General features: G+C 38.0%; 85 protein-coding genes and 8 tRNA genes (1 of these 93 only partly in view). 76 read left to right on the forward strand and 17 right to left on the reverse strand.

Features of this window, described 5'->3' with window-relative positions:
• A protein-coding gene (locus AC6CH1_RS17545; RefSeq protein ID WP_498318652.1) for an MMPL family transporter crosses the window boundary here: on the forward strand, positions 1-1,875 show its 3' portion. Its footprint begins 327 nt before the window's first position; the window shows 1,875 of its 2,202 coding nt (coding positions 328-2,202); the start codon falls outside the window, past its left edge; the stop codon is at positions 1,873-1,875.
• Between the two features lie 47 nt (positions 1,876-1,922).
• Here the strand turns inward: AC6CH1_RS17545 and AC6CH1_RS17550 are convergent, their stop codons facing one another.
• Both AC6CH1_RS17550 and AC6CH1_RS17555 read right to left on the reverse strand, forming a co-directional pair.
• Positions 1,923-3,659 (reverse strand): ABC transporter ATP-binding protein, encoded by a 1,737-nt coding sequence (locus AC6CH1_RS17550; RefSeq protein ID WP_251691188.1) that lies wholly within the window; start codon positions 3,657-3,659, stop codon positions 1,923-1,925.
• Positions 3,656-5,398: an ABC transporter ATP-binding protein gene (locus AC6CH1_RS17555; RefSeq protein WP_498318654.1), complete on the reverse strand. Its 1,743-nt coding sequence runs from the start codon at positions 5,396-5,398 to the stop codon at positions 3,656-3,658. Before AC6CH1_RS17555 ends, AC6CH1_RS17550 begins: the two co-directional genes overlap by 4 nt.
• 599 nt (positions 5,399-5,997) lie before the next feature.
• Between AC6CH1_RS17555 and AC6CH1_RS17560 the strand changes: the two genes are divergently transcribed.
• From AC6CH1_RS17560 to AC6CH1_RS17575, 4 genes are all read left to right on the forward strand, one after another.
• Entirely contained in the window at positions 5,998-6,504 is a 507-nt protein-coding gene (locus AC6CH1_RS17560; protein ID WP_251691191.1) for a putative periplasmic lipoprotein, read from the forward strand.
• Positions 6,505-6,521: 17 nt separating this feature from the next.
• Positions 6,522-8,102: an amidohydrolase gene (locus tag AC6CH1_RS17565; protein ID WP_498318655.1), complete on the forward strand. Its 1,581-nt coding sequence runs from the start codon at positions 6,522-6,524 to the stop codon at positions 8,100-8,102.
• A 75-nt stretch (positions 8,103-8,177) separates the two neighbouring features.
• Positions 8,178-8,684 carry a DNA-deoxyinosine glycosylase gene (locus tag AC6CH1_RS17570; protein WP_251691195.1) on the forward strand — a complete coding sequence of 169 codons (507 nt, stop codon included), beginning with the start codon at positions 8,178-8,180 and terminating at the stop codon, positions 8,682-8,684.
• Between the two features lie 84 nt (positions 8,685-8,768).
• On the forward strand, positions 8,769-9,239 hold the full coding sequence (locus AC6CH1_RS17575; protein ID WP_498318656.1) for a DinB family protein: 471 nt from the start codon (positions 8,769-8,771) through the stop codon (positions 9,237-9,239).
• Between the two features lie 76 nt (positions 9,240-9,315).
• Here the strand turns inward: AC6CH1_RS17575 and AC6CH1_RS17580 are convergent, their stop codons facing one another.
• Complete coding sequence (locus tag AC6CH1_RS17580; RefSeq protein WP_251691199.1) at positions 9,316-10,086, reverse strand: TSUP family transporter; 771 nt, start codon at positions 10,084-10,086, stop codon at positions 9,316-9,318.
• Between the two features lie 132 nt (positions 10,087-10,218).
• On the opposite strand from AC6CH1_RS17580, the gene AC6CH1_RS17585 reads away from it, so the two are divergent.
• The 14 genes from AC6CH1_RS17585 (at position 10,219) to AC6CH1_RS17650 (ending at position 23,462) form a co-directional block, all read left to right on the forward strand.
• Positions 10,219-10,938 carry a YjjG family noncanonical pyrimidine nucleotidase gene (locus tag AC6CH1_RS17585; protein WP_498318657.1) on the forward strand — a complete coding sequence of 240 codons (720 nt, stop codon included), beginning with the start codon at positions 10,219-10,221 and terminating at the stop codon, positions 10,936-10,938.
• Positions 10,939-10,997: 59 nt separating this feature from the next.
• Positions 10,998-11,666, forward strand: coding sequence for a nuclease-related domain-containing protein (locus AC6CH1_RS17590; RefSeq protein WP_251691203.1), 669 nt, complete (start codon positions 10,998-11,000; stop codon positions 11,664-11,666).
• Positions 11,667-11,799: 133 nt separating this feature from the next.
• A complete protein-coding gene (locus AC6CH1_RS17595; RefSeq protein WP_427713877.1) occupies positions 11,800-12,678 on the forward strand; it encodes a polysaccharide deacetylase family protein in 879 nt (292 codons plus the stop codon).
• Positions 12,679-12,778: 100 nt separating this feature from the next.
• Entirely contained in the window at positions 12,779-13,615 is an 837-nt protein-coding gene (locus AC6CH1_RS17600; protein WP_498318660.1) for a putative RNA methyltransferase, read from the forward strand.
• Between the two features lie 6 nt (positions 13,616-13,621).
• Positions 13,622-14,512, forward strand: coding sequence for an NAD-dependent epimerase/dehydratase family protein (locus AC6CH1_RS17605; protein WP_498318661.1), 891 nt, complete (start codon positions 13,622-13,624; stop codon positions 14,510-14,512).
• Positions 14,513-14,578: 66 nt separating this feature from the next.
• Positions 14,579-15,181, forward strand: a complete 603-nt coding sequence (locus AC6CH1_RS17610; RefSeq protein WP_251691210.1) for a lysophospholipid acyltransferase family protein — start codon at positions 14,579-14,581, stop codon at positions 15,179-15,181.
• 53 nt (positions 15,182-15,234) lie between these two features.
• A complete protein-coding gene (locus AC6CH1_RS17615; protein WP_251691212.1) occupies positions 15,235-15,693 on the forward strand; it encodes a low molecular weight protein-tyrosine-phosphatase in 459 nt (152 codons plus the stop codon).
• A 147-nt stretch (positions 15,694-15,840) separates the two neighbouring features.
• Entirely contained in the window at positions 15,841-16,704 is an 864-nt protein-coding gene (gene ypfJ / locus AC6CH1_RS17620) for a KPN_02809 family neutral zinc metallopeptidase (protein WP_498318663.1), read from the forward strand.
• Between the two features lie 157 nt (positions 16,705-16,861).
• Positions 16,862-17,581, forward strand: a complete 720-nt coding sequence (locus AC6CH1_RS17625) for a YebC/PmpR family DNA-binding transcriptional regulator (RefSeq protein WP_251691214.1) — start codon at positions 16,862-16,864, stop codon at positions 17,579-17,581.
• Positions 17,582-17,780: 199 nt separating this feature from the next.
• On the forward strand, positions 17,781-19,529 hold the full coding sequence (locus AC6CH1_RS17630) for a methyl-accepting chemotaxis protein (protein ID WP_498318665.1): 1,749 nt from the start codon (positions 17,781-17,783) through the stop codon (positions 19,527-19,529).
• Positions 19,530-19,696: 167 nt separating this feature from the next.
• On the forward strand, positions 19,697-21,400 hold the full coding sequence (locus AC6CH1_RS17635) for a M3 family oligoendopeptidase (RefSeq protein ID WP_498318666.1): 1,704 nt from the start codon (positions 19,697-19,699) through the stop codon (positions 21,398-21,400).
• A 148-nt stretch (positions 21,401-21,548) separates the two neighbouring features.
• Complete coding sequence (locus AC6CH1_RS17640; RefSeq protein ID WP_014822503.1) at positions 21,549-22,637, forward strand: AI-2E family transporter; 1,089 nt, start codon at positions 21,549-21,551, stop codon at positions 22,635-22,637.
• 115 nt (positions 22,638-22,752) lie between these two features.
• On the forward strand, positions 22,753-23,217 hold the full coding sequence (locus AC6CH1_RS17645; protein ID WP_251691219.1) for a hypothetical protein: 465 nt from the start codon (positions 22,753-22,755) through the stop codon (positions 23,215-23,217).
• A 20-nt stretch (positions 23,218-23,237) separates the two neighbouring features.
• Entirely contained in the window at positions 23,238-23,462 is a 225-nt protein-coding gene (locus tag AC6CH1_RS17650; RefSeq protein WP_251691221.1) for a hypothetical protein, read from the forward strand.
• Between the two features lie 331 nt (positions 23,463-23,793).
• Here the strand turns inward: AC6CH1_RS17650 and AC6CH1_RS17655 are convergent, their stop codons facing one another.
• From AC6CH1_RS17655 to AC6CH1_RS17670, 4 genes are all read right to left on the reverse strand, one after another.
• Positions 23,794-25,911, reverse strand: a complete 2,118-nt coding sequence (locus AC6CH1_RS17655; RefSeq protein ID WP_498318669.1) for an MMPL family transporter — start codon at positions 25,909-25,911, stop codon at positions 23,794-23,796.
• Between the two features lie 109 nt (positions 25,912-26,020).
• The gene (locus AC6CH1_RS17660; protein WP_251691225.1) at positions 26,021-27,037 is read right to left on the reverse strand and encodes an inorganic phosphate transporter; all 1,017 of its coding nucleotides are present in this window, start codon (positions 27,035-27,037) and stop codon (positions 26,021-26,023) included.
• A gap of 19 nt (positions 27,038-27,056) precedes the next feature.
• Positions 27,057-27,677, reverse strand: coding sequence for a DUF47 domain-containing protein (locus AC6CH1_RS17665; protein ID WP_008405849.1), 621 nt, complete (start codon positions 27,675-27,677; stop codon positions 27,057-27,059).
• A 204-nt stretch (positions 27,678-27,881) separates the two neighbouring features.
• Positions 27,882-29,042, reverse strand: coding sequence for a class I SAM-dependent methyltransferase (locus AC6CH1_RS17670; protein ID WP_498318672.1), 1,161 nt, complete (start codon positions 29,040-29,042; stop codon positions 27,882-27,884).
• A gap of 136 nt (positions 29,043-29,178) precedes the next feature.
• Here AC6CH1_RS17670 and hflX point away from each other — a divergent pair, with 136 nt between their 5' ends.
• From hflX to zupT, 11 genes are all read left to right on the forward strand, one after another.
• The gene (hflX, locus tag AC6CH1_RS17675) at positions 29,179-30,456 is read left to right on the forward strand and encodes a GTPase HflX (protein ID WP_498318673.1); all 1,278 of its coding nucleotides are present in this window, start codon (positions 29,179-29,181) and stop codon (positions 30,454-30,456) included.
• 310 nt (positions 30,457-30,766) lie between these two features.
• The gene (locus AC6CH1_RS17680) at positions 30,767-32,251 is read left to right on the forward strand and encodes a peptide MFS transporter (protein WP_251691231.1); all 1,485 of its coding nucleotides are present in this window, start codon (positions 30,767-30,769) and stop codon (positions 32,249-32,251) included.
• Positions 32,252-32,659: 408 nt separating this feature from the next.
• Complete coding sequence (locus AC6CH1_RS17685) at positions 32,660-33,493, forward strand: GNAT family N-acetyltransferase (RefSeq protein WP_498318675.1); 834 nt, start codon at positions 32,660-32,662, stop codon at positions 33,491-33,493.
• 48 nt (positions 33,494-33,541) lie between these two features.
• Positions 33,542-34,651, forward strand: coding sequence for an o-succinylbenzoate synthase (gene menC, locus AC6CH1_RS17690; protein WP_498318677.1), 1,110 nt, complete (start codon positions 33,542-33,544; stop codon positions 34,649-34,651).
• A 276-nt stretch (positions 34,652-34,927) separates the two neighbouring features.
• A complete protein-coding gene (locus AC6CH1_RS17695) occupies positions 34,928-35,884 on the forward strand; it encodes an ABC transporter permease (RefSeq protein ID WP_251691237.1) in 957 nt (318 codons plus the stop codon).
• Positions 35,871-36,827, forward strand: coding sequence for an iron chelate uptake ABC transporter family permease subunit (locus tag AC6CH1_RS17700; protein ID WP_251691239.1), 957 nt, complete (start codon positions 35,871-35,873; stop codon positions 36,825-36,827). The genes AC6CH1_RS17695 and AC6CH1_RS17700 overlap by 14 nt, the downstream gene beginning before the upstream one ends.
• A complete protein-coding gene (locus AC6CH1_RS17705) occupies positions 36,824-37,591 on the forward strand; it encodes an iron ABC transporter ATP-binding protein (protein WP_079523338.1) in 768 nt (255 codons plus the stop codon). Before AC6CH1_RS17700 ends, AC6CH1_RS17705 begins: the two co-directional genes overlap by 4 nt.
• Before the next feature lie 184 nt (positions 37,592-37,775).
• Positions 37,776-38,813: a siderophore ABC transporter substrate-binding protein gene (locus AC6CH1_RS17710; protein WP_498318678.1), complete on the forward strand. Its 1,038-nt coding sequence runs from the start codon at positions 37,776-37,778 to the stop codon at positions 38,811-38,813.
• Between the two features lie 64 nt (positions 38,814-38,877).
• Positions 38,878-39,210, forward strand: a complete 333-nt coding sequence (locus AC6CH1_RS17715; RefSeq protein WP_498318680.1) for an antibiotic biosynthesis monooxygenase family protein — start codon at positions 38,878-38,880, stop codon at positions 39,208-39,210.
• A 126-nt stretch (positions 39,211-39,336) separates the two neighbouring features.
• Complete coding sequence (locus AC6CH1_RS17720) at positions 39,337-39,930, forward strand: phosphatase PAP2 family protein (RefSeq protein ID WP_498318682.1); 594 nt, start codon at positions 39,337-39,339, stop codon at positions 39,928-39,930.
• 147 nt (positions 39,931-40,077) lie between these two features.
• Positions 40,078-40,899 (forward strand): zinc transporter ZupT, encoded by an 822-nt coding sequence (gene zupT / locus AC6CH1_RS17725; RefSeq protein WP_251691246.1) that lies wholly within the window; start codon positions 40,078-40,080, stop codon positions 40,897-40,899.
• A gap of 117 nt (positions 40,900-41,016) precedes the next feature.
• Here the strand turns inward: zupT and AC6CH1_RS17730 are convergent, their stop codons facing one another.
• The 3 genes from AC6CH1_RS17730 to thrC all read right to left on the reverse strand — a co-directional run bounded on the left by AC6CH1_RS17730 (position 41,017) and on the right by thrC (position 43,785).
• Positions 41,017-41,664, reverse strand: a complete 648-nt coding sequence (locus AC6CH1_RS17730) for an NAD(P)-dependent oxidoreductase (protein ID WP_251691248.1) — start codon at positions 41,662-41,664, stop codon at positions 41,017-41,019.
• 136 nt (positions 41,665-41,800) lie between these two features.
• On the reverse strand, positions 41,801-42,730 hold the full coding sequence (gene thrB, locus AC6CH1_RS17735; RefSeq protein ID WP_498318684.1) for a homoserine kinase: 930 nt from the start codon (positions 42,728-42,730) through the stop codon (positions 41,801-41,803).
• A complete protein-coding gene (gene thrC, locus AC6CH1_RS17740) occupies positions 42,727-43,785 on the reverse strand; it encodes a threonine synthase (RefSeq protein WP_498318686.1) in 1,059 nt (352 codons plus the stop codon). Before thrC ends, thrB begins: the two co-directional genes overlap by 4 nt.
• A 209-nt stretch (positions 43,786-43,994) precedes the next feature.
• Here thrC and AC6CH1_RS17745 point away from each other — a divergent pair, with 209 nt between their 5' ends.
• The 3 genes from AC6CH1_RS17745 to AC6CH1_RS17755 all read left to right on the forward strand — a co-directional run bounded on the left by AC6CH1_RS17745 (position 43,995) and on the right by AC6CH1_RS17755 (position 47,488).
• Entirely contained in the window at positions 43,995-45,227 is a 1,233-nt protein-coding gene (locus AC6CH1_RS17745; RefSeq protein ID WP_498318688.1) for an MFS transporter, read from the forward strand.
• Positions 45,228-45,574: 347 nt separating this feature from the next.
• Positions 45,575-46,429 (forward strand): MurR/RpiR family transcriptional regulator, encoded by an 855-nt coding sequence (locus AC6CH1_RS17750; RefSeq protein ID WP_498318690.1) that lies wholly within the window; start codon positions 45,575-45,577, stop codon positions 46,427-46,429.
• Positions 46,430-46,561: 132 nt separating this feature from the next.
• Entirely contained in the window at positions 46,562-47,488 is a 927-nt protein-coding gene (locus AC6CH1_RS17755; protein WP_427713839.1) for a manganese-dependent inorganic pyrophosphatase, read from the forward strand.
• A gap of 21 nt (positions 47,489-47,509) precedes the next feature.
• On the opposite strand, the gene AC6CH1_RS17760 is transcribed toward AC6CH1_RS17755, so the two are convergent.
• Entirely contained in the window at positions 47,510-48,886 is a 1,377-nt protein-coding gene (locus tag AC6CH1_RS17760; protein WP_427713837.1) for an FAD-dependent oxidoreductase, read from the reverse strand.
• A 165-nt stretch (positions 48,887-49,051) separates the two neighbouring features.
• On the opposite strand from AC6CH1_RS17760, the gene AC6CH1_RS17765 reads away from it, so the two are divergent.
• The 12 genes from AC6CH1_RS17765 to AC6CH1_RS17820 all read left to right on the forward strand — a co-directional run bounded on the left by AC6CH1_RS17765 (position 49,052) and on the right by AC6CH1_RS17820 (position 59,784).
• A complete protein-coding gene (locus AC6CH1_RS17765; RefSeq protein ID WP_251691261.1) occupies positions 49,052-49,756 on the forward strand; it encodes a DsbA family oxidoreductase in 705 nt (234 codons plus the stop codon).
• 213 nt (positions 49,757-49,969) lie between these two features.
• Positions 49,970-50,608, forward strand: a complete 639-nt coding sequence (locus AC6CH1_RS17770) for an FMN-dependent NADH-azoreductase (protein WP_498318692.1) — start codon at positions 49,970-49,972, stop codon at positions 50,606-50,608.
• Between the two features lie 199 nt (positions 50,609-50,807).
• Entirely contained in the window at positions 50,808-51,113 is a 306-nt protein-coding gene (locus AC6CH1_RS17775) for a winged helix-turn-helix transcriptional regulator (protein WP_251691265.1), read from the forward strand.
• A gap of 85 nt (positions 51,114-51,198) precedes the next feature.
• A complete protein-coding gene (gene murB, locus AC6CH1_RS17780) occupies positions 51,199-52,110 on the forward strand; it encodes a UDP-N-acetylmuramate dehydrogenase (RefSeq protein ID WP_251691267.1) in 912 nt (303 codons plus the stop codon).
• A gap of 102 nt (positions 52,111-52,212) precedes the next feature.
• Positions 52,213-52,971, forward strand: a complete 759-nt coding sequence (locus AC6CH1_RS17785) for an exodeoxyribonuclease III (protein WP_427713830.1) — start codon at positions 52,213-52,215, stop codon at positions 52,969-52,971.
• Between the two features lie 78 nt (positions 52,972-53,049).
• Positions 53,050-55,461, forward strand: coding sequence for a penicillin acylase family protein (locus tag AC6CH1_RS17790; RefSeq protein WP_498318694.1), 2,412 nt, complete (start codon positions 53,050-53,052; stop codon positions 55,459-55,461).
• Between the two features lie 249 nt (positions 55,462-55,710).
• Entirely contained in the window at positions 55,711-55,998 is a 288-nt protein-coding gene (locus AC6CH1_RS17795) for a late competence development ComFB family protein (protein WP_427713826.1), read from the forward strand.
• Between the two features lie 313 nt (positions 55,999-56,311).
• Positions 56,312-56,731 carry a transcriptional regulator MntR gene (mntR, locus tag AC6CH1_RS17800; protein WP_251691274.1) on the forward strand — a complete coding sequence of 140 codons (420 nt, stop codon included), beginning with the start codon at positions 56,312-56,314 and terminating at the stop codon, positions 56,729-56,731.
• A gap of 26 nt (positions 56,732-56,757) precedes the next feature.
• Positions 56,758-57,615 (forward strand): CvfB family protein, encoded by an 858-nt coding sequence (locus tag AC6CH1_RS17805; RefSeq protein ID WP_498318696.1) that lies wholly within the window; start codon positions 56,758-56,760, stop codon positions 57,613-57,615.
• Positions 57,616-57,734: 119 nt separating this feature from the next.
• On the forward strand, positions 57,735-58,649 hold the full coding sequence (locus AC6CH1_RS17810; RefSeq protein ID WP_251691278.1) for a DUF1002 domain-containing protein: 915 nt from the start codon (positions 57,735-57,737) through the stop codon (positions 58,647-58,649).
• A 97-nt stretch (positions 58,650-58,746) separates the two neighbouring features.
• Positions 58,747-59,028: a GNAT family N-acetyltransferase gene (locus tag AC6CH1_RS17815; RefSeq protein ID WP_008405806.1), complete on the forward strand. Its 282-nt coding sequence runs from the start codon at positions 58,747-58,749 to the stop codon at positions 59,026-59,028.
• 348 nt (positions 59,029-59,376) lie between these two features.
• Positions 59,377-59,784, forward strand: a complete 408-nt coding sequence (locus AC6CH1_RS17820; RefSeq protein WP_427713820.1) for a 3-oxoacyl-ACP reductase — start codon at positions 59,377-59,379, stop codon at positions 59,782-59,784.
• Between the two features lie 185 nt (positions 59,785-59,969).
• Here the strand turns inward: AC6CH1_RS17820 and scpC are convergent, their stop codons facing one another.
• Together scpC and AC6CH1_RS17830 are read right to left on the reverse strand one after the other, a co-directional pair.
• A complete protein-coding gene (gene scpC / locus AC6CH1_RS17825; RefSeq protein WP_427713817.1) occupies positions 59,970-61,490 on the reverse strand; it encodes a succinyl-CoA:acetate CoA-transferase ScpC in 1,521 nt (506 codons plus the stop codon).
• A gap of 335 nt (positions 61,491-61,825) precedes the next feature.
• The gene (locus AC6CH1_RS17830) at positions 61,826-62,476 is read right to left on the reverse strand and encodes a LytTR family DNA-binding domain-containing protein (protein WP_008405802.1); all 651 of its coding nucleotides are present in this window, start codon (positions 62,474-62,476) and stop codon (positions 61,826-61,828) included.
• A 587-nt stretch (positions 62,477-63,063) separates the two neighbouring features.
• On the opposite strand from AC6CH1_RS17830, the gene AC6CH1_RS17835 reads away from it, so the two are divergent.
• From AC6CH1_RS17835 to AC6CH1_RS17845, 3 genes are all read left to right on the forward strand, one after another.
• Complete coding sequence (locus AC6CH1_RS17835; RefSeq protein WP_251691284.1) at positions 63,064-63,858, forward strand: helix-turn-helix transcriptional regulator; 795 nt, start codon at positions 63,064-63,066, stop codon at positions 63,856-63,858.
• Positions 63,859-64,147: 289 nt separating this feature from the next.
• Positions 64,148-64,402, forward strand: coding sequence for a hypothetical protein (locus AC6CH1_RS17840; protein WP_079523311.1), 255 nt, complete (start codon positions 64,148-64,150; stop codon positions 64,400-64,402).
• Between the two features lie 25 nt (positions 64,403-64,427).
• The gene (locus AC6CH1_RS17845) at positions 64,428-65,318 is read left to right on the forward strand and encodes a M15 family metallopeptidase (protein ID WP_498318699.1); all 891 of its coding nucleotides are present in this window, start codon (positions 64,428-64,430) and stop codon (positions 65,316-65,318) included.
• 115 nt (positions 65,319-65,433) lie between these two features.
• Here the strand turns inward: AC6CH1_RS17845 and cls are convergent, their stop codons facing one another.
• Positions 65,434-66,900, reverse strand: a complete 1,467-nt coding sequence (gene cls / locus AC6CH1_RS17850; RefSeq protein WP_427713811.1) for a cardiolipin synthase — start codon at positions 66,898-66,900, stop codon at positions 65,434-65,436.
• An 82-nt stretch (positions 66,901-66,982) separates the two neighbouring features.
• Positions 66,983-67,783: a YwqG family protein gene (locus AC6CH1_RS17855; RefSeq protein WP_498318701.1), complete on the reverse strand. Its 801-nt coding sequence runs from the start codon at positions 67,781-67,783 to the stop codon at positions 66,983-66,985.
• Between the two features lie 484 nt (positions 67,784-68,267).
• On the opposite strand from AC6CH1_RS17855, the gene AC6CH1_RS17860 reads away from it, so the two are divergent.
• On the forward strand, positions 68,268-68,405 hold the full coding sequence (locus AC6CH1_RS17860; RefSeq protein WP_176141992.1) for an Lmo0850 family protein: 138 nt from the start codon (positions 68,268-68,270) through the stop codon (positions 68,403-68,405).
• A 95-nt stretch (positions 68,406-68,500) separates the two neighbouring features.
• Here the strand turns inward: AC6CH1_RS17860 and AC6CH1_RS17865 are convergent, their stop codons facing one another.
• On the reverse strand, positions 68,501-69,691 hold the full coding sequence (locus AC6CH1_RS17865; RefSeq protein WP_251691291.1) for an FtsW/RodA/SpoVE family cell cycle protein: 1,191 nt from the start codon (positions 69,689-69,691) through the stop codon (positions 68,501-68,503).
• A gap of 293 nt (positions 69,692-69,984) precedes the next feature.
• On the opposite strand from AC6CH1_RS17865, the gene AC6CH1_RS17870 reads away from it, so the two are divergent.
• The 7 genes from AC6CH1_RS17870 (at position 69,985) to AC6CH1_RS17900 (ending at position 78,173) form a co-directional block, all read left to right on the forward strand.
• Positions 69,985-70,734 (forward strand): hypothetical protein, encoded by a 750-nt coding sequence (locus AC6CH1_RS17870; RefSeq protein ID WP_251691293.1) that lies wholly within the window; start codon positions 69,985-69,987, stop codon positions 70,732-70,734.
• Positions 70,735-70,832: 98 nt separating this feature from the next.
• A complete protein-coding gene (locus AC6CH1_RS17875) occupies positions 70,833-71,906 on the forward strand; it encodes a D-alanine--D-alanine ligase (RefSeq protein ID WP_498318704.1) in 1,074 nt (357 codons plus the stop codon).
• Positions 71,907-71,918: 12 nt separating this feature from the next.
• A complete protein-coding gene (locus AC6CH1_RS17880) occupies positions 71,919-73,289 on the forward strand; it encodes a UDP-N-acetylmuramoyl-tripeptide--D-alanyl-D-alanine ligase (protein ID WP_498318706.1) in 1,371 nt (456 codons plus the stop codon).
• A 92-nt stretch (positions 73,290-73,381) separates the two neighbouring features.
• Positions 73,382-74,077 carry an alpha/beta hydrolase gene (locus tag AC6CH1_RS17885; RefSeq protein WP_251691299.1) on the forward strand — a complete coding sequence of 232 codons (696 nt, stop codon included), beginning with the start codon at positions 73,382-73,384 and terminating at the stop codon, positions 74,075-74,077.
• A 365-nt stretch (positions 74,078-74,442) separates the two neighbouring features.
• Complete coding sequence (gene cshA / locus AC6CH1_RS17890; RefSeq protein WP_251691300.1) at positions 74,443-75,996, forward strand: degradosome RNA helicase CshA; 1,554 nt, start codon at positions 74,443-74,445, stop codon at positions 75,994-75,996.
• Between the two features lie 226 nt (positions 75,997-76,222).
• Positions 76,223-76,702 carry a PH domain-containing protein gene (locus tag AC6CH1_RS17895; RefSeq protein ID WP_251691302.1) on the forward strand — a complete coding sequence of 160 codons (480 nt, stop codon included), beginning with the start codon at positions 76,223-76,225 and terminating at the stop codon, positions 76,700-76,702.
• Positions 76,695-78,173, forward strand: coding sequence for a PH domain-containing protein (locus AC6CH1_RS17900; RefSeq protein ID WP_498318708.1), 1,479 nt, complete (start codon positions 76,695-76,697; stop codon positions 78,171-78,173). Before AC6CH1_RS17895 ends, AC6CH1_RS17900 begins: the two co-directional genes overlap by 8 nt.
• Before the next feature lie 44 nt (positions 78,174-78,217).
• On the opposite strand, the gene AC6CH1_RS17905 is transcribed toward AC6CH1_RS17900, so the two are convergent.
• Positions 78,218-78,841, reverse strand: a complete 624-nt coding sequence (locus tag AC6CH1_RS17905; protein WP_251691306.1) for a rhomboid family intramembrane serine protease — start codon at positions 78,839-78,841, stop codon at positions 78,218-78,220.
• A gap of 90 nt (positions 78,842-78,931) precedes the next feature.
• Here AC6CH1_RS17905 and acpS point away from each other — a divergent pair, with 90 nt between their 5' ends.
• The 20 genes from acpS to AC6CH1_RS18005 all read left to right on the forward strand — a co-directional run bounded on the left by acpS (position 78,932) and on the right by AC6CH1_RS18005 (position 89,549).
• Positions 78,932-79,285: a holo-ACP synthase gene (gene acpS, locus AC6CH1_RS17910; protein ID WP_251691308.1), complete on the forward strand. Its 354-nt coding sequence runs from the start codon at positions 78,932-78,934 to the stop codon at positions 79,283-79,285.
• A gap of 65 nt (positions 79,286-79,350) precedes the next feature.
• Positions 79,351-80,343: a LolA family protein gene (locus AC6CH1_RS17915; RefSeq protein WP_251691310.1), complete on the forward strand. Its 993-nt coding sequence runs from the start codon at positions 79,351-79,353 to the stop codon at positions 80,341-80,343.
• Positions 80,344-80,524: 181 nt separating this feature from the next.
• Positions 80,525-81,643 (forward strand): alanine racemase, encoded by a 1,119-nt coding sequence (alr, locus tag AC6CH1_RS17920; RefSeq protein WP_498318711.1) that lies wholly within the window; start codon positions 80,525-80,527, stop codon positions 81,641-81,643.
• Positions 81,644-81,809: 166 nt separating this feature from the next.
• Entirely contained in the window at positions 81,810-82,097 is a 288-nt protein-coding gene (locus tag AC6CH1_RS17925; protein ID WP_251691314.1) for a transcriptional regulator, read from the forward strand.
• A 4-nt stretch (positions 82,098-82,101) separates the two neighbouring features.
• On the forward strand, positions 82,102-82,452 hold the full coding sequence (locus tag AC6CH1_RS17930) for a type II toxin-antitoxin system PemK/MazF family toxin (protein ID WP_008405778.1): 351 nt from the start codon (positions 82,102-82,104) through the stop codon (positions 82,450-82,452).
• Positions 82,453-82,724: 272 nt separating this feature from the next.
• Positions 82,725-83,126 carry an anti-sigma regulatory factor gene (locus tag AC6CH1_RS17935; protein ID WP_251691316.1) on the forward strand — a complete coding sequence of 134 codons (402 nt, stop codon included), beginning with the start codon at positions 82,725-82,727 and terminating at the stop codon, positions 83,124-83,126.
• Between the two features lie 13 nt (positions 83,127-83,139).
• Entirely contained in the window at positions 83,140-84,135 is a 996-nt protein-coding gene (locus AC6CH1_RS17940) for a PP2C family protein-serine/threonine phosphatase (RefSeq protein WP_498318713.1), read from the forward strand.
• 68 nt (positions 84,136-84,203) lie between these two features.
• Positions 84,204-84,536 carry an STAS domain-containing protein gene (locus tag AC6CH1_RS17945; RefSeq protein WP_251691320.1) on the forward strand — a complete coding sequence of 111 codons (333 nt, stop codon included), beginning with the start codon at positions 84,204-84,206 and terminating at the stop codon, positions 84,534-84,536.
• Complete coding sequence (gene rsbW, locus AC6CH1_RS17950; RefSeq protein ID WP_014822539.1) at positions 84,536-85,006, forward strand: anti-sigma B factor RsbW; 471 nt, start codon at positions 84,536-84,538, stop codon at positions 85,004-85,006. Before AC6CH1_RS17945 ends, rsbW begins: the two co-directional genes overlap by 1 nt.
• Positions 84,984-85,769 carry an RNA polymerase sigma factor SigB gene (gene sigB / locus AC6CH1_RS17955; protein ID WP_079523292.1) on the forward strand — a complete coding sequence of 262 codons (786 nt, stop codon included), beginning with the start codon at positions 84,984-84,986 and terminating at the stop codon, positions 85,767-85,769. Before rsbW ends, sigB begins: the two co-directional genes overlap by 23 nt.
• A 127-nt stretch (positions 85,770-85,896) precedes the next feature.
• Complete coding sequence (locus AC6CH1_RS17960; protein ID WP_498318714.1) at positions 85,897-88,068, forward strand: Tex family protein; 2,172 nt, start codon at positions 85,897-85,899, stop codon at positions 88,066-88,068.
• 75 nt (positions 88,069-88,143) lie between these two features.
• Complete coding sequence (locus AC6CH1_RS17965; protein WP_251691324.1) at positions 88,144-88,617, forward strand: SprT family protein; 474 nt, start codon at positions 88,144-88,146, stop codon at positions 88,615-88,617.
• Positions 88,618-88,807: 190 nt separating this feature from the next.
• Positions 88,808-88,883 (forward strand) — tRNA-Asn (locus AC6CH1_RS17970).
• A 5-nt stretch (positions 88,884-88,888) separates the two neighbouring features.
• Positions 88,889-88,963: transfer RNA gene (locus tag AC6CH1_RS17975), tRNA-Glu, on the forward strand.
• Positions 88,964-88,993: 30 nt separating this feature from the next.
• Positions 88,994-89,069: transfer RNA gene (locus AC6CH1_RS17980), tRNA-Asp, on the forward strand.
• A 5-nt stretch (positions 89,070-89,074) separates the two neighbouring features.
• Positions 89,075-89,149, forward strand: a tRNA-Gln gene (locus AC6CH1_RS17985).
• Between the two features lie 4 nt (positions 89,150-89,153).
• Positions 89,154-89,229 (forward strand) — tRNA-Lys (locus tag AC6CH1_RS17990).
• 54 nt (positions 89,230-89,283) lie between these two features.
• A tRNA-Leu gene (locus AC6CH1_RS17995) sits at positions 89,284-89,369 on the forward strand.
• 10 nt (positions 89,370-89,379) lie between these two features.
• A tRNA-Arg gene (locus tag AC6CH1_RS18000) sits at positions 89,380-89,456 on the forward strand.
• Between the two features lie 19 nt (positions 89,457-89,475).
• Positions 89,476-89,549 (forward strand) — tRNA-Gly (locus AC6CH1_RS18005).
• Positions 89,550-89,618 lie beyond the last annotated feature (69 nt).

The following is an 89,618-nucleotide window of genomic DNA, read 5'->3' on the forward strand; positions in this document are numbered from 1 at the left end:
GAAACAATCCCGCCATTCCATGATCTTCCCGTTCAAGCATTGATGGGGTCACTTTCTGAGAACGGTGCAGCACTTGTCACACCTGTTTTCTTCTCAACAGAAAAAAATTCAGATGTTCTAAAAGAAAATTTAGCGATTATTAAAGAACGTACAGAAAAACAATTTGGCGAAAATCCATATGATACTAATTTAGATGATGAAGGGCTTCATGCTCGATTCTCCGGACCCGTTGGTATCTCGATTGATGCGACAGATCTTTTCAAAGCAGCTGATGTACAACTAATGGTTGCCACTGTAATTATCATTTTAGTCATCTTATTAGTCATTTACCGTTCACCAATTTTAGCGATTATCCCGTTAATTGTTGTAGGGGTAGCGTATTTAGTTGTAAGTCCATTATTGGGCGTGATGGCTGAAAACGGATGGATCGCTAAAGATGCACAAGCGGTAGCGATTATGATTGTATTATTGTTTGGTGCAGGTACGGACTATTGTTTATTCTTAATTACACGTTACCGAGATATACTGCTGACTGAAGATAATAAATTTACAGCATTGGCATCGGCTGTTCGTGAATCAACAGGCGCAATTGTAATGAGTGGCTTAACAGTAGTAATCGGTTTAGCGACATTGGCATTGGCGGATTACGGCGCATTCCAGCGTTTTGCTGTTCCGTTCAGCTTTGGTGTATTAATTACAGGTTTTGCAGTAGTAACATTACTTCCGGCTGTTCTTGGTATTTTAGGACGCGCAGCGTTTTGGCCGTTTGTTCCTCGTACAGAGGAAGCTGAAAAAGCAAATGCTGAAAAGAAAAACAAACCATATAAACAACGTAAACCTAATCACCGTTATATGCGCGCGGTCGGTGAATTTGTTACTTCGAAACCATGGCTTGTCATAATTGTTGCAGGAGCAATTTTAATTGGTTTAGCATTCACTTCCACAAATATTAAATACAATTACGATTTAATTTCCTCATTCCCTGAAGATATGCCTTCGCGTGAAGGATTTAAAATCATTGAAGAAAACTTTACACCAGGTGAATTGGCACCGGTTCAGTTGTTAGTAGACAGTGAAGATACTGATCTGGATATTACAGAACAACTGTTAAGACTCCCGTATGTCGGTGTCGTAAAAGAAATGCGTACAGGTGAAACAAATAACAACATCCAACTTTATGAAATTGATTTGGATAAAAATCCATACTCGAATGAAGCGATGAACGATGTTGAACAAATGAAGGACGATGTTAAAGGAATTCTTGCGGATAACAATCTGGAAGACGGCCAATTCTGGATCGGGGGCGAAACGAGCTCTCAACTAGATACAAAAGTCGTTCAGTCGGGCGATGAAAATATTATTCAACCTGTCATGATTATTATTATTTTCATCGTATTATTAGCATACTTACGTGCTTTAATCACATCGATTCAATTAATGGTAACGGTAGTAATATCTTTCTTCTCTGCTTTAGGTGCAGGTTGGTTGATTATCCATTACGGTTTAGGACATGAAGCGATGGCTAGTGCGATTCCACTGTACAGTTTTGTATTTATTATCGCATTAGGTAACGACTATAATATTTTCATGATTTCTGATATATGGAAAAACCGTAAGCGTGGTATTGCGCATAAGCAGGCCATTTCAAATGGTATTGCTTCAACAGGTGCGGTTATTACATCTGCTGGACTCATTTTAGCAGGTACATTCCTTGTATTAGCGACATTACCAATCCAGCTATTAGTACAATTCGGTATCGTAACAGCGGTAGGGGTACTGCTTGATACATTTGTCGTACGTCCATTACTCGTACCGGCTCTAATTACGGTGTTTGGTAAATGGTCATACTGGCCGAACAAAAAGCTTAAAGAATAGCAAAAAGCGTATAGCTCCTTGATGAAAGGGGCTATACGCTTCTTTTTTTAAGAAGTTAATGAACCGGATTGCAGGCGATACATGAGTTCATACTTGCCGCCAAGTGCAACAAGTTCATCATGGCTGCCTTGTTCAACAATTTCACCACGATCCAATACTAAAATTTTATCTGCATTTTTAATAGTGGAAAGTCGGTGGGCAATAATAAACGTTGTACGACCTTTTTTCAGTACATCCATTGCATGTTGGATAATTTCCTCTGTTTCCGAGTCAATATTTGATGTCGCCTCATCCAAAATAAGGATAGCCGGATCAAATGCAAGCGCACGCGCAAACGAAATTAACTGGCGCTGACCGGATGAAAGGGTACTTCCTTTTTCGATTACAGGCTCATCAATTCCTTTTTCGAATTTTGATAAAACACGTTCACCTCCGACTGCTTCAAGCGCTTTTTCAACGGTTTCTCTTGAAATTCGCTTATCATTGAGGCTAACATTCGAAGCAATCGTTCCAGTGAACAAATACGGATCCTGCAATACGATTCCCATATGCTCACGAATCGCTTGGCGCGGAAGCTTCGTAATATCTTTCCCGTCAATGATAATACGGCCTTTTTGCGGATCATAGAAGCGGAATAGTAAATTCATAATCGAACTTTTCCCCGATCCTGTATGGCCGACAAGTGCAATTGTTTCGCCTTCTTTTGCTTCAAAGTGAATATTTTTCAATACATATTCATCATTTTTATAGGCGAATGATACATGATCGAACACAACATTCCCTTTATAACGTTCAATTCGTTCTGTACTTACAGATTCCCCTTGCTGATCGAGCAGTTCAAATACACGTGACCCTGCTACAAGAGATCGTTCAAGCTGGGAGAACTGGTTGACTAAGTTCGTAATCGGATTGAACAGGCGCGTAATATAATCAACAAACGCATATAGCGTACCGGCTGTTACAGCTTCAGGTAATGTCATGGATTGGGTGCCGAAGTAATAAACGAAAACGGCAAACATTCCAAGACGTAAAATATTGACAAGGTTATGTGATGTCGCGGAGTCCAGCAATAAAAGCTTACGATTGTATTTGTAATGTTCATCATTCATCTCGTCGAATTCCTGCTTCATCTGTTCTTCACGACGGAATGCCTGAATAATCGTCATCCCATTAATTGATTCATTGATCATTGCATTAATATCCGCAATTTTTGTTCGAATAATATGGTTGTACTGTGAAGCGAATTTTCGATATAAAATCATCCAAATATAAACAATCGGAATGAGTAATAGAGCGAAAAGTGCCATTTTCCAATTTAAAATAAATAAAGCTATATATACCCCTGCAATGGTAATAAAGCTGTTCGCAAATTGCGAAAGTACAGTTACATACAGATTGCGTATTGCCTCTGTATCATTTGTGACACGGGCAACGACTTTACCGGCCGGCAAGTTATCGAAGTATTCAATTGGCAGCTTTTGAATATGTCCGAATACATCTTTTCGTAACTGCTGAATAACAAAGTTTGCACCGCGTTGTAAAAAGATGAACATTAAATAACGGAACACAGCAGTCAGCACAGATAACAAGAAGAAGATCGACAGCAGTATTGCGATTGGTTCAACTTGCAGATTCCCTGGTTCCATGTAATGGTCGATAATATATTTTGCGATGAACGGTCCTGCAATATCAGTTGCGACCGCAATTGTTAATAAAGCTAACCCGATTAAAATCGGTTTTTTAAATTTTAAAGCATACAGGTACAGTCGTTTAGATGTACTCATTGCTCCACCTCCTCAAGCTGCTGGCGGTCAAATTGCTCTTTGTACCAACCACCTAAGCGTAGGAGCTCTTCATGTGTACCTCGTTCAACGATATAACCATCATCCAGCACGATTATTTCATCCGCGTGCTGAATACCTGACAGGCGGTGAGTTGAAATAATCGTCGTTTTTCCAGCGCGCTCTGTTTGTATATTTTCAATAATTTTTGATTCTGTTTTCGCATCGACAGCAGATAAAGAATCGTCCAAAATTAAAATTTCCGGATCTTTAATCAATGCACGTGCAATTGATACACGTTGTTTTTGGCCACCTGATAAAGATACGCCTTTTTCACCGACAAGTGTTTCAATGCCAAGCGGTAAATTTGATAAATCCTTTTCAAAGTCTGCCAGTCGAATGGCTTCTTCGATTTCACCGTTCGTAGCATTTTCTTTTCCGAATAAAATGTTTTCACGAATTGTACGGGAAAATAGTACATGGTCCTGTGGCACATAGCCGATCCAGTCCAATATTTGTTCTTTTGTCATTTGTGCCAAGTCCGTATCATTAATGGCAATTTGCCCATTGCCTAACGGATATTCTCGCAACAGCTGACGAATAAATGTTGTCTTACCTGCACCTGTTTTCCCGACAATACCAAGAGTTTGCCCTTTTTTCAGGTTCAGTGAAATTTGCTGCAAGTTTTTCACCTGAGATAGAGGGTACTGGAATGTAAACTCAGAAAACCCGATAGAATTCGGTACATGATGCGTCATTGGTGAAGGAGGATTTTGTACATCCGCTTCATATTCCAATGTATCCTGTACACGGTCTAGCGAAGCACTTCCTTGCTGCATGACGTTAATAAGCTCGCCAATTGCAAACATTGGCCAAATTGCCAACCCTAAATATACGTTAAATGAAACGAGCTGGCCGACCGTTAGTTCAGAATTTGAAACAAGAACAGCACCGTAACCTAATGCGATGACATAACAAATACCAGTTCCAATTTTCGTAATTGGCATAAAGAGTCCGTTAATATAAGCGACGCGCATGTTTTTAGCAAAAATGTTCTCGCTCATTTCCGAGAAGCGTTCTTCATCCTTCTTTTCTTGAACATATGCGCGGATTACACGAGTTCCCGCAACAGATTCCAGAACATTGTCATTCATCTCACCGAATGCATCCTGTGCTGTCATATAGCGTTCATGAACAATTTTCCCTAAATATTGAATGATTATAGCCATGATTGGAATTGGGAGCATCGCAAAAAATGTCAGCTTCCAAGAGATGAAAAAGCCCATTGCTAAAATAATCAGCGCCATATAAACCGTCGAATCAATGAGGGTCATAATACCGAAGCCGGCAGTTAATGTAACTGCATTTAAATCGTTTGTAGCTTTGGCCATTAAGTCACCAGTACGGTTTTTTTCATAAAACGTCGGGGTCATCTTTAAAAATTGATGCATCAGTTTTTTTCGCAAAATACGGTCAAGCGTAATGGAACCTCCAAATAACTGATATTGCCATATGAAGTTTAAAGCATAGCTCACGATGGCAGCGCCAATAACGAAGCCTACATACTTCATCAGCTGCATCTGATCCATATCTCCATTTGTCATGTCATCAATGGCTTCCCCTAAAATCCATGGAGGCAAAACTTCGATAAAGCTCGCCAGCATAAGGAGTACAATCGCAATTGTATACTGCTTACGATACATTTTTAAAAACCATTTTAATTTCACAAATACATTAAACATTACATATACCCTCTTTCTTCAATGTTGATTGTGTTGCTACCCGTCATCATATCGATCCATTTTTAATAGTTTTCGTTGCAAAAAGATAGTCATATAAGGCCCTCCTAAAATTTTGTTACACTAAAATGCACGATACATTTCTTAAGGCGTATTTAAACGTCGGCACAATGTAAACAAAAAAGACACCTATTCCGATTTTTCGAAAAGGTGTCAAAACGAAAAAGGGCACAGGGGAATCCACACCTGTGCCTTTTATTTACATGTACGTGCAAAATTAAAACAAAAGTTCAGGTTAGGGCAATATGAAATTGTCGCTGTTGAAATGTGTACATTCACAATTGATGTGTTCATATCCCTTAACTCCTTTCCTCGTTTTAATTTATTTAGTGTTCCTTAATATTAGTGGAGGCAATTATTGTTGTCAATATTTTTTGAAAACATTTTATTTTCAGTGTTGTAATTTATTGGTTTTCTTATAATTTAATAGGCCTAGTCATTTTTCGGTATAAAAGGTCCGCGGAAAAAAGCCGCCGGAAGTTTGAAAATTGTTTGTTTATTCTGTATCTTGAAAGTAATACATCAAAAGGAGTGAGGCAACGATGAAGAAATTGTTACTAGTCATGCTATTTACGCTTGTGCTCGCAGCATGCGGGACAAAAGAGACGAGTGATGATGTAAATAATGTCCCGGGAAATAATTCAGATAATGTGACACAGGGTAGCTCTGAAGTGAAAGAGGAAAAGATTACATTATATAAATCAGATGAAAATGCTGAAAATACCGTTCCATTTGATGAAAATTATGATAGCGGTGAAGAAGAACTAGTACCGTTTATTTACTCAAAAGTAAATGAACATGATGTAGAGCTGCTGGATTATACGATGGAAAACGAAGATAAAAGCTTATTGCTTAATTTAGGTGATGATATTTATACAATTCAAGGGTCTGCAGGTGCCAATATGTTTGTTGAAACGTTAGCGCGTTCTTATTTTGAGAACTTACCTGAATTGCAGGATATAACGTTTCTTTATAAAGGATCGGATGAACCAGTGCTAGATCATATGAATATAGGACTACCATATAAACGACAAGATTTTGATATGTAGACGGGGGATAGCTGAAGATGAAGCAACTATGGACTAATGGCACGATATATACGATGGAACAAGAAGGTGCGACCGTGCAGGCAGTGCTTGTACATGATGGTAAAATCGTGGAGACAGGGGCTTTCGACGATTTACTAGTAGATGCAGATGAAGTTATCGACTTGCAGGGCGCAGTTATGTACCCTGGCTTTGTAGATAGTCATCTCCATATGATTGGACACGGTGAAAAGTTGATGCGTCTTGATTTGACAGTAGCAACAAGTGGGGTAGAGCTTGTACAGCTGGTTAAAAATGCGGCAGACCAACTTCAGGATGGGCAGTGGCTCATTGGGGAGGGTTGGAATGAAAATCAATTTACAGATGGCCGTATTCCAACAAAAGAAGAATTAGATGCTGTCACGAATACCCCTTTGTTCCTTAACCGTGTGTGTCACCATGTTGCTTTAGTTAATTCATCTGCACTCCATTTGGCGGGGGTTACAATAAATACTGAAGATCCAGCAGGCGGAAAGATTGGTCGTCATGAAAACGGTGAGCTAAACGGATTGTTGTACGAACAGGCAACGAATCTAGTATCTTCACTATTAAAACAAGAGGGGGAAAGCTATATTGAAAGCTTGGCGCAGTCCTTGCAGCTGGCTATTGAACATATGCAATCCTATGGTTTAACTGGCGGACATACTGAAGAAATGAGTTATTATGGTCATTATATGAATCCATTAACTGCCTATCATCGCGTTGTTGGTGAACGGAAGCATTTCCGCGTCAATTTATTACGTCATCATGCAGTATTTGAGGAAATGATCAAGAATAATGCGCAATTTAATGAGCCATATATCGAACAAGGTGCGATGAAAATTTTCGCAGATGGGTCATTAGGCGGATCTACTGCAGCACTATTGGCTCCCTATGCAAATGATGAACATAATAAAGGGATGCTCATTCATACGGATGCTCAAATGGAAGCACTCATTCAGTTAGCGCGAAAATATAATGAAGCGGTAGCCATTCATATAATCGGTGATGGTGCAATGGAACAGGTGCTTCAGTATCTAGAAAAATATCCTGTAGCTGACGGGAAGCGTGATCGCCTGATCCATTGCTGCGTCGTATCAGAAGAACAGCTTTCCCGAATGAAGAAGCTGCAGGTTATATTGGATTTGCAGCCGGCCTTTGTTACATCAGACTATCCATGGGTAACGGAGAAGCTTGGTGAAAACCGTGCCGGTCATCATTATGCTTGGAAAACGTTTATAGATGAGGGATTCATATGTGCGGCAGGTACCGATGCGCCGATTGAAGCGATGAGTCCATTTGAAACAATCTATGCGGCAGTCGAGCGAAAGAAGCCAAAAGATACACATGAAGGTTATAACCGTGAGCAAAAGGTTTCCCGTTATGAGGCAGTGAAAATGTACACGGTTGGAAGTGCCGAGGCAATTTGTAAAGAAGACGAACGTGGCTATATCCGAAAAGGATATGATGCGGATTTTACAATACTCGATACGGATTTAATGAACTGTAGCGCTGAAGAAATTCTACAGGCGAATGCATTATTGACCGTTGTTGATGGAACAATTGTATATAAAAATGAATAGTAGAGTGAAAGAACCGCATACTTTTATGTGGTTCTTTTATCATTAAAATAATTGTAAAGAATGGTGGGAGTTGTGATGGAGCTAATCCAAAATATATTACCTCCGATTGTGGATGGAAAAACAAAAGTGCTTATTCTTGGCTCAATGCCAGGAAAGCAGTCACTGGAAAAACAGCAATACTACGGCAACCGACGGAATCATTTTTGGCCGATTATAGGAAAGCTTCTAGCAACCGATATTCCGGAAGACTATAACGAAAGAATTGCACTTCTTCGTAAACATCGTATAGGGCTATGGGATTCAATTGAAAGCTGTGAACGCGAAGGCAGCCTTGATGCAACAATAAAAAATGAGGTACCGAATAACTTTTCAGAGCTTTTTAAAAAATACCCGCAAATACAGCTTGTCCTATTTAATGGCGGGAAAAGCTTCGATGTTTTTAAAAGACATATAGGTCTCGAAGTATTGGACGGTCGAGCGTACAAAAAGATGCCATCAACAAGTCCGATTCCAGGGAAGAATATTAAAACCTTTGATGAAAAAGTAGAAATATGGAGCATCGTGCTAGATTTTTTATCGTAATCAAAATTCTTAACGGTTGATTGATAGCGCAATGCCATCTTATTCGGTATGATAAAAACAAATCGTAGTAAAGGGGAATTATTTATGTATCGTGTAGCTGAAGATTTTGTAAAAGATTGGGCGATTTCATCAAAGGGTGCATTGAAAGTAATGCAAGCTATTCCGGATGACAAAATGCATATTGCCATCGTAGATGAGCACAATTCATTAGGATGGTTATCATGGCATTTAGTGAGTGTAGCAGGCGCATTCGGCCATTTTGCGGGATTGCAAATTCCGGGCCCAGGTCCTGATATGCCACAGCCAGAAACAATGGCTGGAATTATAGAGAAGTATGAAATGGTGCGCGAAGCGTATAAAAAAGAAGCGGCAGCATTAACAGAGGAACAGCTTTTAGAAGAAGTACCTGCTTTTGGAGGAATGATGAAGCGCGGAGAATTACTCAGCAAAGTAATCTCACACCAAACACATCATATTGGCCAAATGACAGTATTACTTCGCCAAGCAGGCTTAGCAGTGCCTCCAGTAATGGGACCTACAAAAGAAATGCAATAAGAACTCAGCCCCGAATATATTTCGGGGCTTTTTAAATGAAAAAGATGCCCAAGTATACGTTGGACATCCAGTAAATTTATTTCAGGAAGAAATCATAGCTATTTTTTGCAAGTAATGTAATTGTGACGATGATGAAAAGGACACGCACATAGCCGCTTCCACGCTTAATTGCAAACCGTGAACCGACAATCGCTCCGACAATTTGAGCGGCCCCCATTATCAAACCGTATGTATAATTAATCTGCCCTAAATAGATAAACATTAAAAGCGCCCCGATATTACTCCCAAAGTTAAGGAGTTTTGCATTACCGGCTGCCTTTAAAAAATCATAGCCGACCATCAGAAATGCAAAAATCAGGAATGACCCAGTACCAGGGCCTAAAAATCCATCATAAAAACCAATCAGTGAAATCACTAAGAAAAATAAAATATACTTTTTCGTTGAAAGTGATTTGACCGCCGAAATACTGCCCCAATCTTTTTTGAAAATTGTATAGACAGCTACAGCTGCCAGCATAATCAGCATTAAAGGTTTCAATAAGTTTGGATCAAGTAAATGGACAATCCAAGCCCCGATCATCGAGCTAATAAAAACCCATGGGAAATACTTCATGACAGATTTAATATCCAGTTTTCCAGACCGATAAAAGGTAATAGTACTCGTTAAGGATCCCATTGTCCCGGCGAGTTTGTTTGTTGCAACAGCTGCAGAGGGACTTAGCCCTGCAAACATTAATGCAGGCAGTGAAATAAGGCCACCGCCTCCCACAACAGAATCGATAAATGCTGCTAAAAAACCAAAACAAATTAAAATAATAACTAGTTGTGGGTCTAACTCAAATCCCATAAAAGAACCCTTCTTTCTTCACATAGAGCAATACACTCATGCTATCGAAAATCAAGAGTAGTGTAAATAGTTAAAATTATGATTCGATTATGATAAGGTAATATATTAGTATAATGGAAACGGAGTACACAAATGAAGGATTATCAATTTTTATTTTTTGACTTAGATGATACATTACTGGATTTTAAAGCTGCAGAAAGATTAGCTTTGCCGAAATTATTTGAAGCACATCAGCTACCATTAACACCTCAAATCGAAGCTGTTTACCGAGAGATTAATACCGGTTTATGGCGCTCGCTTGAGGAAGGGTTGATTACTCGTGACTTTTTAATGGAAACCCGATTCGGAAAGACATTCAAGCATTTTGGCGTTGAAGTGGATGGCAGGGTGTTGGACGCTGAATACCGTGGCTATTTAGCAGAAAGTAAAGTGTTTGTTGAAGGTGCATTGGAGCTGATTCGAACATTGGCACCTGACTATGAACTGTACATTACATCGAATGGATTGGCGGAGACACAGATAAAACGCCTCCAAGTAACAGGGTTGGCACCTTATTTTAAGCAAGTTTTCGTTTCGGAAAATACTGGCTATCAAAAACCGATGAAGCCATTTTTTGATTATGTGTTTGAACGGATTCCGAATTTCGATCCGAACAAGGCGATGATTATTGGGGATTCCTACAGTGCAGATATTATCGGCGGTGCAAATGCCGGAATCGATACATGCTGGCTTAACCCGTTGAATGCAGTACCATCAACAATTCACCCAACTTATGAAATACAAAAGCTGGCTCAGCTTTTACCGGTTATAAACAGTAATAAAGCCATCACCCAACAGCCTTTAGGAATTTAGTAAAGGTATTTAGTGTTATATAAAATGAAATGCGATGATGCAGGCAAGGAGTGAGCGCAATGACCCTATTTATACTGGTCGTTCTAATTGCGATTATAGGTTACTTTATATTTAAATTATATAGTCATGACAATACAACATTTTATCAATTGACCGGCTATTCGTATTTTGACGTCCTTATGAACAAAAGTGTCCGAACATCCTATCAGCTTATAAAGGAACTGGAGCATGTTCAAGGTACAAAAAAAGTAATGGTGAATCTACAGCTTCCTGTTCACAATGAAGTTCAAACAATTGATGCTCTTTTACTTCATGAATCAGGGATTTATGTAATGAATATGAAAAAGAAATCAGGCTGGATTAACGGACGGGAACAGAGCATCGAATGGATTGAGTTATTACATAAAAATCAAAAACAAGTATTTAATAATCCAATCCATGAAACAAAACGTTTAATCCATACATTAAAAGACCAGTTGCCGGAAGTAGATGGTATGCTTTTTGAAACAATGGTAGTTTTTGCGAACGATTGTTCATTCCAGCAGATTGAAATTCAATCTTCCAATGTTGAAGTGCTGAAAATTGCGGAATTAAAAAAATGGGCTACAACAATTGAAGGGAAACGTTTATCAGATACAGAAATTGAAAACTTGTACTCAACATTAGAAACCTTTATGCATGGTAAAAATCCGACAATACGTTCAAAAACTGTCACAGCCACAAATTAATAAGGAAGAGAGCAGAGTAGTTTTTTCTACTTTGCTTTTTTATGTGGAAAATTTATAAAAAAATCCAAATTTTTATCAACTTTTTGCTCTCTTCATACGTCTAATAAATATAAGAGGAAAGGAGGGTAGTAGAATGGGCAAAAAAATAACCGTGCTCAGCATATTATGTGGAATATTAACAGTTGTCGGATTCCGTCTATGGGTCGATACACCGCCAACTTATGCAAGTAATAAAACGGTCACGGTAAGTGCTACTTATAATGAGCCGTCCGCTTCCAATGATTATATAAACAAGTCGTCCGGCAGCTTAAATAAAATGATGCCGTATTATATGAATGACGGAGGGTCACCGGGCAGAAATTGTACAACATACATAAAGGTTGAAAATATATTGGATAATAAGGAGGCCGATGTTGTACAAGAAAGTGACCAGCAGCAAAAACAGGCAGAACAGCAGGCCAGTCATAAAAGAATTGCTCTCACGTTCGATGACGGTCCCCATAAAAATGTGACCAATCAAATTTTAATGACCTTGCAAAAGTATGAAGTGAAAGCAACATTTTTTGTAATCGGTCAAAATGCTGCAAAGTATCCAGATGTCGTGAAAAAAGCGGATGCTTTCGGTCATGAAATTGCCAATCATACGTGGAGCCACAAAAATTTAACGAAGCTAAACGTACAACAAATGCAGGCAGAAATTGACCGGGCAAACGAGGCAATTTGTAATGCAACAGGAAAGACGCCTACGATGTATCGTCCACCGTTTGGAGCATTGGATGAAAAAGTACGGGAGTCGATTGATTTAACGCCAGTGCTGTGGAATATCGATACACTTGATTGGCAGCATAAAACACCTAAAAAGACATTGGCAAATTTAAAGGCACAAGCAAAGGACAATGGCATTATTTTGATGCATGATATTCACCAGCAATCCGCAGATGCATTAGAGGATGTCATATTGTATTTAAAAGAAGAAGGCTATGAATTTGTGACAACGAGCCAACTATTATAGATTGAAAGTATTTGAAGGGAGTAGTGACCACTATTTCCTTTTTTTATTTGAATGAGTTTATGGTACGATACTAGCGAACACATATGAAGGAGGATCCATCATGGGTCTATTATCAAAACGAGCGTTAAGTATTCAGCAGTTTCAATTCAATAGCCGACTTTTTGCATGTCCTATTTGTAAACAGGAAATAGAGATAAGTAATGAAGGAAAAATGAGCTGTCTATCAAATCATACATTCGATGTGGCAAAACAAGGCTATGTTTATATGTTAAACCGTCCTGTCCACTCAATGTATGGAAAAGAATTATTCGATTCTCGCCATACTGTCATTCAAGCAGGTATCTATGATCGATTACAAGCAGCAATTGCCCGGGAAATCACTGTAGATCAACCGATAATTTTAGATACAGGTTGTGGCGAGGGGTCTCATTTACATCGTATTTGCCAACAGCTTGATCGCCCAGTTGGTGTAGGAATCGATATTTCAAAAGAAGGGATAATTGCAGCGGCAAAGTATAATCCCGAAGAGCTTTGGTGTGTCGGTGATTTAGCGAATAGCCCGTTCAACGAGCAATCTTTTGATGCGATTTTAAATATCTTATCTCCAGCAAATTACGATGAATTTAAACGTCTGTTAAAGCGAGGCGGTAAAGTAATTAAAGTCGTGCCACAGGAAAATTACCTAAAAGAACTGCGTAAACAGGCGTTTGCAGATTCGGAAAAGGAAAGCTATACAAATTCCCAAACTGTAGAGCGATTTAAAGCAAGCTTTGCAAATACAGAAGTAAAAAGAATTACGTATACAGTACCGCTTGAATCCCATTTAGTACAAAACCTACTTGAAATGACACCGATGGGCTGGCATATTGACGATAAAGAAAGTATTCAATTACAGGAAATTACAATTGATTTAGATCTATTAATTGGAATGGAGTGATCGTAGATGAAGAAAATCTTAGTATTAGGCGGGACCCGGTTTTTTGGCCGTAAATTAGTGGAACTTTTATTGGAGCAAAAGCATGAAGTAACAATTGTCACGCGCGGAATGTCGGAAAATCCATTTGGCGATGCAGTAGAGCATATTAAAGTGGATCGAAAAGATACGGCAGCTTTTGAGAAAGCATTGGAAAACCGTACATTTGATATTGTTTATGATAATATTTGTTATTCGCCAAACGAAGCAAAACAGCTGTGCAATCTGTTCAATGGGAAAATCGGCAAGCTTGTTTTCACATCTACATTAGCTGTATATGAAGCAGATGGCAAGCCGCATTCTGAAGAAGATTTCGATCCGACTTCATATGGCATTATCATGGGGGATACACATGAATTTACGTACGGTGAAGGAAAGCGTCTGGCAGAGGCGGTATTTTATAAATTTGCCGAGTTTCCTGTAGTTGCAGTTCGTTTCCCAATCGTCATGGGAGAAGATGATTATACGCGCCGTTTGCATTTCCATATTGAGCGCATAATTAATAAGGAACCAATCGGATTTTTAAATATGGATGCAGAAATGTCCTTCATTCAGGCAACAGAAGCTGCCCTTTTTTTACAGTGGGCAGGTAATGATCATGTTGTGGAAGGACCGATTAATGCGACAGCAAATGGGGTCATTTCTTTAAAAGACTTCATTTCTCTTATTGAAGAAAAGTCAGGCGAACGTTCTAAAATAGCATTGCTTGGGACAGAGGAAATCCGTTCACCATACGCCATTCCAGCCACATGGTATATGAAAAATGACAAGGCAGAGCAATTAGGATTTTCGTTCAGTCAGCTTGAAGAGTGGCTGCCTCCATTAATCGAGCAAATTGCGGGAACTACGGCAAAACAGTAGTCATTGAATGAAGGTAGTACTTTCAATTAAAATGAAGTGAGATTAACGATAAGGTAGGAATGAAACGTGTATAAATTTATTGCAAGAGTTGTATATGGAATATTAGGGGTTAACGGGTCCAAGGCAAAGGTATATGGAAAAGAAAATATACCGAAAGAAGGCGGCTTTGTCGTTGCCTGTACTCATAATGGCTATATCGATATTTTGAACCTGGGGATATCGATGCTGCCAAAAGAAGTACATTTTATGGCTAAGAAACAACTGTTTGATGTAAAAGGGTTAGGCTGGCTAATTACGAGATTGAATGCATTCCCGGTGGATCGTGACAATCCGGGACCAAGTGTTATTAAAATCCCTCGTCAGCTTATCAAAGAAGGAAAAGTAGTCGGAATCTTCCCGAGTGGAACGAGAAGCTCGGAAAACTCGGAATTAAAAGCCGGTGCAGTGACGATTGCCCAGTTGGCGAAGTCAGAAATTTTGCCGGCTGCTTATATCGGTCCGAAAGATGCGAAAGGTGTATTCAAACGTCAAAAAGGCTATTTAATTTACGGTAAGCCATTTACGGTTGGCGCAGGAAAAGAAGGCCGTGAACAATCCGTTCAATTTTTGGAAGATGAGCTGAACCGATTAACAGAGCATTTGAAAGAAATGCACCCAGAAGTAAAATAACAGAAGCTGCGCGGAAACTTTCGTGCGGCTTCTTTATTAGGAGTGGAAAAGAGATGAAGCAAGTACTATTCGTATGTTTGGGCAATATTTGCCGTTCTCCTATGGCAGAAGCTGTTATGCGTGATTTAATCGCTAAACGCGGTTTAACGGATAAAATTACAGTCGACTCAGCAGGCACGAGCAATTACCATATTGGGGAACCCCCGCATAAAGGGACAACGGCGAAATTACAGGAATACGGAATTATGACAACCGGTATGCTTGCAAGACAGTTACGCACTTCCGATTTAGACAGCTTTGACTATATTGTCTGTATGGATGAAAGCAACGTGAAAAATACGATTGAAATGCTGCGTGCAGAAGCAGATGCAAAAGTGTTCCGTTTCCTTGATTTGACGACACATCAAAAAGATGTTCCCGATCCTTGGTATACGGGAGATTTCCAGGAAACGTACGACCTATGTTTAGAAGGCTGCGAGGCATTGATGGAAAAAATTGAAGCGGATTTATAAGGAAAAGCGAAGTGGGCATCATCCGCTTCGTTTTTTATTATTCTTTGGTTGGTTAACTAATGTTATTTTCTACTGTCTGTTATAAGAAGCACAGTTAAGGGTAATTATATGGCAAAGTATGTAAAGATTCATATGGAGGGAATAGCTATGGATGTGAAAGGAAGACGAAAAAGCAGTAATGTGGAAGATCGTCGGGGGATGAGTGCCGGGAAAATCGGCGGAGGTCTTGGCGGAGTCGGGATAATTATTGCCATTATTTTCACATTACTTAATGGCGGAGATGCAGGGGATGTTGTTTCGGAAGTATCAAAGAGCATTACACAAAACGGTGCAACTTCTGAAAACTATGAACCGACCGCTGAAGAAGAGGAACTTGCGGAATTCGTTTCTGTAGTACTCGCGGATACAGAAGATATATGGCAACAATTGTTTGCTGATAATGGGATGACTTACGAAAACCCGACGCTCGTATTATTTACGGATAGTGTAAGCTCTGGGTGCGGGATGCAAAGTGCTGCGGTTGGACCATTTTACTGTCCGGCAGATTATAAGCTATATATTGACTTAAGTTTCTATAAAGAATTAAGAAACCGGTTTGATGCACCGGGTGATTTTGCGATGGCTTATGTAGTTGCACATGAAGTTGGTCACCATGTCCAAACATTATTGGGCACATCCGAACAAGTACATGCGCTAAATGGAAAAGTATCACAAGCCAAGTACAATGAAGCCGTGAAACGTCTGGAACTTCAGGCGGATTATTATTCAGGTGTATGGGCACACCATGTTCAGGACAAGGGCTATTTGGAAGAAGGCGACTTTGAAGAGGCGTTAACGGCAGCAAATGCCATTGGCGACGATACATTACAGATGGAAGCGCAAGGATATGTTGTCCCGGAAAGCTTTACACATGGTACAAGCGAGCAGCGGATGCGCTGGTTCAAAAAAGGCTATAATGCCGGTACACTTCAAGGCGGGGATACATTTAGCTTAGAGGCTTCCCAATTATAAACGTGACCTATAGCATAGAAAAAATGCTATAGGTTTTAACATTTTTTTATGCAGAGTAATTTAAAATTATTTCAAGTTTATGTATAATAAATAAGTTAAATATATTTTTTCGTTTTTAAATAACGTTACTAATAGAGTATGAAAGAGAGTGAACAAAATGGGTCGTAAGTGGAATAACATTAAAGATAAAAAGGCTGGGAAAGACGCAGCAAATAGCCGTATTTACGCTAAATTCGGTCGTGAAATTTACGTAGCAGCAAAATCAGGTGAACCAAACCCGGAATCTAACCGTGCACTGAAAACGGTTTTAGAACGTGCAAAAACTTATTCTGTACCAAAACATATTATTGAAAAAGCAATCGACAAAGCAAAAGGTGGCGGCGATGAGCAATTCGATGAGTTACGCTATGAAGGTTTCGGTGTCGCTGGTACAATGGTAATCGTTGATGCATTAACAAACAACGTAAACCGTACAGCTTCTGAAGTACGTGCAGCATTCGGTAAGAATGGCGGTAACATGGGCGTATCTGGTTCAGCGGCGCATATGTTCCAAAATACAGCTGTATTCGGAATTGAAGATAAATCAGAAGATGAGATTCTTGAAATTTTAATGGAAGCGGATTTAGATATGCGTGACATTATGGATGAAGAAGGCACAATTATCGTTTATGTTGAGCCGGAACAATTCCATGCTACACAAGAAGCATTTAAGGGTGCAGGCATTGAAGAATTTACTGTAGCAGAGTTAACGATGCTGCCAATGACAGATGTTGCTTTAACTGGTGATGATTTAGTGAAATTTGAAAAAATGATTGATGCATTGGAAGATTTGGAAGACGTGCAACGCGTGTACCACAATGCTGATTTAGGAGAATAAAAAATGTAAGCCCAAAGATGATTCTTTGGGCTTTTTTTGTGCTTTCATCAATTCTGGAAACTAACGGGAAATTGATAGTGCTATTTTCTTATTATTCATTAATAACATATAGTATTCATTAAAAGACATTGCTTTTAATTAATCTTTAATTCAAAATAAATTTAACAATTAAATATTATATTAGGAGATTAAATAGGCTATGAAAAGAATGGATAAATTAGGTAGTAGAATCATATTGATGATTGGCATTATTTTCGCCGTTATTTTACTATTAACAGTTATTATGCTTCAGTTTAATTCAGCACGTTCAGTTCAGTCATCAGTGAAGGAACGTACGATAGAAGTAGCTAGTAATATTGTAAATTACATAGATGTACAAAAGTATGAGCAGCTTATTGAAGAACCAGAAGAAAATGCAACATATTGGGCATTACGTGAACAGTTGAATGAATTACGTGAATACAATGGTGTCATGTATGCCTATACCTATTTTGTACCAGAAGAAAATGGGGAAGTTACATTTTTAGTTGATGGCATGCCGGCAGATGATACTGAAAATGCCGGGAAGCTAGGTGACGCATCGGGTTCTACAAAGTACGAGCATATTGAGCGGGTTATCGAAGACGGCCAATTTGCATCAGACCTTTTAAGCAGTGATTTTGGTGAATATATTACCGGTATTGTTCCGATTAAAAATGATGCAGGGAAAACGATTGCCTATTTAGGTGTTGATATCGATGCATCGTATGTTTCATCGTTAACAAAAAATGTAGCAAAAGAGATTGTCCCAATTATTGCGCTCATTTTCATTATTATTTTTATAGTAGCTTTAATCGGTATTTATACTTATATCCGTCGAGCGTTATCGCCATTACAAACATTAAATAAAGCAGCAGAAAATCTAGCTTTAGGTGATATTGTTGAATCACAGGCTATGTTGGATAAGCTGAATTTTAAAACGAATAATGAAATTACAGCATTCGCAAAAAATTTCCAAAGCTCGCTTGTCGAGTTATCAGCCACATTCCAAGTATTGAAGGAACGTACAGATGGGCTGGGAGAAGTAGTCGATCTAATCGAAACATCTACGGAACGTGTGAACACATCAAATGAAAAAATGGTGGAAAATATCGCCACGATATCACACAGCGGGACATTACAGCAAGTAAGCAATAATGAAGTAAATGCTGCGATGAATGAAATGGCAATCGGCATTCAGAAACTGGCCGATACATTTAATGAGATTGCTGAGATTTCTTCCGATATGACGAGCCTTGTTGAAGATGGTGCACAAAGTTCCGGTAAGGTAGTTGGCCAGATTCAAGGGGTAGAAAAATCGGTAGAAAATACGGCTAAGCTAGTAAAAGAAATGGGAGAAAACTTCCACTCAATTAAAGAAATGGTAACAGTCATTACGAATATTTCGGATCAGACGAATTTACTGGCGCTTAATGCAGCAATTGAAGCAGCACGTGCCGGAGAGGCAGGAAAAGGATTTGCGGTTGTAGCTGATGAAGTGAAGAAGCTGGCTGAAATGTCCCGTACATCTGCGGAGGAAATTTCGGGTCATCTCCAAAAATTCTCGCATATTACGGATCGATTACTAGTTGAGATTGATATGACAACAACAGATGTTAAAGAAGGAACGATGGCAGTAGGTGAAATTGGTCAACGCTTAGATCAAATTTTAAATTCTGTATTGAATGTCAATAATCGAATTCAGGACGATTCAGCAGTTGTTGAGCAAATGTCAGCAGGTGCAGAACAAATTTTAGCTTCGACTGAAGAAATGAGTCGTTTAGTAAATGATACATCCGACTATGCAAAACATTTGGCTCTTGCTTCTGATGAACAAACACTCGTAGTCGATGATTTAACAAAAGCGGTTGAAGAATTGGATAACCATTCACAACAAGTTGTATTGGAAATGAATAAGTTCAAAATATAATGACTGGCATAAGCAGCTGAGACCTTTTCTCGGCTGCTTATTTTTTATGTCTATTAGCCTAAAATAAAGCTAGATAAATATTCTGAAAATAATTGCAATTTATGCCATAATCATAAATAATAAAAGAGGGAATTTCGAATTCCGAATGAAGTGAACAGATGGGGTGAATGAGTTTGGTAACATTTAAAGACTTTGATTATAAACGACCGGATTTAGAACAAATGAAAGAACAGACAGCAGCATTATTAGAGGAATTTAAAGCTGCAACTACTGTAGATGAACAAAGCGAAGTTATTGAAAAATTAAATGCGATTCGCAACACATTTTCTACAATGGCTAATATCGTCTATGTACGTGCATCAATTGATACAAACGATGAGTATTACCAAAAAGAGCGTGACCATTTCGATGAAGTAAGCCCAATGGCAGATGAGCTTGTATTTAATTACTATACTGAACTAGTAAAATCGCCATTCCGTGCTCAACTGGAAGAAAAATGGGGTACGCAACTATTTGCATTAGCTGAGAACTTATTAAAAGGTTTCTCGCCTGCAGTAATCGAGCTTATGCAAAAGGAAAACAGATTGACGTCTGAATACAGCAAGCTAGTTGCTTCTGCTCAAATTGAATTTGATGGCAAAACTTTGACATTGGCACAGCTTGGGCCATATGCAGAATCTACAGAGCGTGATGTTCGTAAAGCAGCACGTGAAGCGAGTGCAGATTTCTATGCTTCAAACAAAGAAAAGTTCGATCAGATTTATGATGATTTAGTGAAGCTTCGCCATGAAATTGCGATAAAATTAGGCTTCAAAAACTATGTAGAACTTGGCTATGTCAATATGAACCGTGTTGACTACAATGCAGAGATGGTTGCCAAATTCCGCGAGCAAGTGCGTGAAAGTATCGTACCGCTTGCAACAAAACTGTATGAGCGCCAAGCAGAACGCATAGGTGTGGAAGACTTTAAATTCTATGATGAAGGCTTAACATTCTTAACAGGAAATGCCGTACCTCAAGGTGACCCGCAATGGATTATCGATAACGGTAAAAAAATGTACGAAGAACTATCTAAGGAAACAGGCGAGTTCTTCAACTATATGATCGAGCATGACCTGATGGATTTAGTTGCGAAAAAAGGTAAGGAAAGCGGCGGATACTGTACGTTTATCGAAGACTACGAATCACCGTACATCTTCTCGAACTTTAACGGCACATCCGGAGATATTGATGTACTGACACATGAGGCAGGACATGCATTCCAAGTGTATTCAAGCCGAAATATTGGAATTCCGGAATACTTATGGCCGACATATGAATCAGCAGAAATTCATTCTATGAGTATGGAATTCTTTACATGGCCTTGGATGGAGCTATTCTTCAAGCACCAAACAGATAAGTATAAATTCTCGCATTTAAGCAGCGGGTTACTATTCTTACCATACGGTGTAGCAGTAGATGAATTCCAGCATGTCGTGTATGAAAATCCACAAATGACACCAGCAGAGCGCAATGCTGCATGGAAAGAAATCGAAGCGAAGTATTTACCGCATCGCGATTATGACGGTCATGACTATTTAGAATCAGGAGCTTTCTGGCAACGACAAGGTCATATTTATTCAAGCCCATTCTATTATATTGACTACACGTTAGCGCAAATTTGTGCATTCCAGTTTTGGAAACGTTCACGCGAAGACTTTGATGGTGCTTGGAAAGACTATCTGCATTTATGCAGTCTAGGCGGGTCATTTGCTTTCACAAAACTTGTTGAAGAAGCGGGCTTAATCTCGCCATTTGACGAAGGCTGTGTGGAGTCGGTTGTAGGTACAATCGAAGACTATTTAAATTCAATTGACGATAAAAGGCTATAAAAGTTAAGAGGTTTGTTCCGCAAAGACTCCTTTGCGGAAGAAACCTTTTTTATTTTTTGTATTTTATGAACCTTTATGGCATGCTAAAACGTACATAGTTATAGTAAAAATATAAAGTAAAAGAAAGTTTGGGAAAGAGAGTGAGCCGATGACAAGAAAACTGTGGTTCCAAGTTGGCGTAGGTATTTTATTAACATTATTAATTATTAAATACTTTATTGAAATTCATTCGATATTTAATCCGATTATCATCATTTTTACGACAATACTTGTACCGTTATTACTCGGTGGGGTGCTCTATTATATTTCAGAGCCGTTACAGCGTATATTGGAAAAACGGGGAATGCCGAGATGGGGTAGTTTAATAACGATTGTTCTTATAATTGCGGGTTTATTCGCAAGTTTTTTGATTTTGGTTGGTACTCCAATTGCAAACCAAGTAAACAGACTTGTTGAAAATGCACCGACAATCGCTAAGGATATTGAAGAAGCAGCTGATTTTATTTTAGATAATAAGGAAAATATTCCGATGTTACCTCCGCAAGTAGAAGAGTTTATAGCATCTGTAACCAATTCGATACAAGACATTGCTGTCGCAAGTAGTAAATATCTTGTTTCTTTCTTAAGTGGGGCGGTAACCGTCACATTAACATTAGTATTAGCACCATTTTTCTTTATTTTTATGTTGAAAGACCATGAAAAATTCGCTCCTCAGATTTATGGTATCTTTTCCGGGGAACGCCGCACATGGGTGAAAAAAACATTAGAAGAAATTGATAACGTATTAAGAAGCTATGTACAAGGACAAGTATTGGTCAGCTTTTTACTCGCGATTATGATGTATATTGGCTATTTAATCATTGGTTTGGAATATTCATTATTACTTGCTTTGTTTGCATTTTTTATGAATATGATTCCGTTTATCGGTCCGTGGCTTTCCCTTGTACCGGCAGTGATTGTAGCACTTCTGAATAATCCGTTTGACGTTATTTGGGTTGGTGTTGTAACGCTTGTCGCACAGCAAGTAGAAAGTAACTTAATCACACCAAATGTTATGGGGAGATCTTTGGATATTCACCCGTTGACAGTCATTTCAATCGTATTGGCAGCAGGTAATATTGCCGGGTTTATCGGAATTCTGATTGCGATTCCTACGTACTGTGTCATTAAAGTAATCGTTCAAAATATTTATGAAGAACGCAAACAGATTAAAGAGACTGCCAATAAGACGATATAACCTAGTTTATATGGCTAAGTTGCGGAGCATATGTGATAAGCATATGCTTCGCTTTTTAATTTTCGCCGGACACGGTATACTTATTAATTGAAAAGACATTTAAAAGGAGCAGACAATGCTAACATTTGAACAAAAACAAGAAATTATCGAATCATTTCCTCAGTTGACGAAAAAGGAAATTTCATTAAAACGTGTGAACTACCACTTTGAAGAAAGTCTTTACGAAAAATCGATTGTTGTAGAAAAGTTGCATCCAAACGGCAATGGCTTTGTATTCGTAGGCGACTTATTGAAATATGAAAAAGAAGCTGGCGATAACGGGCTTGTTAATATTCGCGACTATAGTGAAGAAGCGTTACGTGAAATAGTGCGCGACTCAATTAACTATTTATCTGAGGAAGAAGAAGAGATTTTACCGATTGTAGAGACATGGACATCGCGTGAAGGAACAAAACTAGAGCTGGAGTTTAATGATCGTTCTTGGAATATTTACCATCAAGGAAATTTAGAGGAATCTTTCGGTACGCGTGAAGACGCTGTCGCTTATTTACGTGAGGAAGGTTTCCGACTTTCAAAATAGATAAGTGAGGGAATTGAAGAATGACACAACAGAATTCATCGAAAGAAATGTCCGGAAATAAAATGGTCAAAATTATCGTCGGTACAATTTTAGTAGCATCCATTGTGATTGTCATTGCAATTCAAGCATTTTACATGTTGTGGGAACCTAAAGACCCGAAACAAATCGAGTTGAACAAAAGTGAAGAGTCGAGCAATGTAAGTTCAGTTATGCTTCCGTTTGAGGAGCAGCTGTATTTAGGTTAGGCAGATTGCTTCAATTTCTAAAATCCTTTTCGTCGGTATAGCGGCGGAGGGGATTTTTTTGTTTGAGGTGCGGGGCGGTGGTGTTGGTTTTCTAATAAAGGCTACGGTAGTATTAATATCCACACTATTTCTTCTAATATCTTCACCAATTGTTCTAATAAACTCAAACCCGGTTAGCCGGCACCTAAAAATAAAAGAAAAGTCACCAGTTTCACCCAGTCTTCTAATAAAAGCAACGGAATTTCTAATTCCCCCGACAAATGTTCTAACAACAGAAACAAAAAAAGCCGCCCAGCCCACTTACAACAGGCCGGACGACTATTTATTAACATTATCTCTTATTCTTCTTAAACGGTAGCCACCAGTTCCAGTCGCCAAACAGTTTCATGAAGCTTGGGACAAGCATCAGGCGGATGACTGTTGCGTCAATAGCAATAGCGATCGCAATACCGACTCCAATTTGCTTCACGGGCATGACATCCGTAAATGCGAATGCTCCTGTAATGACAATCATAATAAGCGCTGCCGATGTAATGATTTTACTTGTCGAGACAAGTCCATCGACCGTTGCCTTCGTATTAGTTGCCCCTTTTAAATATTCTTCCTGAATACGGGAAATTAAAAATACTTCATAGTCCATACTTAAGCCGAACACTAAGCAGAAGGTCAACACCGGAATAATCAATACAATTGTCGTTGCTTCCAAACCGAAATGGCCATATTGGAAAATGTATACAAGAATACCGAATGTCGCACCTAAGCCAAGGATATTCATTAAGATTGCTTTCAACGGAATTAAAATCGAACGGAATGCAATCATTAAAATGAAGAAGGTAGATACAATTATAATCGCAATGGCAATAAGTACTTTGCCGGCAATCTCATCAAAGATTTCCTGATTGAATTTCGCTTGACCGGACAAAGCGAAATCGACGCCTAAGTCTTTTTCACTCCAGTCGCGTACAAAATCCTGAGCTTCAAATGAAGAACCTTCAGCATTTAAATAAGCGACCATATACATTTTGTCTTCCTGAATAAAGTTTTCCGCCACTTCATCCAGTGCACCGGGAGCTTGTGGGTTGCTGTTCGCCATTTCCCACATTTCAACGGACTCAATATTGGCTACAGTAAACATTGATGTTACACGACCGACAAGAGGGTCATCCAACAGCTGCTGCTGAATATCGAATATTTTTTCGCGTCCTTCTTTCGTATCCCAAGCAGCGGCATCTTCATTTTCTGCCAGAAGGAATACCGGTGTATTATCGGCAAGCCCAAACTGTTCATCGAGCGTATCAAAGGTTTGGCGCGATTCATATGATTCCGGCAATGATTCCGTAGAAGGGATCGTTAACTCGATATCTTTGATCGGCACCATTGCAACACATAACAGAATGATGGCCACAACAATAATTGTGACAGGTCGTTTCATGACAAAGGCGGCGAACTTCTGCCAACGAGAGGCAGTCGCTTTTATTCGGAAAACACGGCCTTTATTTAAACGGTCACCAAGAAGCATCAATGTTGCCGGTAAAAGTGTAATACCAGTTAAGACAGCCAGCAACACGACAATTGATCCGCCAAGCGCGATGTTCATGAAAATTTCCACATCAATGACGATCATTGCACCAAGACCAATCATGACACAAAGCGCTGAGAAGATAATCGATCGTCCTGCTGTTTGGATAGCAATTTGAACTGACTGCTCAATGGATTGTGTGTTGCGTTCTTCACGGTAACGGTTAATAAGCAGCAAAGCAAAATCAATACTTAAAGCTAACCCGAGCATTGGGACGATATTTAAAACGAAAATCGATAAGTTCACACTATCGCCTAAAAGAGCCAATAGACCAAGTGTGATGACAACCGTGGCACCGCCAACTAAAATAGGCAGTAAAGAAGCTACAATCGTACCGAATGCTAACAATAAAACGATTAAAGCAATCGGAAGACCAATCGTTTCAGCTTTAATTAAATCATTTTGACTTGCTACATTAATATCCTTTGAAATAACCGGTTCACCTGTAATGGAAATACCGTTAACTTCGCCGAGCTTTTCACGCAACTCGTCAATAATAGGGAAGTAATCATCTACCGAATTATCAAACTCCAGCATTCCATAGGCATAGCCGTCTTTATTTAATTCTTCGACACCTACAGGAGATGTTATTGTTTGAATTTCTTCAATTGTTTCTAATCTTTCAAGGGCAGACGAAATTTCCTCATCTGTTTTATTTTCAAACAGCACAAAAATCGTTTTTGCGGGTAAATTGAATGTATCCGATAACTCGTGCGTTACATACGAGTGGTCGCCATCATAGAAAAACCCATCCCCTTGCAGTTTAGAAGGGAGTTGAAGCGCAAAAAATGCTAGAACAACTAAAATTGCACACCATAGTAGAACGATCGGTTTTGCAAATTTTGTAATGAATGCTGCGAACTGTTTCATAAATTACCGCCTTTCTTTTTCCATAAATACAGTGTAATGGATTCATAGAAAAAAAGAAAAGAGGGAGGTTTGTCCGAAAAAAAATTTCGAAACATACCTCTCCTCTTTACTAAAAGAATAGATTTAATACTGTATAAATAATCGCTGCCATTACAGCAGAAATAGGCATTGTAATAATCCATGTTGTGACAATTTTACGAGCCATACCCCAGTTTACGCCTTTTACATTTTGAGCTGAACCAACACCCATAATTGCAGAAGAAATAACATGTGTTGTTGATACAGGCAAGTGAATTAATGTTGCACCGAAAATGATGGATGCGGAAGCAAGGTCTGCAGCAGCACCATTTACAGGACGGATTTTCATAATTTTGCCGCCAACTGTTTTAATGATTTTATAACCGCCGATTGATGTACCAAGACCCATTGCTAAAGCACAGGCAAAACGTACCCAACCCTGTACATCATCCGTTGTTTGCAAATTCGCTGCAATCAGTGCCATCGTAATAATACCCATCGCCTTTTGAGCATCGTTTGTCCCGTGGGTAAATGATTGAATGGCAGCAGTGAAAATTTGCATAATACGGAAACCTTTATTTGTTTTATATAGGTTCATATTCTTAAAAATGAATTTCATTATTGTCATCATTATATAACCAGCACAAATCGCAATGATTGGTGATGCTAATAAAGCAATGATGATTTTTGTGAATCCGCTATAGTTTAAAACCCCGACTCCAGATGCTGCAATGGCAGCACCTGCAATCGAACCGATCAATGTATGAGACGAACTTGATGGAATTCCAAAATACCAAGTGACTAAGTTCCAAGTGATCGCTGATAATAGAGCGGCCAAAATAACAACAGTACCGATTAATGGTGCATCAGGTGTAGATAATGTAAAAGGGTCAACAATATCTGACGCAATCGCCTTTGCAACACCTACGAATGTAATGGCACCCAAGAAATTCATAAACGCTGCCATGACTACCGCTACTCGAGGAGGTAGCGCACGTGTTGAAACGGATGTTGCTATCGCATTTGCCGTGTCATGAAAACCATTAATGAAGTCAAATGCAAGTGCAAAAAAGACTACTAGGACAGTAATGATAAGTAGTGTATTCATTAAAAGGACTCCTCATTAATTACGCATTACGCATAATAATTGTTTCGATTGTATTAGCAACTGTTTGACAGTAGTCGGCAATTTCTTCTAACTGTTCATAAATATCTTTGAATTTAATTAGACGAATAGGATCTTTTTCGTTTAAAAACAGCTTTTTAATAGAAGAACGTAAAACTTCATCACATTCACGCTCATAATCTTTAATTAAAATTGCGTGTTGACGCATCCCAACAAGATCTTTTTTGTTTAATAGTTCCATCGCTTTAACGATTTCATCAGTAGATTTGGCAATATATGCTAGGAAATCGCGCATCGATTCATCGATTTCTGTTAATGAAAACATTTCGAAATGTGCAATCGTACCTTCTGCACCATCTAACACATCATCCATACGAATTGCTAATGATAAAATATCTTCACGCTCAATTGGCGTCATAAATGATTTATTAAGCATGACAATTAATTCATGAATTAATTTATCACCTGCTGTTTCGTATTGCTTCATACGAATGCTAATTTCCTTTAAGTCTGCAACCGTTTCAATGCGGAAATCATTTGCATAATGGATACCTTCACGCATATTTTCAGCAATTTTCAATAAGGCTGAAAAAAACGGATCTTGCTTCTTTGAACTAAACATGGAATGCCTCCTGGATATATATAATTAAAATAATTTTAAAAATTAACCTCAATTATCATAACAAAAACTTAAAAAAATCTATACAAATTTTACTCTAACCTTATCAATCTTTACAATTCTGTAACAAAAGGAAAAGGTGAATAAGTAATTATTTTTAGTCGAAAGATAGAAAAAATACAACTAAACGAGTAAACTGTTTTGGTATTATAGTAAATTTTGTAGCTCATTTTCCAAAAATGGCTTCGCATTCAAAAAGCGTACAAATTCGTTATATTTTAATCGCTGCTCACTTGTTGGCTTCTTCCCGGTGAAATAAGCACGTATTAAAATATTCTTTGGAGTATTTTCCATATCGATAAATTCCAATAACTGAGTATCATAGCCGACAAGTGATAAAAGTTCAGCGCGAATTGAATCCGTAGCCAATGCGGCAAAGCGCTCCTTCACTAAGCCATGCTGTGTCATAATCGATAATGCAGGTGCCTGCAGCTGACGGTTCAATTCATGTTGACAGCAAGGAACACTTAAAATAACTTTTGCGCCCCATTTTACAGCACGGGCTAATGCCATATCTGTCGCAACATCACAAGCATGAAGGGTTACGACCATATCTACAGAAGTTTCTTCATTGAAGTCATTAATATCCCCAACTAAAAACTGTAGATCTTCATATTGTAAATCTGCTGCAATCCGGTTACATTCCTCAATCACTTCCTTTTTGAGGTCAAGGCCTGTGACATGTATATCAAGACCCTTTTCAATTTTTAAGTAATGATACAAAGCGAATGTTAAATAGGACTTACCAGAACCGAAATCTAGTATTTGAATAGTTTTATCTTTCGGCAAATGGGCTAAAGAATCATCGATAAACTCAACAAAGCGATTGATTTGTTTAAACTTATCGTATTTCTGTTTCTTTATTTTCCCATCCTCTGACTGTACTCCTAAACGGACTAAAAACGGGTGAATACGGGAATCATCCAATAGATATTGTTTTTTTCGGTTATGGGATAAGTTCACTTGTTTAGTTGTCGCATTTTGATCAGATTTCCAAAGCACTTTATTTTTCTTCGAGAGTTGCACTTGTACAGTCTGCTCCTGAAACTCAGCATGTACTTGCCGGAACTGTTCAAAAAGAGCATCGAGCTTCGTGGCTAAATCTTCAACTGTTATATTTTCATGCTTTAAAATGCGCTCATATTGATATTCCAGTTGGATCATATATTCTCCGCGAATTTCTACGGGCTTGAGTTTGACCCGTTTTAAGTCACTGGATTTTTGACGTGGCTGGCTAATAGTTGCTTGAAGTAGTGTTTTATTAGAAATGAGTGCATGAAGCCGCACTTTCATTTGTTCGAATTCCATAAAAACCGCCTTTTCTTTTTTCAAAATATTGTTTCCCTATAGTATCATAATGCGCTTATATGTTGTCATTGTACAGGCTTTTGAATTGTATGTTACGATGGGGAAAAACTATAGATGGTAGCAAGGAGGCAAAAATTTGAAAGATGTTGAAGTATTAATTGAACGCGGTGTATTAGTTGGCGTCAATTTACAAAAGGATGAGCATTTTGATTACTCAATGGAAGAGTTGGCAAATTTAGCACAAGCTTTAGATGTAGAAGTTGTAGGCATGGTGACGCAAAATCTAGAACGTGTGACACCTTCACATTATGTAGGTACAGGGAAAATTGAAGAAATTAAGGCGTTCTTTGATGAAACAGATGCCAACATTATTATTTTTAATGATGAACTCTCACCGTCACAAATCCGTAATTTAGAGCGTGATTTACAATGTAAAGTAATTGACCGTACAATGCTGATTTTAGATATTTTCAGCCGCCGTGCAAAAACACGTGAAGCGCAATTACAAGTAGAGCTCGCTCAATTACAGTATATGCTTCCGCGTCTAGTTGGGCTCCATGCTTCACTATCCCGTCAAGGGGGAGGAACAGGCGGCGGCTTTAAAAACCGTGGTGCAGGGGAAACAAAACTTGAACTTGACCGTCGTAAAATTGAAGATCAGATTTCGAAAATCAAGAAAGAACTTGAATCCGTTAAAGAACAGCGTGAAACACAGCGCAAGCAACGCCGTAAAAATGCAGTACCTGTCGTATCAATTGTAGGTTATACAAATGCAGGAAAGTCCACGATTATGAACCAGTTACTTGCGAAGGCGGGGCAAGAAGATACAAAGCAAGTGTTTGAAAAGGATATGTTGTTCGCGACACTTGAAACTTCAGTCCGTAATATTGAACTGGAAGATAATAAATCCTTTTTACTGACTGATACGGTTGGTTTTGTTAGCAAACTGCCACATCACTTAGTAAAAGCATTCCGATCGACATTGGAAGAAGCACGAGAATCCGACCTGCTGCTGCATGTTGTAGATGTATCAAATGAAGAATACCGCTTTATGATGGAAGTAACGAATGAAACATTAAAAGCGATTGATGTTGAAAATATTCCTACTATATATGTATACAATAAATCCGACTTGGCTGATGTGGAATATCCGTTAGTTAGCGGGGACAATATTTGGCTTTCTGCGAAGGAAGATGTAGGACTGGAAGAGTTGCTTCAACAAATCAAACAACAAATTTTTGCTAATTATGTTACATGTAAAATGCTTATTCCATACAATCAGGGTGGAATTGTTTCCTATTTAAATGAGCAGGCAACTGTTTTAGAAACGGAATATGAAGAAGAGGGTACATTATTAACGCTTGAACTTAAAGAGGCGGATTATCAGAAGTATGAAATTTATGTGGTAAAGTAATAATGGAGATAACAAGCTAAAGTACGTTGTGGTTGCATCGTACTCTAGCTTTTTTTATTAAATCTTTATCTAGTTGAAAAGTCAAAATAATTTCTTTACTGAATTAATTGTTTTATAATACAAAAATCCTGTTGTGGTAATTTGTTCTATTTATCTGAAAATAATGAAAAAACATAAAATTATAACATTTTGATTATTTGTTGATTTTAATCAACTATTAGGCTAAAGTGTTCAAGTATATTATTTCAAATGTCAGACAACAGACGACGGAGTTTATTGTCAGAATATTTATTAATCGGGAGGATTTCAAATGTATTCAAAAGAAGAAATTGTGAAGTCCGTTCCTCAAACTGGTTTTGTCGGTCAACCTAAAGGGTTGTTTACACTATTCTTTACAGAGTTTTGGGAACGTTTTTCATATTATGGTATGCGTGCCATTCTACTATTCTACATGTACTATGCAGTTAAGGATGGTGGATTAGGACTAGATCGTACGCAAGCTAACATCATCATGTCGATTTACGGTTCATTAATCTACATGTCAGGTATTATCGGCGGGTGGATCGCTGACCGTATTACTGGTATGCGTAAAGCGATATTCTATGGCGGAATATTAATTATGATTGGTCATATATTATTGGCCTTGCCGCTTGGTGTATCAGCATTATACTTATCGATGTTCTTTATCATCATTGGTACTGGTTTATTAAAGCCAAATGTTTCATCAGTAGTTGGTGACTTGTATGCAGAAAATGATGCACGTCGTGATTCAGGATTCTCTATTTTCTATATGGGTATCAACATGGGTGGTTTCCTGGCGCCTTTATTAGTTGGTTTATTCCAAAAAAACTGGGGCTTCCATGCAGGATTCAGTGTCGCTGCAGTAGGTATGTTCATCGGTTTAGTTGTTTACTTAATGTCACAAAAGAGCCTTGGTTTAGCAGGTTCTGTAGCACCTAACCCACTTTCAGATAAAGAGAAGAAAACGACAACACGTAATTTCACAATTGGTGGTTTAATTATTGTAATTTTAGGTTTTGTAGCTTACCAAACAGGTAACGCAAGCATTGAAAACTTCTCATTATTAATTACATTCTTAGGTGTAATGATTCCTACGTTATTTATTATTTATATGTATCGTAGTCCAAAAACAAATGCAGACGAAAAATCTCGTCTATTAGCATATATCCCATTATTCATTTGTGCGGTAATGTTCTGGGCAATTGCTGAACAATCTTCAACAGTCATTGCAACGTTCATTGATACTCGTACAAACTTAAATTTATGGGGCTTTGAAATTCCGGCTGCATGGTTCCAGTCATTTAACCCGTTATTCATCATCGTTCTAGCGCCAATGTTTGCGCTTATGTGGACGAAATTAGCGGATCGCGGACCATCAACTCCGAAGAAATTTGCTTTATCTTTATTCTTTGCAGGTATTTCATTCTTCGTAATGATCGCAGCAATCGTTTTAACTCCAGAAGATACGTTAGTAAACCCACTTTGGGTTGTATTCTCAATCTTCCTGTTAGTATTAGGTGAGCTATTGCTTTCACCAGTTGGTTTATCAGCTACAACGAAATTGGCACCAGCTGCATTCGCAGGCCAAACAATGGCGTTATGGTTCCTGGCATCAGCTGCTGCACAAGCAATTAATGCACAGTTAGTTCGAGTTTACGGAATCGTATCTGAAACAACTTACTTCGGTGTATTAGGTGGTTTATCGGTTGTATTAGGTGTTATTATCCTCCTGATTTCGCCAATCATCTCTAAAGCAATGCGCGGTATTAAATAATTAATAATCATCAAACCTTTATTTACAGAATTTCTGTAAATAAAGGTTTTTTCTTTTGGTCAATAAGGAATAATAAAAGTTAACTACTTAAAAAGGTAGTCTGTGGTATATAATGGGATTGGGATGATACTTAAAGAAGCGCTATAAATTCTTTCAGTAAGGAAGTATCGATTCTTCACATGAACTTCTTTCAGCGATTGTCAAAAACTTTTGCCGAAAGAGACCCATTTGGGTTAATTTCGCTACATTTGGTCGAAAATAACCGGGGTAACCGATATATGTAGAACATTCCCGATGGTTACACATCTTTTTCAAAAATCATGCGACAAAGCATGATTGCGGAGAGACACTAAGTAAAGCAAGGCGTTTTTAAGTATGAAGAAAAGTAACTATAGGGGAGGCAGAATTATGTTAGAATCAGTGACGATTAAAGAATTAACGACAATTGAACAAATTGAAGAGGCACGAAAGCTAGAGCATGAAATTTGGGCTGTCGGCAGCATTCCAGTACATCAAACAATTGCGACGATTCGCAATGGCGGGATTGTACTCGGTGCATATTTAAATGATGAAATAATTGGTTTTAACTATAGTTGCCCTGGATATATGGATGAGAATATATACTTATATTCCCATATGATTGGTGTGAAGCGTAATTATCGTGAGCAAGGCGTTGGAGAATTGCTTAAAAATTACTTAAAGGATATCGCAATAGAGCGCGGTTACAGAACTTGCCGCTGGACGTTTGATCCACTTGAAGCGCGCAGCGGATTTTTGAACTTTTCAAAGTTGCGTAGTTATAGCGATACTTATATAGAAAATTGCTACGGTGAAATGGAAGACCCGTTCAATCGGGTATTGCCTACAGATCGTCTTTGTGTAGAGTGGCAACTTGTTGATAATGATTACTTGCGCTGGGATGCGAAAGTGGAAGAATTACTGGATGAAGCAAAGCCGGTAGTGAATTGGGAAGAGAATATGGTAGGCCTTCCGACATTGGATCCGGAGCAAAAGTTTGATAAAGAAGAGGCGCTTATTCATGATGCCTATCTGTTACCTATCCCTACGAATTTCCAGAAAATCAAAGTGGAAAGTGTTGCGTTGGCAGAAGATTGGCGCTATAAAACGAGAAATATTTTACAGGCAATGTTTGATCAAAATTATAAAATAATTTATTTACACAAAATAAATGATAATATTAGCCATTACTTACTTGTAAAGCGTTCATTATTTGCTCTTTAATTTATCAGTGAATGATGTCGCAGCTAAATATTATTAGGAGCAATAAAGATGAAATTAGTAGAAGTGACAATACATGAGCTAGTGATGCGAATGAAAACTCCGTTTACGACAAGCTTAGGGACTATGCAAGACAAGCGTTTTATAGTTGTGGAAGCGACGGATGAAAGTGGTGTAGTCGGCTGGGGTGAGGGGGTTGCATTTGAAGAGCCTTCCTACACAGAAGAAACATTTAAAACTTCACTTCATGTATTGGAGGATTTTTTGATCCCTTCATTACTCGGGAAAGAATTAATGCATCCGGATGATGTGTATGAGCGATTCCGTACGATCCGACGCAATAACATGGCGAAAGCGTCGATTGAAGGCGCGGTGTGGGATATTTATGCTCAATTGACGAACCGATCGTTGGCAACGGCTGTTGGCGGTGTCCAGGAAAAAATTGAAGTAGGAATCAGCATCGGTTTACAACCTACAGATGAACAGCTGGTCCATACAATTCAGCAGTTTTTGGATGAAGGTTATAAGCGTATTAAAGTAAAAATCAAACCGGGAAAAGATATTGAGCTGATCCGAACAATACGGCAAGCATTCCCGGCAATTCCTTTAATGGCAGATGCAAACTCTGCGTATACATTGGATGACATCGATCGATTAAAAGAGCTGGATGCATTTAATTTAATGATGATCGAGCAGCCATTAGCGCATGACGACCTTATCGATCATGCCATATTGCAAAAGCAGATAAAAACACCGATTTGTTTGGATGAGAGTATTACTTCTTTAGAGGATACGAGAAAAGCGATTCAACTAGGAAGCTGTCAGGTGATAAATATTAAAATTGCGCGAGTTGGCGGTATTAGCGAGGCGAAGCGTATCCATGACTACTGTATGGAACACCATATTCCTGTGTGGTGCGGGGGAATGCTGGAAGCGGGTATTGGCCGTGCGCAAAATGTAGCACTGACAAGTCTTGCAAACTTTATAATGCCTGGGGATACGGCTGCTTCTGAACGCTATTGGCATGAAGATATTATTCAACCGGAAGTAACCGTTACAGATGGATACATTACCGTTCCAAAAACAAAGGGGCTTGGCTATAATGTAAACCGCGAAGCAATAAATAAGTACAGTATAAATAAAAAAACATATCGCATGTAAATGTAAGGCCACAATTTTAATAATTGTGGTCTTTTTTCTATTCAATTTTTTTCTATTAGAATACATACGGGATGTTGTATATAAAACGAAGAATCGCTCTAAAAATACATTTTTCAATATATTCCTCTTTTAATACAAGTTAATGTAAATTGTCTGTTTGATTTTCATTATTAGCAATTATATAATGATGTAGGGAAAGAGTTGATTCTCATTTTCATTTAGAATTTACGCAATATAAATAAAGTTAAAATATATATAGAATAGTGGGAGAATGTAATGAGACTTTGGATGCTCGTAGTAGCGACCATCGTCCTGTCCTTTTTATCATTGTTTATCGGAGCTATCGACATTAAGCCATCTGATTTATTAGATTGGGATTCAGATAAAATGCAAATTTTCTTAATGAGTCGAGTACCGCGATTAATGGCAATTATACTTGCCGGGGCAGGGATGGGTATTTCTGGATTAATTATGCAAAGCTTAAGCCGTAACAAATTCGTATCGCCGACAACGTCTGGTACGCTCGATGCGGCAAAGCTAGGTATCGTTGTATCAATGATATTTTTCACAAGTGTAGGATATATGGAGAAGATTCTCTTCAGTTTTACATTTGCACTCATCGGTATGATGGTTTTCATGCGTCTTCTTGAAAGTATTAAATTCAAGGACGTTATTTTTGTGCCCCTTATCGGGATTATGTATGGAAATATTATTGGTGCCATTTCAACATTTCTTGCGTATGAAGCAGATGTGTTACAAAGTGTGGATACATTCTTTTTAGGGAGCTTTACGCTTGTTGTATCAGGTCGCTATGAATTGCTTTATGTAGCAGTACCTGCAATTTTCCTAGCTTACTTATATGCCAATAAGTTTACAGTGGCTGGTATGGGTGAAGATTTTGCCAAAAATCTTGGCTTAAGCTATCGTACCGTATTGAATCTTGGTTTAGTACTGGTAGCGATTATATCCACTACAGTTGTCTTGACGGTAGGAATTATACCTTTCCTCGGGTTAATCGTACCGAACTTGGTTTCATTATATATGGGGGACAATTTACGTAAAACAATTCCACATACTATTTTCTTAGGTGCAGCATTCCTATTAATGTGTGATATTTTAAGTCGTTTAATAGTATACCCGTTTGAAATACCAGTAAACACAACTGTAGCGGTAATCGGCAGTGCGATCTTCTTAGTAATGTTGTTTAGGGGGAAAGCATATGCGAAAAAATAGTACGAAGCTAATCTTCTTAGCAATTATCGCATTAGTGTGTATAGCGTTATTTGCTTTTTACAATATTCAAGGCGGATTCAGTTATGCCTTTCCAAAGCGATTAGAACGTATTGCGGCAATGATTATAACTGGTACGGCGATTGCTTATGCGACCGTTACATTCCAGACGGTTACACATAACCGTTTACTGACACCTTCAATGATGGGTGTCGATTCGATGTATGAAGTAGTGCAAACGATTATTTTCTTCTTTGCAGGCTCTGCATCAATCTTTGTAGTAAGTCGTTATTTAAACTTTGGTTTATCAATTGTGGCGATGGTAATTTTCGCTCTGATTTTATATCGATTCTTGTTCCGGGCAGATAAACATCCGATCTTCCTGCTTTTACTTGCCGGAATGATTATCGGGACATTGCTCGGCAGTTTTGTAACATTTTTACAAGTAATAATCGACCCGGTAGAATATGAAAGCTTACAGTCGCGTTTGTTTGCTAGTTTCATGAATGTGAAAACAGAGCTGCTACTCATTGCGGTCATTATATTAGGGGCTTCATTTATATACGGTTACCGATTATTGCGTGATTTGGATGTCATGTCACTAGGTCGAGAGAATGCAATAAACTTAGGTGTAAATTATGATAGAATAGTATTGAAAGTATTAATTTTATCTTCAGTTTTAATTGCAACATCTACTGCGCTAGTTGGTCCGATTACATTTTTAGGGTTAATCGTTTCAAACTTAGCCTATCAGTTTTTTGCTACGTACAAGCATTCCGTTTTAATAGTGGGTGCGAGTTTAATTAGTATTATTGCACTTGTCGGTGGGCAGTTCTTAGTACTGCATGTATTCCAGTTAAGTACAACGATCAGCGTTATTATTAACTTTGTCGGTGGACTTTACTTTATTTACCTAATACTGAGGGAAAGTAGGAAAGCAGGATGATTGAAATTAAAGGGCTTTCTAAAAGCTTTGGAAAAAAACCGGTCGTTGAGGATGTCTCATTAACTATACAGCCAAAAGCAATCACTTCATTTATCGGACCGAATGGAGCAGGTAAATCAACATTATTATCAATGGTAAGTCGATTGCTTGATGCAGATACAGGTGAAGTATTTTTAGATCAAAGTGATGTTAAAAAAATGAAGTCCAATGATTTTGCGAAACGTGTTGCAATTTTACGTCAGTCAAATCATTTAAATGTGCGTTTAACAGTTCGTGAGCTTGTATCATTTGGTCGTTATCCATACTCAAAAGGTCGTTTGACTCCGGAAGATGAACAGCATATTGACCGTGCGATTGAATATATGACATTAGGTGATATGGAGCATAAGTTTTTGGATGAACTATCTGGTGGTCAAAAGCAGCGTGCCTTTATCTCGATGGTAATTGCTCAGGATACGGAATATATTTTATTGGATGAGCCATTAAACAACTTAGATATGAAGCATTCTGTTCAGATTATGAAAATTTTACGCAAGCTTGTTGATGAATTAGGCAAAACAGTAGTAATTGTTTTGCATGATATTAACTTTGCTTCCGTGTATTCAGATCGCATCGTTGCATTAAAAGATGGTCGCCTTGTAAAAGATGGCCCAACAAATGAGATTATTAACTCAGAAGCATTACGAGAAGTATATGATATGCATATTCCTGTGCAAGAACAAGATGGATGTCGTATTTGCGTATACTTTAATTCACATAGTTAAATAAAAATGAGGATAAATGCATAGGTTTTGCTCGCTTATGCATTTATTTTATGAATTTAATTGAGAATGAATATTAGTTTCAGAATATTCGTTGACAACTATAGGCAGTTGATTTACACTAACGTTAGTTAATTGAAAACGATTATCACTCTCGCTTGAGGGTATACTAGGAGGAAAAGTAATAATGAAAAAGTGGAAATTTTTAACGGCAGCAGCATTAACATTAATGTTAGCAGCATGTGGTTCTGATGAAGAAACATCAATAAAGGATGAAGCGAACGAAACTGCTAAAACAGAAGAAACAACTTCATCTACAGAAGCTTCAGCTTTCCCAATGACAGTATCTCCATTATCAGCAGGCAGTGAAACAGAAGATGGTAAGTCTCTTACTTTCGAAGATGTAACATTTGAAGAAATGCCAAAAAACATCGTAGTATTTGACTACGGTTTCTTAGATACACTTGATGCATTAGGTGTTGAAGGTATCGTTGGTATCGCTGCAAACGGCGGTAAAGGTAACTTCCCTGAGCATTTAAAAGAAAAATATTTAACTGATTCAGTTACTGATGTTGGTTCATTAAAACAAATCGACTTCGAAAAAGTAGCAGCTGCTAATCCGGATGCAATTTTCATCTCAGGTCGTCAAGGTACATTCTATGAAGAATTAAAAGAAATTACTCCAAACGTAGTATTCATCGGTTCTGATAACTCAAACTATGTTGATGGCGTATTTGAAACAGTTGATTTAGCTGCTGAAATCTTCGGCAAACAAGAAAAAGCTGAAGAATTAAAAGTAGCATTACAAGAAAAAGTTGATGCTGTTAAAGAAAAAGCAGCTGGTTATGAAAACGCATTAGTAGCAATGTACAACGACAAAAAGATCTCTGGTTTCGATAACGGTGAAGATTCTCGTTTCGCATATGTGTACAATGACTTTGGTTTCAAACCATCAACTACTGACATCAAAGCTTCATCACACGGTTCTGACTTCTCATATGAATCAATTCTTTCTGTAGACCCAGAAGTATTATTGATCATCGACCGTACAGCATCTGATGTTGAAACAATCAAAGATGACATCGAGAACGATATCATCAAAAAAACTCGTGCTTACAAAGAAGGCAAAATTGTTTACCTTGATGGCGTAAACTGGTACTTCTCTTCTAACGGTGTAACAACTGAAGCAGACAAATTAGATGAAATCTTAAACGAATTAAAATAGGATAATAAATATGGCATGTCTCTCACCTAGAGGCATGCCTTTTTTTTAAGAGAGGGGAACTAAAATGTTCGTACAAATTCGCAAATGGATCGTAACAGAGGGCAACGCTGATAAAATTATTGAGCGCTTTAGCAAAAAAACGGGTCAAGGTCCATCAATGCTTGAACAGCGTGAAGGCTTCATTGGTCGTGAACTGCTTGTAAAAAATGTTCGACGTGGCGAAGAGGAAGTTGTAATGATTATTCGTTGGGAGTCAGAGGATGCATGGAAAGCTTGGGAGAAAAGTCCGGAGCATATTGCTGGTCATAAAGCGAAAATCAAAGAGCATGGTGGTAAACCACCAAAACCGGACTTCGTTATTTCGATGGAGCACGGAAATTACACAGTAGTGGAATAATGGATGTTTAAAGGGAAATCTACTTTGCAGAGTTTTTTTGCAAAGTGGATTTTTATTTTTTCGTATATTACATATAATAATAGGGTAAGTAAAGTAACAGTTTGACTGAAGAAAGTAGGTGTTTTTTTGAAAAAGAGAGTTTCAATTTTTGCGCTTGTTACATTAGTAATGTTTATTATTCTTGCACTAAATTTTGATACACCAAGCTTTGAGGCATTCGATATAAAAATCCGCTCATTATTATTTGGAAATAGTTTTATTATCTTATTTCATCATTTAGGAGAAACAAAGTTTATTATAGTCGCAACTGTTATTATGCTGCTGTATTTAGCAATCTTTAGAAAAGATTTTCGCGGTGTGCTCTTTGTGTTGCTTACAGTTGGGGTTGGAAATGGTCTAAACCAGCTTTTAAAGCGTATTTTTGCACGACCACGTCCGGAAATTGAAGATCAGCTTTCGTCGTTTAGCTTTCCTTCCGGCCATGCGCAAATTAGTGTATTATTCTTTTTAACGCTGGCCTATTTGATTTCGAAATGGCTGAAAAACAAGAAGTGGAAATTTACTACATACGGTATAATGCTAGTACTTATTTTTTTAATAGGTTTATCACGTATAGCGGAAGGTCGTCACTATGCAACAGATGTTTTAGCAGGGTGGAGTATCGGGTATACTTGGTTTATCATATGCGTATTATGGTATGAGTCTAAAAAGCACAAATAGAAGTTATGGGATTCCTGATATTTAGGAATCCCTTTTTTAACACTTGATTTGGTTAGCGGCATAAGATGTTTCCTGATTGAAAAAAGTTGCACAAAGGAAACATCGTGCGTATAATATGAGAAAAGAATTATAAAGAAGGAGAATAGTATGGATGAGAATGTATTATTAGCGTTAGGCTTAACATTGTTTGCAGGGCTTGCTACTGGTATTGGTAGTTTGATCGCATTTTTTACAACACGCACAAATAAGAAGTTTCTTTCGGTTGCATTAGGCTTTTCGGCAGGTGTTATGATTTATGTATCACTTGTTGAGATTTTTGTAAAAGCAAAAGACGCATTAGTAAACGTTCATGGGGAAACAATAGGGTATTGGTACACCATCATCGGCTTTTTCGGAGGGATGCTCGTAATTGCCTTAATTGACCGCTTTATTCCGAAAGGGAAAAATCCGCATGAAGTAAAGTCTGTAGAAGATGTTCAAAAAGCACAATTGATTGGGAATGAAGATGTAGAAGCAGACCGCCTGATGAAAATGGGATTATTTACAGCGCTGGCAATCGCGATTCATAACTTCCCTGAAGGTATTGCGACATTTATGGCGGTACTGCAAGATCCGAATGTCGGATTTGCGATAGCAATTGCGGTAGCAATTCATAATATCCCTGAAGGTATTGCGGTAGCCATTCCTATTTTTTATGCAACAGGGAAGCGTATGAAGGCATTTAAATGGTCGTTCGCCTCTGGTTTGTCAGAGCCGTTCGGTGCGCTTATTGCCTACTTAGTACTAATGCAATTTATGACAGATACATTGTTCGGTATTGTTTTTGCTGGTGTTGCAGGGATTATGGTATTTATTTCGATTGATGAACTGTTGCCGGCTGCTAAAAAATATGATGAAGCTCATTCCTCTATTTACGGATTAATAGCAGGTATGGCAGTTATGGCCATCAGCTTAGTGATGTTAACTTAATTTTAATTACTTCATGAAAAAGCCAGCATCTCCTTCACGGAGTATGCTGGCTTTTTCATGTATTGAGACTAAAGCTTCGGTGCATATTAGCCGAATAGAAGCTTTAACCCTTTTTTATTAAGATGCGGCTGTTACATTTTCAGATGCAACAGTAAATGTTGTATTAGGGTATTCATTTTTTTCGATTTCATCAAGCAATGCGACAGCAAAATCAGCATAACTGATATAACTGTTAAATTGCGAGTTTACTAGAATCTTCTCTTCGCCTTTAATGTAATGGCCGGTACGTGGTCCATCCGAATCGAACATAGCCGATGGGATCGCAAAGGACCATTGGATTGAAGAGCTTTCCAAATCACGTAGGTTTTGCAATTGAGCCTTTGCCGCGATAGCCAGATCTTCAGGATAATCTTCAAGATCCATAAGTCGAACTGTTTTTTCACGATCAACAAAAAGGCAGCCTGAACTACCAATCACGAACAATTTTTTCTCTGTTCCTTCAAGTAAGGAAATTAAATGTTCACCGGCATCAACATGTAAATGTTCTTCCCCTGGTAGCGGAGCAAAAGCATTAATTAAAATATCGAAAGGAGCAATTTGTTCCTTTGTTAAATTAAACAGGTCGCTTTCAATAATATTGATATTTTCTTCTTGTACTGTTGCCTTATTTTTTACGATCGCTGTCACATCAAAGTTTCTCATGATGGCTTCTCTTAAAATATGAGTTCCTGCCTTACCTGCAGCTCCAATAACTGCAATTTTCATAAACATTACCCCTTTCTAACAGTAGATTTATTAATATACCCAAATTTAAGGGGAATTATGCATAAAAGACAAAATAGATTAGAAAAAAACAAAAAATGTACGTTATTCTATTATGAGAATAACGTACATTAAACATTTAACGAAGAGTTTTATCTATCATTTTATTATTAATAAGTGTGACAGTTGAGCCGGATGGTGAAGCGGTTGTCACTACGACTTGATGGTCCGGAAATTGTTGCTGCATTGATTCGACAAATTGTTCGGATAAAGCGAGCGGAATCATCGAGATTAATGTTGGACCGGCACCACTTAATGCAGTACCATACGCTCCAGCCTTTTTTGCAGCTTCGCGAATTTCATTATATGCGGGAATAAGGTTTGCACGGAAAGGCTCATGGAAAAGATCTGCTTCCATATATCGTCCAATTCGCTCATAATCCTTTGCAATAAGGGAAGCAGCGAGCATATTCGCATTGGCACTTGCACGCACTGCATAGCTTCTTTTCAGCTCTTCCGGTAAAACACCGCGTGATGCTGCTGTTTTAAGTTCAATATTCGGAATAAATACTACGAATGCCGCATCCATCTCCTGAATATGCAGTGTGTCGACAATTCCTGCTTCATCCATTGAAGAAATCGTCAATCCCCCTAATACCGAAGCTGTTGCATTATCAGGATGGCCTTCAATTTGAGATGAAATGTTCAGCTTATTCTGTTGCGATAATTTTAAATCCCCTAAAATATCGGCTAATTCAATAGCACCTACAATTGCAGCCGCACTGCTGCCGATACCACGTGCAAGGGGAAGCTCACTAGTCATCTCAATTTTACATGGTGGCAGCGTTGCATTATATTGCTTTGCTACCTGCTGTGCGATTGTATAAATTAAATGCGATTCGACTGACGTATCAGATGGCACATTGTCACCAATATGCACAAATTCCCACTCATCTTGTAATGTGACATCCAATGTTAGATAGAGCGATAATCCAAGACCAATGGAGTCAAATCCAGGACCTAAATTTGCTGTACTGCCAGGAACTTTGATTTGCCACTTTTTACTCATAGACTAAATACGCCCTCGATATAATTACGGATTTCCTGCTCATCATTTTGAAGTGAGACAAGGTCTACAGTTGAAACATTCATAGCTGTATCCGGATCTTTTAAGCCGTTACCAGTAAAGACTGTAACAACACGACTGCCTGCAGCGATTTCGCCGGTTTTCACTGACTTGATGACACCAGCTAATGAAGCAGCTGAACCAGGTTCGACAAAGATACCTTCTTTGTTGGCGATTAGTTTATAAGCGTCTAAAATTTCATCATCTGTTACTGAATCAATTAAACCGCCTGATTCATCACGAGCTGTTTCAGCGAACTTCCAGCTTGCTGGGTTCCCGATACGAATAGCTGTTGCTACAGTTTCCGGATTTACAATTGGTGCTCCTTGCACGATTGCAGCGGAACCTTCTGCTTCAAAACCGTACATTTTAGGAAGACCGCTTTGTTTTGCTTCATTATATTCTTTAAAGCCTTTCCAGTAAGCTGTAATATTCCCTGCGTTTCCTACAGGAATACATAAGTAGTCTGGGGCTTGGCCAAGTTGATCTACAATTTCAAACGCCGCTGTTTTTTGGCCTTCAATACGATATGGGTTTACAGAGTTAACAAGTGCGATTGGAGTATTTTCCCCGATTTTGCGCACAATATTTAATGCATCATCAAAGTTGCCGTCAATTTCAATAATTTTCGCACCGTACATGCAAGCTTGTGCCAATTTACCAAGTGCTACTTTGCCTTTAGGAATGACAACGATTGACTGAATACCGGCGCGTGCCGCATATGCTGCAGCTGCCGCAGATGTATTGCCTGTAGAAGCACAAATGACAACTTTAGAGCCTTCTTCAATTGCTTTTGCAACAGCAAATACCATACCACGGTCTTTAAACGAACCTGTTGGGTTAGCACCTTCAATTTTCCCGTATAACTCAATTCCAAGCTCTTTAGATAAATTTACTAATGGAATTAGTGGCGTATTTCCTTCATTTAGTGATAAAGCAGGTGTATTTTCAGTAACAGGTAGGTACTGTTTATATTCTTCGATAAGACCTTTCCACATAGATAATAAACTCCTTCTGTTCTCGCTAGGTGAACATTTGTTTTTGTATACAAGACATTTTATACCTATGTGTCCCTTATTTCAATAGGAATTGTTAAATTGTCGGAACAATTCGTTAAGTTAAAAAAATGTTGTCACTTTTAAGAAAGAAATGTATGATAGTAATGTTGTTAAGTCAAGTGTAAAGACACATGGAAGGTGGAAAAGTAATGTCGGTGAAAACAAATGAACAAAAGCCCCTATCACGTAATAAACTTCTACGTATAGCTGGGGTTGGATGGATGTTCGATGCAATGGATGTCGGAATACTATCTTTTATCATTGCAGCGCTTGCAGTTGACTGGGGATTAAATAGTAGTCAAATGGGTTGGATTGCAAGTGTAAACTCAATTGGTATGGCAGTTGGTGCGCTGTTTTTTGGTGTACTTGCAGATAAAGTAGGACGTAAGCAAATCTTTATGTGGACACTAATACTATTCTCAGTTGCTAGTGGTTTATCCGCATTTACAACAACTTTGACGCTCTTTTTAATTTTACGCTTTTTTGTCGGCATGGGGCTTGGCGGGGAATTACCTGTTGCTTCAACGCTTGTATCTGAAAGTGTAAAAGCTGAAGAACGCGGAAGAGTTGTCGTTTTACTTGAAAGTTTTTGGGCTGGAGGCTGGCTAATCGCCGCGCTTATTGCCTATTTCGTTATACCGGCTGAATTCTGGCCAATTGAAGGATGGCGAGTTGCACTATTAATTACGGCAATCCCTGCAATTTATGCAATTTATATAAGAATGAAATTACCGGACTCACCACAGTTCAGGGTAAAAGAAGAGTCGAAAAAACGTTCGGTGTTCCAAAATATCGCAACGTTATGGGAGAAAAAATATGCACGTTCTACACTAATGCTTTGGATTTTATGGTTTGCAGTTGTATTTTCTTACTATGGCATGTTTTTATGGTTACCAAGTGTAATGGTTGGCAAGGGATTTGATTTAATATCAAGTTTTAAATATGTATTAATCATGACGTTAGCCCAATTACCGGGTTATTTTACAGCTGCTTGGTTCATCGAGAAATTTGGGCGCAAATTTGTATTAGTTACATATTTATTAGGGACTGCAGCAAGTGCCTTTATATTCGGTGGTGCAGAAACGATCGAAACATTGTTGATTTCCGGTATGTTGCTTTCGTTCTTTAACTTAGGAGCATGGGGTGCCTTATATGCGTATACACCTGAGCAATATCCGGCAATTGTACGTGGAACGGGAGCGGGGATGGCGGCAGCAATAGGTCGTGTTGGAGGTATTTTCGGTCCGTTATTAGTTGGGACACTCCTGACAAAAGGCTATGATATTAGCTATATTTTCGCGATTTTCTGTGTGGCCATCGTCATTGGAGTATTGTCTGTTATTTTTTTAGGGAAAGAAACAAAGCAAACAGAATTACTATAGTTGTAAACTATTAGTATTAAAATGTTTTTTTTGATAATGAATAGGGACTTGTGCTAATAAAATAGCGCAAGTCCTTTTTACATTTGTGAGCTGTAAAAAAATACCTAATAGATAAATGTCCATAACAGGTTTTTAATAATAGTTTATTTATAAATTATAAATTTTACAAAAGTATGTCAATTTCCTATTCAAATTTTTATATTCTTTAGTAGGCTAAAGTTTTTTCAGAAAACTCGTTGAATTCTATTATTATTCATGTTAATGTATTTTTTATTATTAAGAATTTAGCGCTCGTAAAGTTACATGAATAAGTGAGATATTATTTTAAAAAAATATTAGAAAGGGAGATGGAGAATTTGACTATTTGCGAAAATATTAAGAAGAAGTATATTCGTCTTTCTAAGGGGCAGCGAAAAGTTGCTCAGTTTGTTATGGATAATCCGAATATAGTGGGGACACATACCGCCTCCGAAGTAGGAAGGTTAGCAGATGTAAGTGAATCGACTGTAATCAGATTTTGCTATTCAATGGATTTAGCAGGTTTTAGTGAGCTCCAAGATAAACTGAAGGAATATTTAATGGATAAAGGTGAAGTAACGGAAGTTAAACAAGCGATGCCTGTTAAAAAAATCCGAAATCACATTGGAGCGGACATTGTAAAAAAAGATATCGCCAATATATCTAAAACATTCAACCAGTTAAAAGAACAGGATGTTGAAGAAGTTGTGCAATTGTTACATACATCAAAGAAAATCCATTTTTTAGGTTTCAGACAATCGACACCAGTTGCTTTTTGGATGTACAGCAATGTCAACAGGTTACGTGACCATGTTCATTTTATTCCTCATGAGGCAGATAAAATTGCACAACAACTTGCGTATATGGATGAAGATTCATTGCTTTTCGTTATATCGCTTGATGAAGAGTATGAAGATATGGCAACAACAGTAGAAATCGCTAAAAGAAAAAATGTTAAAATTGTCGCAATCCGCAACAAAGAGCTTACATCTCAAGAACCGGCTAACCCCGTACTTATTGTTCCCAATACAAAAGAAGCCGGAGCCACATGTACAATTGCTATATTCTCTCTATTACATATATTAGTGGAATCAATGGTAAGCCAAAACCCACACCAATATGAGCAATATAATAAAAAGACAAATGGCGCGCTCAATACGCCGAATTTAATAGCAATCAGCTAAAACTGTAAAGGCTAACTCATAGCCATTACAGTTTTCCTTTTTGCTAAGTAATATTGAAGAATCTTCTGTTTTTCACTTTCTTTACGTTATGTTAAAATGAAGAGCGAAAAGCATTTAATAGGAGGCTCACTCATGAGTAAAACATTAGTTTTCGGACATAAAAATCCAGATACAGATACAATTACTTCAGCAATTGTTTATGCATACTTAAAACAACAATTAGGTGTAGATGCAGAAGCAGTTCGACTTGGAGAATTAAATAACGAAACAAAGTATGCACTAGAAAAATTCAACTTTGAAGCACCACGTCTAATTGCTAACGTAAAAGATGAAGGAGCACAAGTAATTTTAGTAGACCATAATGAGTTCCAGCAATCAGCAGATGGAATCGAAGAAGTACAAATCACTGAAGTAATCGATCATCACCGTATTGCGAATTTTGTAACAGCTGATCCAGTATATTTCCGTGCTGAGCCTGTAGGTTGTACAGCGACAATCTTAAATAAATTATATAAAGAAAATAATGTAGAAATTCCGGCTAACATCGCAGGTTTAATGCTTTCTGCTATTATTTCGGATACATTATTATTCAAATCGCCAACATGCACAGAGCAAGATGTGAAAGCTGGCGAAGAATTGGCAGCAATTGCAAATGTTGATACTGCACAATATGGTTTAGCTATGCTAAAAGCAGGTGCGGACCTTTCAGATAAGTCACTGGAAGATTTATTGTCATTGGATGCAAAAGGCTTTGAATTTGGTGAATATAAAGCGACAGTTGCCCAAGTAAATGCAGTGGATATTGAAGACGTTCTTGGTCGCCAAGAAGAGCTTGAAAACTTATTGAACAAAAATATTGCGGATAATGGCCTAGATTTATTCTTCTTCGTTGTAACAGATATTTTAAACAATGATTCAACAGCAGTAGCGGCTGGACAAGTTGCCGAAGAAGCAGCAAAAGCGTTTGGTGCAACAATTGTTAATGGTCGCATCAGCTTACCAGGCGTTGTATCACGTAAAAAACAAATCGTTCCAGTTTTAACAGAAAACTTAAAATAAAAAGTAAATCCGGCAACTCATTTAAGAGTTACCGGATTTTTTCATTTTTAACGGATAGACTGCAGGGCCTTCGATAACTTCGCCTTTTGCGTTGTAGCGAGATCCATGACATGGACAATCCCATGTATCATCTGCAACATTCCATCTTGTTTTACAGCCAAGGTGTGTACACTTAGGCGCATCCGGTCTGTCGATATAGCCTTTTACAAGCTCTTTTCCAATCATCCCGCCCGTTTGCAGCATGAAGTAAAATGTCTTCCCGAAATTTGAACGATTCGGTGAGAATAAAGCGGCTGCCGGGTTTGCAATTCTTTTAATAAGATCTGTAAGCAATGTTCCTGCAACAAGTGAAGAAGAAAGCCCCCATTTATTAAAGCCTGTTGCAATATACAAACTGTCATCGCCCGGTGACAGCTGGCCGATATAAGGAATTTGGTCTGCCGTCATGACATCCTGTGCACTCCAGCCGTATTCATATGGCGGAAGTTCAAAATCTGTTGTTAGTTCATGCTGCAATGTTTCATAAAACGGGTCTGTATCGCTTGTCGATCCAGCTGTATGCGATTGTCCGCCATAGATGAAGTAGGGCTGATTATCGATAAGTGCCGTTCGGATTGTACGACTTTGAGCATCAACGCTTAAGTATTGGCCTTCTAATAGCTGTGAATATTTTGTTGCTGTTAGGTAAGACCGTTTAATCTGCAGTTTCATCGAATAAAGTTGTCGAATTGATTCAATCGGGTAATGTGTACATAAAATTAGCTTTTTATATTGAACAGTATGGTCATTGCTTGTATGAAGACAATTTTTGGACATTTCTAATTTAGTCACTCGCGTATTTAAATAAAGTTGTGCCCCATGTTTTCTAGCTAAATGAACATACGTATTCGTAAACTCGACAGGATTTATCTGACCTTCATTTTTGATACCGAGCGCAAGTTCTACAGGAACCGAAAGCTCGATGTCCTTTGTTGCAAGAAAGGGAATACCGATTTTTTTATAGCTTTCCGCCTCGTTTAAAAGCTGCTCTTTTCCTTGAGGGGTAGCTGTATAAACATACGAAGTAGCACGAGAAAAGCTGGTGCTACTTTCGGAAACAGCTTGTTCAATAGCTTGTTTATTCGCCTCGTAGTAAATTTTACCGTCTTCTTCATTGAGTTTTGAGTAAATGAGATTATGCTGTACTGTCAATTTTCCTGTAGAATAGCCTGTTGTTCCTTGTGCAAACTGAGGCATTGCTTCGATTAGCGCGACACTAAGCCCCTCTTTAGCCAGTGAATACGCAGTATAAATACCACTGATTCCCCCTCCAATTATACATATGTCGCAGTTAATCGATTCTTGCAGAGTAGGGGCAGCAAAATCTGAATGTGTTGGAAGCCAGAGAGATTGTTTCAAAATATCACCTTTTTATTTTTCAGCATAGGGTAATTGACCAGAATTTATTCAGCTAACGTCACATAATAAAAATTCCTCGGACCTTTATGTGGGGGGAGGCTAGTTTCAAACATTGTACTTTTGAATAGTTGCTCGCTACAATACAAGACAAGGAGAGTGATTAGCATGAAAATCGAAGTATGGTCTGACTATGTATGTCCTTTTTGCTATATTGGCAAGAAACAATTAGAAATCGCATTAGATGAACTTGGGTACGGAGATTCAATTGAAGTAGCCTATAAAAGCTATTTATTGGATCCTTCCACACCAGTTGATACGACAAGCTCTGTATATGAAGAACTGTCACGAAAATATCAGATTTCATTAGATGAAGTGAAGAAGATGACAGCAAATGTTACATCACGTGCCAAAGAAGTAGGGCTTGAGTACAATTTTGATGAAATGAAAAGTGCAAACACTGTAAAAGCGCACCGTTTAGCAAAATGGGCTGAAACAGAAGGAAAAGAAAAAGAGTTTACCGAGCGCGTTTTAAAAGCTTACTTTTTAGAAGGCGAAGCAATCGGACAAACTGAGGTATTACTGACATTAGCAAAAGAAGTCGGGTTATCTGCAGAAAAAGCTCGTCAAGTTATTGAAAGCGATGAGTATATGGAACAGGTGCAGCAAGATATTGCAGTCGCTCAAAATCTTGGTGTACGTGGTGTACCTTTCTTTGTCATTGATAATAAGTACGGCATTTCAGGTGCACAGCCACAGGAAGTGTTTGAACAAACGATTGAAAAGGCAGCACAGGAAATTGGTTTACGTAAACCTTTGAAAATGCAAGGGGTAGACGGTGCTGCATGTACCGATGATTCTTGTGATATTTAACTGGAGTTAATAGGAGTTAAACAGGGAATTTTACCTAGATTCATATTTTTATATAAAATCGAAATAGGAATTCAGACTAAAGTATGAGAGCAATCTAATTGATTTTTTTAGGTTGTTCTTTTATTATATAAAAGTACCTCGAATTTGAGATACTTTAAAACAAGATAATAATTTAAAAATAAATAATATTGAAAATAGTAGGGAGAAATGAAAATGACAAACGTATTAGTAGTAAAAGCAAATAACCGCCCAGATGGCGTATCAACAAAAATGTATGAAACATTCATGGCTGAAGTTGCGAACAATGAAGGTTTAAACGTAACAACTTTTGACGTATTTGAAGAAAATATGCCATATTTCGGTCAAGAATTATTCAACGCTTTCGGTAAAGCACAAGCAGGCGAAGAATTATCAGCAATCGAAGCAGGTTCTTTAGCTGCTTTCAACAAATCTCGTGAAGCTTTAACAGCTGCAGATGTAGTAGTATTTGCATTCCCATTATGGAACTTAACAATTCCAGCAGCATTACAATCATTCATCGATTATACTTATGGCGCTGGCTATTCATTCAAATACAATGAACAAGGTCAATTAGTAAGCTTAATGACTGACAAAAAATATATCGTATTAAACGCACGTGGCGGTATTTACTCAACACCACAAGCATCTGCATCAGAAATGTCAGTAAACTATATTAATGCGGTTATTGGTGGCGTATATGGTATGGAAAAAATTGATGAAGTTATTATCGAAGGTCATGCATCAAATCCAGCTGGAGCTGAACAGATTATTGCTGAAGGCTTAGAAAAAGTAAAAGCTGCAGTGCAAAATTTGGCAAAAGTAACAGCTTAATTAAATTATTCATATAGTAGAGAAGGGTTGCTCACAAAGTTGTGGGCTCCCTTCTTTTTTTAATCGGACAACACATTTATTAATGTAAAATTCACTTGGTAGTAAGCTACTTACTTTTTGTAATTAATAAGAAGTGGTAATATAATAAGTAGCAGTTAAATAAATTTAGTTTTAGAGTAGTGAATATGAGGTGAAGAAAATGAAAGAATCAGCACTATGTCCGCGTCTATCAAAAGCAATGGAGCTAGTCGGGAAACGCTGGACAGCTTTAATTATTTATCAATTGTTGGAAGGACCTCAACGTTTCAATGCGATCGAATCAGCATTACCGATTAGTGGACGCTTACTGTCAGAGCGTTTAAAGGAACTCGAAAAAGAAGGTATTGTTGAACGTAAAGTGTATTCAGAAGTACCGGTTCGTGTTGAGTATAATTTAACGGATAAAGGGCATTCACTTGAACAAACTGTGAGAGAAATTGAAATATGGGCGAAAACTTGGTTATAAATCATGCTGTTTTACTTGTAAAAAGCGTTATAAAAACAGATACTTAAAAAGTACGTCAGCTTTACAGGAAAGGAAAATGTTTTTTATGACAATTCAACAGTGGGAAAATGATTTATCACAATGGATCCCTTCAACTAATATAAAAATAAATGAAACACTAAAAAAATATACGATGACAAAGCTTGGCGGTAAGGCAGATATTTTAGTGCTGCCGAATACAGAAGAACAAGCAGCAGCTGTCGTTAAGTATGCATATGAAAATAATGTACCGCTACTCATGCTGGGGAACGGCTCCAATATGGTCGTACGTGATGGTGGAGTACGTGGTATTGTCCTGCATTTTGCTTTATTGGACGAAATTCGTATTGAAGGTGATACGGTTTATGCGCAAAGTGGCGCATTGATTAAAGAAGTATCAAAGCAAGTCGCAGCTCAGAGCTTAACCGGTTTTGAGTTTGCATGCGGAATTCCAGGTTCAATCGGTGGAGCAATGGCAATGAATGCCGGGGCTTACGGTGGTGAGGTTAAAGACATCGTTACAACTTGTAAAGTACTAACACCGAAAGGAGAGCTTCTTGAGCTGAACAACGAGCAACTGGAGCTTTCTTACCGGAAAAGTATCATTGCAAAAAAAGGCTATTTCGTACTGTCTGCTACGTTTCAGTTAGCACATGGTGATCAAAAGCAAATAGATGAGAAGATTGCCGATTTAACGTTCCAGCGTGAATCGAAGCAGCCGCTAGAATACCCTTCGGCGGGCAGTGTATTCAAACGTCCACCAGGTTATTTTGCAGGTAAGCTTATTCAGGATAGTGAATTGCAAGGTAAAGGTGTCGGAGGGGCAGAAGTTTCTACAAAGCATGCAGGATTTATCGTCAATAAAAACAATGCTACGGCAAAGGACTATATCGATACAATTCAAATGGTACAGCGTGTTGTAAAAGAGAAGTACGATATCGACTTGGAAATGGAAGTAAAAATCGTCGGTGAAGACTAATCTTGGATGATATAAAATGACTTCAACTCGTGCTAATTTAGCGCGAGTTCTCTTTTTTTTTAATGATAATTAATATGAGATTACATAAAAGGAGTAAGAAAGATGAAATTTATTTCGTGGAATGTGAACGGGATTCGTGCTTGTGTAAATAAAGGATTTTTGGATTATTTCCGTGAAATGGATGCGGACTTTTTCTGTATCCAGGAAACGAAATGCCAGGTAGGACAGATTGATCTTCAACTGGAAGGATATTATCAATATTGGCATTCAGCAGTGAAAAAAGGTTACTCCGGTACAGCTGTATTTACGAAACATGAACCGTTAGCAGTGTACTACGGAATTGAAAATGAAATTGCGGCAGATGAAGGCCGCATCCTTACATTGGAGTATGAAAACTTTTATTTAGTAAACACGTACACACCGAATGCTAAGAGAGATTTAACTCGTCTGGAAGAGCGGCTGCAATGGGAAGACCGGATGACACTATATTTGAAGGAACTTGATGCGAAAAAGCCCGTCATTTATTGTGGAGATTTAAATGTTGCACATAGTGAACTGGATATTAAAAATGTGAAATCCAATATCGGGAACTCCGGATTTACATATGAAGAGCGCGGAAAGATGACAGAATTACTTTCAAGTGGATTTACGGATACGTTTCGTCATTTCCATCCGGACTTAACCGACCATTTTACATGGTGGAGTTATATGGCCAAAGTACGTGAGCGAAATATCGGCTGGCGCATCGATTATTTTATTATATCTGACCGACTTGTTGAAAAAGTAGAGGAAGCATCTATACATTCAGAAATTTTAGGTAGCGATCATTGCCCTATCGTATTAAAATTAAAAACGGTGTAAGATGAATAGACTAATAGAAACAGAACTTTTACAGCATAATAAAGCTTTGTAAAAACAGAAAAAAAAGAGGTGGAATTTATGGCACAACAGGCGAAAAAGTCAAAAGGGCGCAAATTTATAAACATCGTCATTTGGGCAGTTGGGATTTTAATTATTGTAGGTGGTGCAGCGGTAGCAGGATTGCACTTATACGTAGCAAATTCTAAACCTGTCATTGAAGGTGAACTCGCGGTATCGATTTTAGATGATGATGTTGAAGTTACGAGAGATGGTGTAGGGGTTCCACACATTGTGGCCAAGTCTGACGCGGATCTTTACCGTGCACAAGGCTATGTGCAGGCACAGGATCGTTTATTCCAAATGGATTTAGCGCGCCGCCAAGCAAGTGGTATGTTAGCTGAAGTGGTAGGGGAATCTGCAGTAAATACAGATAAGTTTTTCCGTACATTCAGTTTACGACATGCTGCAGAGTTATCATGGGATGATTATGATGCACAGTCAAAACAAATTCTTGAATGGTATGCGGAAGGTGTAAATGCTTTTATCGATGAAGTAAAAGGTACGAGCAAACTTTCATATGAATTCAAACTACTAGGGTATACGCCTGAAGCTTGGACACCGATTGATTCATTGACAATTGGTAAATATATGGCATATGACTTAGGCGGAAACTGGAATCAGCAAGCTTTCCGATCATGGGCAATGCAAAACTATACACAAGAACAAGCTGAAGAATTATTTGTAGAGTACCCAGAAAACGCTCAATCAATTATTGAAGCAAATTTAAATCTGGAAACGGATATTGCAAGTGCCATTCCGACAGATTACTTACCGTCAGAACATAACGGCAGTAATAACTGGGTTGTAAGTGGCGAGCTGACAAAATCGGGTAAGCCATTACTTGCAGATGATCCACATCTAGGATTAAGCACGCCATCTGTATGGTATCAAATGCATCTGGAATCACCTGAACAAAATGTTAGTGGTGTAATTTTTGCAGGGATCCCTGGAATTATTCTTGGGCATAACGAACAAATTGCATGGGGCGTAACGAATGTGAACCCGGATGTACAAGATTTATATATTGAAAAACCAAACCCTGAAAACCCATATGAATTTGAATATGACGGTGAATGGGAAGAGGCAACTGTCCGACAAGAGCCGATCAAAGTAAAAGACGGTGAAACGGTGGACTTTGAAGTTGTGGAAACACGCCATGGTCCAATCATTTCTAACATTATGTTAAAAGATACAAAAATGAAAGAGCAGTTCTCTATGCAGTGGACAGCACTGCAATCAACACAAGAATTAAAAGCAGTATTAGGCTTCAATAAAGCGACAAATTGGGAAGAGTTTGAAGTTGCGCTAGAGGACTTTAAAGCACCGGCACAAAACTTTGTGTTTGCTTCAACTGATGGAACAATTGCTTACAAAGCAAATGGTCTAGTACCAATCCGTAAACAAGGTACAGGTTCATTACCGGTGCCAGGTAATTCGTCGGAATACGGCTGGGAAAGCTATATCCCATTTGATGAGCTGCCAACTGTTATTAATCCGGAAGAAGGCTATATTGCAACAGCGAACAATCAAGTTGTAGGTGATGAATACCCTTACCATATTTCAAATCTTTGGGCACAGCCTTATCGATATGAGCGAATCGTAGAAATGATTAAAACACCGATGTATGATGAGGAAACAGGTGAATTATTAAAGCTTTCTGTTGCAGAAATGAAAGGTATGCAAATGGATAAAAAGAATTTGCATGCCGCAGAATTTTTACCGGGCTTGCTTGAAACGATTAAAGCTCAAGATAAAGAAGACAAGTATAAGAGTGTCATTACTCTCCTGGAAGAATGGGAGTATTATGATGACAAAGATCAAGGTGCACCACTTGTGTACCACTTCTTAATTGAAAATATGGAAAAAGCATTATTCCAAGATGCAATGCCGGAAGATGTTTACAAATTAATGCCTGGCAAATCGCAAATTACAGACCAAATGCTGCGTGATGCATATGCAGGCAATCCGGGTGTCTGGATTACAGAAGAAGGCGGACTGGATAAATTTGTTTATACTGCATTCGAGGATGCTGTAACAAAGATTAAAGGTAAATTTGGGACGTCTGTTTCAAAATGGAAATGGGGCAGCTATAATCAGCTGACATTTGATCATCCATTAGCAAGCGCATCGGACTTTTTAGCGGACTATGTCAACCCTGAAAAGCTACCGGTTGGCGGTTCTAGTGTTACCGTGCAAGCAGCTTCTGAAGATGGCAACGGAAATGTAAATCACGGTGCATCGTGGCGCTTTGTAGCTGACTTGGATAATTTAAAATCAGCATATCATATTGTCGGTCCAGGACAGAGCGGACATGTGAAGTCTAAATGGTATGACAACCAGACTTCAAACTGGGTTTACGGGCGCTATCATAAAACGAAAATCAATGGCGATATCGATCATGGTTATGAATTGATATTAAAAGCTGAGTGATAAAATTGAATCAGTCCTCCCTTTTTAAAAAGGGGGGATTTTTTATATTTAAATGTTACTTTGACGTTTAAGTTTTGATATAAGGAGAATAGTAGTGCAGTAAATATTAATAAAATGAGTTAAAATGCAGAGGTGAAAATTACTAATTTAAAGTAAAAAAGTCACATATGCTAATCGAAATGTTTGAGTTAAATTACTTGGCGTTATATGATTAGAGAAGATAATCTGGTTTTATAAATGGGGCGAAAGATGACAATGTCAGGTATTAAATTAATAAATGTAACAGAAGAAATTGTAAAAGGGCTTGTTAGTTTTCTGCTGCATGGCGTTGAATATCAAACATTTTGCCATTGTGAACAATGTGAGATGGATGTGAATGCAATTGTTTTAAATGTATTGCCTGCTCGTTATGTTACATCGGATGAGACGAGAGATGCTGTATTTAAACAAATGAGCACCCCGGAATATCTTGAGGAAATCAATAAACAAATTATCCATGCACTTCACATCGTAAAACAATATCCTAAGCATCCATAAGAAATGATTTCAATGCGTTCATTATGTATATAAGCAGTCATGATCAAGTTTTGTAAAAGATAAAATGAAGAGGTTATTCAATTAGGGGCATACTAATTGCAATAGCCTTTTTCTTTTAATGCCTTTTAACGTAGGGAGACTTTAAAATTGCCACTATTCACGTAGATGGCTGACTAAATTGCTTCCTGTGTAACCATAGCCGAATTGTTATGAAACTGAGCCTATGTAATTTAAGCGTTTACTGTTTTCAGTTAACTTTTTGCGTGAAATTGTAGTAAACTGAAAGAAGCAATTGGAAAGAGAGGGAACAGCTATGCCAACACCTAGCATGGAGGACCACATTGAACAAATTTATCTACTAATTGAACATAAAGGGTATGCACGTGTGTCCGATATTGCGGAAGCTTTATCTGTTCTACCTTCCTCCGTTACAAAAATGGTGCAGAAATTAGATAAAGACGGCTATTTAATATATGAAAAATATAGAGGCTTAACATTAACGCCAAAAGGGCAAAAGTTAGGAAAGAGACTTGTTCAGCGACATGATTTGCTGGAGCAATTTTTGCGTTTAATAGGGGTTGATGAAGAACGTATATATGAAGACGTTGAAGGTATTGAACATCACTTGAGCTGGAATTCCATTGATCGCATTGCGGATCTTGTACAGCTTTTAGAAGAACAGCCTCAAATGACGAAGAAGCTGGAAGAAATGAAATCAAATCATAGTATGTAATGATTGACAAGAAAAAGGAGAATATGATGAATCAATTAATAAAATCAGGACAAGTAGTGGAATTAACGGTATTGGAAGAACAAGGGTCACGTTATATTTTAACAAATGGTGAGTTGGAAATTCCCTTAAATGCATCAGATGTAGCTGAAACAATTGCGATAGGCGATGTTTTAAAAGTATTCCTTTATACGGATCGCCGTGGAGACCTGCAGGCAACGACAGCCATTCCGCATATTACAGAAGCGGATTACGGTTGGGCACGTGTATTGAAAGTAACAAAAGAAGGTGCCTTCTGTGATATTGGTACATCCCGCGAAGTATTAGTACGTGCTGAAGACTTGCCGGTGATTGAAGATGTATGGCCGGAAGCAGGAGATCATTTGTATATTACATTACGTACAGATCGCAACGGAGATTTATTCGGTCGTTTAATTACAGAAGAAAAAGTTAATGACATGTATGAAGGCGCAGCGGAAGACATGTTCAATAAAAACATTACAGCTCGACCATACCGTCTATTACCGGTAGGATCGTTTTTATTAGGGGTTGAAAATCCTTATCGTATTTTCGTCCACGAATCGGAAATGAAAGCTGAGCCGCGTTTAGGACAAGAAGTGCAAGTGCGCATTATTGATGTGAAGGAAGATGGCTCGTTAAACGGCTCGTTTTTACCTCGAAAACATGAGCGTTTAGGTGATGATGCTGAGAGAATCTTTGCATATTTGGAAAGTGTCGGCGGAAAAATGCCGTTTGGCGATAAATCAACGCCAGAGGAAATTTCTGAAATGTTCAAGATGAGTAAAGGTTCGTTTAAGCGTGCACTAGGTACTTTAATGAAAGCGCGCAAAATTACGCAAAAAGACGGCTGGACAGAAATCGTGTAGATACAACTATAAGTAAAAGGGGAAATGTATATGAAACCTTTTACTTTTTTTATTCGTATTAATTAGAGAATGTATAGTAGAATTGGACAACATATACATTCGTAAAGGGGGATTTATAAATGAGACAAAAATGGATGGGTGTTATTGCAGCATTCGCGTTATTGATTTCTTTTGTTTTACCAATGAGCGCTTCTGCGGCAACTACAGAACAAAAAAATCCAATCAATGAAAAGCTCGGCGTACCAATCGTTGTTTACGGAGGTAATTTATCTGCTGATGAAAAAGAAACAGTAAAAACTGCTTTGCGTGTGGATCAGGAAACAGAAATAGATGAAATTACAATTTCAGGACAGGATTTAGCAAAATATATAAAAGATAGTAACCCAAGTTCACGCATGTTTTCATCTGCTAAAATTACACGTCAAGATGCAGGCAAGGGACTTACGATTAGTATTGTAACACCAGATAATATTACACAGGTAACATCGGAAATGTATGCAAATGCCATGTTAACAGCAGGTATTGAAGATGCGATTGTGGAAATTGCAGCACCTAAACCGGTAACAGGTCACTCGGCATTAGTTGGGATATATAAAGCATATGAAGCAAAAACAGGTGAGACATTAGATATTGAGCGTACAGATGTCGCGAATGACGAATTATCTGTTGCAACATCAATTGCTGAATCGGCAGGGGTTTCAGATGCACAAGTTTCGGAATTATTAACAGAAATTAAGAAAGCAATTGCTGAAAATAAACCGGCAACAAAAGAAGAAGTTCAGCAAATTGTTGAAGAACAGTTGAACAAACTGCAAATCAATTTAAGTGAAACAGACCGTCAGCTTTTAGTGGATTTAATGGACCGAATCAGTAATTTGAATATCGACTTCAGTAAATTATCTTCACAGCTTTCAGATTTGACTGCAAAGTTCGATGAGAAGTTCGGTGCAATATTAGAGGATGAAGGATTTTGGCAAAGCGTCAAAAACTTCTTCAATAATTTAATCGATACAATTTCATCTTGGTTTAAATAAAATAGTCATTCAATGAAAGCACTCATAATCGGGTGCTTTTATTTTTATTGAAAATTCAAATTATGGTATATTGTGAAGTATAGAAGGAGGGAGAAATATGGAATTTATTTATAAAGACAAAGGGAACAACTATGGTGCTCTGGAATACGAATTGAACGGTCAGCGTGTTGCTGAGATTACTTGGGTTTTACGTGACGGGGTCATGAATATGGATCATACGTATGTATCTGATGTGTTACGCGGTCAAGGGGTAGCTAAAAAGCTTTTAGATGCCGCTGCGGATTACGCTCGAGAAAACAATTACAAAATGAATGCCATTTGTTCATATGTCGTTTCTTCATTCCAAAAAAGTGACGCGTATGACGATGTAAAAGTATAGCAATATACAAAAAACACGATTTTCATTTTTTAGAAAATCGTGTTTTATTATGGAATTATAATTTTCTTTTGATTTATTGTCATGTTTATTTAAAATCCTACCAATAATAAAATCAAAGCAGTAACAACTCCTGAAACACCGAGAAGAGTAAGAATTTCCGTACCTTTATATGTAATTTCTTTGTTTTGGAACATGTTAAACACTCCTTTATTTCCCTTATTTATATATATTTACCCAGTTCAGGTAGTTTTTACTCCTATAACAGCCAATGTTTTAAAAGAATTTCGCAGGGTATATTAATTTATATGAAAAGGTAAAATAAATTCGGAATTAGGAGGTAATATTATTATGGCTAAATTAAAAGGTAAAGGCGTTGTAGTTGCAGGATTATTAGCAGGTGCTGCTTCATTTTTAAGTAAAAAGGAAAACCGTGATAAAGCAATGGACTATTTTAATAAAGCAAAAGGTAAAGTAAATGAAAGCGGTGGAGTTCAGGGCTTGATGCAAAAAGTACAAGACAAATCAGCTGGTTACAGTAACGAAAATGCGCATCCATCATCGACAGGAGATTTAGATACAAATATGGCGAAATCGGCTTCTGTCGGAAAAGATGATTACAAAGAAGAATCATTGGAAGATGTTGCAGTGACAGCAGGAGAGGTTGCAGACCATACGTTAGAAGGTAACCAAATGGTCGAAGAAGGCGCTCAAACAACAACTGATTATTATAATCATGAACAGGATAAAAGAGCATAAGCAAACCGATGAGTGTTATAAAAACAAGGTAGGCGGGAAATTAGCCTCCTTTTTTTATGATGTTGGGGCTTGGTAATGTCTAGAAAACACTTTGAATAAGGAATTAAACTTCAAAACGATAAAAAAAGGGTTTGTCTGAAACGTTTTTAAATCGTTTCAGACAAATCCTTTAACATGTATAAAGATTAAGCGTTAGCTGTTTCTTTTTTCATTGTTTTGTTTTTAGCAAGGTTAACGTGCCAAGATAGAGCTTCCTCTAAGATATGAGGAGTGTGCGCGCCGCCAGTTGCTTCGTAAGCGCGGTTATAGTAATCCCATAACTGATCTTTGAAATCTGGGTGAGCACAGTTTTCGATGATTAATTTTACGCGCTCTTTTGGAGCAAGTCCGCGTAAATCAGCGATACCTTGTTCAGTTACGATTACGTCTACATCGTGCTCAGTGTGGTCTACGTGAGAAACCATTGGTACGATTGAAGAAATCGCGCCGCCTTTTGCGTATGATTTCGTTACGAAGATACCAAGACGAGCGTTACGTGCGAAGTCACCAGAACCGCCGATACCGTTCATCATTTTAGTTCCTGAAACGTGTGTAGAGTTTACGTTACCATAAATATCCAACTCAAGAGCAGTGTTGATTGAGATTAAGCCCAAACGACGGATAAGCTCTGGGTGGTTAGAGATTTCTTGTGGACGTAAGCAAATTTTATCAGCATACTTTTCTAAGTTGCCGTAAACTTTTTTCTGTAATTCTTCTGTAAGTGTAATAGAAGTTGCAGCAGCAAAGCGTACTTTACCAGCATCAATTAAGTTGAATACTGCATCTTGTAATACTTCAGAAGCAACTACCAAGTTTTCGAATTCTGCATCAGCAAAGCCGTCTAATACTGCGTTTGCTACAGAACCTACACCTGATTGTAATGGCATTAATTCATTTGTTAAACGACCCGCTTTGATTTCAGAACGGAAGAAGTCTAATAAAATGTTTGCCATTGTTTGTGTTTCCTCATCTGGAGGAACGATTAATGAAGGAGCGTCTGGCTCTTCAGAGATAACGATTGCTTTAATTTTAGCTGGATCTACTTTAATACCGATTTCACCGATACGTTGCTCAGCATTTGTCATTGGAATCGCGTCACGCTTACCTTGTTCACCTGGAACATAGATATCGTGAATACCGATCAATGCTTCTGGATGAGAGATATTTAATTCGATAATAATGTTCTCAGCATATTCAGCGAAGATTGGTGAGTTACCTACAGAGTTTGATGGGATAATTAAGCCGTCTTCTGTAATTGCAACTGCTTCTAAAATTAAGTGTTTAATAGGACCGATAATTCCTTGACGTACTAACTCAGCATTGTGAGAAAGGTGTGCGTCTACATAAGAAATTTCGCCTTTGTTTACTAAACCGCGCATTACCGCATCCCCTTGGAAAGGACCGCGTTTGTTAATAACACCAGCAGCAGCTAAGTAGTTATCAACTTCAGGACCTAATGAAGCCCCTGTATATACATCAATTTTAAATTTTTCGTTTTTAGCGCGCTCTACTAATGCCATTGGTACAACTTTAGCATCACCTGCGCGAGTAAATCCTGACATCCCTACTACTGTGCCATCTTGGATTAAAGCAGCAGCTTCTTCAGCAGATACAACTTTATCTACTAATTGTTTTAAACCTAAACGTTTCTCAACTCGTGGATCCATGAATAAATCCTCCCCTAATAAGTTATTTAATCGTTTGATAAACAGAAAATTTTGTAATTTTCTGTGTTTTTCACCAGATAGTAAACCGGCATTTATGCTAATATTATCATCAAATTGTCACATTTACTTCACGCCCAACATAAAAGCGCTTAAAAGTTGATTATTAGAGAAATTTAACGTAAAAAAGAGATAAAAAGTAGATTGCGTGTGAAGTTACCTAGTTACTCGTTTAGCAAATATGCACAATTAAGGAAGGAAGAATAGGTCAAAAGGCCAGGTGGAGGAGGCAGAAAGTAAAAAAGCGACTCGTATGTACGAGTCGCTTTTAAATGATTTTAGAATCCTAAAGAACGGCGGAAGTAGCTAGCATAGCGTTGGCTTACAGGAATACGTGTGCCGTCTTTCATAATTAATAGGAAAGTTGAATGTGAATCTGGTTGGATTTCATCAATGTAATCGATATTAACAATATAAGAACGGTGGCAACGGATGAACGAATCAGGAGCTAAAAATAACTCTAAGTCACTTAAGTTCAAACGGTGATATCCTTCACGGTGCATCGTTTTTACAAATGTTTTACGCAATTGTGTCTCAAGATAAATTACTTGATTGTGTTTAATTGGGTACCAGCAGTCATCAATTTTTACTGTAATATAATTAGTTAAAAATGGAGAAGGTTTTTGAGGGAAGATAGCTGTAATAGCACCTTTTGTTTCACCTTCTTCAATGAGAGGAATACTCATTCCGTAATAAGGAACTCCGAATACATCCGATTCAATGTATGAATTGATTTTTTGACCATACGTTAAAGCTTTGTATGCAGCTGAACCTTCTTTAATCGGGTCACCTGGTTTGATTTTTAAGTCTACTTTTTTGCTGGGCTGATAATATAAATACTCATTTGTATCTGAAATAGCAATTGATGTATTCTCAGGGAAAAATTCTTTAATGACTTCCATAATTTCTTCTATTTGTCTTGGATCCACTTTATAACACCTCTTTATAAGCATTTTATACAATTATGAACTATTTTACTACATATTTAAAGAAATTGGGTTGGGAAGATTTTTTAAAATGAAAAATATTTTTTGTGGATTTAAAAAGGGCATTTTTTTATGGAAAATATAATGAAAAAATAGCGTGAAAATTACTATGGTAAAAGAGTATGATTAGGTGAAATAAGCATTTTTTAAATTCCTTTATTTCTATAATTGGAAGTAACCTAATAATTTTGTCCTAGGTTAATTGTTAAAATTAGGTTGAAAGCAAAACTTGTAATATGGTAATATTCACTATAGTTACTAATAAAATGTACTAATATGCGGAAAACAATGCATACTATAATAGTATAAATATAAAAATGAATAAATATTTACTTTGCTTAATAAAAGAATTTCTACTATAGAAATTTCTTATGATTAATATAATGTTATTACTTATTATGAAATGCAGTCTGGCAGATGTAAGGAATATAACCAATCTGCAGAATTATGACAATTTCTTGTACATTTGTATTAGGCTTGTTTTTCTGATAAGTAATAGAAGGTCATTCTGAAGAAAGATGGGGTAACTTATGCAACTACATCAATATTCAATCTCGGAAACAATTTCAAAACGGTATTTTCAAGAGATTGACAATATCAATCAATATGCTGGTATCGAAGATTTTTTTGTTCTGGAATCTCGATTAATTTTTGAAGTTTATCATTTAGAAGTAGCAAAAGCAAAGAAGACATTACACGAAATTATAGACATATTATCCGCACGCTTCGGAAAACAGGTCATTAAAGTAGTGCGCTCGTATTTTGTTACGTTATCCTCAATTGTTGCGCGTAAGCTTTTAGATAATCAAGTCCCTTCTAAAAAAGCATTTGCCTTCAATTTAGCATGTGCAGATATGATTGAAAACAAGATGAAGGATGCCGAGTTTCTGCAATTTGCAGATGACTTAATCGATTTTTATGTGTACTTTATTGCGGACCGAAAGCAGCCTACGTTCCGTCACCAAACAGTAAACAAAGTAATTATGTACATAAATGATGAGCTGGAAAATGATTTAACAGTTGAAAGTATTGCAGCAAACTTCCATATTAGTACGAGTCATTTATCGCGTATTTTCCGTGAGCATGTAGGTATCACTTTAGTTGAATATTTAAATGTCCGCCGTGTAGAGGAATCTCAATATTATTTACGCCATACGAATAAAAGTATTACGTCAATTTCAGATCAATTCCATTTCTGCAATCAGAGTTATTTCACTAGAATTTTCAAGAAATACACAGGTGTAACACCTAAACATTTCCGTGATGAACTGCATCATGAGTTTTTCCGATTTGAAATTCCTGAAGTAGAGTACCAAAGTATTTAATACTTGCAAGCCTAATAGTGCGTATAATAATCCCTTGAATGTAGGGCAGATTAGTTAATTTAAATTCTTTATTCTTCGTTCAGCTGAAAGTTTCAGAAAAAAAAGAATAATATATGAAAACTCTGCATGGTATATATTATTACATGTAGAGTTTTTTATTTTATAACTAGTTTGTGCCTTTAAGATTTTCAAAATTGCATTATCAATTAAGCTAGTTTTATACTAAACAAAGGTTGGAAAATAGATTGCATTTAATGAGAACATGCAATCAGTATGTAAGGAGAGAAAAATGAAAAAATATGAGAGAGCGATCTCACTCGTTTTAGTTGCAGGAGCTAGTTTAACCGCATTATTTTTCATTGTGAAACAAAATATGGAAGCGGCCATTTTAGCTATGACGATTATGTTTACGTTTACGAATTTTTTCCGTTCACGTACCTTTAAAGAAAAGGGTCATGAAAAAGAAGCAAAATGGATGCAGAAGATGTCGATGATTTTTGCGGTTTTATCAATTATTGTTTTATTTATTATTGTCACAGGATAAAAATAGAAAAAGAAGGCGAAATGGAATGAACAGAAAAGCAAACAGAAAAAGTCCGATCGCAATGATTGTATCCATTTCAATTGTTATTTTAATCGCGATCTTAGGGTCTATTTATTATAAATTTGAAGTAGCACAATCTGCTACAGAAGAACAATCTGTTGAACCAACTGAACTGGAAAATGAAGAGACGCAAAATAAAACAAACGAAACGGAAGAACCGGTGAAGCCACAAGATGAAAATGTTGATGATCTAGCTTCTTCAGAACAAAACGGTGAAAATCCTTCGGCAAATTCCGGGGAGCAGCCAATTAAACAACCTGCTCAAGAAACACCACCCGCTACGGAAGAAGTAGCGCTGGAAAATGGATACATTGTTGGCCAAAAGCCTGCAACAGAACCTACTTTTGTAAAAGGGGTTTTAATTGCGAATAAGAAAAACCCCCTTCCTGCTACGTACAATAAAGGGGAAAATCCAAAGGCGCGTGCCGCTTTTGAAAAGATGGCAAAAGCTGCGATGGAAAATGGAATAGAGCTCGTTGCTTTTAGTGGTTTCCGTTCTTACGAATATCAACAAACACTCTACGATCGGTATGTGAAGCGAGATGGGAAGGAAGCGGCAGATCGCTATAGTGCGAGACCAGGGTATTCCGAGCATCAAACTGGACTCGCTTTTGATATTGGGGAAAAGGGTCGTGAAGATTTGTGGCTGACAAATGAGTTCGGCGACACTGAAGCAGGGCAGTGGTTGGCACAAAATGCCCATAAGTACGGGTTCATTTTACGATATCCAAAAGGAAAAGAAGAAATTACAGGATTCATGCATGAATCATGGCATTTCCGCTATTTGGAAGGCGAACTTGCGACAAAGGTATTTGAAGCAGGCGTAACGTTGGAAGAATACTTAGGGATACAATAATAAACTGATTTATAAATAAAAAAACCAATTTTCTCCCTAGAGAAAATTGGTTTTTTATTGTGTGCAAAAAGGGCTTTCAATTCACCTGATATACTTTCAGCTCAATTTCATTTCCCTATAGTATCGGTGATAATAAACGGGAAATGGATTCTTTGAACTTAATAAAACTGGAACGATTTTTGTACAGTTCAAATGTGAGCTCTGAGCAGTCTAATATATCACTTTCGAATATCTCGGCAAGACGGTGTGCCAATACTCTGTCATAAAGAAGGGCGTTCACTTCAAAGTTTAAACTAAAGCTCCGCACATCAATGTTTGCAGTACCGACTGATGCAATTTCATCATCCACAACAATCATTTTGGCGTGAATAAAGCCTTTCTCATAATGATACACTTTTGCACCTGCTTCAACGAGTGGCCCTACGTATGAATAAGTCGCCCAATAGACAAACATATGGTCAGGTTTATTTGGAATCATAATCCGCACATCGAGGCCGGATAGGGCTGCGATTCGAATAGCGTCAAAGAAAGATTCATCTGGAATGAAATACGGGGACTGTATGTACACGTATTTTTTTGCATTCGTAATTAAATGCAAATAGTTGTTTTTAATTACTTCCCATTCTGTGTCAGGACCACTTGAAATAATTTGGAGAGCTGCCGTTCCTTTTTGAGGGATAATCGGAAAATAACGCTCTGCATAGCAAATATCATTTTTTGCACTTGCTTGATTCCAGTCCAAAATGAAGCGAGTCTGTAAGGGGTGGACTGCGCTTCCTTCAATACGTAAGTGTGTATCGCGCCAGTAGCCGAATCGATCCGATAAACTTAAATATTCGTCCCCAACGTTAAATCCTCCGATATAGCCGATACGACCGTCTATTATGGAAATTTTTCTATGATTTCTAAAGTTTAAGCGTGGATTGATGAGTGGTAAAATCGAAGGGAAAAATACTTCTACTTCACCGCCAGCTTCGATCAGGTCTTTAAAATGCCGCTTCCGCACTCCGCGCGAGCCCATTTCATCAAATAGTACTCTTACTTTTACACCTTGTTTCGCTTTTTTTATTAAAGCATTTACAATGCGTTGCCCCAAGTTATCCAGTTTGAAAATATAGTATTGAATATGAATATGGTTTTTCGCATGTTGAATATCATTTATAAGTGCTTCGAACTTGTCACTGCCATCATCGAAAATCTTCACATCGTTATCCTGTGTCAGGACAGCGTTATTTGTTTTTAAATTCATATAAATGAGATGATTATAACTTTTAATATGTTCTGCACGTAGTTCCAGTTCATTATTCTCAATTGCTTCAATCTGATAACTAATCAGTTGTTCAATACCGATATCTTTTCTGCCATCCCACCGGAATAAGTGCTTTCTTCTCAATTGTCTTCCTAATAGTAAATAGAGGAAAAATCCAACAAACGGTAAGAAAAAAAGAACGAGCAACCATGCCCAAGTCGATGAAGGCTTTTTGCGCTCAAGAAAGATGACGGTCAGGGCAAATAGAATATTTATAAACATAATAAGTGGTACCAGAATGGAACTTTGAATAATTGCGCCCAAAAGATTCACCTACTTTCCTTCTTTCTTTTCATTATAGCCTATGGAAGCAAAACAAAAAAAGAAACACTTCAAGCGAGTGCTTCTTACTGTTTTAATATTCCTCAACATGGAAGTAAATATCCGAGAAATCACATTGTGCTAATTTTTTTGAGTTAATGAAGAAGCTGATAATCCCACTATCTCCCCACATAATATTTTGCTCATCGTTTGAAATGATTTGCAGTAATAATGTGTCGTAGTGCTGTAAATAGGGCGACGTTTTTCTGAAGTCCTGATGTATAAAATATGGATAGCCGCCAATTTTATGTTCTGCCGCTAAATAACTTTCCAAATATACATCCTGAAATGAACGGTCATCCAATGTAATGGGTGCATCCATTATTTCAGGTTTAAAATAATTATTTAAACGGTAATCCATTGCTGAAACCGGTTCAAACTGTGTTTTTGGAATGAGCTTCATCTCCTGCTGAATCGGGAAACTGCCGATGTTTACGTCTTCTAAATACGTGAAATCATGAATAAATTCATTATAGTGAACTTGATCAGGTATATATTGGACTTTAAAATAACGACATTCCGAATGTAATTTTTCCCTTTCATAACATTGTTGTGGAATATAAAATTGCAATATACCATCTTGTGGAAATGGATGGTCAAGCTGAATCTCCGCAAAGTTAAGCTGTGCCAAAAATAGCATATAGCGATTTTGATTGTCTTTAGGGTGTTCCATTTTATTTGTTAGAAAAGGAAGGCCGGCAAATTTACTTTCGTGTAAAAACGCAGGTTGTTTCACCGGTTTTAAAATTGCTACTTGTTCAGCAGAATGACTTAAACTTGTATGAAAATGGATCAATTCTTTTGGGATATAAATATTTTTTTCTATATGTGACATTTGAAGTTCCTCCTACTGAAGTAACATCTATTTGAAATGATGAACTAAAAGGCCCGTAAGGACGAAAATTTGTTTATTCCTAATCGGAATTACTTCACAAAAATGGTTATGATATTTTCAATATTTCCACTTGTAATTTTTGTTAAACGTAGTGGGGAAATATAATGCAATTCAATTTAACTACACGCGAAAAATAAAATTATTAAATAACATGTATTTGAGAAGATTATGTAAACTAATTCAAAAGTAATTATAAAATTTACAAGAAAAAATTTTTTCTCTAAAATAAATTTATCCAGGTTTATTATTGTTAATAAACGGTTAAGTTTAATTATGTTTTAGATTTGTCACAAAACAGGAAAGAAAAATAAGATTTTACGTGGTAATATATGAAGTATTAGAAGGTCTGACCTTATTAATTTGAAACTTTTAACATGAAAAATCGTTATATATATTAACAAAGGAAAGTTTGAGGTGTAATCAAATGGCGAAAGAGATTGATTTAAAGCGTATTGTTACAAACTTATCAAAATTAGGTGTTACGGCGACAGTTACGAAATCTCGTCTTGAGCTTTTAAAAGTTTTAACACCACCAACACAAACTCCACAAACGCAAAATTAATGAAAATCAGGTGTGATGAAACCCTGTTTTTCATACTTTATTTTCATCTGAAGCAATAGAAAAAGGACCCGCGGAATGCACGGGTCCTTTTTGTTTTATTCATCGTCAGGATCATTTGTTGTAAACATATATGTTCGGTAATGAAACTTCATACTATAGACAAGACCGATCGCTAAGGCATTCCCCATCATCGAACTACCTCCATAGCTAATGAAAGGTAACGGAATACCGGTAATTGGCAGTAATTGTATCGTCATGCCGATGTTTTCAAATACATGGAATGTAATCATGGCGATAATTCCTGCACATACATAAGTACAGAACGGATCTTTTAATAATAATGTCATTTTCGTTAAGTGATAGATTAACAGGAAGTATAGACAAATAACAGCGCTTGCGCCGATAAAACCCCATTCTTCGCCAATTACAGCAAAGATAAAGTCTGTATGGTTTTCCGCCACATATACTTCACGCGCCAGGAATCCTTTCCCGAAAACCTCACCGGAGCCAATCGCATTTAGAGAAGTAATTAAATGATAGCCGTCTGATGTTGCATACGAATAGGGATCAAGCCATGAGTAAATACGAGCGAATTGGTATGGCTGGAAACCAAATGTCTTTTCAAGGAAATCCTGCATATAAAGGGCCATCCATAATAACGATCCGCCTACAAGGAAAGCCCCGCCGAATAACGGTAAAATAATTTTCCAAGTTACACCTGCCACGATTACAAGTGCAGCAGTAATGGCGATAAATACTAAAGAAGATCCTAAATCGGGCTGGAGCATAATGAAGCCAAGCGGTACTGCCAAAGTTAAAGCAATTTTGCCGAGTAGCAATAAATCGGTTTTGACCGTTTTAATTTGGTAATTTTCATTGTGCTTACTGATTAAATAGGCAGCGGCCAAAATATAAAATGTTTTCATAAATTCGGCAGGCTGAATATTACCAATTGGTGTTTGGAACCAGCTTTTTGCCCCGTTTCTCTCAACTGTTATGCCAGTTGAAGTTGGAATAATGACAAGTGCGATTAATAACAAAATCCCAAAACCAAAAAGTGGCCATGCTAATTTTTTATATTGATCTGGGTCAAAGTACATGACAAATGCAACGATAAAGGCAAAGATTGCATAGTTTAAGACTTGTTTAGGTACGTAGTTTTGGCCGTATTGCCCAGATGTCTGGGCAGAAGCGATGGCAAGTAAACTTACTCCTAAAAATAAAATTAAGATTATTGTAAGCGGCCAGTCGAACCGTTTATTAAAATTATAATTGTTTGTATCCATTCGATTCACCTTAAATTATTAAATTTAACCCGTTAAAGGGCCAGAAGATACCAACAAATTGAAGGTTCTTAATATGGGCACAACATTTCCCGGTAAAAGAATTGCAGATATAGGAAAGTTTTCGCGGAAATTGCTGTAATGTTTTAAGCTTTATTTACTTTATCATATTCTTATAAAAATTACTTTAGTAAGACTAATTTAAAAGTTGGACGAAACAGGTGAGAAAATGTTTCAAATTTGAATGAGAAGTCATATAATAATCATATTATTCATATTAAAGGGGCGTGCAAAACGTGGCGAAGAAAATGAAATCTGCTGAAGATTTTATGCATCATTTATATATTCATATGAACGATGTCGAACATTTTGTTATTTATAGTGGTCTTACACTGAAGGAATTTATGGTTTCGGTCGAGCCCGTAAAAAATGTTCTGTTATTAAAGCACGCGTACGACAACGGCTCTTTTAATATGCATACACAATTCGATTTTGTAACAAATGAAGATATGCGCGATTTTCTCAAAAAGGAAAGCGACTTAAAGAAAGATTTATGCTGGGTAGATTTTACGACAGAGAAAAACATTAATACGTTAACTCCCCTTGAACAGGCAGAGCTCTTGTATTTAAGTCATAAGCGTGAACCGCTTGCATCGCCATTTTTCAACAAATTACAAAATCGCTTTGCTTATTACTCATCTGTAACTGACAAAATGACAAAAGTATATTATCGTTTTATAGGCGATTCTGAATTACTTGTTTCAAATCTATTTAATCGAATGATAAGAGATAAAGAAGGTGTTGGGAGCTTTTGGAGAAGAAAGAATAAAAACAACTCACCGACAATCGATCCTTCTACATTAAGACAATATCGGCCTTTTGTTAAGGAAGGTGCATTGCTTTCATTATATAAACTAGAAAAGCCAAATTCCCATTATGCAGTCGAAATCCGAGTGCTGAGTGATTATGATTATCCGGATGAAGTTTGGGATGATTTAGATGAAATATTAAAACAAGGCTATGATGAATTAATACAAATTAGTTGACACTCACAGCGAACAGGGCAGTGGGTGTTTTTTATCCGATTTCAGCGTTTAGTGTATTCGTGATAAAATAAGGTTAGTGAAAACTGGAGGTCAAAAAAATGAAAAAAAGAATTGGTTTATTATATGGTGGTAAGTCAGCCGAGCATGAAGTATCACTCTCAACTGCAAAGGCAGTAACACAAGCAATGGATTTTAATGAGTTTGACGTTTTCCCGATTTTTATAACATTAAAGGGTGAATGGCGTGTTGGACCTCAGTTAACAGAACCCGCTCAAACGATTGAACAATTGCAATTTACAATGGCATCAGACCAGTCTGAAAATAATATTACGCAATTTATTGCAAAACATATGGAAAGCCCATTTGATGTAATCTTCCCTTTACTGCATGGCACGAACGGTGAAGATGGTACTGTACAGGGCTTTTTGGAAGTGCTGAACATTCCTTATGTAGGTAACGGTGTGCTTGGTTCAGCGGCAGGCATGGATAAGGTAGTTATGAAGCAGTTGTTTGAAATGGCAAAATTGCCACAACTACCTTATGAATATTTTATTCGAAGTGAATGGGAACGGGAGAAAGAAGCTTGGATCAAAAGATGCGAACAGTCTTTAGGCTATCCGATGTTTGTTAAACCGGCTAACTTAGGATCAAGTGTAGGAATTAGCAAAGCGACGAATGCGCTGGAACTAGAAAAAGCTGTCCAATTTGCGCTGCAATATGACCGCAAAATTGTGATCGAACAAGGTGTAACGGCTCGAGAAATTGAGCTTGCTGTGTTAGGGAATGATACACCTAACGTTTCAGTAGCAGGTGAGATTAAGCCAATGACTGAGTTTTATGATTATGATTCAAAATATAAAGATGGCTCGACAGCATTAATTATTCCTGCACCATTGCAAAACGATGTTTATACAAACTTAGTAGATATGGCGAAAAGAGCGTTTAAAGCGATAGACGGAGCTGGATTAGTGCGCGCTGATTTCTTTGTAACTGAAAACAACGAGATCTTCATCAATGAAGTAAATACAATGCCCGGATTTACACCGGTAAGCATGTATCCTTTATTGTGGCAGCATACAGATGTAACGTATCCACAGCTTATTAAAGAGCTGATTGGTTTTGCGCTGGAACGTTATACAGAAAAACAACAGCTTCAATACAACAGAGATTGAGTGGGATAAAAAGTGAAAAAAAGTTTACAGCAAATTTCAGAATGGTTAACGATAGAAAATCAGTCATTTCCTGAAACGATTGTCACAGGTATTTCCATTGATACACGGACAATTGCTAAAGGGGATTTATTTATTCCTTTCCGTGGAGAAGCCGTAAATGGGCACCGTTTTGTTGAGCAGGCATTTGAAAAAGGCGCGGCAGCTTCTTTATGGATGATCGATGAGCCAAATCCCCCGGAACATTTGCCATTAATTTTCGTGGAAGACCCAGAGCTTGCACTTCAAAAAATGGCAGAGTGTTACCGTAATGAGCATCAAGCGACATTTATCGGGATTACCGGCTCAAACGGGAAAACGTCTTCAAAGGATATTTTGGCGGGAGCTCTTTCTCCATACTTTAAAGTACAAAAAACGATTGGGAACTTTAATAATCAGCTTGGTTTGCCAATTACGATTTTACAGCTTGATGAGGATACAGAAGTTTCCGTATTGGAAATGGGAATGAGCGGTTTCGGTGAAATTGAATTTTTAACGAAGCTTGCACGACCGCATTATGCCATTATTACGAATATTGGTGAAGCCCATATGCAAGATTTAGGATCACGGGAAGGGATTGCGAAGGCGAAGTTTGAAATTGTAAAAGGATTATCTGAGGAAGGAATTCTTTTCTATGATGGTGATGAACCGTTACTTCAAAACTTAGTTGCAAAAACACCGCAGTTAAAAACACAGCCATTTGGCTTTAGCCAAGCGCAGAGTTTAGCGGCTTCCAAAATAGAAGCGACAGCACAAGGAAGCAGTTTCCATGTAGATGGAGTAATCCAAGGGGAGTTCTTCATTTCGGTCTTAGGCGAGCACCAAGTGAAGAATACATTAAGTGCAATGCTGGTAAGTAAAGCATTAGGTTTGTCTGACGAACAAATCCGCGTAGCATTAAAGAAAGTAGTTTTAACTGATATGCGGATGCAGCTTGTTCCGGTAGGTGATTTATTATTTATTAACGATGCGTACAATGCTGCACCAACATCGATGCATGCAGCGATCCAATTTGTCGAGCAAACGACAATCCGCAATGAAAAGTGGCTTGTACTTGGTGATATGCTGGAGCTTGGAAACGATGAAAAGCAGATGCATGAAGGAATTGCCGCACATATTCATCCTGAAGAAATACGCTATGTTTGCTTGTATGGCCCGCGCATGAAGTGGCTCTATAATAAACTGCAAGAAACATTTGATGCTGAGCATTTACTGTATTCCGAAAATGAGTACGCACCGATTATCGAAAAAATTCAATCTCATGCAACAAACGAGTCCATCCTGTTAGTAAAAGGTTCTCGTGGAATGCAGTTGGAGAAAGTTATCCATTCTATCGAGCTAGCCTAGTGCTAGCTCGTTTTTTTTAGCGCAAAAACTTTTTTCGACTCTAAATGTCGCTTATTATAGATACTAACAGCTTAATGGAAGCAGGTGATTGGATGAAAATCGGCGTCCTATTTTTACATGGATTTTCAGGCGGACCGTATGAAGTAGAGCCTTTTGCGCATTATATAAAGCAACGAATAGATTGGGTCGTAAGCATTCCGACATTCTCCGGTCACGGTGATGCAGAGCATTTGGCAATGAAAGGCTATAAAGCGGAGCATTGGATGATGGAAGCGGAAATCGCATATCGGCAGTTGAAAAAGCAAGTCGATGAAGTCATAGTCGTCGGTTTTTCAATGGGTGGTGTCATTGCGATGTACTTATCTATACGTTACCCAGTAAAAAAGTTGGTACTCCTAAGTGCTGCAGCAAAGTATGTGAGTCCTACGCAGTTAGTAAAAGATGTTCGAGCAATTGCCCAAGATATGGTGCATAAAAAGTTGGAAGAAAACGAATTGTTTGCACGGTACAAATTTAAATTTAAAAATGTCCCGTTAACTGCAACGATTGAATTTATGAAGGTCGTTAAAAAAACGGAGCCTTATATAAAAAACATTCAGTGTCCTACCTTTATTGTACAAGGGGAGCTGGATGGAATTGTGCCAAGTGCAACCGCCCAGATTTTATTTGAACAAATTCAGTCGCAACAAAAGCAAATGTATATTTCAGATTGTGGAAAACATCATATTTGTTACAGTGATGATTGTGAGCAATGGTTTGATCAAGTGTATCAATTTTTATTGGAGTAATAAATATCTGACTATTTTGATACAAAGCAATATCATTGCATACCGTTACAACCCATGTTAGACTAATAAAAGCAATGGATACATTTTGTGCGAAGACTCTTCAGACTTATTGGTGAAGAGTGCTTTTTTTTGATAAACGGTTTTATTCTATTTTTTACAAATGTAACAACCAATTAGAAACGGTAGAATTGAACCGCTCGGCAATGACCGGGCTTTCCTTTTCATATAAGAGACTCTGCATATGAAGCAGAGAGAATTTTTAAGTAACGGAAACGTTCCACATACAATGGCTCGAAATTTGCCGCCATTTCATCTGAAAATGTAACCATTTGTCAACTTATACAGGAAAAAGGAGAATGAAGAGTTTGACAAATTTTTCAGAATTAAACATTAGTGAATCGACATTACGTTCTATTAAGCGTATGGGGTTTGAAGAAGCAACACCAATCCAAGAAGGAACAGTAACGTTTGCAATGGCTGGCCGTGACGTTTTAGGTCAAGCACAAACAGGTACTGGTAAAACAGCTGCATTTGGTATTCCTTTAATCGAGAAAATCGATCCAAAAAATCCAAATATCCAGGCTTTGGTAATTGCTCCGACTCGCGAATTAGCAATCCAAGTTTCAGAAGAACTTTATAAATTAGGTTATGATAAGCGCGTAAAATTATTATCAGTATACGGAGGTCAAGAAATTGGCCGTCAAATCCGCGCATTAAAAAACAAACCACAAATTATTGTGGGTACACCGGGTCGTATTCAAGACCATATTAACCGTCGTACATTACGTTTAGACGAAGTGCAAACTTTAGTTTTAGACGAAGCGGACGAAATGTTAAACATGGGCTTCATCGATGATATTAATGCGATTTTAGAAAACGTGCCATCAAACCGCCAAACATTACTATTCTCAGCGACAATGCCTCCAGCAATCCGTAAAATTGCAGAGACATTCATGAAAGATCCTGAAATCGTAAAAATTAAAGCGAAAGAATTAACAATGGAAAACATTGAACAGTTCTTTGTAAAAGCAACAGAGCGTGAAAAATTCGATGCTTTATCTCGTCTATTGGATTCACAAAAACCAGAATTAGCAATTATCTTCGGTCGTACGAAACGCCGTGTTGATGAGTTAAGCCAAGCTTTAGGTTTACGTGGCTTCTTAGCAGAAGGTATCCATGGTGATTTATCTCAAGCGAAACGTATTTCTGTTTTACGTCAGTTTAAAGAAGGTAAAATCGATATTTTAATCGCAACAGACGTTGCAGCTCGTGGATTAGATATTTCAGGTGTAACGCATGTTTACAACTTTGACATTCCACAAGATCCAGAATCATACGTTCACCGTATTGGTCGTACAGGCCGTGCAGGTAAATCTGGTGTTGCAGTAACTTTCGTAACACCTCGTGAAATGGGTTACTTACGTATCGTAGAAGAAACTACGAAAAAACGTATGACTCCTTTACGTCCACCTTCATCTGAAGAAGCATTAGTAGGCTTACAAGAAGATGCAATGCAATCATTGGTGGAATTAGTTCAAAATAATGATTTAGGTACTTACCGTGAGTTAGCAGCTAAGTTATTGGAAAATAATGAAGCGCTTGACTTAGTAGCAGCTGCTCTTAAATCAATTACTAAAGAACCTGATGCTACACCAGTATCATTATCTGAAGAACGTCCATTACCAATGCGTCGTGACCGTTCACAAGGTGGCGGAGGCCGCGGCCGTGGCGGTAATGACCGTAACCGTGGTGGTGGCAACCGTGGCGGTGGTGACCGTCGCGGAGGAGATCGTCGTCGTGAAGGTGGCGGAGGCGGAAGCCGTTCTGGTAGCGGAAGCCGTGATGGAGGTCGTCGTGAAGGCGGTGCTCGTCGTGAAGGCTCTCGTGATCGTCGTCCACGTCCACGTCGCGAAGACTAATACTATTTCAACACATCAACGATTTTCTCGTTGGTGTGTTTTTTTATGGGGAATTTTATATAAATATATTTTCCGGGAAATAAAATTTTTATAAATTATTTAACAAATTTACTAAATAACTATACTATGAGGGAAGGGGATTAGTTTAACATCCTAGTTAGAACAGAACGAAACATTTAAGCTGTTAATACGTATAGCATAGTATAGAGAAAGAGGTGTAGGGCTAGTGAGAGAACAACCAAAGTTTCAGTTACCAAAAAAAGCGCAAACAGTGTGGCGATTATATGGAATCATTCAAACTTTTATTATCGCACTTATAACAGGCGGCATCGTATTTTTAACAGTTCGATTTGATTGGCCACAGTGGATTATGTGGATTGCCATCGCGCTCGTATTGTTATCCATTGCATTTTCAGTTATCGTATTCCCGAGCATCCGTTGGGGAATTTGGCGTTATGAAGTACGAGAACAGGAAATTGAAATTCAAAGTGGCCTGTTTGTCGTAAAACGGACATTAATACCGATGGTACGTGTTCAACATGTTGATACAGAGCAGGGACCGATATTAAAAAAATACATGTTAGCGAATATATCGATTTCATCGGCGGCAACAGTACATACGATTCCTATGTTGAAAGTTGAAGATGCTGATGAATTGAGGACAAAAATCTCTGAACTTGCAAGGGTGGCGGAAGATGATGTCTAAAGAGAAATATAAACTTCATCCTGTAACGGCAATCATCAATGTTGTAAAAGCATTAAAAGATCTCCTTATCCCAATCATTATCATTGTGGCGGCGAACGGCTTTAATATTAATTTGGATTATCGAAGCGAAACATTTTTCAGCGAAATGATTCCACTCTTTATTTTAGTAATCGTTTTATCGGTAACGGTAGTGAGCAGTTTGATTAAGTGGTGGACATTTGTATATTGGTTTGAAGATAGTGAACTCCGTGTGGAATACGGTCTGTTTATAAAGAAAAAACGCTACATTCCATTTGATCGTATTCAAAACTTGAATTATAAAGAAGGTATTTTTCACCGGTTGTTCAAGCTTGTACAAGTACAAGTGGAAACGGCGGGAAGTAAAGATGGTAAACCGGAAGCGGAATTGACAGCAGTAACAAAAGCTGCGGCAGACGAAGTGGAAATTCAAATGAAAAAAGCGAAACAGAAACTGCCGATTGAAAGTGAACTAGGGCAAACGGTTGAAGATGAAAAACAAGAACCGGCATCAGTAGTTTTACACAAAATGAAAATCCCGGAGCTGTTACTGTTAGCGACGACTTCAAGCGGTGTGGGAGTAGTACTTGCCGGAGTTTTTGCTGTCCTTTCACAATTTGCGGAGTTTATCCCGTTTGATTTGATTTATGATGAATTGGCATTTTTAGTGGAATACGGTTTTATCGTGGTCATGATTTTAATCGCGCTTGCGCTAATACTGGCATGGGGAGTCTCTGTCGGCTTGACGTTTTTAAATTATTATAACTTTACGGTCAGCAAGCAACATGACCGGCTGATTATTACGCGAGGATTAATCGAAAAAAAGCGTGTGACAATTCCGTTAAACCGGGTGCAGGCAATTAAACTGGCGGAAAACCCTTTCCAGCAAATGCTTGGCTTAGCATCTGTTGCGGTAGAAAGTGCTGGTGGAGGATTTAGCGGAGAGAATGATAAGAAAATCATTTTATTTCCGTTAATTGCAAAAAAAGAATTGTTTGCACCTTTGGCAGAACTGTTTCCTGAATATGATTTTCAAATTACGCAACTTGTTCAGCCGCCAAAAAAAGCACAGCCTTTTTTCTACCGGATTGATTTTGTATGGCTAGTCCCGTTAATCGGCGCTATTTCGTACTTTTTCTATCCATATGGACTGTTGTCAATATTGCTAATCGTTCCAATCATTCTACTTGGAAGATGGCAATTTAAGACGACTGGGTATACGGTGAAAGATCAGCAAATTACGATTGTCTCGCGTCTTGTAAGCCGTGTGACATTTTATGCATTGAAAAAGCGTGTACAAATTACGCAAGGTAGTCAAACCTATTTCCAGAAGCGACGGGATATAGGGTCTGTTAAGATTGTAGTAATGTCAGGTATGCACGGGGCTTCAGCGACAGCGCGTCATATGGAGCAACAGGAAATCGAAAGCGTACTGTCTTGGTATGAACATTAAAAAACAGGGTCCGCGAAAATTTTTACTTTTCGCGAATCCTGTTTTTATTTTACCCGTCTAATGGGCTGTTTACGCCAGCGTCCCATATTTTTAGGGTTAAAGTAAACAACCCCTAAAATAAAGCCTGTAACCAAACCGCCTAAATGTGCAGCAATATTAATATTTGGTGTTAAAAATGTCATAATAATACTAATCACTATTAATGGCAATATTATTTGTCGTAACTGCGGGAATAAATGTCTTGTGTAATAAACAAGGGCCCCGAACGCCCCGAAAATTCCGTACAGTGCTCCACTTGCACCAACGCTTGCATAATAGGCATCTTGTGTTGCGTAAGTAGCAGCAACACCAAAAATTCCGGCTAAAAAGTAAATTGTTAAAAAGCGCATTTTGCCGGCGATTTTCTCAAGTTCCGGGCCAAATAAAAATAGAGAGAACATATTAAAAAGAACATGCATAAAACCTGCATGTAAAAACATGGACGTAATAATACGCCACCATTCACCGGCTGCAATGAGTCCATTGACGCTCATCCCGGCATAAAGCAAATCTTCGCCGAATCCCGGTAATAATGTTAGGACGAAAACAATTAAATTAATTGCTATAATTGACGATACGACCGGATATAACGTAATGTACTGTTTAAAATTTTCTCTACGAATAAACATGTTCCACCTCAATTATGTCGATACAAAATAAAACGTATTTTTATTCATTATACATTGGAGTAATGATTAAAAGAAAGGGAGAGCTATTAAATGATAAAAGGGATTGGTTTAGATTTAGTAGAATTGGACCGAATTGAAAAAATGATAGGCCGTTCAGCAAAATTTGCTCAACGAATTTTAACGGATAGGGAACTTGCCATTTTTAATACATTATCGGATATGCGCAAAGTTGAGTTTCTGGCAGGTCGCTTTGCTGCAAAGGAAGCCTATTCAAAAGCAAACGGCACAGGAATCGGTAAAGGCTGTGAACTCCACCAAATAGAAATTTTAAAAACGGAGCAAGGAAAACCTGAATTATACTTTGATGGTGAACGGGTGAACGGGTTTATTTCCATTACTCATACCCGGACAACAGCAGCTGCCCAAGTAATCTTAATGCAATAATACATACATGGACACCTTGGCTCATATAGTAATTTATCGAAATAGATAATCGAAAGGGTGAATCTTTGAAACTCCGACTGCTAGTAGTTGTCGTTTGTTGTCTCTTTTTGGCGGCGTGTGGAAAAGCTACAAAGGATGAAGTGATTGAGGATGTTAACAAGAAGTGGAATGACGCAAAAGGTTATGAATTAAGTGCTTCGATGGAAGTTCGGACAGGCGCAGAGCCACGTGTTTACGATGTAAAAGTTTGGCACACAAAACCGGATTTTTACCGAGTGGCAGTTAATCCAAAAGGTGAGTCAGAACAGCAGTTAATCGTTCGAAATGAAGAAGGTGTCTTTGTTGTCACGCCATCATTACGTAAAACGCATAAGTTCCAAAGTGAATGGCCAAAGCAAAACAGTCAGGCGTATATAATTGGTGCATTGGCTGATGATTTGGTGTCAGATTCAAAAGCGGTAATGACTGAAGATGATGCGAGCTATACTTTTGAAGTAGCAACACGAAATGTAGATCAAACAGCACTGCCGGTACAGCAAATTGTAATTGATAAGAAAACGATGCTTCCGACAAAAGTAAGTGTGATGGATGAATCTTTACAAGAACAAGTTGTGATTACATTTGCCGACATTAAATTAGGTGTGAAGCATACTGCGGAAGAATATGCAGTAGAGAAATTCACTGAAAAAGAAGAAAAGAAAGCCGCATCAGCAGAAGTCGCAGACACAGAATTTAGTGTATATTACCCTACAATTGACTGGGCACATACTAAGCTGACAGATGAGTTTGAAGTGCAGGAAGATGGAAACACACGGGTTATTTTGACATTCGAAGGGGAAAAGCCATTTACATTAATGCAGCAGCCGATCCAATCTGATGAAACAATATTACCTGTATCCGGGGACCCGGCGGATTTAGGGTATACAATAGGCGCTATTACTGACAACTCAATTCAATGGGACAAAGATGGCATGACCTTCTTTATCGCTTCCACGAAATTAACAAAAGATGAATTACTGGAAGTAGCTGCAAGTGTGCAGGAAAGTAGTATAAAATAAATTATAATTATGTCTTTCTAAACTTGTTTTTAACTTATATTTTATGGTTATATTTAAGAAGAGACATCTTGCGCATACTAGCGCAAGATGATTTCTTTCGTATACAGATTTAAAAATGGTTGACTGAAAATTACATATATAACAGTAAGTTTAAACTTATAAAAAGAGGGTAAAAATCGAAATGGATACTCCAATTTATTACAGACCAACAAAAGCAGTAATTGATCTGCAAGCAATCACACATAACATTACTTCATTGCGAAATTATATAGGACCGAATATCCAAGTTATTGCTGTCGTAAAAGCAAATGCATATGGTCATGGAGATGTGGAAGTTGCAAAAACGGCAATTGAGGCCGGTGCAACAATGCTTGCTGTCGCAACACCTGACGAAGCAGTACATATTAGAGAGAATTTTAAGGATATCGATATTTTAGTGTTAGGTGCTTCACCGCACGCTTTTATTCCGTATGCATCAGCAGAAAATATTATCCTTACTGCCTTTTCGACAGAATGGCTGAAAGAAGCACAGCAGTATACACCGCTGCTGAATCAGTTAAGACTTCATATTAAAGTTGATTCGGGTATGGGGCGTATCGGTGTATCTACTAAAGAAGAACTATTGGAATTATATACAATGATTAATTCTTCAGATGATTTTTTAGTGGATGGAATTTTTACGCATTTTGCTACTGCAGATGAAGAAGATTCAATGTACTTTGACAATCAAGCTACCCTATTCAAGGACTTTTTAGGCGCACTGCCACAAAAGCCTCGTCTTGTTCATGTTGCCAATACAGCTACCGCATTAGTAAAAGATCCTTCTTTGCGTTATGATGCGGTACGTTTCGGTATTTCCATGTACGGATTGCTGCCTTCAGGTTATGTAGGTACAAAATTGCCTTTTCCGATTAAGCCGGCATTTTCTCTACAGACAGAACTTGTACATATTAAAAAAATGAAAGCTGGTCAATCGGTAGGCTATGGTGCAACATATACAGCAGAAGAGGACTGCTATATCGGTACAGTACCGATTGGCTACGCAGATGGTATGATTCGTAAGCTTTCGGGCCAAGAAGTGCTTGTTGGAGGAAAAAGAGCGAAAATTGTCGGCAGAATTTGTATGGATCAAAGTATGATTTTACTTCCGGAAGCATATAATATTGGGGAAGAAGTTGTACTGATAGGCTGCCAACAGCAAGAGGAAATCACAATAGATGATTGGGCTCATAAACTCCAAACAATCAATTACGAAGTGCCATGTGTAATAACGGCCAGAGTTCCTAGGGTATATAAATAAATCGATGTAATATTACTGTAAATAACTTCAAATATACAAAACAAGTGTGTCCATATTTATTCCTTTATTGCGAGAATTGTCAGTTTTTTAATTTTCCTGTCTTTTCATTGTAGTCAATCAATGATAGAATGAATGGGAAATGGGATGTTCGGTGGAGGTGCTTGTTTTGTACGCGAAGGAATTAGCAGAAGTAGAAGAAGTAGTAATTGACATACCAAATGAGCTAGTAACGCAATTCGAAAGAACGTTTGGGCGTAATACTGAGAATGGTTATATGATGGCGTATTTGGCGACTCAAAATTATACAAAGCATATGCAACCAAATCAAATACGGGAAGCTTTAATAAAGGGCTATGTGGAAATGTCGCAAATTAATCTGACAATTTGCAGTGAGTGCTTGCATGCAGAGTATGAAGCGGAACATATGGTGGAGCGTCTCGTAAGCGGGGGATGACAATTTGATTGTAAAACGTGGAGACGTTTTTTTTGCTGACCTATCACCGGTGGTAGGGTCAGAACAGGGCGGGACTAGACCCGTTCTTATTATTCAAAATGATATTGGAAATCGCTTTAGTCCAACTGTCATAATAGCTGCAATAACTGCGCAAATTCAAAAAGCAAAGTTGCCTACACATGTTGAAATCGATGCAAAAAAGTATGGTTTTGAGCGTGATTCGGTAATTTTGCTTGAACAATTGCGTACAATTGATAAATCACGATTAACAGATCGTATTACTCAGCTAGATGCAAAACTAATGCAAGAAGTAGATATTGCTCTAAATATTAGTTTAGGACTCGTAAAATTTTAATACATAAAAAAACATCGAAACAACCGTTTCGGTGTTTTTTATTATTATGAATCAAAGTCCCCTGTAAATTTTAGGTGAATAGTAAACTGTAATCATGCAAAATTATAATATTTTACTTAAAATTATAAATATAGCAAAAATATGGCTGAAAACTTATATCCAACTAAACTACAAGGATAACATATGGTATAATATATAAATTAATAATTCAAAAAACTGATACTGTACGTTAACTCCATAGAAAGAAAAAGTAGGAAATTGGGGGCACTATGATGAATACGAAATCTACCGTAGAGATTGTGACAGAATGGGATATTGTAGCTGCACGCCAACTTGGACGTAACGAGGCGAAAGCAATTGGCTTTGGCGCGGTAGATCAAGCTCGAATTACGACGGCGATAAGTGAACTGGCTCGAAATATATATTTATATGCCCGTGCCGGGGAAGTGACAATAGAGCGTATTAGTAATGAAGAGAAAGTTGGCCTTCGCATAATAGCGGCAGATAAAGGACCGGGAATAAGCAATTTGAAAAAAGTGATGGAAGACGGCTATTCAACTTCTGGCGGCCTTGGAGCGGGCTTGCCGGGAGTCAGAAGACTAATGGATACAATGGACATCCAATCCACAGTAGGAAGTGGGACGACGATAGTTATCGAAAAATGGGTAAAGTAGGATGTGGTAAAATTTGAGAGAGCTGCAAACACAATATCAAAAAATCTTATCTGATTTTTTGGCAAACCAAACTGAGCGAAATTTATATATAGGACAAAACTTTATTCGACAGTTAATTCAAAAAAAAGTAGCTCCAGAAGAAGTCATCAATATCCACAAGTATGCGATAGAGCAAATTTATCCAGATCTACCAGAAGATATTTCGCATAGCTATGATTTTTTAATTGAGATTATGGTACACTTTGGTTTAACTTTAAAGGAGCATCAAAGTTTACTGGAACAGCAAGAAGAACTGCGTATGGAGATGAATGTCGCTACAAAGATCCAGAATATGATTCTCAGAACAACAGTACCTAGGCTTGATCAGATTGATATTGGGATGCTATCTGTACCAATCCGCAAAATGAATGGTGATTATGTTCACTTCTTAAACAACAATGATTCAGTTGTCAGTGTAGCTGTGACAGATGTTGTTGGAAAAGGTGTGCCAGCAGCCCTATGTATGTCTATGGTCAAATATGGGCTTGATACACTTGAGTACGCAACGAAAGATCCATCTTACATTTTAGAAGTGTTAAATCGTATTATCGAAAAAAGTGTTGATGATAGTATGTTTGTCTCGATGTTTTACGGGACATACAATATTGAAGAAAGCAAATTTACATATGGGTCGGCTGGGCATGAGCCTGCTATATATTATAATGCTCGTAAAAAAACTTTCTTTGATTTGGAATCGAAAGGTTTACTATTAGGTGTTATGCCGGAAGTGACATACCCGCAGTACGACATCTGTTTGGAAGAAAGTGATTTTATCATTATGATTACAGATGGTGTAACGGATTTTCGTAAGCAAGGAGAGTTGGATCCTCGGGATGTGATTAAGAATTTGGCATTAAGTTGTAGCCATCTTTCGGCGCAGGAAATGTGTGAGGAAATGTACGCCTATTTGAAAAACATGTCTGATTTTGAATTAGAAGATGATTTTACGGTTGTTATTTTTAAAAAATAAAAAAATTTATGTTTGAGCTCCCGCGGATTCGGGAAAAGTAATTAGGCTTATAATGGAGGTGTCTAATAATGAATGTTAATGTTCAATTTAGAGAAGATGGAAACGTATTAAAAGGTTATATCGAGGGTGAAATCGATACGTACACAGCCCCGATTTTACGTGAAGAGCTAGAGACTGTTCAAATTGTAGAAGGCCGAGAAATCGAATTGGATTTATCAAAAGTAAATTATATGGACAGTACGGGTTTAGGAATATTTGTAGCATTTTATAAAAAAGTTACGAAGGAAAATGCATCATTAAAATTAGTGAATTTATCAAATCGTTTAGTAAGATTGTTTGAAATTACAGGATTAAGTGAATTAATGAGTATTGAGATTGATGAGGAATTGGAGTTGAAATGATGAGAGCATTTGACTATATTGAAATTCGAGTGCCTGCCAAATCGCAATATGTAAGTGTTATACGGCTAACAATTTCAGGATTAGCGATGCGAGTTGGGTTTACTTATGATGAAATTGAAGACTTAAAAATAGCTACAAGTGAAGCGGTGACAAATGTTGTTCACCATGCTTATAAAGCAAACGAGGAAGGCGAAGTTGTAATCGGTTGTGCATTATTTGAAGACAAGATTGAAATAATGGTCGCAGATTACGGTGTAAGCTTTAACTTTGAAGAGATCAAATCAAAAGTTGGTCCATATCATGAAAATGAAAACGTAGCATTATTACGTGAAGGTGGATTAGGGATTTATTTAATGGAGACTTTAATGGATGAAGTGAAATTAAATAACGAAGGTGGCGTCACTGTTTTCATGACAAAGTATGTCTCGAGAGAGCAGGTGAAAGGGAATGTCGAAAGAATCACTACCTAAGAATACATCAAAAGAAGAAGTGCTAAATTGGATTGCAGAATATCAGGCGAGCGGCTGTGAAGATTCACAAACAAATCTTGTGCTCCATTACCAGCAATTAGTCGAGTCGATTGCACGCAAATATTCACATGGTAAATCTTATTATGATGATATTGTACAAGTAGGGATGCTTGGCTTATTAGGTGCGATCCGACGATTTGACCCTTCTTTTGGCAGAAGCTTTGAGGCGTTTGCTGTTCCGACAATCGTCGGAGAAATAAAACGCTTTTTACGTGATAAAACTTGGGACGTGCATGTTCCAAGACGTATTAAAGAATTAGGACCTAGAATCAAGGCGGCTGTCGAAGCATTAACGACATCGCTACAACGTTCCCCATCCATTACCGAAATTGCAACATATTTAGAAGTACAGGATGAGGACGTACTGGAAGCGATGGAGATGGGTCGAAGCTATCAGGCATTGTCGATGGACCATTCGATCGAATCGGATTCTGATGGTAGTACGGTAACGTTATTTGATGTAGTCGGTCGAGAAGACACAGGCTATGAAGTAACAAACCGCCGCATGATTGTAGCAGATGCGATGAATGTATTAAATGAACGTGAGCGACAGATTATCCAATTAACTTATTTGGAACAGCTTAGTCAAAAGGAAGCCGGAGAAAGACTCGGTATATCCCAAATGCACGTTTCGCGAATTCAACGTAAAGCAATTAAAAAATTACAAGACGCCATTACAGCAAGTGGCGGCGTCTCATTATAAAGTTTAAGAGTCTACTAGCATAAATTAGTAGGCTCTTTTTTCATGCATAAATTCGAAGCTTTTTTGGGAAACAATACAAATGGAATGGTACACTAAAAGAAAGTTCGAAATTTAAAGGAGTGGCATGATGGATCAACAAAAAATGTTACAAATAATCGCGAAAGACGCGAAAGTGGAACCAAAGCAAGCTCAAGCGGTTATTGGACTACTGGAAGAAGGTAACACAGTACCTTTTATCGCACGTTACCGAAAAGAAATGACAGGTTCACTTGATGAAGTACAAATAAAGGCAGTGGAAGACCGCTACCATTACATACAACAACTCGAAACACGAAAGGAAGAAGTGCTGCGTTTAATTGATGAGCAAGGTAAATTAACGGAAGAACTACAAACAGCTATCCAAGCATCAACGGTTCTTCAACGCATAGAAGACTTGTACCGACCATTTAAACAAAAGCGCCGTACAAAAGCAACGATTGCCAAAGAACGGGGTTTGGAACCGTTAGCTGAAGAACTGTTAAAGCTTAAAAAGCGTACGTTGGAAGAAATGGCGTCGCCTTATATAAACGAAGAACAAGGTGTTACTGGAATAGAAGATGCATTGGCTGGCGCACGAGATATTTTAGCGGAACGATTTGCCGATGATGCTGCAATTCGTGAAAAGCTGCGTACCTTATCTTGGCGTGAAGGGAAGCTTGTAACAACGGTAAAAAATGCGGAAAAAGATGAAAAACAAGTATTTGAAATGTATTATTCATATGAAGAACCCGTTCATCGAATTGCACCCCACAGAATACTGGCGGTAAACCGCGGTGAAAAAGAAGAAGTGATACGTGCAGCAATTGAAGTTCCAATCGATAAAGCGACAACATTAATGGAAAATTATTTTATTCCAAGAAATTTTGTTGGCCCTTCTGTAAATGAAGTGAAAATGGCAGTTGCGGATAGCTATAAACGGTTAATTAAACCGTCTATTGAAAATGAGCTTCGAGCAGAACTCTCATCAAAAGCAGAAACACAAGCGATTCATATTTTCTCGGAAAATCTACGGAACTTATTATTACAGCCGCCAATGCGCGGTAAAATGGTTCTTGGTGTTGACCCTGCGTATAGAACAGGCTGCAAATTAGCGGTAGTCGATGAAATGGGCAAGATGATTGAAGTTGGCGTTATATATCCCCACACTACGTCGGATCCGTCAAAAGCAAAAGCAACTGTGAAGGCATTATTAAAGAAATATCCGATTAGTATTATTGCGATTGGAAACGGGACAGCCTCCCGTGAAACAGAGCAGTTTATTGCGGAACTGCTGAAAGAAGTAGACGGAAACATTGCATATGTAATTGTCAACGAGGCAGGGGCCTCCGTATATTCTGCTTCAGAAGTTGCGCGAGCGGAGTTTCCGGATTTACAGGTAGAACAACGAAGTGCTGTATCAATTGCCCGTCGTATACAAGACCCGTTATCCGAGCTAGTGAAAATTGATCCGAAAGCAGTCGGTGTAGGGCAATATCAGCATGATGTTTCACAAAAGCAACTCGCGGAATCACTAACGTTTATTGTAGAAACAGCGGTAAACCAAGTTGGGGTAGATGTAAATACAGCTTCGGCCTCCCTTTTACAATATGTATCTGGACTTTCAAAAACGGTTGCGGAAAATATTGTGGCAATGCGTAGTGAAAACGGCCAATTTACATCACGGGCACAACTGAAAAAAATCCCGCGATTAGGTGCTAAAACTTACGAGCAGGCTGTCGGTTTCTTGCGTATTGCAGATGCCAAAAATCGGTTAGATGCTACAGGAATCCATCCGGAAAGCTATAAATTAGCCGAAGCAGTATTGGAGGCAGCAGGGTTAACGAAAAAGGATGTCGGAACGGCAAAAGCCGAAGAAGCGATTAGCAAGTTAAATTTAGCAACACTAGGTGAGTCATTAGAAGTAGGGGAAGTTACGTTGAAAGACATTGTCGATACATTAATGAAACCCACCCGTGACCCTCGTGATGCTTTCCCACAACCGTTATTGAAAACAGATGTACTTCAAATGGATGACTTGCAAGTTGGAATGGAACTGCAAGGGACAGTTCGAAATGTCGTTGATTTTGGGGCATTTGTCGATATCGGAGTAAAGCAGGATGGACTTGTCCATATTTCCAAATTGCAAAAAGGTCGTGTTAAACATCCATTAGATGTTGTTTCCTTAGGGGATATCGTGACGGTTTGGGTAGAAAAAGTAGAAGCAAATAAAGGTCGTATTTCTTTAACGATGTTAACTCCTGAAAATCAACTTAGCGTGTAAAGAGCAAGATTTTCAATTATAATAAAAAGCGCATAGCTGTATATGCGCTTTTTATTAATTTAAGGGGGTTGGCATATGACGGACGAACAGGCACAAAAATTAGTTGAACAGTTATCAAACGACTTTTTTAATCGACCGTTTATTCATAAGGCTTATTTTAATAGTCGCTTGAAAACGACGGGCGGTCGGTATATGTTAAATAGCCACAATATCGAACTTAATAAAAAACTATATGATCATTTCGGTATAGAGGAGTTAAAGGGTATTATTTTACATGAACTTTGCCATTATCATCTACATATTTTAGGGATGGGTTATAGGCATGGTGATGCGGATTTTCGGAATCTATTGAAAAAAGTAGGCGCGCCACGTTTTTGTTCTACAATGGAACAGCCAAAAGAAAAGCCGAAGCAAAAGACAATACATATATATAGCTGTACGAATTGCGGACAAATATATAAAAGAAAAAGAAAAATGGATGTAAAAAAATATTGCTGCAGCATGTGCAAAGGGAAAATTAAATTTCTCCACAGTGAAAAATATTTTTAGAAATGATGTTTAAAAATAAGTGAATAATGGTATACAGTATTTATGTTGTTTTTTAAGAAAACGAATTTTTTACCCTATATATAGGAAGAGATTTTTTCTTTATTTTTTTAAAAGAAAAGTGTTGACGAAACGGAAATCGCTCTCTATAATAGTAAAAGTCGACAAGATGATGTCGCAACGAAGTAATTATTCCGAAGTAGCTCAGTTGGTAGAGCATCCGGCTGTTAACCGGCAGGTCGCAGGTTCGAGTCCTGCCTTCGGAGCCAATATTGGCCCGTTGGTCAAGTGGTTAAGACACCGCCCTTTCACGGCGGTAACACGGGTTCGAATCCCGTACGGGTCACCACTTATATTTTAATAATGAAGATTTACTAATGGTCCCGTGGTGTAGCGGTTAACATGCCTGCCTGTCACGCAGGAGATCGCCGGTTCGATCCCGGTCGGGACCGCCATTTTTTGGGGTATAGCCAAGCGGTAAGGCAACGGATTTTGATTCCGTCATGCCCTGGTTCGAATCCAGGTACCCCAGCCATTTAGAGCCATTAGCTCAGTTGGTAGAGCATCTGACTTTTAATCAGAGGGTCGAAGGTTCGAGTCCTTCATGGCTCACCAGTTTTCATATTGACAAATTATTTCAGAGATGTATAATAATTATTGTCGGATGAAGCGGTCGTGGCGGAATGGCAGACGCGCTAGGTTGAGGGCCTAGTGGGGGCAACCCCGTGGAGGTTCAAGTCCTCTCGGCCGCACCAAAAATTCCCGGCGCCCGTAGCTCAATTGGATAGAGCGTCTGACTACGGATCAGAAGGTTATGGGTTCGACTCCTGTCGGGCGCGCCATAATTTACTATAATATAATGCGGGTGTAGTTTAGTGGTAAAACCTCAGCCTTCCAAGCTGATGTTGTCGGTTCGATTCCGATCACCCGCTCCAGTTTTTATTTAAAAAAACTGTTGACATCTAAAAGAAGATGTTATAAGATATAAAAGTTGTCACTTAAGG

The organism is Solibacillus sp. GQ1 (assembly GCF_059758555.1).

Excerpts from the sequence above, each read along its gene's own strand:
- AC6CH1_RS17550 (WP_251691188.1), bottom strand. The coding sequence starts at position 3,659 with ATGAGTACATCTAAACGACTGTACCTGTATGCTTTAAAATTTAAAAAA.
- AC6CH1_RS17555 (WP_498318654.1), bottom strand. The coding sequence starts at position 5,398 with ATGTTTAATGTATTTGTGAAATTAAAATGGTTTTTAAAAATGTATCGT.
- AC6CH1_RS17560 (WP_251691191.1), top strand. The coding sequence starts at position 5,998 with ATGAAGAAATTGTTACTAGTCATGCTATTTACGCTTGTGCTCGCAGCA.
- AC6CH1_RS17565 (WP_498318655.1), top strand. The coding sequence starts at position 6,522 with ATGAAGCAACTATGGACTAATGGCACGATATATACGATGGAACAAGAA.
- AC6CH1_RS17570 (WP_251691195.1), top strand. The coding sequence starts at position 8,178 with ATGGAGCTAATCCAAAATATATTACCTCCGATTGTGGATGGAAAAACA.
- AC6CH1_RS17575 (WP_498318656.1), top strand. The coding sequence starts at position 8,769 with ATGTATCGTGTAGCTGAAGATTTTGTAAAAGATTGGGCGATTTCATCA.
- AC6CH1_RS17580 (WP_251691199.1), bottom strand. The coding sequence starts at position 10,086 with ATGGGATTTGAGTTAGACCCACAACTAGTTATTATTTTAATTTGTTTT.
- AC6CH1_RS17585 (WP_498318657.1), top strand. The coding sequence starts at position 10,219 with ATGAAGGATTATCAATTTTTATTTTTTGACTTAGATGATACATTACTG.
- AC6CH1_RS17590 (WP_251691203.1), top strand. The coding sequence starts at position 10,998 with ATGACCCTATTTATACTGGTCGTTCTAATTGCGATTATAGGTTACTTT.
- AC6CH1_RS17595 (WP_427713877.1), top strand. The coding sequence starts at position 11,800 with ATGGGCAAAAAAATAACCGTGCTCAGCATATTATGTGGAATATTAACA.
- AC6CH1_RS17600 (WP_498318660.1), top strand. The coding sequence starts at position 12,779 with ATGGGTCTATTATCAAAACGAGCGTTAAGTATTCAGCAGTTTCAATTC.
- AC6CH1_RS17605 (WP_498318661.1), top strand. The coding sequence starts at position 13,622 with ATGAAGAAAATCTTAGTATTAGGCGGGACCCGGTTTTTTGGCCGTAAA.
- AC6CH1_RS17615 (WP_251691212.1), top strand. The coding sequence starts at position 15,235 with ATGAAGCAAGTACTATTCGTATGTTTGGGCAATATTTGCCGTTCTCCT.
- ypfJ (WP_498318663.1), top strand. The coding sequence starts at position 15,841 with ATGGATGTGAAAGGAAGACGAAAAAGCAGTAATGTGGAAGATCGTCGG.
- AC6CH1_RS17625 (WP_251691214.1), top strand. The coding sequence starts at position 16,862 with ATGGGTCGTAAGTGGAATAACATTAAAGATAAAAAGGCTGGGAAAGAC.
- AC6CH1_RS17630 (WP_498318665.1), top strand. The coding sequence starts at position 17,781 with ATGAAAAGAATGGATAAATTAGGTAGTAGAATCATATTGATGATTGGC.
- AC6CH1_RS17635 (WP_498318666.1), top strand. The coding sequence starts at position 19,697 with ATGAGTTTGGTAACATTTAAAGACTTTGATTATAAACGACCGGATTTA.
- AC6CH1_RS17640 (WP_014822503.1), top strand. The coding sequence starts at position 21,549 with ATGACAAGAAAACTGTGGTTCCAAGTTGGCGTAGGTATTTTATTAACA.
- AC6CH1_RS17645 (WP_251691219.1), top strand. The coding sequence starts at position 22,753 with ATGCTAACATTTGAACAAAAACAAGAAATTATCGAATCATTTCCTCAG.
- AC6CH1_RS17650 (WP_251691221.1), top strand. The coding sequence starts at position 23,238 with ATGACACAACAGAATTCATCGAAAGAAATGTCCGGAAATAAAATGGTC.
- AC6CH1_RS17655 (WP_498318669.1), bottom strand. The coding sequence starts at position 25,911 with ATGAAACAGTTCGCAGCATTCATTACAAAATTTGCAAAACCGATCGTT.
- AC6CH1_RS17660 (WP_251691225.1), bottom strand. The coding sequence starts at position 27,037 with ATGAATACACTACTTATCATTACTGTCCTAGTAGTCTTTTTTGCACTT.
- AC6CH1_RS17665 (WP_008405849.1), bottom strand. The coding sequence starts at position 27,677 with ATGTTTAGTTCAAAGAAGCAAGATCCGTTTTTTTCAGCCTTATTGAAA.
- AC6CH1_RS17670 (WP_498318672.1), bottom strand. The coding sequence starts at position 29,042 with ATGGAATTCGAACAAATGAAAGTGCGGCTTCATGCACTCATTTCTAAT.
- AC6CH1_RS17680 (WP_251691231.1), top strand. The coding sequence starts at position 30,767 with ATGTATTCAAAAGAAGAAATTGTGAAGTCCGTTCCTCAAACTGGTTTT.
- AC6CH1_RS17685 (WP_498318675.1), top strand. The coding sequence starts at position 32,660 with ATGTTAGAATCAGTGACGATTAAAGAATTAACGACAATTGAACAAATT.
- menC (WP_498318677.1), top strand. The coding sequence starts at position 33,542 with ATGAAATTAGTAGAAGTGACAATACATGAGCTAGTGATGCGAATGAAA.
- AC6CH1_RS17695 (WP_251691237.1), top strand. The coding sequence starts at position 34,928 with ATGAGACTTTGGATGCTCGTAGTAGCGACCATCGTCCTGTCCTTTTTA.
- AC6CH1_RS17700 (WP_251691239.1), top strand. The coding sequence starts at position 35,871 with ATGCGAAAAAATAGTACGAAGCTAATCTTCTTAGCAATTATCGCATTA.
- AC6CH1_RS17705 (WP_079523338.1), top strand. The coding sequence starts at position 36,824 with ATGATTGAAATTAAAGGGCTTTCTAAAAGCTTTGGAAAAAAACCGGTC.
- AC6CH1_RS17710 (WP_498318678.1), top strand. The coding sequence starts at position 37,776 with ATGAAAAAGTGGAAATTTTTAACGGCAGCAGCATTAACATTAATGTTA.
- AC6CH1_RS17715 (WP_498318680.1), top strand. The coding sequence starts at position 38,878 with ATGTTCGTACAAATTCGCAAATGGATCGTAACAGAGGGCAACGCTGAT.
- zupT (WP_251691246.1), top strand. The coding sequence starts at position 40,078 with ATGGATGAGAATGTATTATTAGCGTTAGGCTTAACATTGTTTGCAGGG.
- AC6CH1_RS17730 (WP_251691248.1), bottom strand. The coding sequence starts at position 41,664 with ATGAAAATTGCAGTTATTGGAGCTGCAGGTAAGGCAGGAACTCATATT.
- thrB (WP_498318684.1), bottom strand. The coding sequence starts at position 42,730 with ATGAGTAAAAAGTGGCAAATCAAAGTTCCTGGCAGTACAGCAAATTTA.
- thrC (WP_498318686.1), bottom strand. The coding sequence starts at position 43,785 with ATGTGGAAAGGTCTTATCGAAGAATATAAACAGTACCTACCTGTTACT.
- AC6CH1_RS17745 (WP_498318688.1), top strand. The coding sequence starts at position 43,995 with ATGTCGGTGAAAACAAATGAACAAAAGCCCCTATCACGTAATAAACTT.
- AC6CH1_RS17750 (WP_498318690.1), top strand. The coding sequence starts at position 45,575 with ATGGAGAATTTGACTATTTGCGAAAATATTAAGAAGAAGTATATTCGT.
- AC6CH1_RS17755 (WP_427713839.1), top strand. The coding sequence starts at position 46,562 with ATGAGTAAAACATTAGTTTTCGGACATAAAAATCCAGATACAGATACA.
- AC6CH1_RS17765 (WP_251691261.1), top strand. The coding sequence starts at position 49,052 with ATGAAAATCGAAGTATGGTCTGACTATGTATGTCCTTTTTGCTATATT.
- AC6CH1_RS17770 (WP_498318692.1), top strand. The coding sequence starts at position 49,970 with ATGACAAACGTATTAGTAGTAAAAGCAAATAACCGCCCAGATGGCGTA.
- AC6CH1_RS17775 (WP_251691265.1), top strand. The coding sequence starts at position 50,808 with ATGAAAGAATCAGCACTATGTCCGCGTCTATCAAAAGCAATGGAGCTA.
- murB (WP_251691267.1), top strand. The coding sequence starts at position 51,199 with ATGACAATTCAACAGTGGGAAAATGATTTATCACAATGGATCCCTTCA.
- AC6CH1_RS17785 (WP_427713830.1), top strand. The coding sequence starts at position 52,213 with ATGAAATTTATTTCGTGGAATGTGAACGGGATTCGTGCTTGTGTAAAT.
- AC6CH1_RS17790 (WP_498318694.1), top strand. The coding sequence starts at position 53,050 with ATGGCACAACAGGCGAAAAAGTCAAAAGGGCGCAAATTTATAAACATC.
- AC6CH1_RS17795 (WP_427713826.1), top strand. The coding sequence starts at position 55,711 with ATGACAATGTCAGGTATTAAATTAATAAATGTAACAGAAGAAATTGTA.
- mntR (WP_251691274.1), top strand. The coding sequence starts at position 56,312 with ATGCCAACACCTAGCATGGAGGACCACATTGAACAAATTTATCTACTA.
- AC6CH1_RS17805 (WP_498318696.1), top strand. The coding sequence starts at position 56,758 with ATGAATCAATTAATAAAATCAGGACAAGTAGTGGAATTAACGGTATTG.
- AC6CH1_RS17810 (WP_251691278.1), top strand. The coding sequence starts at position 57,735 with ATGAGACAAAAATGGATGGGTGTTATTGCAGCATTCGCGTTATTGATT.
- AC6CH1_RS17815 (WP_008405806.1), top strand. The coding sequence starts at position 58,747 with ATGGAATTTATTTATAAAGACAAAGGGAACAACTATGGTGCTCTGGAA.
- AC6CH1_RS17820 (WP_427713820.1), top strand. The coding sequence starts at position 59,377 with ATGGCTAAATTAAAAGGTAAAGGCGTTGTAGTTGCAGGATTATTAGCA.
- scpC (WP_427713817.1), bottom strand. The coding sequence starts at position 61,490 with ATGGATCCACGAGTTGAGAAACGTTTAGGTTTAAAACAATTAGTAGAT.
- AC6CH1_RS17835 (WP_251691284.1), top strand. The coding sequence starts at position 63,064 with ATGCAACTACATCAATATTCAATCTCGGAAACAATTTCAAAACGGTAT.
- AC6CH1_RS17840 (WP_079523311.1), top strand. The coding sequence starts at position 64,148 with ATGAAAAAATATGAGAGAGCGATCTCACTCGTTTTAGTTGCAGGAGCT.
- AC6CH1_RS17845 (WP_498318699.1), top strand. The coding sequence starts at position 64,428 with ATGAACAGAAAAGCAAACAGAAAAAGTCCGATCGCAATGATTGTATCC.
- AC6CH1_RS17855 (WP_498318701.1), bottom strand. The coding sequence starts at position 67,783 with ATGTCACATATAGAAAAAAATATTTATATCCCAAAAGAATTGATCCAT.
- AC6CH1_RS17860 (WP_176141992.1), top strand. The coding sequence starts at position 68,268 with ATGGCGAAAGAGATTGATTTAAAGCGTATTGTTACAAACTTATCAAAA.
- AC6CH1_RS17865 (WP_251691291.1), bottom strand. The coding sequence starts at position 69,691 with ATGGATACAAACAATTATAATTTTAATAAACGGTTCGACTGGCCGCTT.
- AC6CH1_RS17875 (WP_498318704.1), top strand. The coding sequence starts at position 70,833 with ATGAAAAAAAGAATTGGTTTATTATATGGTGGTAAGTCAGCCGAGCAT.
- AC6CH1_RS17885 (WP_251691299.1), top strand. The coding sequence starts at position 73,382 with ATGAAAATCGGCGTCCTATTTTTACATGGATTTTCAGGCGGACCGTAT.
- AC6CH1_RS17900 (WP_498318708.1), top strand. The coding sequence starts at position 76,695 with ATGTCTAAAGAGAAATATAAACTTCATCCTGTAACGGCAATCATCAAT.
- AC6CH1_RS17905 (WP_251691306.1), bottom strand. The coding sequence starts at position 78,841 with ATGTTTATTCGTAGAGAAAATTTTAAACAGTACATTACGTTATATCCG.
- acpS (WP_251691308.1), top strand. The coding sequence starts at position 78,932 with ATGATAAAAGGGATTGGTTTAGATTTAGTAGAATTGGACCGAATTGAA.
- alr (WP_498318711.1), top strand. The coding sequence starts at position 80,525 with ATGGATACTCCAATTTATTACAGACCAACAAAAGCAGTAATTGATCTG.
- AC6CH1_RS17935 (WP_251691316.1), top strand. The coding sequence starts at position 82,725 with ATGAATACGAAATCTACCGTAGAGATTGTGACAGAATGGGATATTGTA.
- AC6CH1_RS17945 (WP_251691320.1), top strand. The coding sequence starts at position 84,204 with ATGAATGTTAATGTTCAATTTAGAGAAGATGGAAACGTATTAAAAGGT.
- rsbW (WP_014822539.1), top strand. The coding sequence starts at position 84,536 with ATGAGAGCATTTGACTATATTGAAATTCGAGTGCCTGCCAAATCGCAA.
- sigB (WP_079523292.1), top strand. The coding sequence starts at position 84,984 with ATGTCGAAAGAATCACTACCTAAGAATACATCAAAAGAAGAAGTGCTA.
- AC6CH1_RS17960 (WP_498318714.1), top strand. The coding sequence starts at position 85,897 with ATGGATCAACAAAAAATGTTACAAATAATCGCGAAAGACGCGAAAGTG.
- AC6CH1_RS17965 (WP_251691324.1), top strand. The coding sequence starts at position 88,144 with ATGACGGACGAACAGGCACAAAAATTAGTTGAACAGTTATCAAACGAC.